Annotated in this window: 101 protein-coding genes and 1 riboswitch (1 of these 102 only partly in view); of the genes, 36 read left to right on the forward strand and 65 right to left on the reverse strand. The window is 66.6% G+C overall.

Annotated features, from left to right (window positions below):
* Together treY and ACH49N_RS18760 are read left to right on the forward strand one after the other, a co-directional pair.
* A protein-coding gene (treY, locus tag ACH49N_RS18755; protein WP_358273857.1) for a malto-oligosyltrehalose synthase crosses the window boundary here: on the forward strand, positions 1–664 show its end. The gene continues 1,724 nt to the left of window position 1, outside the view; only the last 664 of its 2,388 coding nucleotides appear in the window; the start codon falls outside the window, past its left edge; the stop codon is at positions 662–664.
* Positions 661–1,602: an NADP-dependent oxidoreductase gene (locus ACH49N_RS18760; protein WP_358273855.1), complete on the forward strand. Its 942-nt coding sequence runs from the start codon at positions 661–663 to the stop codon at positions 1,600–1,602. The genes treY and ACH49N_RS18760 overlap by 4 nt, the downstream gene beginning before the upstream one ends.
* 13 nt (positions 1,603–1,615) lie before the next feature.
* Here ACH49N_RS18760 and ACH49N_RS18765 read toward each other — a convergent pair whose 3' ends face one another.
* The 3 genes from ACH49N_RS18765 to ACH49N_RS18775 form a co-directional block, all read right to left on the reverse strand.
* Entirely contained in the window at positions 1,616–2,062 is a 447-nt protein-coding gene (locus ACH49N_RS18765) for a PLD nuclease N-terminal domain-containing protein (protein WP_358273853.1), read from the reverse strand.
* A 55-nt stretch (positions 2,063–2,117) separates the two neighbouring features.
* Positions 2,118–2,753 (reverse strand): helix-turn-helix domain-containing protein, encoded by a 636-nt coding sequence (locus ACH49N_RS18770; RefSeq protein WP_358273851.1) that lies wholly within the window; start codon positions 2,751–2,753, stop codon positions 2,118–2,120.
* An 81-nt stretch (positions 2,754–2,834) separates the two neighbouring features.
* Entirely contained in the window at positions 2,835–3,023 is a 189-nt protein-coding gene (locus ACH49N_RS18775) for a DUF1918 domain-containing protein (protein ID WP_109329317.1), read from the reverse strand.
* A gap of 110 nt (positions 3,024–3,133) precedes the next feature.
* Here ACH49N_RS18775 and ACH49N_RS18780 point away from each other — a divergent pair, with 110 nt between their 5' ends.
* The 5 genes from ACH49N_RS18780 to treZ all read left to right on the forward strand — a co-directional run bounded on the left by ACH49N_RS18780 (position 3,134) and on the right by treZ (position 7,368).
* Positions 3,134–3,277: a hypothetical protein gene (locus tag ACH49N_RS18780; protein WP_201453563.1), complete on the forward strand. Its 144-nt coding sequence runs from the start codon at positions 3,134–3,136 to the stop codon at positions 3,275–3,277.
* Positions 3,278–3,311: 34 nt separating this feature from the next.
* On the forward strand, positions 3,312–3,734 hold the full coding sequence (locus ACH49N_RS18785) for a hypothetical protein (protein WP_250774253.1): 423 nt from the start codon (positions 3,312–3,314) through the stop codon (positions 3,732–3,734).
* Positions 3,735–3,820: 86 nt separating this feature from the next.
* Entirely contained in the window at positions 3,821–4,183 is a 363-nt protein-coding gene (locus tag ACH49N_RS18790) for a PadR family transcriptional regulator (RefSeq protein ID WP_159921761.1), read from the forward strand.
* Positions 4,183–5,529 (forward strand): permease prefix domain 1-containing protein, encoded by a 1,347-nt coding sequence (locus tag ACH49N_RS18795; RefSeq protein ID WP_358273850.1) that lies wholly within the window; start codon positions 4,183–4,185, stop codon positions 5,527–5,529. Before ACH49N_RS18790 ends, ACH49N_RS18795 begins: the two co-directional genes overlap by 1 nt.
* 90 nt (positions 5,530–5,619) lie before the next feature.
* Entirely contained in the window at positions 5,620–7,368 is a 1,749-nt protein-coding gene (treZ, locus tag ACH49N_RS18800) for a malto-oligosyltrehalose trehalohydrolase (RefSeq protein WP_358273848.1), read from the forward strand.
* Here the strand turns inward: treZ and ACH49N_RS18805 are convergent.
* Entirely contained in the window at positions 7,320–8,900 is a 1,581-nt protein-coding gene (locus tag ACH49N_RS18805) for an MFS transporter (protein WP_159921755.1), read from the reverse strand. The two genes, treZ and ACH49N_RS18805, sit on opposite strands and share 49 nt — an antisense overlap.
* Positions 8,901–9,022: 122 nt before the next feature.
* On the opposite strand from ACH49N_RS18805, the gene ACH49N_RS18810 reads away from it, so the two are divergent.
* Positions 9,023–9,547 carry a TetR/AcrR family transcriptional regulator gene (locus tag ACH49N_RS18810; RefSeq protein ID WP_213572403.1) on the forward strand — a complete coding sequence of 175 codons (525 nt, stop codon included), beginning with the start codon at positions 9,023–9,025 and terminating at the stop codon, positions 9,545–9,547.
* Between the two features lies 1 nt (position 9,548).
* Here the strand turns inward: ACH49N_RS18810 and ilvA are convergent, their stop codons facing one another.
* Together ilvA and ACH49N_RS18820 are read right to left on the reverse strand one after the other, a co-directional pair.
* On the reverse strand, positions 9,549–10,898 hold the full coding sequence (gene ilvA, locus ACH49N_RS18815; RefSeq protein WP_358273845.1) for a threonine ammonia-lyase IlvA: 1,350 nt from the start codon (positions 10,896–10,898) through the stop codon (positions 9,549–9,551).
* Positions 10,899–10,947: 49 nt separating this feature from the next.
* Positions 10,948–11,382: a nitroreductase family deazaflavin-dependent oxidoreductase gene (locus ACH49N_RS18820; RefSeq protein WP_358273844.1), complete on the reverse strand. Its 435-nt coding sequence runs from the start codon at positions 11,380–11,382 to the stop codon at positions 10,948–10,950.
* A gap of 144 nt (positions 11,383–11,526) precedes the next feature.
* Here ACH49N_RS18820 and ACH49N_RS18825 point away from each other — a divergent pair, with 144 nt between their 5' ends.
* Positions 11,527–11,766 (forward strand): hypothetical protein, encoded by a 240-nt coding sequence (locus ACH49N_RS18825; RefSeq protein ID WP_358273842.1) that lies wholly within the window; start codon positions 11,527–11,529, stop codon positions 11,764–11,766.
* A 1-nt stretch (position 11,767) separates the two neighbouring features.
* Here ACH49N_RS18825 and dnaE read toward each other — a convergent pair whose 3' ends face one another.
* From dnaE to lspA, 5 genes are all read right to left on the reverse strand, one after another.
* Positions 11,768–15,304, reverse strand: a complete 3,537-nt coding sequence (gene dnaE, locus ACH49N_RS18830; protein WP_358273840.1) for a DNA polymerase III subunit alpha — start codon at positions 15,302–15,304, stop codon at positions 11,768–11,770.
* A gap of 98 nt (positions 15,305–15,402) precedes the next feature.
* Positions 15,403–16,320, reverse strand: a complete 918-nt coding sequence (gene rarD, locus ACH49N_RS18835; protein ID WP_159921745.1) for an EamA family transporter RarD — start codon at positions 16,318–16,320, stop codon at positions 15,403–15,405.
* On the reverse strand, positions 16,317–17,024 hold the full coding sequence (locus tag ACH49N_RS18840; RefSeq protein ID WP_358273838.1) for a hypothetical protein: 708 nt from the start codon (positions 17,022–17,024) through the stop codon (positions 16,317–16,319). Before ACH49N_RS18840 ends, rarD begins: the two co-directional genes overlap by 4 nt.
* A complete protein-coding gene (locus ACH49N_RS18845) occupies positions 16,996–17,904 on the reverse strand; it encodes an RluA family pseudouridine synthase (RefSeq protein WP_201453613.1) in 909 nt (302 codons plus the stop codon). The genes ACH49N_RS18840 and ACH49N_RS18845 overlap by 29 nt, the downstream gene beginning before the upstream one ends.
* Before the next feature lie 14 nt (positions 17,905–17,918).
* On the reverse strand, positions 17,919–18,515 hold the full coding sequence (lspA, locus tag ACH49N_RS18850) for a signal peptidase II (protein WP_358273836.1): 597 nt from the start codon (positions 18,513–18,515) through the stop codon (positions 17,919–17,921).
* 51 nt (positions 18,516–18,566) lie between these two features.
* Between lspA and ACH49N_RS18855 the strand changes: the two genes are divergently transcribed.
* Both ACH49N_RS18855 and ACH49N_RS18860 read left to right on the forward strand, forming a co-directional pair.
* Positions 18,567–19,520 (forward strand): hypothetical protein, encoded by a 954-nt coding sequence (locus tag ACH49N_RS18855; protein ID WP_358273834.1) that lies wholly within the window; start codon positions 18,567–18,569, stop codon positions 19,518–19,520.
* Positions 19,520–20,263: a sensor domain-containing protein gene (locus tag ACH49N_RS18860; RefSeq protein WP_358273832.1), complete on the forward strand. Its 744-nt coding sequence runs from the start codon at positions 19,520–19,522 to the stop codon at positions 20,261–20,263. Before ACH49N_RS18855 ends, ACH49N_RS18860 begins: the two co-directional genes overlap by 1 nt.
* Before the next feature lie 97 nt (positions 20,264–20,360).
* Here ACH49N_RS18860 and ACH49N_RS18865 read toward each other — a convergent pair whose 3' ends face one another.
* The 25 genes from ACH49N_RS18865 to ACH49N_RS18985 form a co-directional block, all read right to left on the reverse strand.
* Entirely contained in the window at positions 20,361–20,861 is a 501-nt protein-coding gene (locus ACH49N_RS18865; protein ID WP_159921735.1) for a hypothetical protein, read from the reverse strand.
* 155 nt (positions 20,862–21,016) lie between these two features.
* Positions 21,017–22,351: a DNA polymerase IV gene (locus ACH49N_RS18870; RefSeq protein ID WP_159927138.1), complete on the reverse strand. Its 1,335-nt coding sequence runs from the start codon at positions 22,349–22,351 to the stop codon at positions 21,017–21,019.
* A gap of 46 nt (positions 22,352–22,397) precedes the next feature.
* Positions 22,398–25,553, reverse strand: coding sequence for an isoleucine--tRNA ligase (gene ileS / locus ACH49N_RS18875; RefSeq protein ID WP_358273831.1), 3,156 nt, complete (start codon positions 25,551–25,553; stop codon positions 22,398–22,400).
* Between the two features lie 270 nt (positions 25,554–25,823).
* Entirely contained in the window at positions 25,824–26,039 is a 216-nt protein-coding gene (locus tag ACH49N_RS18880; protein WP_213572412.1) for a hypothetical protein, read from the reverse strand.
* A gap of 49 nt (positions 26,040–26,088) precedes the next feature.
* Positions 26,089–26,934 carry a DivIVA domain-containing protein gene (locus ACH49N_RS18885; protein ID WP_159921729.1) on the reverse strand — a complete coding sequence of 282 codons (846 nt, stop codon included), beginning with the start codon at positions 26,932–26,934 and terminating at the stop codon, positions 26,089–26,091.
* A gap of 102 nt (positions 26,935–27,036) precedes the next feature.
* Positions 27,037–27,339 carry a YggT family protein gene (locus ACH49N_RS18890; RefSeq protein ID WP_005247609.1) on the reverse strand — a complete coding sequence of 101 codons (303 nt, stop codon included), beginning with the start codon at positions 27,337–27,339 and terminating at the stop codon, positions 27,037–27,039.
* A 185-nt stretch (positions 27,340–27,524) separates the two neighbouring features.
* Positions 27,525–28,202, reverse strand: a complete 678-nt coding sequence (locus ACH49N_RS18895) for a cell division protein SepF (protein WP_159921727.1) — start codon at positions 28,200–28,202, stop codon at positions 27,525–27,527.
* 110 nt (positions 28,203–28,312) lie between these two features.
* Positions 28,313–29,098 carry a YggS family pyridoxal phosphate-dependent enzyme gene (locus tag ACH49N_RS18900; protein WP_358273827.1) on the reverse strand — a complete coding sequence of 262 codons (786 nt, stop codon included), beginning with the start codon at positions 29,096–29,098 and terminating at the stop codon, positions 28,313–28,315.
* A 30-nt stretch (positions 29,099–29,128) separates the two neighbouring features.
* The gene (gene pgeF, locus ACH49N_RS18905) at positions 29,129–29,872 is read right to left on the reverse strand and encodes a peptidoglycan editing factor PgeF (RefSeq protein ID WP_358273825.1); all 744 of its coding nucleotides are present in this window, start codon (positions 29,870–29,872) and stop codon (positions 29,129–29,131) included.
* Positions 29,869–31,065: a cell division protein FtsZ gene (ftsZ, locus tag ACH49N_RS18910; RefSeq protein ID WP_109329280.1), complete on the reverse strand. Its 1,197-nt coding sequence runs from the start codon at positions 31,063–31,065 to the stop codon at positions 29,869–29,871. Before ftsZ ends, pgeF begins: the two co-directional genes overlap by 4 nt.
* 210 nt (positions 31,066–31,275) lie before the next feature.
* Complete coding sequence (locus tag ACH49N_RS18915) at positions 31,276–31,917, reverse strand: cell division protein FtsQ/DivIB (RefSeq protein WP_159927136.1); 642 nt, start codon at positions 31,915–31,917, stop codon at positions 31,276–31,278.
* A 233-nt stretch (positions 31,918–32,150) separates the two neighbouring features.
* Positions 32,151–33,659 (reverse strand): UDP-N-acetylmuramate--L-alanine ligase, encoded by a 1,509-nt coding sequence (murC, locus tag ACH49N_RS18920; protein ID WP_358273823.1) that lies wholly within the window; start codon positions 33,657–33,659, stop codon positions 32,151–32,153.
* A complete protein-coding gene (gene murG / locus ACH49N_RS18925) occupies positions 33,656–34,804 on the reverse strand; it encodes an undecaprenyldiphospho-muramoylpentapeptide beta-N-acetylglucosaminyltransferase (RefSeq protein WP_358273821.1) in 1,149 nt (382 codons plus the stop codon). The genes murC and murG overlap by 4 nt, the downstream gene beginning before the upstream one ends.
* Entirely contained in the window at positions 34,801–36,192 is a 1,392-nt protein-coding gene (gene ftsW, locus ACH49N_RS18930) for a putative lipid II flippase FtsW (RefSeq protein WP_358273957.1), read from the reverse strand. The genes murG and ftsW overlap by 4 nt, the downstream gene beginning before the upstream one ends.
* The gene (locus ACH49N_RS18935) at positions 36,144–36,356 is read right to left on the reverse strand and encodes a hypothetical protein (protein ID WP_358273964.1); all 213 of its coding nucleotides are present in this window, start codon (positions 36,354–36,356) and stop codon (positions 36,144–36,146) included. The genes ftsW and ACH49N_RS18935 overlap by 49 nt, the downstream gene beginning before the upstream one ends.
* Positions 36,357–36,464: 108 nt before the next feature.
* Positions 36,465–37,961, reverse strand: coding sequence for a UDP-N-acetylmuramoyl-L-alanine--D-glutamate ligase (gene murD / locus ACH49N_RS18940; RefSeq protein ID WP_358273819.1), 1,497 nt, complete (start codon positions 37,959–37,961; stop codon positions 36,465–36,467).
* Between the two features lie 4 nt (positions 37,962–37,965).
* Positions 37,966–39,045, reverse strand: a complete 1,080-nt coding sequence (gene mraY, locus ACH49N_RS18945) for a phospho-N-acetylmuramoyl-pentapeptide-transferase (protein ID WP_159921716.1) — start codon at positions 39,043–39,045, stop codon at positions 37,966–37,968.
* A complete protein-coding gene (murF, locus tag ACH49N_RS18950; RefSeq protein WP_358273817.1) occupies positions 39,042–40,556 on the reverse strand; it encodes a UDP-N-acetylmuramoyl-tripeptide--D-alanyl-D-alanine ligase in 1,515 nt (504 codons plus the stop codon). The genes mraY and murF overlap by 4 nt, the downstream gene beginning before the upstream one ends.
* On the reverse strand, positions 40,553–42,127 hold the full coding sequence (locus ACH49N_RS18955) for a UDP-N-acetylmuramoyl-L-alanyl-D-glutamate--2,6-diaminopimelate ligase (protein WP_358273955.1): 1,575 nt from the start codon (positions 42,125–42,127) through the stop codon (positions 40,553–40,555). The genes murF and ACH49N_RS18955 overlap by 4 nt, the downstream gene beginning before the upstream one ends.
* A gap of 267 nt (positions 42,128–42,394) precedes the next feature.
* A complete protein-coding gene (locus tag ACH49N_RS18960) occupies positions 42,395–44,245 on the reverse strand; it encodes a penicillin-binding protein 2 (protein WP_358273815.1) in 1,851 nt (616 codons plus the stop codon).
* Positions 44,242–44,922, reverse strand: a complete 681-nt coding sequence (locus ACH49N_RS18965; RefSeq protein ID WP_250774209.1) for a hypothetical protein — start codon at positions 44,920–44,922, stop codon at positions 44,242–44,244. Before ACH49N_RS18965 ends, ACH49N_RS18960 begins: the two co-directional genes overlap by 4 nt.
* Complete coding sequence (gene rsmH, locus ACH49N_RS18970; RefSeq protein ID WP_250774382.1) at positions 44,919–45,935, reverse strand: 16S rRNA (cytosine(1402)-N(4))-methyltransferase RsmH; 1,017 nt, start codon at positions 45,933–45,935, stop codon at positions 44,919–44,921. Before rsmH ends, ACH49N_RS18965 begins: the two co-directional genes overlap by 4 nt.
* 198 nt (positions 45,936–46,133) lie before the next feature.
* The gene (gene mraZ, locus ACH49N_RS18975) at positions 46,134–46,565 is read right to left on the reverse strand and encodes a division/cell wall cluster transcriptional repressor MraZ (RefSeq protein WP_358273813.1); all 432 of its coding nucleotides are present in this window, start codon (positions 46,563–46,565) and stop codon (positions 46,134–46,136) included.
* A gap of 475 nt (positions 46,566–47,040) precedes the next feature.
* A complete protein-coding gene (locus ACH49N_RS18980) occupies positions 47,041–47,469 on the reverse strand; it encodes a DUF3040 domain-containing protein (RefSeq protein WP_159921711.1) in 429 nt (142 codons plus the stop codon).
* A 235-nt stretch (positions 47,470–47,704) separates the two neighbouring features.
* On the reverse strand, positions 47,705–48,289 hold the full coding sequence (locus ACH49N_RS18985; protein WP_159921710.1) for an SAV_6107 family HEPN domain-containing protein: 585 nt from the start codon (positions 48,287–48,289) through the stop codon (positions 47,705–47,707).
* A gap of 53 nt (positions 48,290–48,342) precedes the next feature.
* Between ACH49N_RS18985 and ACH49N_RS18990 the strand changes: the two genes are divergently transcribed.
* Genes ACH49N_RS18990 through ACH49N_RS19010 form a run of 5 tightly spaced genes read left to right on the forward strand, consistent with a single transcriptional unit; the run spans position 48,343 to position 53,334 of the window.
* The gene (locus ACH49N_RS18990) at positions 48,343–49,002 is read left to right on the forward strand and encodes a GNAT family N-acetyltransferase (protein WP_358273810.1); all 660 of its coding nucleotides are present in this window, start codon (positions 48,343–48,345) and stop codon (positions 49,000–49,002) included.
* Positions 49,003–49,006: 4 nt separating this feature from the next.
* Positions 49,007–50,596: an NAD(P)/FAD-dependent oxidoreductase gene (locus ACH49N_RS18995; RefSeq protein WP_358273808.1), complete on the forward strand. Its 1,590-nt coding sequence runs from the start codon at positions 49,007–49,009 to the stop codon at positions 50,594–50,596.
* Complete coding sequence (locus ACH49N_RS19000) at positions 50,593–51,423, forward strand: carotenoid biosynthesis protein (RefSeq protein WP_358273806.1); 831 nt, start codon at positions 50,593–50,595, stop codon at positions 51,421–51,423. Before ACH49N_RS18995 ends, ACH49N_RS19000 begins: the two co-directional genes overlap by 4 nt.
* Before the next feature lie 31 nt (positions 51,424–51,454).
* Positions 51,455–52,177 (forward strand): LppM family (lipo)protein, encoded by a 723-nt coding sequence (locus ACH49N_RS19005; protein ID WP_159921703.1) that lies wholly within the window; start codon positions 51,455–51,457, stop codon positions 52,175–52,177.
* The gene (locus tag ACH49N_RS19010) at positions 52,174–53,334 is read left to right on the forward strand and encodes a glycosyltransferase (protein WP_358273953.1); all 1,161 of its coding nucleotides are present in this window, start codon (positions 52,174–52,176) and stop codon (positions 53,332–53,334) included. Before ACH49N_RS19005 ends, ACH49N_RS19010 begins: the two co-directional genes overlap by 4 nt.
* Here ACH49N_RS19010 and metF read toward each other — a convergent pair.
* The gene (gene metF, locus ACH49N_RS19015) at positions 53,327–54,331 is read right to left on the reverse strand and encodes a methylenetetrahydrofolate reductase [NAD(P)H] (protein WP_159921699.1); all 1,005 of its coding nucleotides are present in this window, start codon (positions 54,329–54,331) and stop codon (positions 53,327–53,329) included. The two genes, ACH49N_RS19010 and metF, sit on opposite strands and share 8 nt — an antisense overlap.
* A 169-nt stretch (positions 54,332–54,500) precedes the next feature.
* Here metF and ACH49N_RS19020 point away from each other — a divergent pair, with 169 nt between their 5' ends.
* The 4 genes from ACH49N_RS19020 to ACH49N_RS19035 all read left to right on the forward strand — a co-directional run bounded on the left by ACH49N_RS19020 (position 54,501) and on the right by ACH49N_RS19035 (position 59,854).
* On the forward strand, positions 54,501–55,601 hold the full coding sequence (locus tag ACH49N_RS19020; RefSeq protein ID WP_201453610.1) for a polyprenyl synthetase family protein: 1,101 nt from the start codon (positions 54,501–54,503) through the stop codon (positions 55,599–55,601).
* A gap of 10 nt (positions 55,602–55,611) precedes the next feature.
* Positions 55,612–57,219 carry a phytoene desaturase family protein gene (gene crtI / locus ACH49N_RS19025; RefSeq protein ID WP_358273804.1) on the forward strand — a complete coding sequence of 536 codons (1,608 nt, stop codon included), beginning with the start codon at positions 55,612–55,614 and terminating at the stop codon, positions 57,217–57,219.
* An 81-nt stretch (positions 57,220–57,300) separates the two neighbouring features.
* Positions 57,301–58,905, forward strand: a complete 1,605-nt coding sequence (locus ACH49N_RS19030; protein ID WP_358273803.1) for an alpha-(1->6)-mannopyranosyltransferase A — start codon at positions 57,301–57,303, stop codon at positions 58,903–58,905.
* 7 nt (positions 58,906–58,912) lie between these two features.
* A complete protein-coding gene (locus ACH49N_RS19035; protein ID WP_358273801.1) occupies positions 58,913–59,854 on the forward strand; it encodes a phytoene/squalene synthase family protein in 942 nt (313 codons plus the stop codon).
* Between the two features lie 8 nt (positions 59,855–59,862).
* On the opposite strand, the gene ACH49N_RS19040 is transcribed toward ACH49N_RS19035, so the two are convergent.
* Positions 59,863–60,231 carry an Rv2175c family DNA-binding protein gene (locus tag ACH49N_RS19040; protein ID WP_159921693.1) on the reverse strand — a complete coding sequence of 123 codons (369 nt, stop codon included), beginning with the start codon at positions 60,229–60,231 and terminating at the stop codon, positions 59,863–59,865.
* A 110-nt stretch (positions 60,232–60,341) separates the two neighbouring features.
* Between ACH49N_RS19040 and pknB the strand changes: the two genes are divergently transcribed.
* A complete protein-coding gene (gene pknB, locus ACH49N_RS19045) occupies positions 60,342–62,354 on the forward strand; it encodes a Stk1 family PASTA domain-containing Ser/Thr kinase (protein ID WP_358273800.1) in 2,013 nt (670 codons plus the stop codon).
* Between the two features lie 10 nt (positions 62,355–62,364).
* On the opposite strand, the gene ACH49N_RS19050 is transcribed toward pknB, so the two are convergent.
* Together ACH49N_RS19050 and ACH49N_RS19055 are read right to left on the reverse strand one after the other, a co-directional pair.
* On the reverse strand, positions 62,365–63,750 hold the full coding sequence (locus tag ACH49N_RS19050) for a class II 3-deoxy-7-phosphoheptulonate synthase (protein ID WP_109329236.1): 1,386 nt from the start codon (positions 63,748–63,750) through the stop codon (positions 62,365–62,367).
* Between the two features lie 42 nt (positions 63,751–63,792).
* A complete protein-coding gene (locus tag ACH49N_RS19055) occupies positions 63,793–64,284 on the reverse strand; it encodes a polyadenylate-specific 3'-exoribonuclease AS (RefSeq protein WP_159921691.1) in 492 nt (163 codons plus the stop codon).
* A gap of 67 nt (positions 64,285–64,351) precedes the next feature.
* On the opposite strand from ACH49N_RS19055, the gene ACH49N_RS19060 reads away from it, so the two are divergent.
* The gene (locus tag ACH49N_RS19060; protein ID WP_358273797.1) at positions 64,352–65,674 is read left to right on the forward strand and encodes a glycosyltransferase 87 family protein; all 1,323 of its coding nucleotides are present in this window, start codon (positions 64,352–64,354) and stop codon (positions 65,672–65,674) included.
* Positions 65,675–65,713: 39 nt separating this feature from the next.
* On the opposite strand, the gene ACH49N_RS19065 is transcribed toward ACH49N_RS19060, so the two are convergent.
* From ACH49N_RS19065 to ACH49N_RS19090, 6 genes are all read right to left on the reverse strand, one after another.
* Positions 65,714–66,469, reverse strand: coding sequence for a 1-acyl-sn-glycerol-3-phosphate acyltransferase (locus ACH49N_RS19065; RefSeq protein ID WP_159921687.1), 756 nt, complete (start codon positions 66,467–66,469; stop codon positions 65,714–65,716).
* A gap of 127 nt (positions 66,470–66,596) precedes the next feature.
* Positions 66,597–67,592, reverse strand: a complete 996-nt coding sequence (locus ACH49N_RS19070) for an ROK family protein (protein WP_109335033.1) — start codon at positions 67,590–67,592, stop codon at positions 66,597–66,599.
* 64 nt (positions 67,593–67,656) lie between these two features.
* Positions 67,657–68,040, reverse strand: coding sequence for a hypothetical protein (locus ACH49N_RS19075; RefSeq protein WP_358273796.1), 384 nt, complete (start codon positions 68,038–68,040; stop codon positions 67,657–67,659).
* Entirely contained in the window at positions 68,037–69,278 is a 1,242-nt protein-coding gene (locus tag ACH49N_RS19080) for an ArsA family ATPase (protein WP_397504744.1), read from the reverse strand. The genes ACH49N_RS19075 and ACH49N_RS19080 overlap by 4 nt, the downstream gene beginning before the upstream one ends.
* Positions 69,275–69,712 (reverse strand): SRPBCC family protein, encoded by a 438-nt coding sequence (locus ACH49N_RS19085; RefSeq protein WP_159921683.1) that lies wholly within the window; start codon positions 69,710–69,712, stop codon positions 69,275–69,277. Before ACH49N_RS19085 ends, ACH49N_RS19080 begins: the two co-directional genes overlap by 4 nt.
* 153 nt (positions 69,713–69,865) lie before the next feature.
* Positions 69,866–70,246, reverse strand: a complete 381-nt coding sequence (locus ACH49N_RS19090) for a polyketide cyclase / dehydrase and lipid transport (RefSeq protein WP_159921681.1) — start codon at positions 70,244–70,246, stop codon at positions 69,866–69,868.
* A gap of 172 nt (positions 70,247–70,418) precedes the next feature.
* On the opposite strand from ACH49N_RS19090, the gene ACH49N_RS19095 reads away from it, so the two are divergent.
* Complete coding sequence (locus ACH49N_RS19095) at positions 70,419–72,230, forward strand: long-chain fatty acid--CoA ligase (protein ID WP_358273794.1); 1,812 nt, start codon at positions 70,419–70,421, stop codon at positions 72,228–72,230.
* A 59-nt stretch (positions 72,231–72,289) separates the two neighbouring features.
* On the opposite strand, the gene ACH49N_RS19100 is transcribed toward ACH49N_RS19095, so the two are convergent.
* The 4 genes from ACH49N_RS19100 to ACH49N_RS19115 all read right to left on the reverse strand — a co-directional run bounded on the left by ACH49N_RS19100 (position 72,290) and on the right by ACH49N_RS19115 (position 76,845).
* On the reverse strand, positions 72,290–73,417 hold the full coding sequence (locus ACH49N_RS19100) for a glycosyltransferase family 4 protein (RefSeq protein ID WP_159921677.1): 1,128 nt from the start codon (positions 73,415–73,417) through the stop codon (positions 72,290–72,292).
* 43 nt (positions 73,418–73,460) lie between these two features.
* Positions 73,461–74,828: a hypothetical protein gene (locus ACH49N_RS19105; RefSeq protein ID WP_358273792.1), complete on the reverse strand. Its 1,368-nt coding sequence runs from the start codon at positions 74,826–74,828 to the stop codon at positions 73,461–73,463.
* A gap of 49 nt (positions 74,829–74,877) precedes the next feature.
* The gene (locus tag ACH49N_RS19110; RefSeq protein ID WP_358273949.1) at positions 74,878–75,930 is read right to left on the reverse strand and encodes a C40 family peptidase; all 1,053 of its coding nucleotides are present in this window, start codon (positions 75,928–75,930) and stop codon (positions 74,878–74,880) included.
* Between the two features lie 375 nt (positions 75,931–76,305).
* The gene (locus ACH49N_RS19115) at positions 76,306–76,845 is read right to left on the reverse strand and encodes an NlpC/P60 family protein (protein WP_250777104.1); all 540 of its coding nucleotides are present in this window, start codon (positions 76,843–76,845) and stop codon (positions 76,306–76,308) included.
* A gap of 14 nt (positions 76,846–76,859) precedes the next feature.
* Positions 76,860–77,022, reverse strand: a riboswitch (cyclic di-AMP (ydaO/yuaA leader).
* A 464-nt stretch (positions 77,023–77,486) separates the two neighbouring features.
* Between ACH49N_RS19115 and ACH49N_RS19120 the strand changes: the two genes are divergently transcribed.
* Both ACH49N_RS19120 and ACH49N_RS19125 read left to right on the forward strand, forming a co-directional pair.
* Complete coding sequence (locus tag ACH49N_RS19120; protein WP_397504741.1) at positions 77,487–79,283, forward strand: DEDD exonuclease domain-containing protein; 1,797 nt, start codon at positions 77,487–77,489, stop codon at positions 79,281–79,283.
* Entirely contained in the window at positions 79,280–79,555 is a 276-nt protein-coding gene (locus ACH49N_RS19125; protein WP_109335029.1) for an Lrp/AsnC family transcriptional regulator, read from the forward strand. Before ACH49N_RS19120 ends, ACH49N_RS19125 begins: the two co-directional genes overlap by 4 nt.
* Before the next feature lie 19 nt (positions 79,556–79,574).
* Here the strand turns inward: ACH49N_RS19125 and trpD are convergent, their stop codons facing one another.
* Positions 79,575–80,678 carry an anthranilate phosphoribosyltransferase gene (gene trpD, locus ACH49N_RS19130; protein ID WP_397504742.1) on the reverse strand — a complete coding sequence of 368 codons (1,104 nt, stop codon included), beginning with the start codon at positions 80,676–80,678 and terminating at the stop codon, positions 79,575–79,577.
* A 58-nt stretch (positions 80,679–80,736) separates the two neighbouring features.
* Positions 80,737–81,216, reverse strand: coding sequence for a hypothetical protein (locus ACH49N_RS19135; protein WP_358273789.1), 480 nt, complete (start codon positions 81,214–81,216; stop codon positions 80,737–80,739).
* 126 nt (positions 81,217–81,342) lie between these two features.
* Here ACH49N_RS19135 and ACH49N_RS19140 point away from each other — a divergent pair, with 126 nt between their 5' ends.
* The 4 genes from ACH49N_RS19140 to ACH49N_RS19155 all read left to right on the forward strand — a co-directional run bounded on the left by ACH49N_RS19140 (position 81,343) and on the right by ACH49N_RS19155 (position 85,681).
* Positions 81,343–81,954, forward strand: coding sequence for a heme-copper oxidase subunit III (locus ACH49N_RS19140; protein WP_159921669.1), 612 nt, complete (start codon positions 81,343–81,345; stop codon positions 81,952–81,954).
* A 63-nt stretch (positions 81,955–82,017) separates the two neighbouring features.
* Positions 82,018–82,869 carry a cytochrome c gene (locus ACH49N_RS19145; RefSeq protein WP_201453561.1) on the forward strand — a complete coding sequence of 284 codons (852 nt, stop codon included), beginning with the start codon at positions 82,018–82,020 and terminating at the stop codon, positions 82,867–82,869.
* Positions 82,866–84,008, forward strand: coding sequence for a ubiquinol-cytochrome c reductase iron-sulfur subunit (locus ACH49N_RS19150; RefSeq protein WP_159921667.1), 1,143 nt, complete (start codon positions 82,866–82,868; stop codon positions 84,006–84,008). Before ACH49N_RS19145 ends, ACH49N_RS19150 begins: the two co-directional genes overlap by 4 nt.
* Before the next feature lie 29 nt (positions 84,009–84,037).
* A complete protein-coding gene (locus tag ACH49N_RS19155) occupies positions 84,038–85,681 on the forward strand; it encodes a cytochrome bc complex cytochrome b subunit (protein WP_159927118.1) in 1,644 nt (547 codons plus the stop codon).
* 17 nt (positions 85,682–85,698) lie between these two features.
* Here ACH49N_RS19155 and ACH49N_RS19160 read toward each other — a convergent pair whose 3' ends face one another.
* A complete protein-coding gene (locus ACH49N_RS19160) occupies positions 85,699–86,634 on the reverse strand; it encodes a DMT family transporter (protein ID WP_397504743.1) in 936 nt (311 codons plus the stop codon).
* A gap of 68 nt (positions 86,635–86,702) precedes the next feature.
* Here ACH49N_RS19160 and ACH49N_RS19165 point away from each other — a divergent pair, with 68 nt between their 5' ends.
* The gene (locus tag ACH49N_RS19165; protein ID WP_358273787.1) at positions 86,703–87,305 is read left to right on the forward strand and encodes a helix-turn-helix domain-containing protein; all 603 of its coding nucleotides are present in this window, start codon (positions 86,703–86,705) and stop codon (positions 87,303–87,305) included.
* A 68-nt stretch (positions 87,306–87,373) separates the two neighbouring features.
* On the opposite strand, the gene ACH49N_RS19170 is transcribed toward ACH49N_RS19165, so the two are convergent.
* Complete coding sequence (locus ACH49N_RS19170; protein WP_109329202.1) at positions 87,374–87,790, reverse strand: cytochrome c oxidase subunit 4; 417 nt, start codon at positions 87,788–87,790, stop codon at positions 87,374–87,376.
* A gap of 41 nt (positions 87,791–87,831) precedes the next feature.
* A complete protein-coding gene (locus ACH49N_RS19175; RefSeq protein WP_159921663.1) occupies positions 87,832–88,905 on the reverse strand; it encodes a cytochrome c oxidase subunit II in 1,074 nt (357 codons plus the stop codon).
* Between the two features lie 252 nt (positions 88,906–89,157).
* Between ACH49N_RS19175 and asnB the strand changes: the two genes are divergently transcribed.
* A complete protein-coding gene (gene asnB / locus ACH49N_RS19180; RefSeq protein WP_358273786.1) occupies positions 89,158–91,083 on the forward strand; it encodes an asparagine synthase (glutamine-hydrolyzing) in 1,926 nt (641 codons plus the stop codon).
* Between the two features lie 72 nt (positions 91,084–91,155).
* Here the strand turns inward: asnB and ACH49N_RS19185 are convergent, their stop codons facing one another.
* From ACH49N_RS19185 to ACH49N_RS19215, 7 genes are all read right to left on the reverse strand, one after another.
* Positions 91,156–92,130 carry a carbohydrate kinase family protein gene (locus ACH49N_RS19185; RefSeq protein WP_358278690.1) on the reverse strand — a complete coding sequence of 325 codons (975 nt, stop codon included), beginning with the start codon at positions 92,128–92,130 and terminating at the stop codon, positions 91,156–91,158.
* Positions 92,131–92,304: 174 nt separating this feature from the next.
* Complete coding sequence (locus ACH49N_RS19190) at positions 92,305–92,655, reverse strand: iron-sulfur cluster assembly accessory protein (protein WP_109329195.1); 351 nt, start codon at positions 92,653–92,655, stop codon at positions 92,305–92,307.
* Positions 92,656–92,845: 190 nt separating this feature from the next.
* Complete coding sequence (locus ACH49N_RS19195; RefSeq protein ID WP_358278688.1) at positions 92,846–93,106, reverse strand: hypothetical protein; 261 nt, start codon at positions 93,104–93,106, stop codon at positions 92,846–92,848.
* A gap of 193 nt (positions 93,107–93,299) precedes the next feature.
* Positions 93,300–93,782: a copper resistance CopC family protein gene (locus ACH49N_RS19200; protein WP_358278686.1), complete on the reverse strand. Its 483-nt coding sequence runs from the start codon at positions 93,780–93,782 to the stop codon at positions 93,300–93,302.
* 145 nt (positions 93,783–93,927) lie between these two features.
* Positions 93,928–94,584, reverse strand: coding sequence for a class I SAM-dependent methyltransferase (locus ACH49N_RS19205; protein WP_358278684.1), 657 nt, complete (start codon positions 94,582–94,584; stop codon positions 93,928–93,930).
* Between the two features lie 40 nt (positions 94,585–94,624).
* Positions 94,625–95,647, reverse strand: coding sequence for a cation diffusion facilitator family transporter (locus ACH49N_RS19210; RefSeq protein ID WP_358278682.1), 1,023 nt, complete (start codon positions 95,645–95,647; stop codon positions 94,625–94,627).
* A complete protein-coding gene (locus ACH49N_RS19215; protein WP_358278680.1) occupies positions 95,644–96,096 on the reverse strand; it encodes a metalloregulator ArsR/SmtB family transcription factor in 453 nt (150 codons plus the stop codon). The genes ACH49N_RS19210 and ACH49N_RS19215 overlap by 4 nt, the downstream gene beginning before the upstream one ends.
* Before the next feature lie 139 nt (positions 96,097–96,235).
* Here ACH49N_RS19215 and ACH49N_RS19220 point away from each other — a divergent pair, with 139 nt between their 5' ends.
* A complete protein-coding gene (locus tag ACH49N_RS19220) occupies positions 96,236–96,892 on the forward strand; it encodes a DUF3043 domain-containing protein (RefSeq protein WP_159921647.1) in 657 nt (218 codons plus the stop codon).
* A 17-nt stretch (positions 96,893–96,909) separates the two neighbouring features.
* Here the strand turns inward: ACH49N_RS19220 and ACH49N_RS19225 are convergent, their stop codons facing one another.
* Entirely contained in the window at positions 96,910–97,125 is a 216-nt protein-coding gene (locus ACH49N_RS19225; RefSeq protein ID WP_358278678.1) for a hypothetical protein, read from the reverse strand.
* A gap of 100 nt (positions 97,126–97,225) precedes the next feature.
* Between ACH49N_RS19225 and cobU the strand changes: the two genes are divergently transcribed.
* Genes cobU through ACH49N_RS19240 form a run of 3 tightly spaced genes read left to right on the forward strand, consistent with a single transcriptional unit; the run spans position 97,226 to position 99,710 of the window.
* The gene (cobU, locus tag ACH49N_RS19230; RefSeq protein WP_358278676.1) at positions 97,226–97,873 is read left to right on the forward strand and encodes a bifunctional adenosylcobinamide kinase/adenosylcobinamide-phosphate guanylyltransferase; all 648 of its coding nucleotides are present in this window, start codon (positions 97,226–97,228) and stop codon (positions 97,871–97,873) included.
* Positions 97,870–98,967: a nicotinate-nucleotide--dimethylbenzimidazole phosphoribosyltransferase gene (gene cobT / locus ACH49N_RS19235; protein WP_358278674.1), complete on the forward strand. Its 1,098-nt coding sequence runs from the start codon at positions 97,870–97,872 to the stop codon at positions 98,965–98,967. The genes cobU and cobT overlap by 4 nt, the downstream gene beginning before the upstream one ends.
* Before the next feature lie 2 nt (positions 98,968–98,969).
* The gene (locus tag ACH49N_RS19240; protein WP_358278672.1) at positions 98,970–99,710 is read left to right on the forward strand and encodes an adenosylcobinamide-GDP ribazoletransferase; all 741 of its coding nucleotides are present in this window, start codon (positions 98,970–98,972) and stop codon (positions 99,708–99,710) included.
* Positions 99,711–99,732: 22 nt separating this feature from the next.
* On the opposite strand, the gene ACH49N_RS19245 is transcribed toward ACH49N_RS19240, so the two are convergent.
* Both ACH49N_RS19245 and gcvT read right to left on the reverse strand, forming a co-directional pair.
* Positions 99,733–100,836 carry a branched-chain amino acid aminotransferase gene (locus ACH49N_RS19245; RefSeq protein ID WP_159921637.1) on the reverse strand — a complete coding sequence of 368 codons (1,104 nt, stop codon included), beginning with the start codon at positions 100,834–100,836 and terminating at the stop codon, positions 99,733–99,735.
* Positions 100,837–100,897: 61 nt separating this feature from the next.
* A complete protein-coding gene (gcvT, locus tag ACH49N_RS19250) occupies positions 100,898–101,998 on the reverse strand; it encodes a glycine cleavage system aminomethyltransferase GcvT (RefSeq protein ID WP_159921635.1) in 1,101 nt (366 codons plus the stop codon).
* 122 nt (positions 101,999–102,120) lie between these two features.
* On the opposite strand from gcvT, the gene ACH49N_RS19255 reads away from it, so the two are divergent.
* On the forward strand, positions 102,121–103,638 hold the full coding sequence (locus ACH49N_RS19255) for a leucyl aminopeptidase (RefSeq protein WP_358278670.1): 1,518 nt from the start codon (positions 102,121–102,123) through the stop codon (positions 103,636–103,638).
* Positions 103,639–103,726 lie beyond the last annotated feature (88 nt).

Raw genomic sequence — 103,726 nt, forward strand, 5'->3', positions numbered from 1 at the left:
CACATCCTGGAACGATGTCGACGAAGAATTCGAACGCGATCTCCATCGCTGGCTGGACACGGTGATCGACGGTGCCGTCGGCAACGCCCTCGGTTCGATCTGCACCCAGCTGGCACCCCACGGTTGGTCGGACGCTCTGGGCCAGAAGCTGCTCCAGCTCTGTGGACCCGGGATACCGGATGTCTATCAGGGAACGGAGTTGTGGGAAGACTCGCTCGTCGACCCCGACAACCGGCGCCTGGTGGACTACGACGTTCGCCGACGCGCGCTCGACGGACTCGACCTCCCTCCTGTCGACGCCACCGGCGCGGCCAAGCTCCACGTTGTTCGTACCGCACTCAGGCTGCGCCGAACACGTCCCGAAAGTTTCGACACGTACACACCGGTGTTCGCCTCGGGAAGTGCGGCCGCCCACCTGATCGGCTTCGCACGAGGCCGATCCGGTGCGGCCCAGGATGTCATCGCTCTCGCGACCCGGCACAGCGTCCGGCTCAGCGAACGCGGTTGGGGCGACACCGGATTCACGTTGCCGGAGGGTTCGTGGACGAACCTGCTGACCGCCGAGAACGTAGAGTCCGGCCACGTTCGGCTGTCCAGCCTGTTCGATCGCTACCCGGTGGCCCTGCTAAGCCGAACTTCGGTAGCCGAGTTGCCAGGGTCATGACGCGACGCGTCGTTGCCCGAGGTTACGGAGGTCCCGAGGTCCTCACTGTCGTGGAGGTCGACCCGGTGCCGCCGGCGCGCGGTGAGGTCGCGATCGAAGTCCGGGCGATCGGCGTCAATCCCATCGACTACAAGCGGTACAGCGGCGCGTTCGGCACCAATCCCGATTCCCTGCCGATGGGCCTCGGTGCCGAGGCGGCCGGCGTGATCGTCGAGGTCGGCGAGGATGCGACGGGTCCGGACGGGCCCCTTTCACCCGGCGACGAAGTGATCGCCTACCCGGTCGACGGGGCGTACGCGGATCGACTCGTCGTCGGCGCGGATTCCGTTGTCCGCAAACCGCCCTCGCTCCCGTGGAACGAGGCCGCCGGGCTCCTGGTGGCCGGTACGACCGCAGTCGAGACACTCGACGTCATCCAGGTCGGTTCGGGAGATCTGGTTCTCGTCCACGGAGCGGCCGGCGCTGTCGGGTCGTGCGTCGTCCAAGTGGCCTGCGGCCGGGGCGCGACGGTGATCGGCACGGCCCGGCCGGGACATCACGACTACGTCCGGTCGCTCGGCGCCACCCCGGTGTCCTATGGAGACGGTCTTGCAGATCGCGTCCGCGTCCTCGCGCCGGACGGCGTGGACGCCGTCATCGACACGGTCGGCGGCGAGGAGGCTGTCGACGTGTCCGTCGCGTCGGTACGCGACCCGTCCCGGATGGTCACGACCCTGGCAGTACCGCGTGCGGTCGACGCCGGCTTCCTCGGCGTGGGTGGCAAGAATCCCACCAGTCGAGAAGTGCGAAGACGCCTCCGTTCGGTGGTCGTCGATCTCGCGGATCGCGGCGACCTCAAGGTGCGGGTCGCCCGGACGTACTGGCTGGCCGAGGCCGGACGCGCCCACACCGAACTTGCCGGTCCCCATCCTGCGGGGAAGTTCGTCCTGCTTCCGTAACCGCTGCGCAGCCTCAGGGCTCGCCGGACTCTTCCCTCCGGCGTCGCGCGATACGGCGTTGCTCTTCGGCGCGTTCGCGGCACTGGCGGAGAAACGCTTCGTCGTCGTCCGGGTTCTGTGCCACGTGACGGCCGGGACGCTCGTACTCGCCGAACCCGCCTGTCGTGCCCGGTCTGCGGACTACCGCACCGCGGCCGACGAACAACCAGACCAACGACCCGACGGTCGGCAGGAGCAGCACGATCAGCAGCCACACCATCTTGGGCAAGTGCCGAATATCCGAATCGTTCCGCGTGATTACGTCGACGAGGCAATAGACCCACAACAGCAGAGTGACGAGACCGAAGACAAAGTACGGCACCGAGATTCCCCCTCCGAAGCGCGCCGGGAATGCCGAGCGCGGTGTCCCACGGAATGACGTGTCGTGAAACAACGGTGTCCATGGAATTACTGTGTCCATGGAATTACTGTGTCCATGGAATTACTGCGCCCATGAAACCACAGAGCGTTCCGGGTCAATGGAGCAGGCTTGCCCTGATCATCTCCTTGACCCAGTTGCGGTACTCGTCGATGTCCCACCCGCAGTCGTGCCGAAGCATGGAATGAACCTGGGGTGAGACGACGGTGAAGAGCACGTCCGCCGCTCGCTGCACGGAGATCTCCGGTCGCAGCAGGTCGTGCGCGGCAAGCCCTTCGGCAAGGGTCATCGCGTTCGCGGCGGACGCTCGGGCGCCCTCCTCGGCGAATCGCCTCATGTCCTCGTCGGCGCCCGAACTCTTGATCGACGTCAACATGAGAGTCCCAGCCCGTTCGAGGACGTCAGCGCCGTACCCCACCACTTCGTCGAGGATGCGTTCGACCGGATCGCCGTCGCGAGAGGCAGACGCATACGCGGTCGGCATGCTGTCGTCGCCGCCCTCGATGGCGGCGGCGAGCGCCTCGTGGAACAGCTCGGCCTTCCCACCCGGGAACGCCGTGAACACCGTCCGCGTTGCGACTCCCGCTGCTTCGGCAACCGTGCGCACCGTGGTGCTCACATAACCCCGGTCCACGAACAGTCGGGCCGCAGCATCCCGGACGAGGACGCGGGTGCGGCGCGCCGACTCCGCGCGCAGCGGCGAACTGTAGGTCCTTCTGACCGGTTCCAGCACAAACTCATGCTAACCGCATTGGAAGCAGCGCCCCTGCAACCAATGCGGTGAGTCACCGTGGTCCACCCACGCGTCGATGCCCTACGACTGCGGATGTTCCACCCAGGCGTCGGGCCCTGGAAACACCAGCGCTTCGTGACCGTCGTCGTACCGGACCAGGTAGGGCGGTTCGCCGTTCTCCCCATGTACCTCCACGACCTCGGCGGTGTGCGCGTGCGCTCCCACAACCCTGCCCTGGACGTGCAACCGGTCTCCCACTGCTACGTGCATGACTGCTCCTCGCGATACTGGACTCGTCACCTCAAGCTTGCTACTTCGCGACCGCCGGCGAAAGGGCTGACTCACCGGCATGTGCAGACTCGATGTGCCATCGTGGGGACATGGCAACCTACCGATACCTCGACAAGGACCACAACGTCTTGGAAGAGCACGACTTCGGCACCGTGCAGGATGCCGAGGAACACCGACTGTCGGTCCTCGGCGCCGAAATCATCGAGAAGGTCGAAGACTCCGGCAAGGACTGAGCGCCCCCGTGCCGACGCGTGGGAACCGTCGCTCATGACCGATGCCAGATCCGTTCTCATCGTGGTGGATGCCGCGAACGTCGTCGGTTCCAGGCCCGATGGTTGGTGGCGTGATCGCGGCGGTGCCGCCCGGCGATTGCTCGTGAATCTGGCCCGGTGGCAGGAACGCCTCGATGAACCACCCGAGGTGATTGCCGTGCTCGAAGGCGCTGCGCGAGTCGCGGTCGCCGACGAGGCGAAGGTGAATTCGCAACAGCTGCGGGTGGTGCGGGCAGACGAATCCGGTGATGACGCAATCGTCGGGATCGTGGCTGAAGCGGTCGAAACGAACAGCGACCGGCCGGTCAGGGTGGTGACGGCGGATCGCGGACTCCGCGCTCGGGTCGAGGCGCTCGGGGCCGGCACAGTCGGACCCCGGTGGCTGCTCGATCGAATCGAATCACCCGGAGAACAGTGAATCATCCGGAGATCAGGGAGCTCCCTTCATACCTAGATCTGCTAGGGTCAATTTCGAACCCTAGAGGAACTAGGTATGGAGGTCGGATGTTCATCGACAAAGACTTGGTGGCAGCCTCGGCCACCCCGCTCGTGCTCGGCATTCTCGCCGACGGCGAGTCCTACGGCTACGCCATCATCAAGCGCGTCAACGAGTTGTCGGGCGGGCGGATGCAGTGGACGGACGGGATGCTGTACCCGCTCCTGCATCGCCTAGAGCGATCAGGGTACGTCACGGCAACCTGGCGCACGGCCGAGAACGGCAGGCGGCGTAAGCACTACGCCATTACCGATCCCGGCAGGGACATGCTCGCCGACCGGCGCATGCAGTGGAACGTCGTTGCGGAAGCCCTGCATCGAGTGTGGCAGTCGGCTCAGCTTCCGCCGGCCGCCGCCGAGGGGTGGTCGTGATGGATACCGACGCAGAGCTGGAATCGCAGATCGGCCAGTGGCGTGGTTACGTTCGGGGCCACCGCGTGATCTCGAGTGCCGATGTCGACGAAATGGAAGGTCACCTCCGCGATCAGGTCTCCGACCTCTCCGCGGTCGGGCTGACGGCGGCCGAGGCCTTCCTCGTCGCCGTCGGACGTATGGGCAACCTCGACGCGATCTCCCGCGAGTTCGCGCTCGAGCATTCCGACCGGCTGTGGAAGCAACTGGTGCTTATGCCGGCCACCGCGGAACCCGAAACCACTTCCTCCAAGCGCGAACTGAGCGTCGTCCTGGCCCTCGCCGTCGGAGCGGGACTGGCCGTCAAGGCCGGCATGGAGTGGCTGCCCGAACTTGCCCTGGCCCGAAACATCAGCCTCCTCGTACTTCCGTTCCTGACGGCATACTTCGCGTGGAAACGGAAGATGACAGTGCGTGGCGCCGCATTCCTCGCCGTGCCCTTCGCGGTCGCGGCACTCGTCCTGAATCTTTTTCCGTTCGTCGACAACGGGTCGACGGAAGTGATCGCGGCGATCCACGCGCCCATTGCGCTGTGGTTCGTCGCCGGGCTGGCCTATGTCGGTGGCGACTGGCGATCCCAAGGACGCCGCATGGACTTCGTCCGGTTCACCGGAGAGTGGGTGGTCTACATGGCCCTGCTTGCGCTCGGTGGCGGAGTGCTGATCGGCCTGACTGTCGGCGCATTCGCCTCCCTGGACCTCGATGTCGAGTGGGTCATCGAGCAGTGGATCCTTCCCTTCGGCATTGCCGGCGCGATTCTCGTGGCAGCCTGGCTCGTGGAGGCGAAGCAGGACGTCATCGAGAACATCGCCCCCGTGCTCACTCGCGTGTTCACACCCCTCACCATTCTCATGTTGCTGGCACTGCTGACAGCGTTCGCGGCTGCCCGCAGCGTCGTCGGCGTCGACCGAGATCTGCTCATCCTCATGGATCTCATTCTCGTGCTCGTGCTCGGCCTGCTGTTGTACGCGATCTCCGCACGTGATCCACTGGCACCTCCCGACCTGTTCGACAAGCTGCAAGTCGTCCTCGTCGTCAGCGCACTCGCCGTCGACGTGCTGATGCTGACCGCCATGCTCAGTCGCATCGCGGAATTCGGCTTCACACCGAACAAAGTGACCGCGCTGGGACTGAACGTGGTGTTGTTGGTCAACCTGGTGTGGTCCGCTCGACTCGGTTTCGGCTTCGTCCGCGGTCGGTGCGGGTTCGGCGCTGTCGAGCGCTGGCAAACCCGATATCTGCCCGTGTACGGCGGGTGGGCCGCCGTCGCCATGATTGCGGTGCCCCCCGCCTTCGATTTCATGTAACCATGACCCAGTCGCGTCGGCGGCAGAGCTGTCTGACCAGCCGGGGCCGACAACCCTGCACGCCGCGCGAGGGCAAGGCATGCTTATCGGGTGCACACTTTCGAGGTATGGGCCCCGATTCCGAGCGCCGTTCGCGTGGACGTCGACGGCCGAAGTCACGACATGACACCCTCTCCTGACGGCTGGTGGCGAGCGGAGGTCGACGCGTCTGACGACTCGCGGTACGCCTTCCTTCTCGACGATGACGACACCGCCCTCCCCGACCCCCGTTCGCCACGCCAACCCGACGGCGTGCACGCACCGTCACAGCTGCACACCGTCGACCGGGACGCGTGGACGGACTCGCAGTGGCACGGCCGCCAGCTCGCCGGGGCCTCCATCTACGAACTTCACATCGGAACCTTTACGCCCGAAGGAACCTTCGCCGCGGCCGTCGACAAGCTCGACCACCTCGTGGAACTCGGGATCGACTTCGTGGAAGTGATGCCCGTCAACGGTTTCAACGGAACCCACAACTGGGGATACGACGGCGTCCTCTGGTACACCGTGCACGAGGCCTACGGAGGTCCCGACGGCCTGCAGGCCCTGGTCGACGCCTGCCACGCGCGCGGCCTCGGAGTGGTACTCGATGTGGTCTACAACCACCTGGGACCATCGGGAAACTACCTCGACCGCTACGGCCCCTACCTGGCGCAGGGCGCGAACACGTGGGGTCGCAGCATCAACCTCGACGGCCCCGGCAGCGACCATGTGCGGCGCTACATCATCGACAACGCGCTCCGCTGGTTCGAGGAGTTTCATGTCGACGCGCTGCGTCTCGACGCGGTCCACGCCCTCGTCGACCACACCGCGACCCACCTCCTCGAACAACTGGCTGTCGAAACGCGCCGCCTCTCTGCCCATCTGGGTCGGCCGCTGACCCTCATTGCCGAAAGCGATCTCAACGATCCGAAGTTGATCACTCCGCGTTCTGCCGGTGGGTACGGCCTCGACGCGCAGTGGGACGACGACATGCATCACGCCGTCCACGCCGCGGTGTCGGGTGAACGGCAGGGCTATTACGGTGACTTCGGGTCACTCGCGTGCCTGGCGGAAACGATGCGGCAGGGCTGGTTTCACGCCGGCACGTACTCGACGTTCCGCGGACGCATCCACGGGCGTCGTTTGGACACCCGGCAGATTCCGGCCAGTTCGCTGGTCACCTACACCTGCACGCATGACCAAGTGGGTAATCGGGCGATCGGTGACCGCCCGGGCGCCTATCTCGACTCGGGGCAGCTGGCCGTGAAGGCGGCACTCGTGTTGTGCTCGCCGTTCACGCCGATGCTGTTCATGGGCGAGGAGTGGGGCGCGAGCACACCCTTCCAGTTCTTCACCTCGCATCCGGAGCCCGAGCTGGCACGGGCAACCGCGGAAGGCCGCAAAGCCGAGTTCGCCGAGCACGGCTGGAGTACCGAAGACGTCCCGGACCCGCAGGACCCGCTCACTTTCCAGCGCTCGAAGCTGAATTGGGACGAACGAGGGCGCGAACCCCATGCCCGGTTACTCGAGTGCTACCGCGCGTTGCTTCGCCTGCGACGTGAACGCGTCGAGCTGACCGATCCGTGGCTGAGCGACCTCACCGTCGACTACGACGAGGACGAACGCTGGGTCGTGGTGCATCGCGGTGCGCTGCGACTCGCGTGCAATCTCGGAGCGGACCCGGTGACCGTGCCGGTCGGCGGCTCCCCCGTGTTGTGGTGGGAGCCGCCGAAGCAGGACGAGACCGCGTCGGCGACGATCGTGCCGGGTCACTCGTTCGTGGTGCTCGATGCCTCGCGCACTGTCGCCTCGGGCTGACGGCCGCGCAGCATCCGGAGCACGAGCACCGCGGTGGCGAACAGAATCAGCGCGGTGGCGCCTGCGGCCACGTGCATGCCCTCGACGAACGCCGACTGCGCCGACTCCAGAAAGACCGATCGCGACGTATCGGGTAGATGCTCGGCTTCCGCGACCGCCGCACCGAGCGTGCCCCGGGCCGCGTCCACCCGTTCCGGTGCCAGCATCGATGTGTCGAGGCCGCCGCGGAAGAAGGCCATCACCACGCTGCCCAGGACCGCGACACCCAGTGCGACACCGAGTTCGTACGCCGTCTCGGACACGGCCGAGGCGGCGCCCGCCCGCTCGGGCTCGACCGCACTGACGACGAGGTCGGATGTCAGGGTCAAGGCAATTCCGACACCGGCCCCGGCGAGGGCGAAGCCGGCGACGAACATCGTCGGGGCACCGTCGACACTCAGTGTCAGCATCATCGCGGCACCGAGTCCGGCGACCGCGAGGCCCCCACCGAGGACGTGGGACGTCGACCACCGGCGCACCATCCAGGCGGCGGCGAGCGCGGTGACAGCGCTGAGCAGCATCCCGGGGAGCATCAGCACACCCGATTCCAATGCCGTGTTACCCAGCACCAGCTGCAGATACTGGGATCCGAAGAACAGCACGCCTGCCAGGGCGAAGATGGACAGTAGGTTCGTGAGGACGGCCGTCGAGAAGGCCGGCTTGGCGAACAGCGCGACGTCGATCATCGGATCTTTCATCGCGCGCTGCCTGCGCACGAATGCCACGCCCGACGCCGCGCCGACCAGGCCGATCGCAAGGAGTTCCAGCGCGAACCCGTGGACCACCGTTTCCTTCACCGCATACACGAGCGGCAGCATCGTCGACATCGACAGCGCAGCGCTGAGCAGGTCGAAGCGACCCGGTGTCGGATCCTTCGACTCGGGGATCACGAGCGGTCCGGCGACGATGAGGACCAGCATCACCGGGATGTTGATCAGGAACACCGAACCCCACCAGAAGTGTTCGAGTAGCCAGCCACCGATCAGAGGGCCGGCCGCGGTTCCGCCGCCGGCCATCGCGCCCCACACACCGATCGCCAGTGTGCGCTCGCGAGGGTTGGCGAAGATCGTCCGAATCAGCCCGAGAGTCGCCGGCATGAGGGTTGCACCGGAGATTCCCTGCAGAACCCGCGCGACGATGAGCATCTCCGGGGTGGGCGCCCACGCCGCGATCAACGAGGCGATACCGAAACCGGCAGCGCCCACGAGCAGTAGGCGCCGTCGGCCGATGCGGTCACCGAGGGTGCCCATCGTGATGAGCAGTCCGGCGAGCACGAAGGAGTAGACATCGATGATCCACAGCAGCTGGGTGCTGCTCGGCTCGAGATCGGCACTGATGAAGGGGAGAGCGAGATCGAGCACCGTGCCGTCGACGGCGATGAGGAGTACGGCAAACGCCAGAACGACGAGCCCGAGCCAGTCTCGGCGTGACGCGGATGCCTGATCCGGCGCGCCGAAGGCGTCGTTGATCCCGCGATCCGTGGAGACAGACATTTCTTTCCTACGACTTTCCTCGGAGGGCCGACACGGTAGGTAAACCGTCCAGCCGGTACAGCTGGCTACTGTAGCTTGAACCGTCCGGACGGTAAAGTTATTTCCAGGTACAGTCCCTCTTCATGGCTGCCGGTACGCGCGATCGAATACTCGACGCCCTCGAGAAGTTGTTACTCGACGTGGGAATCGCCCAGGTGACACTCGAAGCAGTCGCCGCCGAAGCAGAGGTCTCCAAGGGGGGTCTCCTGTACCACTTCCCCAGCAAAGAGGCACTTCTCGCGGCGATGGTGCGTCGCCTGGGCGAGCGCGCCGACGCCCAGCTCGCCGACGCCGTCTCCGGCGGCACCTCGCTGTCCGAGTGGTATCTGCAGGTTCCGGATGCCAGCACGACGGAAGAGCTGGCCCTCTATCGATCCACCATCGCCGCACTGCGCAGCGTCGACGGACAACACGACGAGATCCAGCGAGCGGTGATCGAGGTCATGCGCGGCTGGGACGAAGGCCTGCACAGCGAAATCGACGACCCGGTGCAGGCCGAGATCGTCCGGCTGGTCGGCGACGGAATTTACCTCGCCGCCCTACTCGGCCTCCCCCTGCCCGAACCCGAGCTGTACAGCAAGGTCGTGGAGCGACTCCTGCAGAAGTAACTCAGGTGAGGTAGCGGTACGCCGGACTACCCGGTTCCAACCGCTCTACCTGCATCTGCGAGTGCTCCATCCGCTCGAGGAGGTCGCCGAGACCGTCCGCATTCCCCAACTCGATACCTACCAGGGCGGCGCCGGTCTCACGGTTGTTCCGTTTGACGTACTCGAACAGCGTGATGTCGTCCTCGGGACCGAGCACCTCGTCCAGGAATCGTCGCAGCGCGCCCGGCTCCTGCGGAAAATCGACGAGGAAGTAGTGCTTGAGACCGAGATGCACCAGCGACCGTTCCAGAATTTCGCCATAGCGCGAGACGTCGTTGTTACCGCCCGACACGAGGCACACCACCGTCGAACCGGGTTCGAACGTGATGCTGCCGAGGGCGGCGACGGACAGTGCGCCGGCGGGCTCGGCGATGATGCCCTCGTTCTGGTACAGCTCGAGCATCGTGGTGCACAGGGCACCTTCGTCGAGGTTCGTCATGACGAAACTCTTCGGATCGAGTCGGATCGTCGACCCGTCAGCCTGCAGCAGCGCCGTATGCGAAACGACCTCGGCGCCGAGCGCGGACACGACGGCGAACGGCAGGTCGCCGACCCGCTTCACCGAGGCACCGTCGACGAACGGGTCGATCTCCGACAGCGTGACCGGCGCCCCGGCCACCAGTGCGGCGGTCATCGACGCCGCGCCGGTCGGCTCCACGCCGACGAGGGCAGTCCGCGGCGCGTGAGCGTGAAGATAGGTCGCCATCCCGGCGATGCACCCGCCTCCCCCGACCGGGACGACCACCGCGTCGGGAACCGTGTCGAGCTGCGCAAGGATCTCGGCGGCGATCGTCCCCTGGCCCGCCGCAGTGCGTGCGTCGTCGAACGGTGGGACCATCGTCGCCCCGGTGCGCAGCACATCGGCGGCGGCAGCAGCGGCCGCGGCATCGTAGGTCTCCCCCGTCAGAATGAGTTCGACGAACTCGCCGCCGTGCGCGCGAATGCGGTCGCGCTTCTGCTTCGGCGTACTGGACGGAACATAGATTCGTCCGACGATTCCCATTGCGCGACAGGCGAAGGCCACTCCCTGCGCATGATTGCCCGCGCTGGCCGTCACCACACCCGCCGCACGTTCGTCCGGGGCGAGCTGAGCCATGAGGTTGTAGGCGCCGCGCAGCTTGTAGGAGCGGACCACCTGTAGGTCCTCACGCTTGAGGTAGACATTCGCGCCGGTGAGCGCCGACAGTCGCTCGCTCCATTGCAGCGGCGTGGCGTCGATCACGTGGGAAATTCGCTCGATCGCCGCGTCGATGTCGCCCACGGTCAGGGGCGAAGTGGTGTTGCGGGCTGCGGTATCGGGCGATGTGGACACCCGCATATGTTCCCACCACCACAGCCCGCCGTACCAGCCGGGGCAATTGTCAGGCGGGCTCGAGAACGAAGACGGGAATTTCCCGGTCGGTGTTCTTCTGATAATCGGCGTAGTTGGGGAACGCGGCGACTGCGCGCTCCCACCAGGCTGCCTTCTCCTCGCCGGTCACCTCCCGGGCCACCATGTCCCGTGTCATTTGACCGTCCCGGAGCTCGACGTGCGGATCGGCCTTCAGGTTGTAGTACCACACGGGGTTCTTCGGAGCGCCGCCGAGGGACGCCACGATCGCATACTTTCCGTCGTGCTCGACGCGCATCAGCGGGGTCTTGCGAAGCTTCCCGGATTTCGCGCCGCGGGTGGTCAACAGGACGACGGGCATTCCATTGAGCGTCGTACCTTCGGTGCCGTTGCTCGATTCGATCAACTCCGCTTGATCTGCGGCCCACTTGGACGGACTGGGTTCGTATTCACCTGTGAGTGGCATGCGTCCAGTGAACCCCGACCATCCGGTCTGCGCCACCGAACGCTTCGAATCGACAGCGAGCGCAAGTGTTCGTTGGACCGAACTCCCAGTTGCGCGTACCCTGATCGACACACACGGATCTACGAACAGCGAGGTGAACCCGCGATGACGACTTCCGACACGCCGATCCCTCACATCACAGGCAGCCGGGGTCCCCGCACCGTCGATCTCGCCGGTACCGCGTGGCCCCTCTACAAACTCGAAGCTCTCGCCGTCGGATTGCTGGTTTTCGTGGCCGTTCTGATCATCACCGAGGCCGTGCCGGTGGCCGTCCTCACCGCAGCCGCTGTCGCAGTGGTGGTCTGGTGGGTGCGCCGGCTCTTTCCCGACGCCCCACCCGAATAGGTCACACCGACAGACAGCTGGGCCCGAGCAGCGCCTTGAGGTCGCCCATCAACGCCGACGACGGCTCGACACGCAGCACGTCGTCGACCTTCCACAACGTGATCTCGGTTCCACCGATCAACCGCACATGCACGTCCGAGGTTCCCGGGTGCCGAGTGAGTACCTGCCGGAGCGCGCCCAGCTTGTCTTTGGTGCACTGACGCAACGGGAGGCTCACCGCCAGCGGCTTGGCGACACCGACTGCCGAAAGGTCCGGCACTGCAAGGTCGTTCGCGATAAGTGAGATGCGGTCGTCACGGACAGACACCCGCCCCTTGACGAGGACGACGGAATCCTCGGTGACGTCCATCCCGTAGACCGAGTATGCCTGCGGGAAGAACAGCACCTCGATACCGCCCGACAGATCCTCGAGCTGTGCCGACGCCCACGTCAGACCGTTCTTGTTGATCCGCCGGTTGACCGAGGCGAGGATACCGCCGACGGTGACCTGGGCGCCGTCCTTCACATCGCCTTCGAGGATGGCCGGAATCGCCGTATCGGACTGGGCGGACAGGACGTGCTCGACGCCGTTGAGCGGATGCCCCGAAACGTAGAGCCCCAACATCTCGCGTTCCAACGCCAGTCGGTGCTTGCTGTCCCATTCCTCGTCGGGAATCTTGACGTTGAACACCGAGGAGATCGATTCGTCGGCGTCGTCGCCCCCGAACAGGTCGAACTGGCCGATGGCCTCCGCCTTCTTGGTACCCATCACCGCGTCGATCGCGTCGGCATGGACGAGCATGAGTCCCTTGCGGGGATGGCCGAGCGAGTCGAACCCACCCGCCTTGATCAACGATTCGGTGACCTTCTTGGAGCAGGCTGCGGCGTCGATCTTGTTGAGGTAGTCCGAGAAGTCCACGAACTTGGACTTCTCCTTCCTCGCCTTGATGATCGACGCGACCACATTGGCCCCGACGTTGCGCACCGCTCCCATGCCGAAGCGGATGTCTTCGCCGACCGAGGCGAAATTGACCTCCGACTCGTTCACGTCGGGCGGCAACACCGTGATACCCATCTTGCGGCAGTCGGCGAGATAGATGGCGGCCTTGTCCTTGTCGTCGCCTACCGAGGTGAGCAGGCCCGCCATGTACTCGGCGGGGTAGTTGGCCTTGAGATATCCCGTCCAGAACGACACCAGTCCATAGCCGGCGGCGTGAGACTTGTTGAAGGCGTAGCCGGCGAACGGGAGGATGGTGTCCCACAACGCCTTGATCGCCGGCTCGGAGAAGTTGTTGGCGAGCATGCCCTCGCGGAACCCGGCGTACGCCTCCTCCAGCACGGAGAGTTTCTTCTTACCCATGGCCCGACGGAGAATGTCGGCCTGCCCCAGCGAGTACCCGGCCACCTTCTGAGCGATCTGCATGATCTGCTCCTGGTAGACGATCAGCCCGTAGGTGTCGGCGAGAATCTCCTTCAGGGGCTCCTCGAGCTCCGGGTGGATGGGCTTGACCTCTTGGCGACCGTTCTTGCGGTCGGCATAGTCGTTGTGCGCGTTCATGCCCATCGGGCCCGGCCGATACAACGCGAGCACCGCGACGATGTCCTCGAAGCCGGTGGGCTGCATGCGGCGCAGCAGGTCCCGCATGGCGCTGCCGTCGAGCTGGAAGACACCGAGAGTGTCACCCCGCGAGAGCAATTCGTAGGTTGCCGGATCGTCGAGCGGTAGCGTGTCGAGGTCGAGGTCAATGCCTCGGTTGGCCTTGATGTTGTCGATGGCATCACCGATGACGGTGAGGTTTCGAAGGCCGAGGAAGTCCATCTTGAGGAGGCCGATGGCCTCACACGAGGGGTAGTCCCAACCGGTGATGATGGCGCCGTCCTGGGCGCGCTTCCACACCGGAATGGCGTCCATCAACGGCTCGGACGACATGATCACCGCGCAGGCGTGGACGCCCGCGTTGCGGATCAGGCCTTCGAGACCCTTGGCAGTCTGGTAGATCTTCGCGACGTCCGGGTTGGAGTCGATGAGGGCACGAACCTCCACCGCTTCCTTGTACCGCTCGTGATTCGGATCGGTGATGCCCGACACCGAGATGTCCTTGGCCATGATGGGCGGCGGCAGCGCCTTGGTGATCTGATCGGCGATCGCGAATCCCGGCTGACCGAACTGGACCCTGGCGGAGTCCTTGATGGCCGCCTTCGTCTTGATGGTGCCGAACGTGATGACCTGAGCCACCCGGTCGCTTCCCCACTTGTCGGTGGCGTAGCGCACCATTTCACCGCGCCGACGGTCGTCGAAGTCGATATCGATATCGGGCATCGACACGCGCTCGGGGTTGAGGAACCGCTCGAACAGCAGACCGTGTGGGATCGGATCGATATTGGTGATACCCATCGCGTACGCCACGAGCGACCCTGCGGCGGAACCTCGGCCGGGACCCACGCGGATACCCACCTCACGCGCGTGGTTGATCAGGTCACCGACGACGAGGAAGTATGCCGGGAAACCCATTTCGAGGATGACGCCGATCTCGTAATCGGCGCGGGCGAGGTACTCCTCGGGCGGCCCGTCGGGGAACCGGCGGTCCAGTCCGCGCATGACCTCCTTGCACAGCCAGGTGCCCTGCGTCTCGCCCTCGGGGACCGGGAAGATCGGCATCCGGTCGTGGTGCGCCCACACGTCGTCGTACGACTGGACACGCTCGGCGATCAGCAGCGTGTTGTCGCACGCGCCGGGCACCTGGTCGTCCCACAGTGCCCGCATCTCCGCGGCGGACTTCAGGTAGTAGCCGTCGCCGTCGAACTTGAACCGGGTGGGATCGGACAGCGTCTTACCGGTCTGGATACAGAGGAGGGCCTCGTGGTTCTCCGCGGCGTCCTTGGTGACGTAGTGGCAGTCGTTGGTGGCGAGCGGCGGAATGTCGAGCTTCTTGCTGATCTCGAGCAGTCCCTCCCGGACCCGCCGTTCGATCGACAGACCGTGGTCCATCAGTTCGAGGAAGAAGTTGTCCTTGCCCCAGATCTCCTGCCACTTCGCGGCGGCTTCGAGGGCCTCCCGGTCGTGACCGAGCCGTAGGCGTGTCTGGATTTCACCGGACGGGCATCCGGTGGTGGCGATGATGCCCTCGTGGTAGGTGGCGATCAGCTCCTCGTCCATGCGCGCCCACTTGCCGAGCTGCCCCTCGATCGACGCGAGGGAGGACAGCTTGAACAGGTTTCGCAGACCGGTGGCGTTCTCGGCAACCATCGTCATGTGGGTGTACGCACCGCTACCGGAGACGTCGTCGGACTTCTGGCTGCGGTCACCCCACAGAACCCTTTTGGTGTTGAAACGGGATTCGGGAGCAACGTAGGCCTCGATCCCGATGATCGGCTTGATGCCCTGCTTCTTCGCCACGTTGTAGAACTCGCTGGCACCGTACATGTTGCCGTGGTCGGTCATTCCCACCGCGGTCATTCCCAACCGCTCGGCCTCTTCGAACAGGGGGCCGACCTTGGCCGCACCGTCGAGCATCGAATACTCGGTGTGATTGTGCAGATGTACGAACGAGTCAGCCACGTGCGCCTCTCTGAAGGTCTGGGAGCCTCACGAGTGTAGGCCCTCGAACCGACACCACCCGCCGCTGCGGCGGGGTGTCGGCGAACTCGTGACGAGAGTTACTGGACGGGCTCCTGTGACGATCGCGCCGACTGTCTTCCGCGCCGAACACGCACCAGCGCATCGGTAGTGAAGATCGCAAGTGCCACCCAGATCAACGCGAATCCGATCCACCGGGAGGCCGGCATGTCCTCGTGCAGGACCGCGACGCCCCACATCATCTGCAGGGCAGGTGTCAAGTATTGCAACATTCCGAGCGTGCGCAGCGGCACTCGCTGCGCGGCAGCACCGAACAGCAGCAGCGGAAGCGCGGTCACCGGGCCGGCGGCGATGAGGAGCAGGCTGTGACCTGGCCCGTGCCCGAGGAACGTGCCGGTGCCGACGACCGACAGGTAGACGAGATAGCCGAGCGCGATCGGTCCCGCAACGATGCCTTCGGCGGTGAGACTGGTCCTCGGGTCCAGCGGCATCACCTTCTTACAGAGCCCGTACAGCGCGAAGGACAGCGCCAGGGTGAGCGCGATGTACGGCGGATGTCCGTAGTCGACGGTGATCACGACGACCGCCGCGGCGGCGAGCGCGAGGGCCACGATCTGCGCCGGCACCAGACGCTCCCGGAAGATCACTACCCCCAGCAGAACACTCACCAGCGGGTTGATGAAGTAGCCGAGGGCAGTCTCGACCACCCGATCCGACGTCACGCCGTAGATGTACGTGCCCCAGTTGATCGCGATCAATGCCGACGCCGCGGCGACGAGGAGCCATGTCCGCACCCCGAGTCCGCGCAGCGAGCGGATGCGCCCGGACGCCCACAGCACCACGAGCATCAGGGCCAGCGTCCACACCACCCGATGGGCGAGAATCTCGACCGACCCCGCCGGGCCGAGAATTCCGAAGAACGCGGGAAAAGCACCCCAGAGCGCGTAGGCACCGACTCCGCAGGCAACGCCGACGGTTTCCGCCTTCCGCGCTGTCACGGGCCACCTCCGGATACCACCGCACCGTCGTCAGGGCCGGGCGAGACCGTCTCGGCCTGCTCGGGCAGAAGAGGCCGAATCGCGAAACGCCCGAACACCGCGTCGGCGTGCAGCGCCTCGACAGCGCGGACCGCCGAGGTCGAGCGCAGTGCGCCCAACCGGTCGAGGTCCCCCCGCACCACGATGCCGATCACACAGGCGCAGTCGCGCGCGAACTCCTGGGAGGACACCGCAGCAATGTTCCCCTGCCGGACCGTCTCGCCGGTCATGCGCTGGACCCGGGCGGACGCCAGGACGTGTGCGCGTTCGATCGCTGCGGCACCCGAGGCGACCGACACCGGCACCAGCGGCGTCTGGACCCGGTCGAGGGGAAGCCGAAACAGCAACTGTGACACCCGCACCGTGGCCGCGACCTCGAGCACGGTGTCGGAGGACACCGGCCGGGCGAACGACACCAGGGCCCAGTGCTCGTTCCCGGGCGGCTGTTCCAGCGTTCCGGCCGCACGAGCCACATAATCGGACACCACTTCGCCGTTGTCCGGACCGAGAGCATCTGACGTGACGAGCGGGGCTCGAACCGGATTGGCGATTCCCAGCACGATCACCAGGAGCAACACCACCGCGATGGTGACACCGACCGGGACGGCGACTCCGGTCGGGCGGCCGCGGATCACCTCAGCTGGACCGGAGAACCTCGAGAGCATCCTCGAGGTCTTTCGGATACTTGGACGTGATTTCCACCCACCGCCCGTCCGCCGGATGCGCGAAGCCGAGCGATCGAGCGTGCAACCACTGGCGCTCGAGACCGAGCCGTTCCGCCAGCCGGGGGTCCGCGCCATAGGTGAGGTCACCGCAGCACGGATGCCGTAGAGCCGCGAAGTGCACGCGGATCTGGTGGGTCCGTCCCGTCTCGAGGTGAATGTCCAGCAGGCTCGCCGCCTGAAACGCCTCCACGGTGTCGTAGTGCGTGATGCTGGGCTTGCCGTCCGCGGTGACCGTGAACTTCCAGTCGTTGCTGCGATGCCGTCCGATCGGTGCGTCGATGGTTCCGCTACTCGGATCGGGGTGACCCTGCACGAGGGCGTGATACCGCTTGTCGATGGTCCGCTGTTTGAATGCGCGCTTGAGAAGCGTGTAGGCGCGCTCGGAGGTGGCCACCACCATCACGCCCGACGTGCCGACGTCGAGCCGATGGACGATGCCCTGCCGTTCGTGCGCACCCGACGTCGAAATCCGGAAACCTGCGGCGGCCAGGCCGCCGATCACCGTGGGACCGGTCCAGCCCACACTGGCATGGGCGGCCACACCGACCGGCTTGTCGACTGCGACGACGTCGTCGTCGGCGTACAGAATTTCCATACCCTCGACGGGTTCCGCCTCGATCGTCAGCGGGCGCGGCGGCTCCGGGAGTTCCACCTCCAGCCACGTCCCGGCCGAGAGTCGATCGGATTTTCCGACGGGCGCTCCGTCGACGAGAACCGACCCGTCCTCGGTGAGCTGCGCGACTGCGGTCCTCGAGAGCCCGAGCAGTCGCGCGAGGCCGGCGTCGACCCGCATCGAGTCGAGCCCGTCCGGGACCGGCATCGACCGAGTTTCCCTCACTTCTTCTCCACCTTCCGAGTTCCGTCCGGTTCGAGGCCTATCAGGGTGAGCACGACGAGTAAGACCGCACCGCACACGATGCCGGAGTCGGCCACATTGAACACCGGCCACCAGCCGACGGAGACGAAGTCGACGACGTGCCCCTGCATCACTCCCGGTGCCCGGAAGAAACGGTCGACCAGGTTGCCCAGGGCGCCACCGAGGACGAGTCCCAGACCGAGCGCCCACCACGGTGACCGCAGAGTCCGTCCGATGCGCACGACCCCGATGACCACACCGACGGCCACCAGCGTGAGCAACCACGTCATGCCCGTGGCCATCGAGAATGCGGCACCCGGGTTGCGCACGAGACGCAGGGTGACCACGTCGCCGATCACCCGAACCGACTCCCCCGGCTCGATCTTGGCAACGGCGAGCACCTTGGTCACGAGGTCGGTGATCAGCACGACACCGGCGATCACGAACAGCAACCGCATGCGCTGATACCGTGCAGCCGCGGGCGCGGAGGTGGTGGTCGTGTCGGTGTCGTTCCGGTCTTCGGCGGCGGTGTCGTTCTCGGCCGCGGGGTCTTGACTCACCCGTCCATCATCCACTACGCGGGCAAGCCGCCGTTCACGCGCTCCCGTGCCCACTAACCTGGGGGCGTGCCACTGTTCTCGAAAGCTTCGCGACCCGGTTCCTCTCTCCTCGCCGCAACACTCTCCCTGGTCGCTCTGGCCGCGGGCTGTGGAAGTGACGACGACTCCTCGCAGGCAGGTCCCGCGGGAACCACGTCGACCACCGCCGAGGTGACGGTCCCCATCTCCGCGACGACCGTCCGGCTGACTCGGCCCGGTGACGAGCCGCGAGAGGTGCTTCAGCGCCGGCCGGCGGTAGACGGCGCCCAGCAGGTGCAGCTGACCACGGGCGCCGAGGTATTCCAGCGGATCGACGATCAGCCGGTCCAGGACTTTTCCTCCCCCGAGATCACGGTGCCCCTCACCGCGGTGGTCACACGCCCGACCGACGACGCCGACGGGGCCATCGCCCTCGACCTCACGCTCGGCGCCGTGACGAGTCCGGACTCCCGCCTGGCGAGCGCCCTGGAAGCGAGCAAGGGATCCGGGGCCGGCTTCACGTTCGATTCGACCGGCGCGATCACCGCCCTTCGCCTCCGTCCTGCGGCCGAATCGCAGGACATAGCGCGTTCGGCAATCGAGCAGGCGTTCTATCAGGCGGTGTACCGCACTATCGCCTTCCCCGCCGAACCCGTCGGCATAGGAGCGCAGTGGACCATCCATCAGAAAGTCATGAGCGGCATCGCCCTGGATCAAACCACTGTCGCCACCCTCACCGCCCGCGACGGGAACCGGGTGACCATCGACTACACCGTCGACCAGACACCGCAGTCACCGATCTGGCAGCTCCCCGGTGAGGCGGGGACCCTGAACGTCGACCAGTACGTCATGCGGGGGGCGGGCACGACGACCGTCGATCTCGGCCTTCCCCTGCCTGTCGCCGGGACGGTGACCGTGTCCGGTGAGCAGCAATACAGTGACCCGGAGGGCGCCACCCTTCTGCGGCAGACCACCTCGAACCGGGTGCAGTGGGGATCCTGATGCGCGCCAGTGCCATCGCTGCCGTTCTGACAGCCCTCGCAGTGTCGGCGTGCTCGTCCGCCGCAGACAGCGAACCGGGATCCGAGGAGTTCCTCGCACCGCTCGGCCCGATGGTCACGGCGCCCCCCGACGCCTCCGGTGCTCCGTTCACCGATTCGGCCGTGCTACGGGCTGCACTGCTCGACGTCGGTGACCTTCCCGTCGGCTTCTCCCCCGTCGCCGACCCCGAGGAGGACCTCGGACTCCCGCCGGCCTCCGAGGCCGCGCAGTCCGACAAGTCGAGCACCGACCCGGCCCTGTGCAGCGCCGTCCTGTCCCCTGTTGCGGATCAGCATCCCGGCGCCGCTGCGTCCGCGTCGGCCTGGTTTCAGGGCCCGAACTTCACGACCGTCGATCAAGATGCGGCGAGCTACCCCACGGCCGCCGACGCGGCACAGGCGTTCACCGACATCCAGACCACCCTCGCCCAGTGCACCGACTACTCCGGCACGGACGCAGACGGGGTGGACGTGCAGTACCGGGTCGGCGGCCGGGACGGACGACCCGCGGGCGATGCGTCGACCGGGTTCCGGCTCGTCACCACCAGTGACGGCTTCAGCCTCGTCTCGGATGTGGTCGTCGCGATGACCGGAAGCACCGTGACCCAGTTGGTGGCCACCGGGCAGGAGCCGATCGACGAGGGCGTCTTCGAGGACATGACGCACGCCGCCGTGAGCAAGCTCGCGTCCGCGCCTGCCAGCTGAGCGGCCGACTCGAAACGACCGATGCCGGCGTCCCGTGACGGGACGCCGGCATCGGCACCTACTTTTTATCGGTCCGTCGGGACCGGATCGTCTTCGATCAGGCGGGGCACGCCGGCGAGGTCAGCTGCGCGAGCGACACGATCTGGCACGCGGTGACCTTCGACAGCTTCCATTCGCCGTTCTCGCCCGGGATGAAGATCGCGGGCAGACCACCCTGCTGAACCTGGCCGTTGACGGTCAGCTGCAGCTGGCCACTGGCGGTGCCGTCACCGTTGTCGATGACCGGGTCGAGCACGGTGACCTCGGCGTTGTTTGCCTTGGCTGCGGCGGCGACCTGGTTGATCAGCTGAGGGTCCTGCTCGGAGCCCTCGACCATGACCGACTTCTCCTCGAGGGGCGTGTTGGGATCGAGACCCTTGACGAGCAGAGCGTTGAGTTCGGCGGCGGTGGGCACCTCGATGGCTTCCGAGGTTTCGGCTGCGGAAGTCGTGGTGGTCGTGGTCTTGGTCGCCGTGTCGCTGTCGTCCGAACCACAGGCGGACATCGTGAGGGCTGCGGCGATCGCTACTGCGGCAACCGTGATCTTACGAAGCTTCAACTGAATAACCTCTTCATTCTCGGGTGTTCGTTCTCGGGCGAACTCAGCATCGAAGTGCTGCATCCTGGGGCAACATTACCCAAGGGTAAGCACCAGCCCCCGAGGCTACCTTCTCGCCGAGCCACCCTCCACTCCGTCCCAGCCAGGCCGGAACCTCAGGCGAGGGAGCCCTCCACTCCTGCGTGCTCGAGTTGCTCGTCGTCCTCCTTGAAGGTGCGGGCTATGCCGGGACCTGTTGTGCGCGTTTCGAATCGGACGGTCACGACACCATGCCCCGCCCCCTGGACCCACCCGTGCCCGAAGTCGGGGTGCCTCACGTCCAGACCCGGATGCCATCGTCGATCGGGTTCGCGTGCCGGGATCGGCTGCACGGGCGACACCGCGTCGCCGCCTTCGTTTCGCGTCGCCGCCGAGTCCGGATAGCCGGGCACGTCCAGATCCAGTTCGGGGAACAGCGACCCTTGCCGCACCGTCGACAGACCGGCGAAGCCGACCCCGACAAGGCGTACGGGACCGAGCTCGAGAGGGTCGATCACCTGCCGCTGAGCCGCGGCGACCAGGGTGGGACGATCCAGGGTGGCGTAGGGCAAGGTGACCGATCGGGTGACGATGCTCATGTCCGCCTTCTTCAACTTGAGCACCACCGTCCGTGCCGCGCGGCCGTCCTTCTGCAGGCGCGCGAAGGCGGAACCCGCACTCGACTCGACCGCTCCCCGAAGCTCCGCGAGGGTGACGATGTCGGTGGCATAGGTGGTCTCGGCACTGACCTGTTTCGACTCGGCCCGCTCGGCAACTGGCCGATTGTCGATCCCCCGCGCCAGCCGGTGCAGGCCGGGGCCGATCGTGGTGCCGAGAATGGAAGCCACCTCGGATTCGGGAGTGCGCGCGAAACTTCCGATCGTCTCGATGCCGAGGCGTTTGAGCTTGTCCTCGGCGACGGGACCTATGCCCCACAACTTTCGCACGGGCAACCCGTCGAGCAACTCCTGCTGTTCCTCCGGCGCGATGACGGTGATTCCATTCGGCTTGGCCAGACCGGACGCGATCTTTGCCACCTGCTTGCCGGATCCCGCACCGATCGACGCGACCAGTCCGGTTTCTTCGAAGACCAGGGCGCGCAGGGCTTCGCAGTACCGGCGGACAGTGGCCGGGTCCACCCCGGCCAGCTCCGCCGGTTCACCGAACGCCTCGTCCATCGACAGCTGCTCGAGCACGGGCATGGGGCCACGCAGCGCATCGAACACGGACTTGCTCAACATCCCGTACAGCCGGCCGCGCGGCGGCAACACGACGGCACCGGGCCCGACGAGTCGCCGGGCCTGGTGCATCGGCATCGCGGAACGGGCGCCGAACACCCGCGCCTCGTAACTGGCCCCGGCGACCACCCCACGACCGCCGAGCCCACCGACGAGCACCGGGCGGCCACGCAACGTCGGCCGGGTGAGCTGCTCCACGGAGGCGAAGAAGGCATCCATGTCGAGGTGCAGCACCCATCGACGACTCACCTGGTGCAACCTACCCGCGTGGTCCGACAGATCACACCTTCGAGATGGCCGCCCGCACACCCTCACCGAGCTCGACCGCGTCGGCGGGCGCCTCTGCCAGTTCGAGCTCGACAGCGAGGATCTCGCCCGCGATCAGCTCGCGGTGAGCACGTGCCCAGTCCCGCCGTTCGGCCGGGACCTCGAGCACCACGGTGATCCGGTCCGACACGTCGAGGCCCGCCGCCCGGCGCGCATCCTGCAACTCACGGATGCGGTCCTTCGCCCAGCCCTCGGCTTCGAGTTCCTCGGTGACGGCGGAGTCGAGAACCACCAGGCCGGCCCCATCAGGCAGGGCTGCCGTCGACTCCGGTTCGGCGGCGACCAGCCGCTGCGTGTACTCCTCCGGCAGCAACTCGATCCCCGCCGCGGTGACGACGCCGTCCGAGTTCTCCGACCAGTCACCGGCCTTCACGGCCTTGATGACGGTCTGCACGTCCTTGCCCAGGCGCGGCCCCGCGGCACGCGCGTTGACGACGAGCTCGAAACGGCCGTGCACGTCCACATCCGTCGTGAGGTCGACCTTCTTCACATTCACCTCGTCGGCAATCAGTCCCAGGTAGGGGCGCAGACGCTCGGCGTCGTCCGCGGCCACCGTCACCTCCGGCAGCGGCAACCGCACCCGCAGGTTCTGGGCCTTCCGCAGACCCAGCACCGTCGAACACACCGACCGAACCTCGTCCATCGCCGACACCAACTCCGCATCCGCCGGCAAATCACCTGCGGCCGGCCAGTCGGCGAGGTGCACGGACCGTCCGCCGGTGAGCCCACGCCAGATGACCTCACTGATCAGCGGCAGCAACGGAGCGGCGAGCCGGGTGACCACCTCGAGCACCGTGTGGAGGGTGTCGACGGCGTCCTTGTCCTCGTCCCAGAAACGCGAACGCGACCGCCGCACATACCAGTTCGTCAACGCATCACAGAACGTGCGCAGTTCGTCGCACGCCCCGGCGATGTCGTTCGTCTCGAGCGCATCGGTGATCACGTCCCTGGTGCCGGCCAGCTTGGCGAGGATGTACCGGTCGAGGACGTTGGTCGAGTCGGTCCGCCACTGACCCGGCTTCGGCGCGTACAGCTGCAGGAAACTCCAAGCGTTCCACAACGGCAGCAGCGCCTGCCGGACACCCTCACGGATGCCCTGTTCGGTGACCACGAGATTTCCGCCCCGCAGGATCGGCGAAGACATGAGGAACCACCGCATGGCGTCCGAACCGTCGCGCTCGAACACCTCCTTGACATCCGGGTAGTTGCCCTTCGACTTGCTCATCTTCAGTCCATCGTCACCGAGGACGATGCCGTGGGCCGCAACCGTCTTGAACGCGGGACGGTCGAACAATGCCGTCGCCAGCACGTGCAGCGTGTAGAACCAGCCGCGGGTCTGGCCGTTGTACTCCACGATGAAATCGCCCGGGAAGTGCGCGGTGTCATCCCCCGTCGCCCCAATGAACCACTCACGGTTCTCGAACGGGTAATGCACCTGGGCGTACGGCATCGACCCGGATTCGAACCAGCAGTCGAGCACCTCGGGCACGCGACGCATCATCGACTTCCCCGTCGGATCGTCCGGGTTCGGGCGCACGAGGTCGTCGATCATCGGCCGGTGCAGATCGGTCGGGCGCACGCCGAAGTCGCGCTCGAGCTCGTCGAGCGAGCCGTACACGTCGGTCCGCGGATAGGCCGGGTCGTCGGAGACCCACACCGGGATGGGGCTGCCCCAGTACCTGTTCCGGCTGATGTTCCAGTCTCGGGCACCCTCGAGCCACTTGCCGAACTGTCCGTCGCGGATGTGCTCCGGCACCCAGGTGATCTCCTGGTTCAGTTCCACCATCCGATCGCGGAACTTGGTGACCGCGACGAACCACGACGGGACCGCCATGTAGATGAGCGGCTGCCCGCTGCGCCAGCTGTGCGGATACGAGTGCTCAATCGTCTCGTGCCGCAGCAACTTTCCAGCAGCCTTGAGGTCCTTGATGATCGCCGGGTTCGCGTCGAACACCAAGAGCCCCTCGTAGGGCGGCACCATCGACGTGAACTTGCCACCCGCGTCGAGCGGCTGGACCAATTCGATGCCGTTGCGGAGGCAGTAGTCGTAGTCCTCCTCACCGAAAGCCGGGGCCATGTGCACGATTCCGGTACCGGACTCGGTGGTGACGTAGTCGGCCGAGATGACGCGGTGCGCGTTCTCGTGACCGGCGAAGAAGTCGAACGGCGGGTCGTAGTGCAGACCGATGAGGTCGGCCCCCGTGTGCTCGGACAGCACGTCCGGCGAGTCCCCGAGTTCCCGCGCGTAGTGGCCCAGACGATCGCGGGCGAGCACATAGCGTTTCCCGTCGAGACCCGACACCTGCACGTAGTCGATGTCGGGGTGCACCGCGATCGCGAGGTTGGACGGCAGCGTCCACGGCGTCGTGGTCCAGATGATCGCGTTCGCGCCGTCCAGCGGGCCCTCACCGCGCAGCGGCATGTCGACGGTGACGGCCGGGTCCTGACGCATCTTGTAGGCGTCGTCGAGTCGGGTCTCCTGATTCGACAGCGGCGTCTGCTCGTACCAGCTGTACGGCAGTACGCGGAAACCCTGGTAGATCAGCCCCTTGTCGAACAACTCCTTGAAGGCCCACATGACCGACTCCATGAAGTCGAGGTCCAGGGTCTTGTAATCGTTGTCGAAGTCGACCCACCTGGCCTGACGGGTGACATAGTTGCGCCACTCGTCGGTGTATCGCAGAACCGAGGACTTGCAGTATTCGTTGAACTTCTCGAGACCCATGACGTCGATCTCGGACTTGTCCTTGATGCCGAGCTGCTTCTCCGCCTCGAGTTCGGCCGGAAGGCCGTGGCAGTCCCAGCCGAACCGGCGCTCGACCTTCTTGCCGCGCATGGTCTGGAAACGTGGGATGAGGTCTTTGACATACCCGGTCAACAGGTGACCGTAATGCGGAAGACCGTTGGCGAACGGCGGGCCGTCGTAGAAGACGAATTCCTCGGCACCTTCACGCTGTGTCACGGACGCCCGGAAAGTGTCGTCCTCGTCCCACCCCGCGAGCACACGCTGCTCCACCTGAGGGAACTTGACGCCCGCATCCTGCGGAACGCCGTAATCGACCTTCGGGTAGGACTCGTTGGTGCTGGTGACGTTACTGGTGGTGCTCACCGCGATCTCCTCGTGCCTGACGTACTCGGCACGGGGACGACGGGGACGCCTCCTGCGTCACCACCGCGGTACCACCCCGCTTGCACTCCGAGGAGTGCCTCTCACTAGCGGGCTGTGACGGGCCCACCCGTTCGGTTCTACTGAGCCTGCGTACGGCCGTTCTTCCGAAGGCTCCCCGGTGATGGCCGGATCGACGCCGTGGTTGTCTCGCTATCTGAAATTGCTCGCTCTACGTAGTGTAGTCGTCCTCGCCGTGGGAAACCGGCGCGGTCAGTCACTCGACGGGTCGGTGGGCGGAACTGAATCGGTACCGCGGCCGGACACCGCTGCCGTCCGCCTGCCCGCGAGGGCACTGATCAACAGCAGCACCGCACCCGCGACGCACACCACGATGCATCCCCAGGCCCAGATGACCGAACCGGTCATCAGAGCGACCACCAGGAGGGCGAACCCCACCGCTGCAAGAACGAGTGTCACGACCAGCACGGCTCAACCTCTATCCGGGCCGCTGGCTGGGCAACTACCGCACGCTCAGTCAGCTATTGCCCTTGGCGTAGGACTGGCTGTAATTCGACTGCGATCCGCCCTGCGCGAACGAATCCTGACCACCGTCCACCGGAACGGCGGAACCCCGCTGCTCCAGCTCCTCGAGCTGCGACTCCAGGTACGACTTCAGCCGCACGCGGTATTCACGCTCGAAGGTCTTGAGCTGCTCGATACGACCCTCCAGCACCGACCGCTGCTGGTTGATCGTCGCCATGATCTCGGTGTGCTTCTTCTCCGCGTCCGCCTGCAGTGCGTCGGCCTTCTCCTTGGCCTGCCGCAGCTGGGTCTCGGAACGAGTCTGCGCGTCCGTGATCAGCGCCTCGGACTTCTGCCGAGCATCCGCAATCATCGATTCCGAACGCTGCCGCGCGTCGCTGACCAGCTGCTCCGAATTGGTGCGGGCATTACCGAGAAGCTGCTCGGATTCGGTCTTCGCATCGCTGGTGAGGCGATCAGCCATCTCCTGGGCGAGCCCGAGCACCTTGGCGGCCTGCATATGAGCGTCCGCTCCCTGCGGTGCCGCCTGCGGAGCCGCGGCGGCCGGGGCCGGTGCGGGCGCCGGCGCCTTGGGCTGCTCGACGACACGAGCGGGCTCGGCCTTGGGCGCAGGCGTTGAGGCTGCGCCGGACGGGCGCGGGGCCTTCTTCGCATCGGCGAGTTCCTTGTCGAGCTCACCCACTCGCTGCCGAAGGTCGGCGTTCTCCTCGATCAGGCGCGACAACTCTTGCTCGACAAGGTCGAGAAACGCATCGACCTCGTCTTCGTTGTAGCCCCGCTTACCGATCGGCGGCTTGCTGAACGCGACATTGTGCACATCAGCTGGAGTCAGCGGCATGGAAGGATCCCTTCACGCGTCATTTGGCGGTCTAGCAAGCATTCAGTTACAGCGCAGTCTACGTAACGGTGAACCAACACTGGATCAATGGGGTCCATTCTGTCACACCAGACCCGTAGCACGCGCTTGCCCCTGAACGATCGACATCAGGATGAAGACGATGAACAGCAAGACCATGATGGATAGATCCAACCGCACCCCGCCGAGATTTATCGGGGGGATCAACCGCCGCAGCAGCTTGACCGGCGGATCTGTGACCGTAAATATCGCCTCGAGAATGACGACCACGACGCCGGTCGGCCGCCAGTCCCGAGCGAAGGTCCGTACGAACTCGACGATGATTCTGCCGATGAGAAGCAGCCAGAAAACGAACAGTATCAAATAGATCACCGAGAACAAGGCCACACCTTCACTCTGCCTGAAACAGTTCGGTCTATCAAAACTGGCCGCGTGACCAGGGCACTCTGCACCTCAGCCACCGCAGCCCGCGTGATGTCCGAACGTCCCGATCCCGATGATCACCCTTCGGTTTCCCTGACCGCTTCGCCTATGCCTGCTGCACGCAGTGCCTATTTCCGCTGCACGCCGTGCTACTTCTGACTGTAGAAGCCCGTCTCGGCGATCCGGCGGCGCTCCTCGGCCGAGACGTCGATGTCGGCGGGTGAGAGCAAGAACACCTTCGTTGCCACCTTGTCGAAGGAGCCGCGCAAGGCGAACGCGAGGCCCGCCGCGAAGTCGACGAGACGTTTCGCGTCGGCGTTGCTCATCTCCACGAGGTCCATGATGACCGGGGTGCCGTCGCGGAAGCGCTCACCGATGGTGCGCGCCTCGCTGTAGTCGCGGGGTCGCAGCGTCGTGATCTTCGAGAGCGGACCGCCCTCGTCGAAGAGAGGTCCGCGGCGGCTTTCCACCCGCTCGGATCGAGTATCGACCGCGAGCGCACCGCGGGTGCTCCCCCGGACCGACCCACTCACGCCGGGGCGCGCCGAACGCACAGCCACAGGCTCGACCCGCGACGCGTGCCGCGGGCCTTCATAACGGTCGAACTCGTCGTCGAGGTCGTCGCGCCGACCCGGGGCATACGCAGCCTTGCTGAACGAAGGCTCGGCGAAGTCCCGGTCGTCGCGGTCGAGATACGGATCACGTCCACCGTCCCGTACCGGGCGTGCAGGCCTGCGCGCAGGCTCCGGCTCGTCCAGGTACTCGTCCTCGTAGTCGTCGAGGGGAACCATGCCGAAGTAAGCCTTGAACTTGTGCAGACTGCTCATTGATCGACCTTCCTTGGCGCGGCGGACAGGATCCCGCTACGACCGGTCGCAGCGGTGTGGACGGGTTGGCGATCACCCAGCCGACTTTCCTTCGAGGCTCGCCTCGGCGATCATTTCGAGGTTATAGGCCTCGCGCCCAACAGAGCGGTTCCGACACGCACGCACGTCGACCCGTGTCGGACAGCGTGCTCGAGATCATTCGTCATCCCCGCTGAGAGCTCCGTCGCATCGGGATGCTCCAGGCACAACCGGGCGTGAATGTTGTGCAGCTCCTCGAATGCCGCATCCGGGTCGGCCTCGATCGGCGGGACGGCCATCAGACCGCGGAATTCGAGGTGTGGAGCCGACCGAACCTGCGCCGCAAGGCTTTCGAGGTCGCCCACCACAGCGCCGCCGCGCTGCGGATCACCGTCGAGGCTGACCTGGAGCAACACCCGGAGCGGCTCCGTGCGTTCTCCCGCCTCGACGGCAGCGGTCGCTGCCTTACCGAGCGCGCCGACCAGTCGCTCGCTGTCCACCGAGTGAATTGCGTACGCCCACTGGGCGATCGCCCGGGCCTTGTTGCGTTGCAGGTGGCCGATCATGTGCCACCGCACCGCCGGGTCCGGATTTCGGGCGCGGAACTCGCCGATCTTCGCGGTCGCTTCCTGCTCACGCGACTCACCGAACTCGCGGCAACCGAGTTCATAGAGGATGCGGGCATCGGACTCCGGGAAAAACTTGGTGACCGGGAGGAGCGTCACCTCCGAGGGTTCGCGTCCCGCCGCACGGCACGCCGCATCGAGCCGCTCGCGGACAGCCCCGAGCGCACCCGAGATCTGCGCGACACGGTCACCCGCTCCGCTCGCCTCCGGAACACGGTTGCCCGCTCCGCTCGCCTCCGGAACACGATCCATCGCCGTCAACTCCCACACCCTCTCGCGCGCCTACCTGCCGCCCTGCCCAGTATCCATCCAGATCACCGCTGCGAGCCGGCCGGTCGGTGCCTCCCGCCGATGACTGAAGAGGGTCCGGTCCTCGATGGTGCAACGCGGATCCTCGGCGACACCTGACACTCCCGCGTCGAGCAGTTGCCTGCGGATGCCGGCCCGCAGGTCGAGACCGGGGGTCCCCTTCACCGTGCGGGTGGCACTGCCGGGAAGGTACTTTTCGACATCCGCCTGCATCGCGGCGGGAACCTCGTACTGGCGTCCACTCGCGGCCGGGCCGAGGAAGGCACCGATCCGTCCGATCCGGGCGCCCTGCTGCACCATCACCTCGAGAACCCGGGGGACGATACCGATGCGTGCACCGATCCGTCCGGCGTGCACGGCCGCGATGACGCCCGCCTCCTCGTCGGAGAGCAGGACGGGCACACAGTCGGCGCTGAGTGTGGCCAGCGCCAAACCCGGGACCGTGGTCACCAACGCGTCTGTTGCCGGCACAGCCGTATCGGTCGGTCTGTCGACCACCGTCACCGTGCGACTGTGAATCTGTTCCATCCAGATCAGGTGGTCGAACGGAACACCGATCTTGTCGGCCAGCCGACGACGGTTGGCCTCTACCGCGCCGGGGTCGTCCCCCACGTGGTCACCCAGATTGAAGGACTCGTACGGTCCGACGGAGTGCCCACCTGCACGTGCGGTGACGACGCGGCGAACCCGGAATGCGGGACCCGACGGCGACGTCAACGACGCATGAAGGAGGGCACGTCGACGTCGTCTTCGCCCTCCTCGTCGGACACCGGCACGGGCCGGGAAGAGCCGTTTCCGGACAACGGAGGCAGACTGCTCGCGCTGTGCGAGCTGATCGTCTCGCGTGTCACGGACATCGGCTCACCGCCCTGCGGCTCCGCGCCCTGGTTCACTTCACCCGCGCGTCCGGCCCCGATGGCGCTGCGGCCGGCGGCGGTGGACTCGACCGGACGACGGGCCGGCGTGCCGCCGTCGAATCCGGCGGCGATGACGGTGACTCGCACCTCGTCACCCAGCGAGTCGTCGATCACGGTGCCGAAGATGATGTTGGCATCGATGTGCGCCGCTTCCTGGACGAGCGAGGCGGCCTCGTTGATCTCGAACAGTCCGAGGTCGCTGCCACCCGCGATCGACAGCAGGACGCCGCGCGCACCCTCCATCGATGCTTCGAGCAGAGGTGAGTTGATCGCGGACTCGGCAGCCTTGATGGCACGCCCCTCACCGCGCGAGGACCCGATGCCCATCAGCGCGCTACCGGCCCCGGACATGACGCCCTTGACGTCGGCGAAGTCGACGTTGATCAGACCCGGGGTGGTGATGAGGTCGGTGATGCCCTGAACACCGTTGAGGAGGACCTCGTCGGCGCTACGGAACGCATCCATGAGGCTCACCGCGGCGTCACCGAGCTGAAGAAGGCGGTCGTTCGGGATGACGATGAGGGTGTCGCACGATTCGCGCAGCGACTGGATGCCGGTATCGGCCTGCCCGCCGCGACGCTTCCCCTCGAACGAGAAGGGCCGGGTCACCACACCGACGGTCAGGGCCCCGAGCTTGCGCGCGATACTCGCGACGACGGGGGCGCCGCCGGTACCCGTACCGCCGCCCTCACCGGCCGTGACGAACACCATGTCGGCGCCCTTGAGCACTTCCTCGATCTCGTCCTTGTGGTCTTCTGCGGCCTTGCGGCCGACTTCGGGATCCGCGCCGGCTCCGAGGCCGCGGGTGAGTTCACGGCCGACGTCGAGCTTGACGTCGGCATCACTCATCAGCAGCGCTTGCGCGTCCGTGTTGACGGCAATGAACTCAACTCCCTTGAGTCCCTGCTCGATCATCCGGTTGACTGCGTTCACGCCGCCGCCGCCGATGCCGACGACCTTTATTACGGCGAGGTAGTTGTGCGGGGGCGTCATCGGCTCTCGCCTTCCATGAGTGTGTATCACGCTTTCGTACAAATCAGTCGGGTAAACTCTCAACCTGAACCATAGGGTTACGGTTATGTCAAGTGGTCGACTAGAGCGAAACGCTATGCACCGTCATCGGGATACGCCATTAGGCGCGCCGAGACTCGCCGAGTTATTTGACGAACTCGCTCGCGGGAGCCAACTACGAATTTCATTCCCCTACCGCACCGTCGGGAGATCAGGACTCGACACGTCGTACGTCTGCCCGGGCTGAGTCAGCAGGGGCAAGGTGACCGCCGCCTTGCGTTCGGACTTCTCCGTGCCGCCCCACACCACGACGCGGCCGTCGAGCAACGTCACCGAGATGTCCGAAATGGATTTGGCCGCAACCTCACCCACCTGCCCGCGCAATTGCGGCGGCATCGACTCGAGCACCTCGAGCGCAGCCGCGGTACTGGGATCACCCCACCCGGGAGTGTCGGTCACCAGGCGAGGAACGCCGGGAGGCGGTGGCGCAATCTCGTAGTCGACAGCGTCGGCGTCCAGAAGATGCGTGCCGTCGGGAGTATCGACGAACACGACCGGCACGCGTTCGGTCACCGTCACCCGGATGGTGGACGGATACATTCTCTGCACGCGGGCGGTAGCCACCTTGGGGATCGCGGCGACCCGTTGCGCGGCCGCCACGGTGTCGACGCGCAGCAGTGGCTGCCCCTGCGGCACGGCGAGTACCTGTCGAATCTGTTCCTCGGGAATGCTCGTGGCACCCGCGACATCGGTGGACCGGACCGACAACAGCGGCGTGAACCAGGCCACCAGACCGAGCGCCACGACCACCACGACACCGATCAAACCGGTCACCGCCGGCCTGCGATACCACGGCCGTCCCGGCCCCTGCTCCACGTCCGGAGATGCTGCGGCCGGGACCGATCCGCGCGGTCTGCGAGTGGACGGGTCACCGCCCGGCGGCGTCCGGCGCGACCCAGTCCTGGTGCCGGAACTCCGCGCGGAGGCGCCACCGGGCCGCGGACTGCGCTGGGTGTCGCGGCGAACCGGGCGATCCGGCCGTTCCGGGCGGCCTCGGCGCTCCCGGCTCATCGCGAGGCGTTGTGTGGGGCCGCGCGCAGCGCGTCGAGAATCTGGTTTCCGAGCATCGTGACGTCACCGGCACCCATCGTGATCACGACGTCGCCGGGTTCGGCCAACCCCGCCACCTGACGCGGCGCCTGCGACAGATCGGGCTGATAATGCACCGGCTTGGTCACCGACAATGCGACCAGGGCGCCACTGACACCGGGCATGGGTTCCTCCCGCGCCCCGTACACGTCGAGCACCACGACCTCGTCGGCGAGATCGAGAGCATGCCCGAACTCTTCCGCGAAAGTTGCTGTCCGCGAATAGAGATGTGGCTGGAACACGACGATCACTTTGCCCCGGCGGACCGATTCCTCGGATTCTCGCCGATCCGCCTCGTGCGGCTGGCGCACCAGATCCGCGGCGGCGCCGAGCACCGCACGTACTTCGGTGGGATGGTGCGCATAGTCGTCGAACACCCGAACGCCACGCTCACGACCGGTGAACTGGAACCGGCGGTGTACACCGCCGAAACCGGCGATTCCTTCGAGGATCTCGTCGACGTCGGCACCGGCCTCGCGGGCAGCGAGAAGTGCGGCCAGCGCGTTGAGTGCCATGTGCCGTCCCGGGACACCCATCCGGATGGTCCGCGGACTCCGCTCACCGGCCAGCTGGAACTGCAGCACTCCCCCCACATCTCTGGCCTCGAAACTCAGCAGCCGGGCACCGACCTCGATTCCGTCGACGGAGTCGAACGGAGCGGCGGACGACTCTGCGCTGCCGTAGCCGACCACTCGCACACCCGGGAGGTTCCGCGCGCTCACCCGTGACGCGAGCGCTGCCGAACCGGGATCGTCGAGACAGGTGACGAGGAGCCCGCCGGGCGAGAGCCGATCGGCGAAATCGTCGAAAACCTGGGTATATGCCTCCGGGCTTCCGAAATAGTCGAGATGGTCGGCCTCGACGTTGGTGACGACGACGACATCGGGGTCGTACTGGAGAAGCGAACCGTCACTCTCGTCGGCCTCGGCGACGAACACGTCACCGCTGCCGTGATGTGCGTTGGTCCCGGCTTCGTTCAGCTCGCCGCCCACCGCGAAGGAGGGGTCGTAACCGCAATGCTGGAGCGCCACCACCAGCATCGACGTCGTCGACGTCTTACCGTGGGTGCCCGACACGAGCAGGGTCCGGTGACCGTGCATCAACGATGCGAGTACCGCCGGGCGCAGGATCACGGGGATGCCGCGCCGCGCGGCCTCGACCAGTTCCGGGTTGTCCTTCGGGATGGCGGCGTGCGTGGTGACGACCACGGTGGGTCCGCCGGGCAAGAGATCGAGTGCGCTGGCGTCGTGGCCGATGCGCACGTTCGCGCCGCGAGCGCGGAGGGCCAGCACGCCGCGGCTCTCCTTGGCGTCGGATCCGGACACCTGGCCCCCTCGGGCCAGCAGTATCCGGGCGATCCCGGACATTCCGGCGCCACCGATCCCCACCATGTGGACACGTTCGAGGTGCGCGGGCAGGTCGGTCATCGGGTTTCCTTCGTCAGCGCGGCCACGTCGAGAACAATCTGCGCAACCTCGGCGGCTGCGCTACGGTGACCCGCTCCCGCCGCGCGCCGCCCCATGTCCGCGAGCCGCGCGGGGTCGCGCAGCAGCGGGATCACGGTGTCCGCGACGAAGGCGGCGGTCAGGTCGCCGTCACGGACAATCATTCCACCTCCCGCTTCGACGACTGGCCGCGCATTGAGTTCTTGCTCACCGTTGCCGTGCGGCAACGGCACGTACAGCGCGGGGAGACCCACAGCCGACACCTCCGCGACCGTCATCGCACCCGATCGGCAGATCACCGCGTCGGCAGCCGAATATGCCAGATCCATCCGCGACAGGTACGGGACGGCCACGTAGGGCGGACCGCCTGCGGAGTCGGGGACGTCCAGGGTGTTCTTCGGACCGTGTGCGTGCAGGACGGCGATCCCCGCCGCCGCGAGCGACTCCGCCGCCCCCGACACCGTCTCGTTGAGCGACCGCGCACCCTGCGACCCACCGAACACGAGCAGCACTGGTCCCTCGGCGGGAAGCCCGAAGTGGGCCCGGGCCTCACTGCGTAATCCCGCCCGGTCGAGACCGGTGATGGATGCCCGCACGGGTATACCGACGATCTCGGCCTCCGCCCGGCCGCGCGCCTTCACACCGGAACCCGCCACCGCCGCGAGGACCCGTGCAGCACGGCGAGCGCCGATCTTGTTGGCGATGCCCGCGCTCGCGTTCGCCTCGTGCACCACGATCGGGATTCTGCGTCGCCGCCGCAGTAGACCGGGACCCGCGGCCAGGTACGCCGGAAGAGCGACGTAACCGCCGAAACCGACGATCACGTCGGCCCCGGTCTCGTCCATCACCGCACGGGTACGACGAACCGAATGCAGCACCCGGCGCGGGAGCCGCAGCAGGTCGAGGGTGGGTTTACGGGGAAGTGGCACCGGCGGAATGAGTTCCAGCGGATAACCGCGCTCCGGAACCAGGGTGGTTTCGAGACCGCGCGCCGTCCCCAGCGCCGTCACCACCACATCCCCGTCGATCACCTTGATCGCATCGGCCACCGCCAGAGCCGGTTCGATGTGTCCGGCGGTTCCACCACCGGCCACGATCACCGACAGAGTGGGCTTCTCGCCGCTCACCTACGAAATCCTCGCTCTCCTGCTCGGCCACCCGAGCTTCGCTGCTGGCGCACACCGCGGTCAGGTGTGCGGGCATTGCCGCGTTCCGCGCGGCCCTTGTCGTATGTGATGCTCCGGGTGCGGGCTGCCATCTCGCGTCCGGCCTGCCGCCGTGCCTCGGCCCGTCGCACCGCCTCCGCCCGGGCAGCGTCTGCCCGCACCGGTGAAAATGCCTCGGGCTTCGGAAGACGCAGCATTCGCCCGAAACGGCCGTCCTGACCCGAATGCAGCGCCGCTACCGCCTCCGGCTCGTGCCGGGCCGCATTCGCCACCACGCCGAACATGAACAGCGTCGTCGCCGTCGACGTTCCCCCGGCGGACACGAGCGGCAACTGCAGTCCGGTGACGGGGAGCAGCCCGATGACGTACCCCACATTGATGAACGCCTGACCGGTGATCCACACCGTGGCCGTACCCGTGAGCAAGCGCAGGAAGGGATCGGCCGATCGTGCGGCGATGCGCAGCCCCGTGTACACGAACAACCCGAAGAGTCCCAGCACGGCGGCACCACCCAGGAAGCCCAGTTCCTCACCGATGATGGCGAAGATGAAGTCGTTGTGCGCGTTGGGGAGATAACTCCACTTCGCGCGGCTCTGCCCCAGTCCACGCCCGAGAATTCCGCCGTCGGCCAGCGAGTACATCGCCTGGCGTGACTGATAACCGATACCCTGCGGATCCTCGTCCGGATTGAAGAAGGCCCGGACCCTCGCCGAACGGTAACCGGCTGTGAGAGCGAGAACGACCACCCCGGCGAGGCCGGTTCCCACGATGCCCAGGAACAACTTGAGCGGCAGACCTGCGAACCACAGCAAGGCCATCAGGATGATGGCCAACGAAACCGTCGTTCCGAGGTCGGGCTGCAAGATGATGAGCACGAACGCCAACAGCGCCGCGGGAACGAGTGGGACCAGCATGTCGCGGATCCCGACCAGGTCGCTCCGGCGTGACGCCAGGATGTGCGCACCCCAGATGGCGAGCGCGATCTTCGTCAACTCGGCCGGCTGCAGCGACACACCGCCGACGACGAACCATCCCCGGGTGCCCTGGGACACCGTTCCGATACCGGGTATGAGCACCAGTATCAGAAGAACGATCGTTGCCGCGAAGGCGGGAAAGGACAGCGCGCGCATCACCCGTACCGGGATGCGCAACGCGACGAAGAACAGGATCATGCCGACGCCGGCGAAGATTGTTTGCCGGGTGAACAGCGTGTAGGCCGAGCCGTCGTTGGCATACGCCTCGACGCTCGACGACGACAGCACCATTACCAGCCCCAGCACCGTGAGCAGAAACGCGATGGTCACGACGAGGTGGAACGACGCCAGTGGTCTGGCCAGCCACGCACCGATCCGGGTGCGGGGAGGGCGCGGCGGCGAAGTGCGGGTTCGCGGACCCTGCGGCGGGCGGCGGGGCGTAGCCGAGCGCGGAGAACCGTCCTGCGAACGCGGGCCTGCGGGAGAGCGAGGCCGTCCTGCATCACCGGCACGGCCCCGAGGTGGGTCACTGCGACCACGTTCGCCACCGCGGCCCCGCTGCGCGTCGGACACCCGGCTCCGCTGCGCGTCGGCCCCACGGCTGCGCTGCGCGTCGGGAACCCGGCGTGGGCGCGGATCGGCCGACGTCATTGCGGCTGCCCGGTAATGTCCGATGCATGCAGTCGGCCGACCGCGTCGGCAAAGCTCCTACCTCGATGACCGTAGCTGTCGAACATGTCGAGCGAAGCCGCGGCAGGAGCCAGTACGACGGCGTCACCCGCCGTCGCCAGGGCAGCCGCCTCACGCACGACGGCTGCCATGACCGCGTCGCTGTCGGTATCGGGCGGCAGAACCACCCGTCGGGTCGCGGCTCGAGCAACAGCACTCACTCCAGCATCGTCTCCCGTTTCGACACTGACCACGGGAACCTCGGGGGCGTGTCGCGCAAGCGACTCGGCGATGTGGGTGGCGTCACGCCCGAGTAGCACGACTCCGGTCAGGCGGTTGGCCACCTCGACGATCAGGTCGTCGACCTGGGCGCCTTTGAGGAGGCCGCCGGCGATCCACACCACGCGTTCGTGCGCGAGAATCGACGGCCCGGCCGCGTGCGGGTTGGTGGCCTTCGAGTCGTCGACGAAGGTGACCCCGCCGATCTCGGCAACGCGTGCACCGCGGTGCGGGCCGACGACGTAACTCGTCAGACCGCGGGCCACGGCCTCGGGCCCCACCCCCGCGGCGCGCGCGAGCGCTGCCGCAGCGAGCGCATCCATCAACCCCGCAGGACCGGACGGGGTAATCCCCTCCGCCGGGGCCAGCCGCAGTCCGTCGGCGAACGCCCGATCCACCAGGTGGCCGTTTTCGATCCCCAACTCCCCCGGCCCCGGGATCCCCACCCGGAAGCCCACCGTGCGTTCGGCGGGTGAGGAGGTTGCGAGGGACGCGGCCACGTCGTCGTCGAGACCCAGTACTGCGACATCGCCGGTCAACGCTCGCGCCTTCGCTTCGATGTACGACTGCATACCGCCGTGCCAGTCGAGGTGGTCCTCGGCGATGTTCAGGACGGCTCCGGCCGCCGGCCGAACTGACGGTGCCCAGTGCAGTTGGAACGACGAGAGTTCCACCGCCAGCACTTCGGGCCGAGGAGACGTCTGGCGTAGGGCCTCGAGGACCGGGAGTCCGATGTTCCCGCAGGCTGCGCTGGGCACCTTTGCCGCCGACAGGATCGACTGCAGCATCGAGGTCGTGGTCGTCTTTCCGTTGGTCCCGGTAACCACCAACCATCGGCGGGGCGAGCCGTAGAGTCCCGATCGGTCCACGTGCCAGGAGAGTTCGATATCTCCCCAGATGGGGATGCCGTCTCCGGCGGCAGCCGAGAGCAGCGGTGTGTCGGGACGGAATCCGGGGCTGGTCACCACCAGTGCGAAGTCACGGACACGTTCGCGGTCGGCGAGGAGGTCGTCGATGGGCACGGTGGCTGCGCCGAGCCTCGCGCATTCGGCAAGGGCGTCGGCATTCGAATCGGTGACGGTGACGAGGGCTCCGAGTTCACGGAGCGGTTCGATCGTCGCCCGGCCCGAGATTCCCGCCCCCGCGACGAGTACGGCACGGCCCCGCAACCGATCGAGTTCCAGATCCTCGGCCACTGGGTCAGCCGCCGATCGCTGCCAGGTACTCGCTGTAGAACAGCGCGAGGCCGATCGCCGAGGCGATGGCCGCCAGCAACCAGAAGCGGATGATCACCGTGGTTTCCGCCCACCCGGCGAGTTCGAAGTGATGGTGGAAAGGCGCCATGCGGAACACGCGTCTCCGGCTCGACCTGAACACCGCAACCTGGATCACCACGGACGCCGCTTCGGCGACGAAGAGAGCGCCGATCACCACCATGAGCAGTTCCGTCCGCGTCGTGATGGACAGCCCGGCGAGCATGCCGCCCAGCGCAAGGGAGCCGGTGTCGCCCATGAAGATTTTGGCGGGCGCGGCGTTCCACCAGAGGAAGCCGATGCAGGCGCCCGCCCCGGCGGCGCAGATCAGGGCCAGGTCGAGCGGATCCCGGACGTCGTAGCAACCCTTTCCCGGGCTGGTCTCACATGCGTTGCGGTACTGCCAGAACGTGATGATGACGTAGGCACCCAGCACGAGGCTCATGGAACCGGCCGCCAGGCCGTCGAGTCCGTCGGTGAGGTTGACGGCGTTCGACCACGCGCTGACCAGCAGATAACAAAACGCGACGAACACTACGGATCCCAGGGTCACCGTCGCGATGTCTCGGACATACGACAGGTGGGCACTGCCGGGGGTCAGGTCGTTGGCACCGCGGAACTGCAGCGCGAGGATGCCGAACGCCACCGCCGCGATCAGCTGGCCGACCAGCTTTGCGGTCTTGTTCAGTCCCAGGTTGCGCTGCTTGCGGATCTTGATGAAGTCGTCGAGGAACCCGACACCACCGAGCGCAGTGGTCAGGCCCAGCACCAGCAGACCCGACGCCGACGGGCCGTCTGCGTTGTAGCCGATACCGATCAGGTGCGATCCCCAGTACCCCGCCCACAGGCCGGCGAGGATGGCGACTCCACCCATCGTCGGGGTCCCGCGCTTCGACTGGTGACTGGCCGGACCTTCGACACGGATCTCCTGGCCGAAACCCTGACGGGAAAAGGCCTTTATGAGGACCGGCGTCAGCAGAATCGAGACGGCAAGCGCGATGCCCGCCGCGAAGAGGATCTGTCTCACCGCATGGCCTCCGAACCCTTCTGTCCCGTGTGTCCCGCCAGCACCGCGTCCGCGACCTCCCACAGTCCGATGGATTGCGAGGCTTTGACCAATACCAGGTCACCCGCCGCCAATTCCTCCTCGAGCAACGCGATCGCCGAGGCGGCGTCGGGAACGAGTATCGCCTCGTCGCCCCACGAGCCCTCCATGACCGCGCCCTGATGCATGGCCCGTGCCGGTCTGCCGGTTCCGACGATGATCAACTTGCTCACGTCCAGCCGGACCGCGAACCTGCCGATCGCATCGTGTTCGACCACTGATTCTGGTCCCAGCTCCGCCATTTCTCCGAGTACCGCCCAACTGCGGCGCGCCGCGCCGCGGCCGGTCTTCGCCATCGACACCAGCGCCTTGATGGCTGCGCGCATCGAATCAGGATTGGCGTTGTACGAATCGTTGACAACCGTCACACCGTCCGGCCGGTCTCGCACATCCATACGGCGAGCCGACACCGCAGCGGCCCCGGACAGTGCCTGGGCAACCTGACCGAGATCTGCGCCGCACTCGAAAGCCACTGCAGCAGCGGCGAGTGCGTTCCCGACTTGATGTTCGCCGTGCACCGCCAGCTCGACCGGAACACTGCCCGAAGACGTGGTGATCGTGAATCGCGCACGCGCCTTCTCGTCGAGCACGATGTCGGTGGCCCGGATATCCGCCGCCTCCGACTGACCGACGAGCACCACGCGCGCAGAGGTCCGTGAGGCCATGGCGGCGACCAGAGGGTCGTCTGCATTGAGCACGGCGACGCCGCCGTCCGCGGCAGTCGGCAGCGCTTCGGCGAGCTCCCCCTTCGCCAGGGCGATCGCGTCCCGGGACCCGAACTCACCGAGATGCGCCGTGCCCACGTTGAGAATGACCCCGATCCGGGGAGGCGCGATGGTCGCGAGGGACGCGATGTGCCCCAGCCCGCGCGCAGACATCTCCAGAACCAGGAACCGGGTGTCGGCATCAGCGCGCAGGGCAGTCCACGGGTGCCCGAGCTCGTTGTTGAACGATCCAGGCGGCGCCACCACCGGGCCCAGGGGGCGCAGAACAGCCGCGAGGAGGTCTTTGGTCGAGGTCTTGCCCGCTGACCCGGTCACTCCGACCACGGTCAAGCCCTTGTCGGTCAGTTCGTCGACAGAGGCACGGGCAAGCTTCGCCAGAGCGGCGAGCACCGCGGCGCCGGACCCGTCCGAATCGTGTTCGAGTGCCATCGCCCGGCTCGGGACGTCCACCGGAATCGGCGGCACCACGACGGCCGGAACCCCGACCGGCCGCGCAGCCACGACGGCGGCCGCACCTGCCGCAACGGCGGCCGCAGCATGGTCGTGACCGTCGACGCGGGCACCGGGCAGAGCGAGGAAGAGGCCGCCTGGGCCTACCTTCCGCGAATCGAATTCCACGCTGCCGGTCACCTCGGTCGAGGGATCGACGACATCGTGGAGCTCGCCTCCCACGATTTCGGCGATGCGAGCGAGTGTCATCGGGATCATTTGCTTCCTCCGATTACCTGCTCGATCGCTTCGCCCAGAACCTCGCGATCGTCAAATGGGTGCTTCACCCCGGAAATCTCCTGACCGGACTCGTGTCCCTTACCTGCGACCAGAACTACGTCGCCTGCCTGCGCCCAGCGGACGGCCTCGGTGATCGCCCTCGCGCGGTCCCCCACTTCCCGAACTTCTCCCCGCTCGGATTCGGGCACCGCGAGGGCGCCTTCCCGGACCGCGGCTCTGATCGTCGCCGGGTCCTCGGTACGCGGGTTGTCGTCCGTGATGATCAGCAGATCCGCCCCTCGCGCCGCCGCCGACCCCATCAGGGGCCGCTTCCCGGCGTCGCGGTCACCTCCCGCACCCACGACCACCGCGACGCGGCCGGACACCTGGCTCCGAAGGGTCGCGATCACAGCTTCGAGGGCGGCGGGTTTGTGCGCGTAGTCGACGACGGCGAGAAAATCCTGGCCGCGATCGATCCGCTGCACCCGCCCGGGCACGTCGACCTCCGCGATGCCCTTCACTGCGACGAGCGGATCGACCCCCAGTGAGGCGCTCAACGCAACGGCAACCGAGGCATTGGCAACGTTGTACCGGCCCGGAAGCTGTAGCAACACCTCGAGCGACGTGCCGTCCGGAGTGGTGAGAGAGAAGGTCTGCGAACCGGAAGGCGATACCGTCGGCGCACCTGCAGTCCACTCCGCCTCCACACGGCCGGGCCCCGTGGCCACCGTGGATACGACGGAGCCGGCGTCGGCGGCAACCTCGGCCATCCGCTGCCCCCACTCGTCGTCGACGCAGATGACGGCCCGCGGCGCGTGGACCGAAGATTCGGCGCGGAAAAGCCTGGCCTTGGCGGCGAAGTAGTCCTCGAAGTCGCGGTGGAAATCGAGGTGGTCCTGCGAGAGATTGGTGAAGGCACCCACATCGAACCGCACACCGTCGACCCGGCCGAGCGCGAGCGCGTGACTGGAGACCTCCATCACCACCGTGTCGACCCCCTGCTCGAGCATCACGGCGAACAGGGCGTGCAGTTGCGGGGCCTCGGGCGTCGTCAGTGCGCTCGGCACCCGTCGCCCCTTCATCCGCGTTTCGATGGTTCCGACCAGACCGGTGGTGCGCCCCGCCGCGGTGAGGGCGCCCTCCACAAGGTACGAGGTGGTGGTCTTACCGGAAGTGCCGGTGATACCGATCACTTGCATGCGCTCCGACGGACGGCCGTAGATGGTGGCCGACATCTCGCCGAGAACTCCGCGGGGATCGTGGTGGACCAGGACCGGCACGTCCGCTTCCAGCCCCGACACGATGTCGAACCCGGCCTCGTCGGTGAGGATCGCCACGGCCCCGCGTGCCACAGCGTCTGCCGCGAACTCCGCCCCGTGCGCCCGAGCGCCGGGCAAGGCAGCAAAGAGATCGCCCTGGGCGATGGCCTGAGCCCGAAGATCCACTCCCGTGACGACGACGTCGGCAGCACCACCTGCGGAAGCTTCGATTCTGGCTCCGGCAGCTGCGGCGAGAACGCTCACCGGGGTACGAACCGGCAGACTGGGGCGCAGATCGTCGCCAGACTTCAGATCTTCTCCGGACTGCAGAGTTTTTCCGGACTGCAGATCTTCTCCAGACTTCAGTGGCGCGGACGTCGACTGCGGGCGGGACGGAACAGGCACCGGGCTCCTCTCGGGTGTCGACTCTCTACTGACTACGGGCGTCGTGCACGGCTCTACAGTGCGCGACCTGGGCATTTTCACGCGACTGTGTTCACTGAACGACTGTGCCCACTGAACGGCCGACGTGTCAGATTACCGCGACCGTTCCGAAAGCCGGATTCGGCCGACCATCGCTCAATCGGCTTGGAGCACCAGCCTGCGTCCGGGATCCGGGGACATCGGGACGCTGTCACGTTGGAGCAACCACGACGCGATGTTGTGGAACAGCGGCGCGGCGGACTGCCCACCGGTGCCGTCCGCGCTCCGCGTAGGTGCGTTCAGCATGATGCCGATCACGTACCGCGGATTGTCCGCGGGCGCGATCCCGGCGAACGTGATCCAGTAGTTCGAATTCGAGTAGCACTTGCAGGCGGGGTCGACCTGCTGCGCTGTTCCCGTCTTACCGCTGATTTGGTAACCGTCGACAGCAGCCTGAACCCCTGTGCCGCGCTGGTTGCCGGTGTCGTTCTGCGTGACGGACCGGAACATGTCACGCACGGTGGCCGCTGTCTGCGGGCTGACCACGGTGATTTCTTCCGGTCGCTCCGTCTCGGTTCTGTCGCCGTCCGCGTCGATGGTGGCCCGGACGATTCGCGGCGGAATGCGAATACCGTCGTTGGCGATGGCCTGATACATACCGGTCATCTGCAACAACGTCATCGACAGACCTTGGCCGATCGGCAGGTTCGCAAAGGTGCCGCCCGACCACTGGTCGCGGCTCGGCACACTGCCCGCGCTCTCGCCGGGTAACCCCACATCGGTGCGCTGACCGAGTCCGAACTTCGACAGCATGTCGGCGTAACGGTCCTCGCCGACGCGCTGAGCGAGCATCAGCGTGCCGACGTTCGACGACTTACCGAACACCCCGGTGGAAGTGTAGGCAGCAACACCGTGATCCCAGGCATCCTTCACCGACACGCCTGCCATCTGAATGGTGCCGGGAACCTCGAGGACCTCGTCGGGGGTGGTCAGTCCGTACTCGATGGCCGCTGCGGCGGTCACGATCTTGTTCACCGATCCCGGCTCGAACGGGGTACTGACCGACAGATTGCCCATCTCCACAGATCTCGGATTATTGCCCACCCCGATCGCCGGGTTGAACGTGCTGTCGTTCGACATCGCCAGGACTTCACCGGTGTGAGAGTCGAGCACCACCGCCGACGCATCCTTGGCGCCGGACTTGTCCTTCGCCATCTGCACTTGCTGCTGCACGTAGTACTGAAGGTCCGAGTCGATGGTGAGTTCGACACTCGACCCGTCCACCGCAGGCTGCTTGTCACGCCAACTGCCGGGAATGACGGCGCCGTCGGACCCGCGGTCGTAGGTTTCGGAGCCGTCCGTGCCGGCGAGAGTGGAGTCCAGTGAGTCCTCGAGGCCGAGGAGCCCGTGCCCGTCCCAGCCGGTCGCGCCGACGAGGTTTGCGGCGAGGGATCCGCCGGGATATTCGCGGATGTCCTGACGCTCGAGACCCACCTCGGGATACTTCTCACTGATTTCGGCGGCAATCGCGGGGTCGACACTGCGGGCGAGATAGACGAACGTCTCGTCGCTGCGCAGTTTCTCCTTCAGTTCTTTCTCCGGCGCCGCGTCACCGAGGCGGTCGTGAATTTCCTTGGCTATGGCATCGAGCCTCGAATCGACCTCGGGGGCGGTCTCGCTCTTGGCGCGCGCCTCCTCGAGCTCCTTACGGACCCGCGCAGGCTGAAAAGTCAGTGCCTTCGCTTCCATGGTGAAAGCAATGGGGTTGGCATTGCGGTCGGTGATCGACCCGCGCAGCGCCGGATCCACCTGGGTGGTCGTGCGTTGATTCGCCGCCTCGGCCGACAGTTGCGGCGCGTCGATGACCTGAATCCACAAGAGTTGCACCGCGGCGAGGCCGAGCGCTCCGAACATCATCCCGCGTCCGATCCGTTGCCTGAACGGAAAGGATCCTGTGCCGGCGCCCTTGGGGCGCCGGGGACGACTTCTCGGTGCGTTTCGGTTCACCGGCGACCACCCGATGGTGGTGCTGTCGTCGGTGCAGTGGTCGAAGGCATCACGGGAACCAATTGTTCACCTCGGGCCTGGATCTCCGGGCTATTGCCGGGTCGTGGCGTGGCGCGCGGCGCCTGCGTAGTGGTCGTGCCCCGATTCGGAGCTGTCGCGACCGTGTTCCCCGCCTGGGTGGACGGGGCCGCGGCATCGAGCGGGGGCACAGGTGACCCGGATGCCGGAGCCGGCTTCCCGACCACCTCGACGCTTCCGTCCAGGTGCACCACGAGACGAGCGGGATCGTTCGCCGGAACCATCCCCAACTTGGCCGCTTCCTCCGCGAGTTTCGGCGCAGAGTTGGCCGTCTCCACATCCCGCTGCAGCGCCGCCTTCTCCTCCGCGAGCGACTGATTGTGTTCCCGCGCAGCACTGAGCTGATAGGAATCCTCCGCCGAGCGGGTGGTGAGCAGGAGAGTGACGGCGAGGCCCAAGCTGAGAAGTCCGAGAATCGTTGCCACAAAAGGAATCCGGGCAGCAAGGGAACCGGCGCGGTTCATTCCGGCCACGGCGGTCGGCGATCCGCTGTGCACTGCCGCACGCTGGGTACGCCGCTCGTACGCTCGCTGGGCAGCGCCCGAACGGTTACCCCCACGTGCAGGCCGTACCTCGGGGGAATTCACCTGAACCGTCATGCCGCCGACCTCCTGGCAATTTTTTCTGCAGCACGCAAGCGCACCGGGGCTGATCGTGGGTTCTCTTCTATTTCCTGCTCGGACGCTCGCTCCGCCCCTCGGGTGAGGATGCGGAACTCCGGCCCCATACCCGGCAACTCGACAGGGAGCCCCTCCGGACTCCTCGACTTCGATCGGGGAGTGATCTCCTGCTTGACCACCCGGTCTTCGAGCGACTGATACGACATGAACACGACGCGTCCCCCGACAGTCAACGCGTCGAGTGCCGCCGGTATCGCCGCTCGCAGTGAATCGAGTTCGCCGTTGACCTCGACGCGAAGAGCTTGGAAGGTCCGCTTGGCGGGGTGTCCCCCGGTCCGGCGGGTCGCCGCCGGAATGGCGCGATACAGCAGTTCGACCAGTTCGGCACTCGTCGTGAAGGGCTGCTTCGCCCGCTGCCGGACGATTTCCGACGCAATCTTTCCCGCGAACCGTTCTTCACCGTAGGTGCTGAGGATCCGGGCCAGATCACCGTGGCTGTATGTATTGAGTACCTCTGCCGCCGTGATGCCCGTAGTCGGATCCATCCGCATGTCGAGCGGCGCATCGATGGAGTAGGCGAAACCGCGATCGGACTCGTCGAGTTGCATCGACGACACCCCCAGGTCGAACAGGATGCCGTGAACTGAATCTCGAGGAGGAAGTCCCGCTTCGAGGAGTGCATTCTCGATGCCGTCATACCGAGTGTGGACGAAGGTCACGCGGTCCCCGAACGGGGCCAACCGAGCCCCGGCGATCTCGAGGGCGTGCGGATCCCGGTCGAGGGCCACGAGCTTCAGCCGAGGGTACGTCCGGAGAAAATGCTCGGAATGCCCACCGAGGCCGAGGGTGGCGTCGATCATGACGGCTCCCCCACCCTCCGGGTCGTGCAGAGTGAGCGCGGGGCCGAGGAGTTCGACTGCTCGGTGCAGCAGGACGGGGATATGGCCGAAGCCATCGGCGGGCGAGGATTCTTCCCCCTCGTGATCCACCATGATCCCTCCGGCTCCTGCTTCTGTGGTGCGGGTGGACATGTCCGAAGCCGGAGTCCACATGTCGAACTTCTCTTCTCGGCCGGTTGCCGGTGCGAATGCTTCGAGGTCCCTGCCCGAAATGAAAACCTGGCGCTGGGGAAGTGCGTCAGGGTTCCGTCGGACAGAGGCCTCGCTGCATTCGCGTGCGTGCGGTCATGCTCAGACGATCTCGCCGAGCGCGACTCCCGTTGCCTGCGAGTAGTTCTCCTCGTTCTCCTCGACGTAGCTCTGCCATGCCTGCGCATCCCAGATCTCGAGGAAATCGACCGAACCGATCACTACGCAATCCTTGGAGAGACCTGCGTAGCGACGGTGATCTGCCGAGAGGGTGATGCGCCCCTGGGCATCTGCATGCTGCTCATCGGTGCCGGCAGCGAGACCGCGCACGAAAGCTCGCGCTTCCGGATCGCTTCTCGACGCTGCCGCGGCCTTGCGCGCGAGCGCGGTGAACTCTTCCCGAGGATACACCGCGAGGCTGTGATCCTGACCCTTGGTGACCATCAACCCTCCCGCCAGTGCATCCCGGAACTTTGCGGGCAACGTCAGCCGCCCTTTGTCGTCGAGCTTCGGCGTGTAGGTACCGAGAAACACTCGACACCTCCCACTACGTCCATATCGAACGCCGCATGCCCGGGCGGTTCACCTTCGGCTCCCCGCTGCGCACCACAGTACCCCACTTTCCCCCACTGACAAGGCGGAAGCAGCGGTGTTTCCCTCCTGTTTGCTCGATACTTGCTGGTCAATGCCAATTCGTGAAGGTGGGGGAAAATTCCCACAGTGACCACGAACACGGCCCACTCATGGGACGAACCAGCCAGCGCACGCGGTGAACGCCGTAAAAGGCCAGGTGAGGTGACGACGGCGATGTCCCGGGCAGTCGCGCATCGATCAGTCCGCACGCAATGGGGGAAAGTGGGGCGAGTAGGGGTCCGGGGATCACACAGAGACATTCACTGAGAGCACCAGCCAGTCGCGGCGGGAGGCGTGGGCGCGTTCACAGCCACAAAAAAGCGTTGGCGGCGTGGCATCGAAATGCCACCGCCGCCAACGCCCGAAGTGAGTTCTGCTACTCCTGCTCGAATCTCTTCTTGAAGCGATCTTCCATTCGCGACGAGAACCCGCCACTCTTTCGTCCGCCCCGGGGCTTACCCCGGTCGGACCTCTTGGTCTCGTCGGGCGTGGTCGAGCCGCCACGCGACGACTGTCGGGACTTGTTCTTTCCCCCACCCCACAGGAGGAGGACTCCCGCACCGAACATAACGATGAAGCCGATCAAGCTGATCACCGGGAATCCACCCGGCTTGATCGGCAGGGCGACGCCGGCGATGAGCAGGACCAGCCCCAGGACGAACAGGGCTATGGCCTGAAAACGACGACGACTCGATGCCGCACGCATGCGACCGCCTCGCACAGTGGAGGCGAACTTGGGATCTTCGGCATAGAGAGCGCTCTCGATCTGGTCGAGCATGCGCTGCTCGTGCTCGGAGAGTGGCACGGTACCTCCCCCGGCACTGGAGTGTTGGCCACCGCCTCACGGTGCGAGGCGGTGGGTAACCGACTTTGGCGGCTACCTAGATTTAATAATACGAGCAGTTCGACCCCGGTACCACCTACTCGGTGCACGAGTTCGACACCAACCTTACGGACTCCCGCACCGAACCCTGCTCCGGGCTTTCACTACGTCGCCGACACTGCGGGCGGCCGACCCGGATTCCGGGCGAGACGGGCAGCTACGACGCCCGAAGATCGACGTCTGCACCGCGACCGATGTGGTCTTCCACCGCTTGCAAAAACCGCCCCACCTCGACAAAGAACTCATCCGCCTCGAGATCGGTGAGCGTACGAGACATCCCGGCCTCGATCGCGGCACGAGTGGCGGAGTGCCCAGCGAAATAGTCGGCCCATGCGCCGAAGTCGCTCGCGGCGTCTGCCATGAGAACCCAAGCGTTACGCGTTCGTGTCCGTCGACCTCCCGGCGAGGACCCCTCGACAGCGGCGAGCACAGCACCGGCGCCGCGCAGTGCGGCGAGATACGCGCTGTGAAAACGATCCGCAGGCGAGTCGGCGCCGACCGACTGCGACAGAAGAGCGTCAGCCCGGTCGAGCAGGGAGGCGGCGCGCCGAGATGCCGGAGCACGCACCTCCCCCGGTCGCCGCGAGGGCCCAGAGGTCGGTCCTGAAACCGAGTTGTTCCTCACTTCGAACACCTCCACAACCCCGGTGTGTCCACCCCGCCGGGCGTAGTCCTGTCGTGAGCCGGGGTCCCGGCGATGCTCGCTTCCCTCGAGCATCGCCGGATCCCCGCTATCGAACATCCGTTCGACCTATTCAATATAGCTGGACCCACCGACACGTCGTCAAGAGAAAGGTGAGACCGGTCGACACGAACGCTGACCAGATACCGCTCGTGGTCGAACTCTCGGCTGCCGAGTTCCGCGACCGCCTCCAGGAGGCCCTCGCGATCTATGTCGCCGCCATGGGCTATCCCCGCGGCACGGAATACCACCGCGCGCCGATGTGGACCGAACATGTGCAGCGATCGGGGTGGAGCGGTGTCGGCGCCGTGGTCCCGGCCGATCCGTCCGCCGAATCCGATGCGACTCACCGCCTCGTGGCCGTGGCCTACGGCTACCGCGGAGCCCCCGAACAGTGGTGGCACCAGCAGGTCCGCACCGGTTTGCGGCACACCGGCTGGACCCGGGACCGGATCGACACAATCCTCGACGACTATTTCGAACTGACCGAACTCCACGTCCATCCCGACGCCCAGGGACACGGTCTCGGCGCAACACTCCTTCTCCGATTGCTCGACCGCCGACCCGAACGCGGCGTGTTGTTGTCCACCCCCGAGGTCGCGGACGAGAACAATCGAGCGTGGCGGCTCTACCGTCGGCTCGGATTCCGGGATGTACTGCGCCACTTCCGGTTCGCAGGCGACAACCGTCCCTTCGCGGTCCTCGGCCGTAGCCTTCCACTGGAAAGCCTTTCCACCGAGAAGCCTTCCTCCGGAGAAGAACCGTTAACCTGACCCGATGATCGATGCGGTGGTAGTCGGGTCGGGACACAACGCCCTGGTGTCGGCGTGCTACCTGGCTCGAACGGGATGGTCGGTCGAGGTGATCGAACGCGACACCGTACCGGGCGGAGCGGTCTCGACAGTGGAACGGTTTCCAGGTCACCGTGTCGACCGCGGATCCTCCGCGCACATCATGATCCGTCACACCGGCATCGTCGAAGAACTGGGCCTGCAGGCGCACGGTCTGCGCTACCTGGATTGCGATCCGTGGGCGTTCGCCCCGGCACCTGCGGGTACCGGCCGGCCCGGCATCGTGTTCCGGCGCAGCCTCGACGCGACCTGCCTGTCCATCCAGGAGTCCTGCGGACCGGCCGAGGCCGACGCGTATCGGCGGTTCGTCGACGTGTGGGGGCCGCGCAGCGCCCGCGTGATGCGGGCCTTCACCAGGCCGCCGACCGCCCCCGCGCTGTTGTCGTCGTTCTGGGGTCTCGATACGGGGAGCGGCGGCAGCGACCTGTCGCGGCAGTTCCTCGCGTCGGGGGACGCCCTGCTGGACGAATTCTTCGACGACGAACGGCTCAAGGCCGCACTCGCATGGTTCGGCGCCCAGTCCGGGCCGCCGATGTCCGAGCCGGGCACCGCCCCGATGGTGGGATTCGCGGCACTGATGCACACCATTCCGCCCGGCCGTGCCGTCGGTGGCAGCGGCGCCTTGACGGCGGCCCTGGCGTCGCGGTTGCAGGCCGACTCCGGCGTGCTTTCCCTGGGTGAGAAGGTCGTCGCGCTGCGCCGGGACGGGACCTCCTGGATCACCCGGACATCGGCGGGGCGGGAAGTACGATCGCGGACCGTCATTGCCGGGTGCCACGTGCTCACTACGCTCGATCTCCTCGAAGCAGGCGGCTACGACAAGCAAATCCTCGATAGCTGGCGCCGGCGGATCCGCGTCGGACCGGGCATCGGGATGGTGGTACGGCTGGCGACCGACGCCCTGCCGTCCTATCCGAGCGCCCCTGACACCTCGGTGACCAGCGGATTGCAGCTCCTCGTGTCCGATCGCGCGCACCTGCGCCTCGCCCACGGTGCCGCGATGGCAGGTGAACTCCCGCCGCGGCCGGCGGTGCTGGGGATGAGCTTCAGTGGCCTCGATCCCACGATCGCGCCTGCGGGTCGGCATCAGATCACCCTGTGGTCGCAGTGGCAGCCCTACCGGCTCAGCGGGGACCGTCGGTGGAGCGACCTGGCAAAGGCCGAGGCCGAGCGCATCGTCGACGAGATCGACGCACTCGCCCCCGGTGTCCGGGCGTCGATCCTGGACCGTCATGTGCAGTCACCGCAGGACCTCGAGGACGAGATGGGGCTGATCGGGGGCAACGTGATGCACGTCGAGATGTCGCTCGACCAGATGATGATGTGGCGGCCCCTTCCCGAACTGTCCGGGCACCGGGTCCCCGGAGCCGAACGCCTGTACCTCACCGGCGCCTCGACGCATCCGGGCGGTGGGGTGTCCGGTGCCAGCGGGCGAAGCGCCGCACACGTCGCGCTCCACGACGCACGCCGCGCCTCCAGAACCGCGCGACTGCGCCGCCTGTGGCCGGGGACGTGACCGCGCGCATCCCCGCCCTGACGGCCGCAGCAGCGATCGCGGCGCAGATTGTCTACCCTCTGGTGCGCGGTGACCTCCGTGACGCGGTGACGGTCTGCGTCGTGCTCCTGCTCGCCGCGGCGAGCATCACGCATGCCGCCCTCACGCGCGGTCCGCGCTGGGCCGCGGCTCTGGTTCTGGTGACAGCGGGTGTCGGCCTGCTCTCGGAGGTCGTCGGGACGTCAACCGGCGTGCCCTACGGCTGCTACGACTACAGCGTCGACCGACTCGGTCCCGCACTCGCCGGTGTCCCCCTCGTGGTGCCGTTCGCCTGGACAGCGGGTTTCTATCCGGTGTGGTGCGTCGCCTCCCTCCTGGCGGGGCGCAGATATCGGCACCTGATTCGGATGGTCCTCACCACGGTCGGCGTCGTGGGATGGGATCTGTATCTCGACCCCCAGATGGTCGCGGACGGTCAGTGGACTTGGTGCGTCACCGATGCGGGTCTTCCCGGTGTCGAGCACATTCCGGTGACCAACTACGTCGGATGGTGTGTGGTGGCTGCCACCATGGCTGCGGCGATGGAATGGTTCGATCACCGCATTTCTGATACCGCCGCACCGCACGGAACGCCGCCACACAGGGACAGTGTCCCGATCGCGTTGTTCCTGTGGACCTGGCTGGGTTCGGCGCTGGCCCACGCGGTGTTTCTCGACGGACCCGGACTCCGATTCTCCGCGATCTACGGGTGGATCACGATGGGAGTACTCGGGATTCCCCTCCTGATCGTCCTCGTGCGGTCGCGGGTCCGGCGACCCGAGATCCCCGACACGCCCCCTCGCGCCTGACACCGGTTCACTCCCCTGGCACGATACGACTGTGCAGCCGCCCTCACTCCCTGCCCCGAACATCACCCGCGCGCGGAGCCGGGCCCTCTCCCTGACGGCCCTGGTACTTCTGATCGTCCCGTTACTCGCCGGCTGCCTGCGCGTCCAGGTGTCGATGGGAGTGTCCGCCGACGACCGGGTCTCCGGTCAGATCGTGGCTGCGGCCGTACCCGCAGACGATCAGGACAAGGGTCCGCAGCTCACCCCGCCCGATGCGCTGTCGGGCAAGATTCGCGTACAGGAGTACAAGAAGGACGGGTACGTCGGCACCCAGGCATTCTTCAGCGATCTCACGTTCGGTGACGTACAGCAACTCGGCTCGATGTCCGAACAGGCCGCCGGCAGCTTCCAGATTTCGCTGCGCCGGACCGGCGACCTCGTGACCCTGGAAGGCAAGGCCGACCTCAGCTCGGTTCCCGCCCAGGGCACCGATGTGCAGTTCACTATCGCCTTCCCGGCCCGCGTGGCCACGACCAACGGCACGCGGGAGGGCGACTCCATCGTGTCGTGGAAGCTGCCCGCGGGTGACACGTCGACGATCCGCGCCGAGGTGCGCTACTCGGACCCGAGCACCCGGAGCTTCGCGGGCTGGGCGGGGATCATGGCCGGGGTGACGCTCGGCGTGGCCGTGATCGTGGGGGCCTTGGCATGGCTGGCCCGCAACAGGGAGCCGGCCGTAGGCAGTGGACGCCGGAAGGACTCGTCGACGGTGTGACGCCTGCGCCGATCGTTCAGCTGGTCCGCACCGGTTCGGTGCTGTCGGTGGCCGGTATGGCCGTCGCCGCCGTCAATCTGTGCAGGGCCCCGCGTCTGCGGGTGCCGCGCCGCACCGTCACCGAACCGGTCACGGTCTGCATCCCTGCCCGCAACGAGGTCCGGCGACTGCCCGCCCTCATCGAAGATCTGGCCGGTCAGCGCGGCATCCACGATCTCCGGGTCCTCGTGTTCGACGACGCCTCGACCGATGACACGGCCGAGGCAGCCGAGGCTGCGTGCGCCGACGACCCGCGGTTCACCGTCGTCAGAAGCACCGAGGAGCCGCTTCCCGGGTGGGTGGGGAAGCCCGCCGCCTGCCACCGCGCCTACGATCGCGCCCAAGCCCTCCATCCCCGCCGCGACGGACTGCTGGTGTTCCTCGACGCCGACGTGCGGTTGCAGCCGGGCGCGCTGGCCGCGGCGTGTTCCGCGCTTCGCCAGAGCGGGGCCGGGTTGATCTGCCCCTGGCCGTTCCAGGAGTCCGGGTCGATCGCCGAAACCGCCGTCCAGCCGCTTCTGGCCTGGTCGTGGGCGGCCTCACTACCCGTGCGACTCGGCAATCGTTCGCTGCGCCCGTCCATGGCCGTCGCCTGTGGACAGTTCATGGTCTTCGACTCCGCGGCGTACCGCCGGGCGGGTGGGCACGGCGCGGTGGTGAACAGTCTCACCGAGGATCTCGACATTGCCCGACTGCTGCGACACCGCGGAGTTTCCACCCACGTTGTCGTCGCAGGCGGCGCCGCGACCTGCCGGATGTACGAGAACGCCACTGCGCTGCGCAGTGGATACGACCGCTGGCTGTGGACGGCCTTCGGCTCGAGGCCGGGGGCGGTGGCAGCCGTCGGCGCGGTCGGTCTGGCCTATCTTGTGCCGCCGGTGGCGCTCGCGCTGGGCAGTGGACGGGTGCGCCGATGGGGTGCAGTGGGGTATTTCGCTGCCGTGACGTCGAGACTGTGCGCACGAACGCTCGAGCGTGGCGCGTCGCCGACCGCCACGGACGTGGCCGGGGCGGTGACCCACCCGCTCTCGGTCGCGGCGACCGCAGCACTGATCATCTCGTCACACCTCGCCCACCACCGTGGACGAACCAGCTGGAAGGGGCGTGCCCTCAGCTGACGCGGGCCGGAGTGACCGGCCGAGGGTCGGTTCGCGATCCGACCTTGTCCCCCAGCCTCGCCAGCACCTCACTGGTCGCCCGGGCGAAGTTCAACGTGATGAAGTGCAGGCCGGGCGCACCCTCCGCGATGAGCCGCTCAGCCATCTCGGTGGCCACATCGATGCCGATCTCACGGACAGCGGCCCGATTCTCCTCGGGGCCGTCACCAGCCGCCCGGCTCAACCGGCGTTCCAGGGCGACCGGAAGCCGGGACCCCGACAGCTCCATCACGCGCTGCACCGACCGCAGGGACGTGATGGGCATGATCTCGGGAATGATCGGCTTCTCACCCTGCTCGGCGTCGAAGGCCGCGACCCGGTCCCGAAGGCGCAGGTAGTCGTCGATGTCGAAGAACATCTGCGTGATGGAGTACTCCGCGCCGGCCCGGAGTTTCGCGACCAGGTACCGGGTGTCGTGGTCGAGGTCCGGCGCCCGGTAGTGACCTTCCGGGAACGACGCGACGCCGACATGGAAGTCACCGAGCTCACGCACGAGCCGGACCAGTTCCTCGGCGTACTCGACACCCTCCGGATGCTTCTTCCACTCGCCCAGCGGATCGCCCGGTGGGTCACCACGAAGGACGAGAATGTTGCTGATTCCGCGGTCTGCGTAGGCGCCGACCATCGACCGGAGTTCGTCGACGCTGTGCGACACCGCGGTGAGATGCGCCACGGGCAGGAGCGTCGTCTCCTCGGCGAGCTGACCGGTGACACGTACGGTGCGGTCACGGGTGGAGCCACCGGCGCCATAGGTCATGGACACGAAGGCCGGTCCCAGACGTTCGAACTCCCGCACCGCGCGCCACAGGCGGGCCTCGGCGGCCTCGTCCCGCGGGGGCGAGAATTCGACGGAGAAGGGCACCCGACCGTCACGGCACGACCGGATGCGGTCGACGATGGAGGGAGTGCGGGTCACCCAGCCTTCGCTGGCCCGCCCCCTGACGGAATCGAATGTCACCCGACAAGCATAGGTACAGCCGCGCCGGGTGTGCCCACCGCGTCGCCGATCCTCTTCGATCGCGGGAACTCGGCATTCGTGGGAAACAGGGCATCCGGCCCTACCGGGCGACGCCCACTATGGTGGTGACGAGGCCTGCTGCCGTCACCGGTGCGCACGCGGAACGTCGATCTGGGAGGCAACACTGTCCGTCGAAACGCGCCCCTCCGCTCTGGCGGCCGGGGTCGAGAATGCGCTTCGAGAGTTCTTCGCCGGCCGGACGGAGTTGGTCGACGCCGTGGGCGGCGGCTACCGCGACGCCGTGACCACGCTGGAGAACTTCGTCCTCCGCGGCGGAAAGCGAGTACGCCCGGCCTTCGCGTGGACCGGGTGGATCGGCGCGGGCGGTGACCCGCAGGGTCCCGACGCCGGGCCGGTGCTGCGCGCCTGCTCAGCACTCGAGCTGGTCCAAGCCTGCGCCCTGGTTCACGACGACATCATCGACGCCTCCACCACGCGACGCGGGTTCCCCACCGTCCACGTCCAGTTCGAGGAACGCCACCGCGCCGGTTCCTGGAGCGGCGAGTCTCCGCACTTCGGGGAGGCTGTCGCCATCCTGCTCGGCGACCTCGCGTTGGCCTGGGCGGACGACATGATCCGCGAATCCGGTATCGGCCCGGACGCCGCCGCGCGCATCTCCCCCGTCTGGTCCGCGATGCGCACCGAGGTTCTCGGTGGCCAGTTTCTGGACATCAGCAACGAGGCCCGGGCCGACGAGTCGATCGACGCGGCGATGCGGGTCAACCGGTACAAGACCGCGGCGTACACCATCGAGCGGCCACTGCATCTCGGTGCCGCACTCGCCGGTGCCGGCGAGAACCTCGTGTCGGCTTACCGAAGATTCGGTACGGACATCGGGATCGCATTCCAGCTGCGGGACGATCTCCTCGGTGTGTTCGGTGACCCGGCCGTGACCGGAAAGCCGTCGGGTGACGATCTGCGGGCGGGGAAACGCACCGTGCTGTTCGCGCTGGCCCTTCAGCGCGCCGACCGCGATGATCCCGGGGCGGCCGCAGCGCTACGCGGGAGCATCGGCACCGACCTGTCCGACGCCGACGTGGATACGCTCCGCGAGACGATCACCTCGCTCGGCGCGGTCGACGACGTCGAGAAACGAATCGAGGAACTCGTCGACTCCGCGCTGACGACCCTGACGGCAAGCACCGCGACGCCGGAGGCGAAACAACACCTCACCGACATGGCTGTCGCGGCGACGCGGCGCAACTCCTGACGGCACCCCGATGGCACGCACGCTCCGCACCGTTCCGGGCCCCACCGATCACGTCGTCGTCGTCGGCGCCGGTCTCGCGGGCCTGTCGGCGGCTCTTCACCTCAGGGGGTCGGGCCGGCGGGTCACCGTCCTCGAACGGGATCCACTGCCGGGCGGCCGGGTGGGCACCTATCGCGGGCCCGGCTACGACATCGACAACGGCGCAACCGTGCTCACCATGCCCGAACTGGTCCGTGAAGCCCTCGCTGCGGTCGGAGCGGATTTCACCTCGACCCGGCCCGCCCTGATTCTCGAGAAACTGACCCCGGCCTATCACGCGCGCTTCATCGACGGTTCCTCGCTCGACGTCCACTCGGACCCGGCGGCGATGGTCGCCGAGATCACTCGCGTGTGCGGACCCGCGGAATCCGATCGCTACCTGAAGCTACGACGCTGGCTCGGTCGCATCTTCGACGCCGAGTACTCCCGTTTCATGGACGCGAACTTCGACTCGCCTCTCGACCTCGTGTCGAGCAGGGCAGCCGCGGCGGATCTCGTCCGGCTCACAGCCCTGGGCGGGTTCGGCCGGCTCGGTTCCCGGGTCGATCGCACGATCACCGATCCGCGGCTACGCCGGATCTTCACCTTCCAGGCCCTGTACGCCGGGGTGGCGCCCGCCGATGCGCTCGCGGTGTACGGCGCCATCGCCCATATGGACACCTCATTGGGCGTCTACTTCCCGCAGGGCGGCATGCGCTCCATTGCTCTCGCACTCGCCGACGCATTCACCACGGCGGGCGGCGACCTCCGGCTCGACACAACGGTCACGAGGGTCGAAACGTCCGATGGCCGGGTGCGCGCCCTCCACACCGCGACCGGTGAACGCGTCGGGTGCGACGCCGTTGTCTTCACCCCGGACACCGCGATCGTCGACGAACTGCTCGGGCCGGTCGCCCGGAGGATCCCCCGCCGCGTACGGGTGTCACCGTCCGCGGTGGTCCTCCACGGCACGATCCCCACCGCGGTGACCTCCCGGTGGCCGGCGCAGCGTCACCACACCATCGACTTCGGCGCCGCGTGGGAGCGAACCTTCGCGGAGATCACCGCGAAAGCCGGCCTCGGTCGCCTCATGACGGACCCCTCCCTGCTGATCACCCGGCCCGCGCTGTCCGACCCGAGCCTCCTCGTGAACCGCTCGGGTGTTCCGTCCGAGCCGCTGTCGGTGCTGGCGCCCTGCCCCAATCTGCACAGCGCCCCGCTCGAGTGGTCGTCGCTGACCGGCCCCTACACGCGCGAACTTCTGCGGGTGCTCGAGGACCGCGGATACACGGGCATCGCCGCGCAGTTCGAGATCGACCACGTGGATACGCCGCTGACCTGGCTGAACAAGGGCATGAGCGCGGGCAGCCCGTTCGCGGCAGCACACGTCTTCCGCCAGACAGGCCCCTTCCGGCGCCCGAATCTGGTGCCGGGCGTCGACAACGCCGTCCTCGCCGGTTCCGGCACGGTCCCCGGTGTCGGTGTTCCGACCGTTCTGCTGTCGGGGAAGCTCGCCGCGCGCCGCATCATCGGTGCGCAGGAGCCCGAAAGGCAGATATATGAGCGAGGCGTGGCAATAAGTGGTGTCGGGAGCAATTAAACTAGGCGCGACCATGTGGTGCGCGCGATGATCGGTGCACCGATCGCAACCGAACTCACCTCGGGGGAGGAATCTGCACCCATGACGTCCTCTGCCCCGCAGGCGACCGTCGCCCCTGCGACGACACCGCCGCACCGTTCGTGGCCTCAGACCACGGCCGACTTCCTCCGCAGCCAGGCGGGACATGCGGCGATACTGGGTTTCGCCGGCGCGATCATGATCACGTTCGGTGGTTTCGGTGCGGGTAGCGTCCGCCGCGAGGATCCCCTGCTCGAGGCGATGCATCTGTCGTGGCTGCGGTTCGGGCACGGCCAGATACTGTCCACCGCCATCGTCTGGATCGGCGTCATCTCGATGATCGCCGCCTGGGTCCGGTTGGGGCGCGGCACACTGGCCGGGGATGTGGCTCTGCGGCAGTTGCGCCTGATCGTGCCGATCTGGACGGCGCCCCTGCTGCTCGCGGTGCCGATGTTCAGCCGCGATGCCTACTCGTATCTCGCCCAGGGCGCCCTCCTGCGCGACGGCTTCGATCCCTATGCCGTGGGCCCGGTGGTCAATCCTGGGATTCTGCTCGACAACGTCAGCAACGTGTGGACCACGACTACGGCGCCCTACGGTCCGGTCTTCCTGCTTCTCGGTCAGGGAATCACCGCCCTGACCGGTGACAACGTCATCGCCGGCACCATGCTGCTGCGTCTGACGATGCTGCCGGGGCTCGCTCTCATGATGTGGGCGGTCCCCCACCTCGCACGTCACCTCGGCGGAAACCCGGCCATCGCGCTGTGGTTGGCAGTGCTCAACCCCCTCGTTCTGGTCCATCTCATCGGTGGAGTCCACAACGAGATGCTGATGGTCGGCCTGATGACGGCGGGCATTGCGCTCGTCCTCGAGCGACGCCATCTCGCGGGCATCGGGCTCGTCGCGATCGCGGTGGCGATCAAGGCGACCGCCGGTGCCGCACTCCCCTTCATGGTGTGGATCTGGATGCTGCACGAGAAGGAGAGAGCAGAGGCCGAAGGGCGTACTCCGGCATCGCCGTTGACACTGTTCGCGAAAACCGCCGGCGCGGGGGTCGCCGTGTTCGTCGTCATCTTCGCCGCGGCGTCAGCGGTGGCCGGGGTCGGACTGGGCTGGATGACGGCCCTGTCGGGTTCGAACAAGATCATCAACTGGTTGTCGTTGCCGACGATCCTTGCCCATGTCGTGACCGTCGGAACGTCGTGGTTCGCGGATCTGCGGCTCGGCGAAATCCTCGCGATCACCCGGCCGATCTGCGCAGCCGCACTCGTCGCCATCGTCCTGACCGTCTGGTGGAAATTCAAGAACACCGAACGGGACGCAATACTCGGAGTCCTGATCGTCCTCGTCGCCATCGTCATTCTCTCGCCGGCCGCGCTGCCCTGGTACTACTCCTGGCCCGTCGCCATCGCAGCGGGCTTCGCCCTGTCCACACGCACGCTGATGGTGCTCGTCGGGCTGTCCACCTGGCTGATGCTGGTATTCCAGCCCGACGGCTCGATCGGCCTCTACACCTTCCCCCACGTTGCTCTCGCCACGTTCGCGGCTGTGGTCGCGGCGGTGTCGCTGCGCACGGTCGACCCTCTGCGCTTGCGCGCATCCCGGCCGTCCCCGGAGGTCCCCTCCTCCGGACTCCGACGCGTAGCCGCGTCACCCGGCGTGGAATAGCCGGGCCATGACGGAGCTGGTGGAGAGCTATCGCTACTGCGGTGCTCTGACAGCGGAGCATGGACGCACGTACCACCTCGCCACCCGGTTACTTCCCAGGCACCGCCGCAACGCGGTTCACGCGCTCTACGCATTCGCTCGCACCGTCGACGACATCGTCGATGTCGAGATGGGCGGCGTGCGGTCGACCGAAGACTGTGCAGCAGAACTCGATCGAATCGAATCGATGCTTCGACCGGGATTCGACGACCCGACTGCAATCGACCCCGGAACGGTTCCCGAGCTGGCGCCCGTCCTTCCCGCTTTCCTGGACTCGGTCGCGACCTTCCACATCGCGCCCGAATACTTCTTTGCGTTCCTCGAGTCGATGCGGATGGATATTCCGGATACCCCGTCGCACCGTGCCCGGTACACCACGATGCCGGCACTGCGGGAGTACATGTACGGGTCCGCCGCCGTGATCGGGCTGCAGATGCTGCCCGTGCTCGGCACGATCTGTCCCGCGGACGAGGCGGAGCCCCACGCCGCTGCGCTCGGCGAAGCGTTCCAGCTGACCAACTTCCTCCGGGACGTCGGAGAAGACCTCGACCGGGGACGCGTATACCTCCCCGCTGACGAGCTGGCAGCTTTCGGTGTCGACACCGACCTGCTGATGTCCAGCCGACGCACCGGAACAACGGATCAGCGCATCGTTCGTGCGCTCGCCCACCTCATCGCGGTCACCCGGGCGGTGTACCGGGATGCGGAGCCGGGCATCGGCATGCTGGACCGCCGGGTACAGCCCGGGATCAGAACGGCCTTCGTGCTGTACTCGAGGATTCTCGACGAAATAGAGCGCAGCGGCTACGCCGTCTTACACCAGCGCGCGACGGTGCCGCGCAGGAACCGGTGGTCCACCGCCATTCCCCAATTCGCCCGGCTCGCGGTTCCCATACGCGGCACGCAGTGAAACGACGCTCAGAAACCCATCGCCTGTGCCCGGCGAACGACCTCTCGAGCCAGATCCCCGTGCAGCGCCTGCACGGGCGTCCCCGGAAGGCTGTCGTCCTCCCGGAAAAGCCACAGCAGAATCTCCTCGTCGCGGAAGCCGCCGTCGTGTAGTACCGCGATGAGGCCGGGCAGCCACTTCAGCGTCTGCCCGTCCTCACCGAAGAACAGTTCCGGAACGCCGAGCACACCGTTGCGGCGAACAGCGATCAGCTGCTCATCCCGTAGAAGCTGCTGCACACGTGTGACGGGTACACCCAGCGACTTCGCCACGTCCACCAGCTGTAGTAGCGAGACGGAAGGGTCCAGGACATCGTCACAGTAAGGGATGGCACTCACTCCCCTAACGTTATCTGGTCGGTTCCGCCGTGGCGCTACCGGTCGGTCCGGCTGGCTACGATTGGAGGGCGCGTGGCCGGACTGCGCGGACATTACGGGGGACGGACACAGTGCACGATGGAGGTCAACGTTTGATCGGCGAACTGCTCGACCGGCGCTATCGGGTGGATGCCCTGATCGCGCGTGGGGGTATGTCCACCGTGTATCGGGGGCTCGACATGCGCCTCGACCGTCCGGTGGCCATCAAAGTGATGGACCCGCAGTTCGCTGCCGACCCTGCCTTCGTCTCCCGCTTCGAGTTCGAAGCCCGTTCGGTGGCCCGGCTGGGGCATCCCTCACTCGTCGCCGTCTACGACCAGGGACACGACCGCGAACACGCCTTTCTCGTGATGGAACTCGTCGATGGGGGAACGCTAAGGGAACTGTTGCGCGAGCGCGGGCCGATGCCTCCGCATGCCGTGGCCGCGGTGGCTGGACCGGTTCTCGATGCGCTGGCCGTCGCTCACCGTGCCGGACTCGTTCACAGGGACGTCAAACCGGAGAACATCCTGATTTCCGACGGCGGCGAGGTGAAGATCGCCGACTTCGGTCTGGTGCGCGCCGCAGCAGCGTCGAACACCACGTCCAACAGCGTCATTCTCGGTACCGCCGCGTACCTGTCTCCCGAGCAGGTCACGTCCGGGGTCGCGGATACCCGCAGCGACGTCTATTCCACCGGGATCCTGCTGTTCGAGCTTCTCACCGGGCGCACACCGTTTACCGGGGACACCTCCCTTTCCGTTGCATATCAGCGCATCAACCAGGACGTTCCCCGACCGGGGTCGTACATCGCCGGGGTTCCGCACGAGTTCGACGAACTCGTCGCCGAGGCCACCCACCGGGAACCCTCACACCGTTTCGCCAACGCCGAACAGATGGGAACGGCACTCCGTAGCATCGCGGCGGCGCTCGAGCTGCCCACCTACCGGGTGCCCGCACCCCGCCGCTCGGCCCAGCATCTTGCGGCCGCTGCGAGCGCACCTCCACTCACCTCGCCGCCGAGCCCGCTCGCCCCACCCACCGCGCACCTTCCCGCTGCTCCTCTCCACGCACCGCTCCCGCACCACAGCGGACAGCCCGGTATCCAGCACACCCGCATCGTGACGGCGGGTACCCCGCGTCCCCCGATGGACGGGCACGGATCGGACGGCGACGACGAACCCGACGAGGGGTACCGGTATCCGGATTTCGCCGCCGAACGTCAGCGGTCGCGGCGGACGACGATCCTGTGGCTGCTGGTGGTACTGATGCTCGCCCTCGCCGTGGGGTTCGGCGGCTGGTGGATGGGTTCCGGCCGGTACACCGCGGTCCCGGCCATCGACGGGCTGGATCGAGGTGCCGCGGTGTCGGCGATCGAGGCGGCAGGGCTCTCCTCGGAGATTCGCGGCGAGTATTCGGATACAGCCGCCCTCGACACCGTGCTAGGGACGGATCCGCCGGGCGGCTCGCGAATCTCCCGGGACGGCACGGTCGCGCTCGTCGTGTCACTCGGACAGCCGACCGTCCCTCCCCTGCCCGCCGGCGGCGATCGTTCCGAGATCGAGCGGGAGCTTCGGCACCGGACCTTCATGCCCGTCGACGGGGGTCAGGCATTCAGCGCGAAGGTTCCGATCGGTGCGGTGGCCGCGCTCGATCCGGCGCCCGGCACCTCACTCCCCACGGGCTCGCAGGTAAAACTCATCGTCAGCAAGGGCGCTCCCCCCGTCGACATCCCCGACGTGCGGGGAATGTCGGAGGCTGAGGCACGTGCGTCCCTCGAAGCGGTCGGCATCGTGGTGCAGGACACTGCCACCGACTTCGACCGGAAGGTCGAGGAAGGCGATGTCATCGCCACCGACCCGAAAGCCGGTACCCAGGTCAGCGCAGGCAGCAGTGTCACCTTGACGGTGTCCAACGCTGTGCGGGTGCCGTCGATGCTCGGACGCACCGTCGGATCCGCTCGCGACGAACTGACGCGACTGGGACTCGAGGTGAAGGTGCGTCAAGTCACCGACACCGACCGGTCGGTGGTGATCAGCCAGAACCCGGGCAGCGGCGACCTGGTGAAACCCGGGAGCACAATCACCCTGGTGTCGCTGCCCTGACTCTGTCGGATCAGCCGCGCAGCATCTCCGCGACGAGGAAAGCCAGTTCGAGTGACTGCTGCGTGTTGAGCCTCGGGTCGCAGGCGGTCTCGTACCGGCCCGAAAGATCGAGGTCGGAGATGTCCTGGGCGCCGCCGAGGCACTCGGTGACGTTCTCGCCGGTCAACTCGACATGGATGCCGCCCGGGTAGGTGCCGAGGCCGTTGTGGACCTCGAAGAAACCCTGGACCTCGTCGACGATGCGGTCGAAGTGACGGGTCTTGTAGCCGGTGGACGCCTCGTGCGTGTTGCCGTGCATCGGGTCGCACTGCCAGATGATCTGGTGACCGGTGGCCTGCACCTTCTCGATGATGGGCGGCAGCAGGTCGCGCACCTTGTTGTTACCCATGCGGGAGATCAGTGTCAGCCGGCCCGGTTTGTTGGTGGGGTCGAGACGCTCGACGTATTCGACGGCCATCTCGGGGGTGGTGCTGGGACCGATCTTCAGTCCGATCGGGTTGGATACCAGTTCCGCGAAGGCGATGTGCGCTCCGTCGAGCTGACGGGTGCGGTCACCGATCCACAGGAAGTGGGCCGACAGGTCGTACAGCTTGGGGTGATCGTCGTCATTGTCCAGACGGAGCATCGCTCGCTCGTAATCGAGGACCAGTGCCTCATGGCTGGCGAAGATCTGCGCCTGATGCAGGCTCGGATCGGTGACGCCGCACGCGTTCATGAACTGCAGGCCACGGTCGATTTCCGCGGCAAGTGCCTCGTAGCGGGCACCCGCGGGTGAGGACGCCACGAACTCACGGTTCCAGTCGTGGACCTTGTGTAGATCGGCCATGCCCGCGCCGGTGAGCGCGCGGACGAGGTTCATCGCTGCACTCGCGTTCGCGTAGGCGCGCACCAGCCGCGAGGGGTCGTGGGCCCGCACCGCCTCGTCCGCGACGAGGGAGTTGATCATGTCGCCGCGGTACGACTGCAGTCCCAGTGCGTCCACGTTCGACGACCTCGGCTTCGCGTACTGACCGGCGATGCGCGCAACCTTGACCACGGGCAGGCTCGCGCCGTAGGTGAGGACGACGGCCATCTGCAGCAGCGTGCGAATGTTGCCCTTGATGTGCGGCTCGGTGTTGTCGGCGAAGGTCTCCGCGCAGTCACCGCCCTGGAGGAGGAATGCCTCCCCACGGGCCACCTGCGCCAGCTTCTCCTGCAGCGCGACGACCTCGCTGGCGACCGTGATCGGCGGAACGCTCTCGAGGACGGTCCGCATCGCCGCGGCCTGCCCCTCCGGCCACTGCGGCTGCTGGGCAGCCGGCTTGGCCAGGGCAGCGTCGAGCTGCTCACGCATCACGGAAGGAAGCGGCGGAAGTTCGGGCAAGCGGTCGATCGGCACGTCGACAGTCCAGTTCACCCATACAGGATATTCGCTCGGCAGGACGGATGGCGAGTCAGGTCACCGCAGCGACCGCGCCACCCGCACGGCTTCGAACTTTGCCATGTTGTGCCGGGCGTCGGCCAGTGCGTCGTGTGCGTCTCCCGGTGCAGGTGGAAGGGCTGGACTGCCGTTGTCCTCCCAGTACTGACGGAGCTCTCGGGTGTAGCGGGGCAGCGACTGCGGCAACGCCGTCATGTCTCCCCACAGCTGACACAGGGCGACGTGGTCGTAGGCGGCCACCCACGCCCACAGTTCGGGCACCACGCCGGGTCGGGGAATCAGGAACGTGTACAGGTCGTCGCGGATCCGCGCGCGGCTCTTCCACAAGGGGGACGACGGTTGAGGCAGTTTCGGCAGAACGTTCCGCCGCACCCACTTTCCGGCGCGCGCGGGATCGAACTCGGTGGACACGGCGTAGAATTCACGTCCGTCCTCTGCGACCACCCCGATCGACACCAGGTCGATCGTGCGACCATCCTCGATGAACTCGCAGTCGTAGAAGTAACGCACGCCCGCAGACTATGCCTCATTCGTCGGCGTCGACCGGATCCACCCCTCACTCCTGAAGGAGACCTTGGTGAGCGCTACCCCCGACGGTCGTCGGTCCGCGGGCACTGCCGCGGACCGCTCGGAGGCGCCGCGGACGCCGCCGGGACAACGCGTGGCAGGTGTGTTGATCCGGGTCCTGATCGTCACCGGACTCGTCACCGGCTTCGCGTACAACCTCGTCGGTCTGCCGGGTCTGCGCGACTTCGGTTTCTACTACCGGCTCGACCTGGACGTCTACCGTCTCGGCGGGTCGGTGTTCCTCCACGGGCCCACTCTCTACGGATCGATGCCACCCACGCAGATGGGTAACTTTCTTCCGTTCACCTATCCGCCGCTCGCGGCGGTGGTCTTCAGTCCACTGTCGCTGGTGTCGCTGGAGGCCGCAGGAGTGGTGGTGACCGTGCTGTCCCTTGTCGCCCTGTTCGGCGCACTCCTCGTCACTCTCGACTCCCTCGGAATCGAGCCGCGGACCACCCTGGTGTGGACGGCACTCGGCGGGCTGGCCGTGGCCATGGCACTCGAACCGGTGTCGTCCACTCTCGACTACGGGCAAATCAACATCCTGCTGATGGCGTTGGTGGCGTTCGACTGCCTCGCGAAGCGCACCCCCCTGCCCCGCGGTGTGTTGATCGGACTGGCCGCCGCCGTGAAGCTGACCCCCGCCGTGTTCGTGCTGTACTTCCTGCTGCGCAGAGACTTTCGCGCGTTAGTGACGACGGCGGCCGCCTTCGTTGCATTCAGCGCGGTGGGCGCGATCGCAACGTGGAGCGACTCGGTCACCTACTGGACCCGCACTCTTTTCGACTCGGGCCGGATCGGCACTCCCGCGTATCCGGCAAATCAGAGCATCACCGGGGTGCTGGCACGTTTCGACGTGAGCGAGTCGTTGCGCACCCCGATCTGGCTGCTGCTCAGCCTCGGGGTTCTCGCCCTCGTGATCGTCGCGATGCTCGGAACACTCCGCGCCGGAGAGGCCGCGCTCGCGCTCGGGGTGAACGCGGTGCTGGGACTTCTGGTGTCCCCGGTGTCCTGGTCACACCACTGGGTGTGGTCGGTGCCGATCATCCTCACGCTCGGGGTCCTCGCCTACCGGCGGCGCAGCATCGCGCTCGGGCTCGTCGCAGTCGCGGGACTGGCCGTCATCAAGGTGGCCGCCCATTGGAAACTGGGAGTCGGCCGTTGGAGCGGCGTCCACTGGAGTGTGTGGGACCAGTTCCTGGCGTCGTCCTACGTGTGGTGGGGCCTCGCTGTGGTAGCCGTGGCGTTCGTCACCTTCGGCACGGCCGCATCCCGGCCGGACGGGGACGAACGCCGGACACCGTCCGGCGACGTGTCCGTCCCCATGTCCTGAGGCGACGTGTCCGTCCCCATGTCCTGAGGCCGTGGCAAGTCAGCTCGCGCGTGTGTCCGGCATCCGAGTGACATCGGTGGCCGGGGCGAGTCCTGCCTCCGGCACCGCAGTCGGGCCGGTCGACGTCGACTTCTTGAGGGTCGCCGCGTAGATGTCGACGTACTCCTGACCGGACAGCTTCATCAGCTTGTACATCACCTCGTCGGTGACGGCCCGCTCGACGAACCGATTGCCGCCCATTCCCTCGAACCGGGAGAAGTCGATCGGCTCCCCGATCCGGACGGTCACCTTCGCGGGACGCCAGAGCCGCGAACCGATCGGGTTGACCTTCGCCGTTCCGATCATGGCCACCGGGATGACCTTCACACCGGACTCGAGCGCCAACCGCGCCAGTCCGGTCTTCCCCTTGTAGAGCCGGCCGTCCGGAGAACGGGTGCCCTCCGGATAGATGCCCAGCAACTTCCCCTGCGACAACACGCGCAGACCGGCATTCAGTGCGTCCTGCGCGGCGTCGGCCCCGGTGCGGTCGATCGGCACCTGCCCGGCGACGGAGAAGAACCAGCGCTGGAAGGCGCCCTTCAGTCCCGTCCCGGTGAAGTACTCACTCTTCGCGAGGAAGGTGATCCTGCGCGAGACACGCAACGGAAGGAAGAACGAATCCAGCACTGCCTGATGGTTACTCGCCAAGATGGCACCACCCTCGGCCGGAATGTTCTCCGTTCCCTCCACCGTGGGCCTACCCAACACCCAGAGAACCGGCCCCAAAAACACGTACTTGAAGAGCCAGTACCACATGGCGTCCCTCCCGTTTCAACCCAAGCTTCGTTCGGGTCGACTCTACTTCGGGTAGGTGAGGGCCGCTACATACGCCCTGGTACCCCGCACAGCATCACACTGCAGGTTTACAGGTGTCGAAGAGGAGTCAACCTACCCGGTCGGGCAGGACGGCCCGGGCGAGCTCCGCGGCACCGATCATGCCCGCTGCCTCACCCAGTTGAGTGGACCGGATTCGTGCCAACGGCCGATGGCCCGCGCCGGTGGTCAATGCAGCGTAGTGCTCGCGTGCCGCGTCGAGAAACAACGGGGACGAGCTTGCCACGCCGCCTGCGATCACGATGAGATCGGGGTCGTACACGTCGCCGATCAGTGCCAGCCCCACCCCGAGCCAGCGCGCGAATTCCCGCATCGTCTGTTGGGCAAGGGGGTCCCCGTCCTGGGCGGCGCCTGCGATCCGGCGTCCCGTCAGCGCACCCGGATCGACGGCGACTTCACGGGCGAGGATGGTCGAGGTCGTCGGGTCGGCGGCCAGCAGCTCGATCGCCGTGTCGACGAGGGCCGTGCCGCTGCAGTACCGCTCCCAGCACCCGCGCTTCCCACACGCGCACGGACGGCCGCCCGGAACGACTTGAATGTGCCCGAGCTCCGGAGCGACACCATGGCTGCCGCGGTAGAGCTGCCCGTCCGCGAGGAGCGCGGCCCCGATGCCCGTCCCGACGGCGAGCATCACCACGTTCCGACCTCCGGCCGCAGCGCCGAAACGGTGCTCGGCCCATGCGGCGGCATTGGCGTCGTGCTCGAGGATCACCGGGAGGCCCAGCCGCTCGCCCAGGTCCCGCCCTACCGGTGCACCCACCCAGGGCAGGTGGGGCGCGAACCGCACCGTGGTGCGGTCCGGGGTGATGAATCCGGCGACCGCCAGCCCGACAGCGGCGATACTGTGTCGCCCCGACAGCTCCCGTACGGCCCGGTCGAGGCCGTTCTCGAGAGCCTTCGCGGACGCCGGTGTCGGCGACTGGAGCGAGTCCAGAACCTCGCCACTCGCATCGACCACCGAGGCACGGATGCTGGTCCCGCCGACGTCGATGCCGATGGTCAGTGGCGAGCTGCCACCCGTGTCGCTGCCCGCGCCGTTGTTCATGGACATGATTGTGCCCACGCCGGGCCGCCCGCGCGCACGAGATCTGCGGACAGGGCGCCGGCGGTCACTGCTTGATGGTGACCGAAATGGGGACGAACGCCGAGCCGGCGGGATCGCGTGCTGCGTCCTCGGCGCCACCCGACGGGGGGTCCGGGGTGTCGTGCACACGATGCTCGTCGAGTATCTGCCGGAGAACCGCGATGAGCACGGTCCCCTGATTCGCCAGAAGTGTCACGAGGTCGTGCTGTTCACCGCGAATCAACGCCGCGAGCGCACAGACCGGGCACCACGTGCACCCCGACCACTCGCCGGTGCCCGCCGCCGGATCGTTCGGCCCGTCCTGCGCGTGGGGTGCCGCGGCGCGCTGCAGGATGGGTTCGAGTCGCTCCAGGGCATTTTCGGCCAGCGCCCGCAGTTCCGCGACGAGTTGGGCGTGATCGTCGTTCATACCGGCCACACCTGAGGGTCGGGGGTGAAGCGCACCACGAGGTCGGTGCCGTCCAGTTCCGCGCCTGCAACGACGCATCGGCGTAGGACGGAGGCGAGGCGTATTCGCCGGCGCACCCCTTCGGCACCCACCACCAAATCGTCCTCCACTCGACCCAAGGTGAGAGTCGACGGATTCACGAGCGGCAGATACATCCGCATCGTGTACACAGAATCCACACCGGCCCCCGATTCCAGCCCCACCCGCACTGCAGGGGGGTTCTTCCCCAGCACCGCAACCGCGTCCACGCCGTCGGTATACAACTCCCTGGCGATATCGCCGAGATCGGCCAACCCTACCGGCTCCGTCACCGAACGGGTCACCGTGCGGATCACGGTCGCTCCGACCGACGCGGTGAGCTCGGCGAGCACCCTCTGCTGGAGCGCCCGTCGCCGCGTCAGCCAGGCGACTCCGGGACCATCTCCCTGATCAGTCGAATCGAACTGCGGCAGAAGGTTGTTCACGAGGATGGCATCGACCCGCAGGTCCGAGAGCGCCGCCGCGGCCAAGGTGCGGCGAGTTTCTGTGAGCACCACCCGCTCGGGCGCGGTCACCAGGCGCACAGTGGTTTTCGAGCGGTTCGTCAGCAACGCCCGGACCTCGCCGACGGCGGAGACCACCTGCTCGAGCAACGAGACCAGCATGACCAGCCGCGGATCCGTGCCCACCAGGGCGATCATCCGCCGATGCTGCGGCCACACCCGCTCGATGTAGTCGAGGGTCATCGCAGGAGCGTCGAGCATCCGCAGGGCATCCGCGGTGGGTGGGCAGTCCACGACGACGGTGTCGTACCGCCCGCTGGTGGCGAAGCCGACGACCTCCCGCAAACCCAGCACGTCCTGCACACCCGGCAGCCCCGTCAACTCCTCGGGCTCCAGTGCCGACAGTTGCGCGCCGTGGTCGTGGTTGCCTGCGGCGGCGATCAGTGCCGACACGCTCCTGAAGCGCCTTTCCAGCACGGCGAGAGTGTCCAGTTCGAGCACGTCGAGACTTTCGGCCACCGACACGAGGTCCCGTGCCGACCCGACACCGAGGACGTCGGCGAGTGAATGCGCTTGATCGAGGGAAACGAGAAGTGTCCGACTACCACTGTCCGCAGCCGCCCGCGCCGTCGCGGCAGCGAGTGTGGTCTTACCCACACCGCCCTTGCCAACGAAGAACTGGACCCGTGCGGGACCGCTACCGCCCTCGCTGATCAGCCTTCCACCCGCTTCTTCAGTTCCTTGAGCGCTGTATCGGTGATGGCCTTTTCGGCCTTGCGCTTGAACAGGCCGATCATCGGGATGGTGAGGTCCACGGTCAGTTCGTAGGTGACGGTGGTACTGCCGCCCGATTCTTCCTCGAGCACATACGAACCGAATTGCGCCTTCTGTATCTCGCCCGACTCGAGCTCCCAGCTCACGGCCTTGCCGTCCGGCGCCCATTGGTAGCGGAGCACATAGGTGTCCTTGACCATTCCCGCATCGAGGACGAAGCGCACCCGATCGGCCCTGCCGTTCGGCCCCGGGTCCAGTACCTCCACGGATTTCGCTGCCGTCACCCACGCCGGATACGCGTCGAAGTCGGCGATCACATCCATCACCCGAGCGGCCGGCGCCTCGATACTGATCGACCTCTTGGTCCTCTCGGGCATGGACTGAACGCTTCCTTTCGCGTGTGCGAACCCGCGCGCCGATGGCCGGGCCACACTGTTACCTGGTTCCGTGACTGTGTCGTGCCCGACTATCACACACGATTCCTGTGCTCGGACACAATGCTGACGGCGCCCCCGGGAAAGGGCGCCAGGTCAGGATGGTGGTTCCCCGGGTGCGCGACCCGCTTCCAGTTCCTTCTTGACCTCGAAGGACATCACTTTCCCCTCGACACGGCGGCGACGGTTCAGTGCGGCCAGGTCGGGTGAACCGTCGCCCTCGCTCCGGGCCGGTTCGGCATGCAGGAAGTAGTGGACGATCACCCCGTCGAGCACCGGTTCGAGCCACACCTCCATCGTTCCGGTGAGGGACCCGGCCACGACCCACCGGATCCCCTTGTCGGCACGGTCCTCGCGGACGGACAGAGTGAGGTCGGGCCACCACCGTCGCCAGCGGGTGGGCGGGGCAATCGCCGCCGCTACCTGCGCGGGTGGCGCCGCAACGAACGTCTGGTCTGCGACCTGAATACTGCTCACAGCGACTAGCTTCACACACTGCCGCGCCACGATCGCCGCGTGGTCGCTCCGGTGGCCGAGAGCAGGCTCTGAGCAGGGGTCCGTCGGGCTGGGACAGCGAGGTGCAGGCGAAGGTCTAAAGTTGGGCCAGACAATCCTACTCGTCAGTATCTTTCAGCGTCGGAGGTTTTTCGTGCCCGAGTTCAGCGCGCCACAGTCGTTCACGATCGCGGAGGACGCGTCCGCGGTCGACTCGGTGTTCGCCCACGCAGCGGCCCGTCCGGCGCTGGTCGTGTACAAGCGGAAGGTCGCGGGAAGCTGGACCGATGTCACGGCCGCAGATTTCGCGGCACAGGTCACCGCGGTCGCGAAGGGCCTTGTCGCCCTGGGCGTCCAGCAGGGTGATCGGGTCGCGTTGATGTCCGCCACCCGGTACGAGTGGCCGCTCCTCGACTTCGCCATCTGGTCCGCCGGCGGCGTTACCGTCCCGATCTACGAAACATCCTCGACGGATCAGGTTCGCTGGATCCTCGGCGATTCCGAAGCCACCCAGTTGATTGTCGAGAACGCCACGCATGCGGCAACCGTGAAGGAGGTCGCCGCCGAGGCGTCGGCGCTGCGTGGGGTCTACCAGATCGAGGCGGCCGGCGGTGAGCGCGGCGTCGTCGACGAACTGACCACGCTCGGCATCGACGTCCCGGACGCGGAGATCGAGGCCCGGGTCGCGGCTCTGAAGTCGAGCGACCCCGCGACTCTCATATACACCTCCGGTACCACCGGTCGCCCCAAAGGCTGCCAGCTGACGCACTCGAATCTGATCGCCGAGTCGAAGGGCATCCTCGACTCGAGCCTCGGCACCCTGCTGAAGTCCCCCGGTGTGAGCACGCTGATGTTCCTCCCGATGGCGCACGTACTCGCGCGGGCCGTGAGCATCGCATCGTTCGACGCCGGTGCTGCGCTCGGACACACGAGCGACATCCCGAACCTGGTCCCCACTTTCGGCGAGTTCCGCCCCGACTTCATCCTGTCGGTGCCCCGTGTCTTCGAGAAGGTGTACAACAGTGCCCGCGCCAAGGCCCACGGCGAGGGCAAGGGCAAGATTTTCGACGCGGCCGCCGAGACGGCCATCGCCTGGAGCGAAGCTCAGGACAAGGGCGGGCCGGGACTGGTCCTCAAGGCCAAGCATGCACTGTTCGACAAGCTGGTGTTCTCGAAACTACGCGCGGCGCTGGGCGGAAAGTGTCAGCTGGCGATCTCGGGCGGCGCCCCGCTCGGCGCCCGGCTCGGTCACTTCTTCCGCGGCATCGGCATCACGATCTACGAAGGCTACGGTCTCACCGAGACCTCAGCGGCATTCGCAGTCAACACGATCGGCGAACAGAAGGTCGGTTCGGTCGGCAAACCCCTCGCAGGAAACTCGGTCCGCATCGCGGACGACGGCGAGATCCTGCTGTCGGGACCGGTGGTGTTCCACGGATACTGGCGCAACGAGGCCGCCACGTCCGAGGCACTCGACAACGGCTGGTTCCACACCGGCGACCTCGGGTCGGTCGATTCGGACGGTTTTATCACGATCACCGGCCGCAAGAAAGAGATCATCGTCACGGCCGGTGGAAAGAACGTGTCCCCCGCGCAGCTCGAGGATCACCTTCGCGCGCACCCGCTCATCAGCCAGGCCATCGTCGTCGGCGACCAGAAGCCGTTCATCGGCGCTCTGATCACGATCGACGCCGACGCCCTCCCCGCGTGGAACGAGCGCAACGGCAAGCCCGCCGAGACCAAGGTCGGCGATCTGCTCGCCGACGCCGATCTCACGGCCGAGATCGACGAGGCGGTCGCCGAAGCCAACAAACTCGTCTCGCACGCGGAAGCGATCAAGAAGTTCCGTGTCCTGCCCGTCGACTTCACCGAGGAGACAGGGGAACTCACGCCCACGATGAAGCTCAAGCGGAACGTCGTGCACGAAAGCTTCTCCGAGGAGATCGCCGCCATTTACGCCAAGTAGTGCCCTCCGGCTCGTGAGTACTTCTCAACCGCCCGCGGTTGAGAAGTACTCACGAGCGGTCACGCCAGCAGTGCCCGCAGCTGGGCGGCGAGTACGTCCCATCGCCACTCCGCCTTGACCCATTCGCGTCCGGCCGCACCCATGGCGGCCGCGCGATCTCGGTCGGCGAGAACCGCAATCACCGAACGGGCCACCTCGTTCACCGACGTGCCGTCGACGACGAGCCCGGTCTCGTTCTGGCGCACCGTTTCCGGTGCACCACCCGACTGTCCCGCGACCACGGGAACTCCACTGGCGGATGCTTCGAGAAAGACGATCCCCAGGCCTTCCACGTCCAGTCCCGCGCCCCGTGTGCGGCACGGCATGGCGAACACGTCGGCGATCGTATGGTGTGCCGCCAGTTCGGCCGACGGAACCGTTCCGGTGAACACCACGTGGTCCTCCATACCCACCGCCCGGGCAATGGACCGGAGGCGGTCCTCGTAGGGCCCACCACCGACGATCACGAGTACCGCACCGTCGATGTGCTCACGGATGGCCGGAAGGGCCCGGATGAGAACGTCCTGCCCCTTGCGCGGCACCAGACGCGACAGGCACAGGACAGTCGGCCGCTCCCCCAGCCCGTACCGGGCCCGCAATTCCGTGCGAGCGCCGCTGTCGGGCGCAAACCGCTCCGTGTCGACCCCCGGCGGCACGTGCTCGAGCGCGGCGCCCGCACCGAATGCGGACGCGAAGCGGCCACGGGTGTAGCGGCTCACGTAGGTGACAACGTCCGTCTGCTCACCGATCTGCCGCAACGCCTGCCGCGCGGCGGGCAGCATCGACCAGCCCACTTCGTGCCCGTGCGTGCTGGCGATGACGCGCTGCGCGCCCGCACGGCGAAGCGTCGGAGCGAGCAAGGCGAGTGGCGCGGCGGCCCCGAACCACACATTCGCGCACCCGTACTCCTCGATCAGCCGCGCGGCGCGCCGGGCCACGAACGGTGTCGGCACCATCAGCGTGGTGGGATGGCGTACCACCGGAAAAGGCTGTCGTGCATCGAAGGTGACATGCGAGTCGCCCCGCCACCGCGGGGCATACACCACCAAGTCGTCCGCCGGAAAGTGCTTGGCGAAGGTGTGCAGGTACGACTGGATACCACCCGGGCGGGGCGGAAAATCGTTCGTCACCAACAGGGTTCGACGCATGTGACCACCGTAGGCGGTTGACCAGGCGCTGGGCGACGCAGGGTCACCCCAGTCGGGCGCCCACCCAGTCGGCCCACTCGTCCCGGAATTGATCGGCATCGACGTCGAGGACCTCGGCCAGTGTGTCGTCGACCTGCACGGGGTCACTCTCCCCGACAGCCAACGCACGATACAGCTGCGTCACGTTCGATTCACCGAATTCCTCTGCCACGAACGCGTTGAGGGACCACGCCGTCTCGTAGGCGATGGACCCGCGCTCACCTGCCGCAGAGAAGTCCTCGTCACGGGGGAACTCCTGCGGTGCGCCTTCCTCGTCCACCAGCGCCGTGAGCGCGGGTGCGATCCGGCGTTTCTCCTCGTCGGAACCGCGGTATGCCGCGTACTCCGCGTACCCTTCGAGCACCCACATCGGCGAGTGATCGACCGTGTCGGCCCGCGCCGCCACATGGGTCAGTTCGTGCCGCAGGATCGCCCGGCGCGTCACCTCGGTGAGGCGCTCCGCCGACGCCGGGCTGAACACGATTCGCTGGCCGCTCACCCCTGCTGCCTCCGGGTCGACGGCATCCGAGATCGCGACGGCGGCAATGTCACGTCCGTCGTGATCCGGGCCGACCAGCGCCGTGAACTCGTCTTGCGACGCCGCCACCCACACGAGCGTCCTGCCCGCCCAGTCCGGCCCCCACAATTGCGTGACGTTGACCACCGCAGACGGGAGTTCTTCGGCCAGCCGGTCCACCATTGCGGCGTTGTCGGGGTGCCCCAGCACCACCGACGTCAGTCCGTCGCCTGTGTCCACGCGGCGCGACACCACGGGGCCGAAATCCCACGGCCCACGCCAAGTCCGATGATCCCCGTCCACTGTGGCGTTGTCGCTCACCAGGGTCCAACGATCACCGCGCCGGGCGACGACCAGTGACACTGGTTTACGGGTGGAAAGCACGTCGACGTCCGCGATCGCATAGCGGAGTCGAACCGCGGGTGACCACACTTCGTCGGCGCCGAGCGCGTCGACCAGACTCTCCGGCACCTCGGTCGCGGTACCGTCGGCGAGCTCGTATCCCCAGTCCGAGAATTCGACAGCCGCGAGATTCGCGGCTCGCCGCGTCTCTGCAGCGAGAAATCCGGGTGATGCCGACGCATCCATCAGCTGTGACAAGGCTGCCGGATCGTTCGAGCGAACTGCCTCCGCCCATCGATCCAGGAGGGCCTGCACCGCGATGCGACGGCTCTGCTCCGCGGTGTCGGCGTTGCCGACGGCGCCGTCCGTGCGTTCGCCGGTTCGCGAGAATGCAGTCAAAGCCAGTACGACGAGGACGGCGAGAACGAGTCCCACCAGGGCGGCGAGTTCCCAGGGACGCGTCCGGCGGCGTGATGTCGGCTCCCCGGCGGTCGCCGGCTCTGATTCAGGCACGCCGGTGAGTGTATGAGCATGACCTCGAACGGTGGCGGGACGGTCACCGTCAGTAGCGGCGTGCTCCGTAGAACGGGAACCTGGCCATCGACTCGATTTTTACCGGGACACCGAATGTGGACGCGTGCAGGATGTTGCCGTTGCCCGCATACAGGCCGACGTGAGAGGCGTCGTCGTAGAAGAGGACCACATCGCCGGGCTGGAGCTGATCGCGCGACACCGGGGTGCCCCCGCCTGCCTGCGCCTGACTCGACCGCGGCAACGTCTTCCCGACCTGCTTGTAAGCCCACACCACGAGACCAGAACAGTCGAACTCGTTCGGACCGGTGGCACCCCAGACATACGGGTCGCCGATGCGGGTCATCCCGGCCTGGAGTGCGCTCGACCCGGAGCCCGGGGTGAGGTGGGCGAGGATCGTGTTCGGATCGAATCCCGGGGGGAACGGGGTACCGGCCAACTGGTCGCGCTCGGCGCCCGTGAGGTCACCGAACGCCTTCATCACCTCACCGATCTGCGCCTGCAGGTCACTCTGCTTGCGCTGCAAATCGTCGCTGAGCGCCTTGGCTTCTTCGGTTGCGGACCGGGCGGCGTCCGCGGACTGCTTCGATGCTTCCGCGGCCTTCGCCGCATCCGACGTCGCTGCCTGGAACTGCGCGACCTGGTTGCGGGTCTCGTTGGAGATGACGTCGAGAGCCGACATCTGGTCCAGAAGTTGCTGCGGCGAATCACTGACCATCACCGCGAAGAGCCGATTGGTGCGGGCTCCCTGGTAATTGGCTGTCGCCAATTTGTTCACCACCGGCTCGAACACCGCAATGCGCGCTTTGGCGGCGTCGAGAGCCCCCTGATCACCGGCGAGCTTCGCCTCGGCGTCACGTTGTGCCGCCAACTTGGCGTCGAGGTCGATCTGCGCGTTGTGGAGTGCCTCGGACGTCTGCTCGGACTGCCGGGAGAGATCACCGAGTTTGGCCAGTGCCTCCGTTGGGTTGGTGACCACCGGGTCCGCGCCCGCCGACACGGTGGGCAGAGAGGTGAGTGTCAAGGACAGGACGCCCACGGTCAGCATGCTGCGCAGCGAGCGCTTCATCTTGTTCGAGCCCACGGAATGCGGTTCTCCGTTCATCGATCTCCACCACCCGAGACGCGATGCGATGCGCGACACGAGGGTCCGCGGTCGCGCACGGCCACGGAATGCTGAAGAGGTGGCGACCCGCGTTGTCGTCCGGTTCGGGTGACATGAGTTCGCAAGGTCTCGGATAGGTTACGGAATGGCATACGTTCGTGTCCACCTCCGACGCAGCCTCGTGGCACAGTCGACAACGGGGCGCATTTCCGACGGTGACAGGGCGCCGAGATGTCACAAAGGGTGGGTTCGAATGGCGATTCGAACCCACCCTCGGTGGTCGTGCGCGATCCTGCGAAGCTACCCCGTACATGCCCGGACGAGTCCCGGAGATGCGTGTGCCACGCGGCTGGATCAGTAGCGGCGTGCGCCGTCGAAAGGCATCGACGCGATGGGCGCCAACTTGACCGGCTGGCTCTCGGTCGAGGCGTGGATCACGTTGCCGTTGCCGGCGTAGATACCGGAGTGCGACCCACCGTAGAAGGACACGACGTCGCCGGGACGAAGATCGGCCTGCGCGACGGGAGTCCCGGCCGCGGCCTGGTCGTAGCTGGTGCGCGGCAGGTTGAGTCCGGCCTGCTTGAACGCCCACTGCACGAGACCGGAGCAGTCGAACGCATTGGGACCGGCGGCGCCGTAGACGTATGGGGCACCGATTTTGCTCTGAGCTGCCTGAACAGCTTTGTCACCGGTGGAGGACGCGGGCGGCGCGGGCAGCGCGGGCGCTCCGGGGACCTGCGGGATGACGACGCCCGGGATCTCGAAGGTTCCGATTCCGGGGATGGTGATGGGGTCCGCAGCGGCCGGGGCTGCGGTAGCGGTGAGCGCACCTACTGCAAGAGCGCTGGCGACGATTGCCCGCCGCACATTCCGCTTGGAAACTTGTGACGCCACGAAAGGGGTACTCCGTTTCTTCCATTCGTCCGCCGACCGAGTTAGCTGACGGGTTCGGGCTGGGAAGATCAGCCCTACCCACCGGTCCGACGAACGTCCCGGCAGGATTCACCCCAGTGGAAACTTGGGTTCCCGGTACGGCCCTCTCACGAGAAGCCGATTAGGCGGTGACTAGCGATGCTGTCCCGGTGTGGGGCGGCAAGACTCCGCTAGGTCTCAGGTAGGTTACGAAATGGAGTACCCGGATGTCGACCGGGACACGCGAAGATTGCCCATCGGACGCAGGGAAACCCGCCGCGGGCGCCTGTACCGGGTTCCGATAACAGCGAGATAACAGCCGGTTGGTTTCCGATCTCTTTTCGATAGCGGCTGTGGCGATTTCGCCCGACCCTTTCGCGACGAGCCTTCGCCGACCCCGCATCCCTGCACTTCACATACCCTTCCGCGATACGAGACCCACGACGCGTCGCCGAGGCCGAACACCTGTCGTCGTCCGCCCGAGGCACACCCACTGCGCGACAATCGCTGCCCGCTACTGCACTCTGGGACGAGCCGGGAAAAGGCAGTGTGATCCTCGTCTCCCCGCCCCCGAAGTGTTCGCCGGAAGTGGCTTGTCGGTACCCGCCCATACGCTCCGGGCTGTGAGAGTTTCCGGCGTACCCGAGTTACCGAAATTCGTGCAACCGAAGTTCGAGCAACTGAGGTTCGACGAGCTCGACACCCCGCTGCGAGATACCACCTTCGTGATCGTCGATCTCGAAACGACCGGTGGACGGCCCGGGGAGGACGCGATTACCGAGATCGGCGCCGTGAAGGTGCGCGGGGGCGAAGTACTCGGCGAGATGGCCACCCTCGTGGATCCGGGTCGCTCCATCCCGCCGCACATCGTGGAGATCACCGGAATCACCACGGCGATGGTCGTGGACGCCCCGCGTATCGAGCGCGTACTGCCTGCCTTTCTGGAATTCGCACGAGGCTCGGTGCTGGTTGCGCACAACGCTCCCTTCGACACCGGTTTCCTCAAGGCCGCCGCGGCGGCCACCGACACCCCCTGGCCCAAGTTCACGGTGCTGTGCACGGTCAAGCTGGCGCGCCGCGTCCTCACCCGCGACGAAGCGCCGTCGGTGAAGCTGTCCTCCCTTGCCCGGCTCTTCGACGTCAGCACACAGCCCACTCACCGCGCACTCGACGACGCCCGCGCCACCGTCGACGTCCTGCACGCTCTGATCGATCGGGTCGGCAACCAGGGAGTGCACAGCCTCACCGAACTCGTCGATTACCTTCCCGACGTCTCCTCCCACCAGCGAGCCAAGCGCACCCTCGCCAGTCACCTACCGCATGCCCCGGGGGTGTACCTGTTCCGTGGCCCCTCGGACGAGGTGCTCTACGTCGGAACGGCGACAGACCTGCGGCGCCGGGTACGCAATTACTTCACCGGGTCCGAGACGCGCGGACGGATGAAGGAGATGGTGGCGCTCACCACCCGGATCGATCATGTGGAGTGCTCGCACGCGCTCGAGGCCGGTGTCCGCGAACTGCGCCTACTCGCCGCACACACGCCGCCGTACAACCGGCGGTCGAAGTATCCGAAGCGCGGATGGTGGATCACACTCACAGTCGAGGCCTTTCCCCGACTGTCCGTCGTACGCACTCCCACTCCGGATTCACTCGGCCCGTTCCGGTCCCGCTCCACCGCGGTCGAGGTCGCGGAGACGCTCGCCGAGTACTGCGTCTTGCGAACCTGTACCACCCGGATACCGAAAGGACGGGAGCATGGACCGCAATGTCCGCCGCGCGAACTCGCCCGGTGCCCGGCGGCCGTGCAGGGTCTGAAGACCGAGGACGACTACAGCCCCGGCCCCCGACTCTTCCGTCACCTGCTGCGAGGCGTCGACGACACGCCACTGCGGCGGATGCGCACACGGCTGGACGGGCTCGCGGCGAGCGAGTTGTTCGAGAACGCCGCCCGGCTGCGCGACCGCACTGCCGACGTGGCCCTCGCATTGCGCAGGATGCAACGGCTGGCTGCCCTCACCGCGCTCGAGGAGATCGTGGCGGCCCGCCCGGCCGCCACCGGAGGCTGGGAGTTCGCGGTGATCCGGCACGGCCGGCTCGCATCCTCCGGGCGTGCGCGGCGCGGAATACACCCGATGCCGGTGGTCGAGGCTCTGGTGCTCGCTGCCGAGACCGTCGTTCCGGATGATGCGCCGCTCCGCGGGGCCTCGCCCGAGGAAGCCGGCCTGCTGGCCCGTTGGCTCGATAGCGAGGGCACCCGCATAGTCAGTGCCTCCGCGGGATACTGCGAACCCGCGCGAGGGGCCGGATCGTGGGCGGAGTGGTGCGAGCGGGCCCGCGCCGGCAGTGAACCGACACCCGAACCGGAGTCCCGAGCGCCTGTGCCCGACGCTGTTCACCACCACATAGGGTGGCACTCATGATCAACGCCATCGTCCTGATCCACGCCGAAGCCCGCCGCATCCCGGAAACAGCGCAAGCCGTCGCCGATATCGACGGCGTCGACAAGGTCTACTCCTGCGCCGGCGACATCGACTTGATCGCAATCGTGCGGGTCCGGGACCACGCGAAGATCGCCGAAGTGGTCACCGAGGGGATCAACAAGGTCGACGGAGTGTCCAGGACGGCAACGCACATCGCGTTCCAGTCCTATTCGAGCGCCGATGTCGAGGCCGGATTCTCCATCGGCGAATGACCGGCGCCGGGCGGGCGCGCTACTTGGTCGCCGTCATCGCCGAGGTGACTGCGGCCCACTTCGCCAGAAGTGCCGCCGCCGCCCCGCTGTCGATTGCCTGAGCTGCAGTCGTAATACCCTCGGCCAAGATTTCTTCGAGCGGGCGGTCGCCGAGACCACGGAAGGCCGCGATGGCGCCGGCAGCGTTGAGCAGCACCGCGTCACGCACCGGGCCGGCCTCGCCGTCGAGGAGGCGCCGTGCCACCAGCGCGTTCGCTTCGGCGTCCCCACCCCGCAGCTCGTCCAGCGACACCCGGGCTATACCGAGATCGCGAGGATCGAGCTGACGCACCGTCACCGATCCCTCGGACACGAGATGCACGGTCGACGTGCTCGATGTGGTCAGCTCGTCGAGGCCGTCATCCCCGCGCACCACGAGTGCGGAGTTACCGCGCTGCGCCAGCACCCCGGCGACGACCGGGATCAGATCGAGGAACGCGCAGCCGATGAGTCCCGCGCGCGGCCGCGCCGGATTGGTGAGAGGCCCCAGCACATTGAACACCGTCGGAATGCCGATTTCCTTACGCGGCGCCGCCGCGAACCGGAGGGCGGGATGGAAGACCGGCGCGAAGCAGAAACCGATACCGACCTCGCGCAAGGAGCGTGCCACCTCGTCGGGCCCCAAGTTGATCCGGACTCCGAGTGCTTCGAGTACGTCGGCGCCGCCACTTTTCGAGGAGGCAGCCCGGTTTCCATGCTTCACCACCCGAATGCCGCTGGCGGCCACCACGATCGACGCCATCGTGGAGATGTTGACGGTGTTGGACCGGTCGCCACCGGTACCCACGATGTCCACGACATTGGCATCGACCGGCACCTTGCGCGCATGGCCCAGCATCGAGTCGGCCAGTCCGCGCAGTTCTTCCGGAACGACACCCTTCATCTTGAGGCCGACACCGAACGCGGCGATTTGGGCGGACGTGGCATTGTCGGACATGATTTCGTCCATTGCCCACGTCGCGTCTTCCACCGACAGGTCGCGTCCTTCGGTGAGCGCCCCGAGAACCGACGGCCACGTGCGGACCGGCGGGGTCGTGTCGTTCGTCCCCTGGGCGTCCGGGCCCTGCACGGTCGGGCTCTGCATCGTCGTGTCCCCTCGAAACTCGTAGCGATGTGTACTCGTGTGATCCGCTCTCCGCAGCCTAGTTGCCTTGCGTATCCATCTCGCGCACCGGTTGCATTGCGTCCCACCCCGCGACGTCCCCACCGAGACGCTGTGCCAGCCCGGCCATTCTCGACCGTTCCTGGGAACAGTGCAGCGCGTCCAGCACCTGGACCCGTTGTAACACCAACTCCACGGTCCCCTCGGCCGCGCCGGGGGTGTCGGCAACCGCGACGCCGGTGCGCCGTGGCCGGTATCCGTCCTGCGCGGCAATGGACTCCGCCTCGCCGACCGTGGTCGCCGGCAGCCGCAAATGGTGACGCAGCACGGCCTCCTCGCCGGCCTGCCACACCGGGGTCTCCGAGGCCGCGCGTTCGAGCGTGGTCGAGCACGCCTCCACGTCGTCGAAGCAGGAGGCGACCACGACGAGATCTTCCCGGTCCGGGTCCAGCGGAGGCGCCGACCTGCCGCCGCCGAACAGTCTCCGCAACCACCCCGTACTGTTGTCACGAGTTCGCATTCCTCCACCCTTTCATGCCCCGCCACCAGCGTGTCAGCAGGCAGAATCGGACAAGCGGGACGCGTCGGCGCGCCGAGGGTGGACCCGGGTAGTCGTCTCTTACGACGAAGCGTCATACTTCTGTCTGTGACGAGCGCAGTAGGGACTTCAGGATCAGCAATCACCCAACGCGTGCACTCGCTGAACCGACCAAACATGGTCAGCGTTGGCACCATCGTGTGGTTGTCAAGTGAGCTCATGTTCTTCGCAGGGCTCTTCGCCATGTATTTCGTGGCCAGAGCCCAGGCGAATGGAAACTGGCCGCCGGAGCCGACCGAGCTGAACCTCTTCCTCGCCGTGCCGGTGACGCTCGTGCTGATCGCGTCGTCGTTCACGTGCCAGATGGGCGTGTTCGCGGCCGAGCGCGGTGATGTCTTCGGTCTGCGCCGCTGGTACCTCCTCACCCTCGCCATGGGCACGTTCTTCGTGCTCGGCCAGGGATACGAGTACGTGCACCTCGTCGAGCACGGCACGTCCATCTCGAGCAGCGTGTACGGCTCGGTGTTCTACATGACCACGGGATTCCACGGTCTCCACGTCATCGGCGGTCTCATCGCGTTCGTCTTCCTGATCGCCCGCACCAAGGTCAGCAAGTTCACGCCCGCCCAGGCCACCGCCGCGATCGTCGTCTCGTACTACTGGCACTTTGTCGACATCGTGTGGATCGCCCTGTTTGCCACGATCTATTTCATCCGTTGATCAGCTGAACGCCCAGGCAGCCCCCTGACGTCCAGTCCGTCCCGACATACCAAAGGGATACAGATGAGTTCATCCCCCCCGCCCGCATCCGATACTACGGCGTCTGCCGCGAAGACGCGTCGCCAGCGCAAGCTACGCCGTCGCGTCACGGGCGCCCTGGTCCTGATGATGGGACTGGTCAGCGCCGGTTTCCTCGCGTCCGCGTTGACGCCTACCCCGCAGGTGGCCACCGCGACCGACGATCAGGCAGCACTGATCCGCGAAGGCAAGCAGTTGTACGACACGTCGTGCATCACCTGCCACGGTGCAAACCTTCAGGGTGTGCAGGACCGCGGGCCCAGCCTGATCGGTGTCGGTGAGGCCGCCGTCTACTTCCAGGTGTCGTCGGGACGCATGCCCGCGTCGCGTAACGAGGCGCAGGTCGAGCGCAAGCCGCTCAAGTTCGACGCCGAGCAGACGGACGCCATCGGCGCCTACATCCAGGCCAACGGCGGCGGCCCCACGGTCGTGCGCGACGAGAACGGCGAAATCGCCCAGTCCTCGCTGCGCGGCGGCGACATCGGACGAGGCAGCGAACTCTTCCGCCTCAACTGCGCGTCCTGCCACAACTTCACCGGTCGCGGCGGAGCACTGTCCTCCGGCAAGTATGCGCCCGTCCTGGACCCGGCCAACGAGCAGCAGATCTACACCGCGATGGTCACCGGACCGCAGAACATGCCCAAGTTCTCGGACCGTCAGCTGACCCTCGAGGAGAAGAAGGACATCATCGCCTACATCAAGTCGTCGGGCGAGACGAAGCAGCCCGGTGGATACGGACTCGGCGGCATCGGTCCGGCATCCGAGGGCTTGGCCATGTGGGTCGTCGGAATCATCGCTGTCGTCGGTGCAGCACTGTGGATCGGAGCAAGGTCATGAGCGACGCTGGCCAACCGGGCGGCGCTACGCCAAAGAAGTACACGGACGCGGAACTCGAGAACCTGAGCCGCGACGAGCTGGTCGAACTCGGTACCAACCTCGACGGGGTCGATGTCGCGTTCCGCCGCAACCGCTGGGCGGTCGAAGGAACCAAGGCCGAGAAGCGCGCCGAACGCTCCGTGGCGTTCTGGTTCGCCCTCGCCGGCGTCTCGGCCGTGGCGTTCATCGCGATCTACCTGTTCTGGCCGTGGGAGTACGCCGGCGCCGGTGAAGAGAACTACTCCGCGTACAGCCTGTACACCCCGCTGATCGGTCTCACCATGGGCCTGGCCATCCTCGGTCTGGGTGTCGGCGCCGTCCAGTTCACCAAGAAGTTCATTCCGGAAGAGCTGTCCGTCCAGGACCGTCACGACGGCGGATCGTCCGAGACGGACCGCCGGACCATCGTCGCGGAACTCGGAGACTCCTTCGACACCTCGACGCTCGGGCGCCGCAAGCTCATCAAGCGCAGTCTCCTTTTCGGTGGTGGCGCACTCGGAATCATGTCCTTGATGCCGCTCGGTGGACTGGTCAAGAACCCGTGGGCACAGCGTGACGATTCGCCGCTCTGGGTGTCCGGCTGGACGCCCCGCTACGCCGGCGAGACCATCTACCTGCGCCGAGACACCGGTCGTCCCGAGGACGTCGTCCTCGTCCGTCCGGAAGACCTCGACGCCGGTGCCATGGAAACCGTTTTTCCTTTCCGCGAGTCCGACCGCGGCGACCACGACGCCCTGCTCGAGGGCCTGCGCGGTATCCGCAACGCGACGATGCTCATCCGTCTGCGCACGGAAGACACCGAACGGGTCACCAAGCGCAAGGGCCAGGAGAGCTTCAACTACGGCGACTACTTCGCCTTCTCGAAGATCTGCACCCACCTCGGCTGCCCCACGTCGCTGTACGAACAGCAGACCAACCGAATTCTCTGCCCGTGCCACCAGTCGCAGTTCGACGCGCTGACCTACGGAAAGCCGATTTTCGGTCCCGCTGCTCGTGCACTTCCGCAGTTGCCTATTACAGTGAACGAAGAGGGTTTCCTGGTCGCCACCGGTGACTACATCGAAGCTCTCGGCCCGGCATTTTGGGAGCGTCGACCGTGACCAACAACAAACCGTCCAGACTGAACGCCATGGCCGCCGGCCAGGCGGAGGCAATGGACTCCCGTTACCACCTCGCAGCAGGAATGCGGCGGCAGATCAACAAGGTCTTCCCCACCCACTGGTCGTTCCTGCTCGGTGAGATCGCGCTGTACAGCTTCGTCATTCTGCTGATCTCGGGTGTCTACCTCACCTTGTTCTTCGACCCGTCGATGGCCCACGTGGTCTACAACGGCGCGTACGAGCCTCTGCGCGGCGTCACCATGTCGCGCGCATACGAGACCACGCTGAACATCTCCTTCGAGGTGCGCGGCGGATTGTTCGTCCGGCAGATCCACCACTGGGCGGCATTGATGTTCGCGGCGTCCATCGTGGTGCACCTGATGCGCATCTTCTTCACCGGCGCCTTCCGGCGTCCGCGTGAAGCGAACTGGGTCATCGGTTGCCTTCTCTTGATCCTGGCCATGTTCGAGGGCTTCTTCGGTTACACCATTCCCGACGACCTCCTGTCGGGTACGGGCCTACGTGCCGCGTTCTCCGGTATCACCTTGAGCATCCCGATCGCCGGCACCTGGATGCACTGGCTGATCTTCGGCGGCGACTTCCCCGGCGACCTGATCATCCCCCGGCTCTACGTGGCGCACGTCCTGCTGTTCCCCGGCATCATCCTCGCGCTGATCGCCGGTCACCTCGCGCTCGTCTGGTACCAGAAGCACACGCAGTTCCCCGGCCCCGGCCGCACGGAACAGAACGTCGTCGGCGTCCGGATCCTCCCCGTCTTCGCCGTCAAGTCGGGCGCGTTCTTCGCCATCACCTTCGGTGTTCTCGCCGTCATGGGCGGCGTGCTGCAGATCAACCCGGTGTGGACCATCGGCCCGTACAACCCGGCACAGGTGTCCGCCGGGTCGCAGCCCGACATCTACATGATGTGGACGGACGGCCTGGCCCGTCTGTGGCCCGCGTGGGAGATCTACCTGTTCGACCGGTACACCATCCCGGCCGTGTTCGCGGTGGCGCTGATCATGGGACTCGTCTTCACCGTCCTCATCGCCTACCCGTGGATCGAGAAGCGTCTGACCAAGGACGACGCTCACCACAACCTGCTGCAGCGTCCGCGGGACGTTCCGGTCCGCACGGCGATCGGCGCAATGGCACTGACGTTCTATGCCGTTCTGACGATCTCCTGCATCAACGACATCATCGCGTACCACCTGAGCATTTCGTTGAACGCGATGACCTGGATCGGCCGTATCGGCATGGTGTTGCTGCCGCCCCTCGCGTTCTTCGTGGCGTACCGGTTCTGCCTGGGTCTGCAGCGCAGCGACCGTGAGGTTCTCGAGCACGGCATCGAGACCGGCATCATCAAGCGGATGCCCAATGGTCAGTACATCGAGATCCATCAGCCGCTCGGCCCGGTCGACGGCCATGGCCACCCGATTCCGCTCGAGTACCAGGGTGCGGCCATCCCGAAGAAGATGAACAAGCTCGGCTCCGCAGGCAAGCCCGGCTCCGGCAGCCTTGTCACCGCAGACCCGATCGAAGAGAGCGAAGCTCTCGAGGCCGCTCTGCATCATGGTGAGCGCGAACAGCTCACCATGCTGACCGAGCTGCAGAATCGGGTGCACGGAAACGGAAGCTCAGGCAACGGCAGCTCCGGCAACGGCGAGGCCCACTGAGGCTGACCCCGCGCTGATCAGGGCCCCGAACCACTTGTGGTTCGGGGCCCTGCCTCTATGGGACGAGCTGCATCTCCTCCCTCCTCTCGCGACTGCGCACGGAACACCACTGTCACTGCACCGAGACACAACAGCAGGCCTGTCGCGGTGAGGGCTCCGAAGGGCTCACCGAAAGCCACGGCCCCCCACACCGCGGTCACGGGTGCAATCAGAAACATCAGCGTATTGACCCGGGTGACACCATTGCGTCGCAGCACCAGCCAGTACAGGCCGTAGCCGCCGAAGGTGGACAGAACCACCAACCAGGTCACGGCAAGCCAGAATGTGGCGTCAGCCGGTGGAGTCACATCTCCGCCCGCTGCCGCCATCGCGGTGAACAACACCGCGCTGGTGACACAGTGGATCGTCAGCGACACCGTGGGATCGGTGTCCCGAGGTGAGCGGCGCTCCAAGAACGTCGCGGCCACCAGTGAGAGCATCCCCGCGAACGGCACCAGATACGCCCACCACACCACTCCCCCGGACGAGGTGGCATCGCCGGCGGTGACCGTCACGACTCCGGCCACACCGAGCGCCAGACCCCACCATTGCCGCGGCCCGACATGCTCCCTCAGCAGCGGTCCGGCAAGTACGGCGACGACGAGAGGCTGAGTACCGTCGATCAGCGCCGTGGTCCCACTGGAGACCCCCAAGCCGATTGCCTGGTAGACGGTGAGGAGGTAGCCCGTCTGCGACAGCGCGCCGATGACAATCTCGCGCCGCACCGTGTGCAGTCGGAGGCTTCTCCAGCGGTGGAGTCCGAAGAGCATTGTGCAGAGGACAAGCACCACCGCGAGGGGCAGGAACCGCCACATGAGCAGGGTGATGGGATCGGCGGTGCCGGCCCCGAGTTTCGCTCCGATGAAGCCCGAACTCCAGCACACGACGAAGGCCGCAGCGAGAAGTACATTCACGAAGAACCTCCCGGGTATACAGATCTGTGTAGCAAAACCAACGATATACCGATCTGTATACTTCTGTCATGGGCACAGTGCCGGAACCTAGACGAGTCACGCTGACCCCGGGGGCCCGACGCGCCCTGGCCGCAGCCGACCGCTTGTTCTACGAGCGCGGAATCTCCGCTGTGGGGGTCGATCTCATCGCCGCGGAGGCGGGCGTCACGAAGAAGACGCTGTACGACCGGTTCGGGTCCAAGGAACAGCTCGTGGTCGAGTACCTCGCCGACCGCGACGAGCGCTGGCGACTGTTCCTTGCCGGCTATCTCGACGCAGCGGCCAGCTCACCGGACGGACGCCTGAAGGCTATCTTCGACGCATCCCGCGACTGGGCCGGTCAGCACAGCACAAAGGGCTGCAGCATGGTGAACGCACACGCCGAGATCAGCGACCCAGCCCATCCGGCGTACCGCGTCATCATCGAGCAGAAGAGGTGGATGCTCGCACTGTTCACGCAGGTATGCGCAGACGCGGAAGTGGCAGACGCACACGAACTAGCCTGCACCTTCATGCTGCTCCACGAAGGGGCTCTGGTGGCACATGGTCTTCACGTGTTCGAGGACGCGCTCACCCTCGCGTCGGCTCGGTCACAGGCACTGCTGCGCGCGGCCACCGCGGCCTCCGGTTAGAGATGCGACAACAACGGCGGGGCGCCGAAATCCCTAGGATTCCGACGCCCCGCCGTGGGGTTTGATGCTCAGTGCTTTTCGGGTCCGACGTGGTACTCGAAGACCAGGCCTGCCGCTGCTGCCAACACAGCAACAACTGCAACGACGATCATCCAGGGCTGGAAGAACGCCAGCGCGAGGCCGGCGAGGGCCGCTGCACCGGCCAGCAGGATGGGCCAGTAACTTCCGGGGCTGAAGAACCCGAGGTCGCCGGCGCCGTCGGCGATTTCTGCGTCCTCGTAGTCCTCGGGCCGGGTGTCGAGACGGCGGGCGACGAACCGGAAGTAGGTACCGATGATCAATGTCAGGCCCGCCGACAGGCAGATGCCAGTCAGACCCGCCCACTCGATACCGGTCCGGGAGACGGCGGTGAACACGCCGTAGACGATCGCGACGAGAATGAAGAATACCGTCAGGATCTCGAAGAGCTTGGCTTCGATCTTCATATCAGCACTTGTCCTTGGTCAATGAGGTATCAGCAGCGGGGTCAGTTACCTTCGACACCGCTCGCCTGCTGGTAGCCGCGATCGGTGGTGAACGGTGAGGTGGAGGTCGCCACAGGCGACTCGCCGATAGCCTCGAGAGCCTCCGCCGTGGTCAGCGCCCGGCCACCCTCGTCAGCAGGCTTACGCAGATCGATGTACTGCGCGAACTTCTCCGGGCTCACGGCGCGAACCTCGAAGTTCATCATCGCGTGGAACGTTCCGCACATCTCGGCGCAGCGTCCCACGAAGGCGCCTTCCTTCTCGATCTCACTGATCTGGAAGACGTTGTCGGACTGGTTCTCCTTGGGGTTCGGGTTCACGTCCCGCTTGAAGAGGAACTCCGGCACCCAGAAGGAGTGGATGACGTCAGAGGAAGCGAGCTCGAACTCGATCCGCTTACCGGTCGGCAAGACGAGGATCGGGATCTCCTGGCTGGAGCCGATGGTCTCGATCTTGTCGTAGTGCAGGTAGGACAGGTCCTGCGGGGACTTGCCGTGGATTGCACCGGGCTGCGCGTGACCGCCCTCGCCCCCGTGCTCGGTTCCGGACGCCGCGCCTGCCTCGACGGCCGCCTGGGCCTCCTGGTCGATGCCGTCGTACTTGGCCTGGCCGTCACCGAGATCGATCGAGCGGTAACCGAACTTCCAGTTCCACTGGTAGGCAGTGACGTCGACCACGACGTTGGGGTTGTCCTCCTTGTCGAGGACGTGGTTCTGCACGACCACCGTGAAGTAGAACAGAACGGCGATGATGACGAACGGGACGGCGGTGTACGCCAACTCGAGCGGCACGTTGTACGCAGTCTGGCGAGGGAACTCGGGAGAGTCCTTCTTCTTACGATGGAAGATCACCGCCCAGAAGGTGAGGCCCCACACCAGAATGCCCATGACGAGGGCGGCGATGACCGACCAGGTCCAGAGCTCACGCATGCGTTCTGCCTGCGGGGTTACGCCCGAAGGCCACCCGAAACGAAGCACTTCGTTGTCGATTGAACAACCCGACAGCAGCAAGGCAGCAACGCCCAAAGATGCTGCCAACCCTGCCCGCCGAAGGATCCGACCTTGCGCCACGTTCACGCCTTCCTGATCGCCGCAAATTCCACTAGGGCACACCCGATGGGAAGGCCCAATTACTACGCAGCGTAGACCAAAGCGGATGGCCGTCCCTCCTCGGGTCGGGCGGTCGTGTCGCCACCGCTGCCGGGGCGGTGTCCTCGACGGCCGGAACCGGCCGCCACGGGAATCTGCGGCATACTTTCCGGCAGAGTTCCCTGACCTCTCCACACCCGTGTGGAGCATCCCAGATTCTGAATTGAGGTACCGGACGCTGTGTGCGGACTGCTCGGGCTACTGACCTCTGGAGAAACCAGCGACTACGCCGTCTCACAGGTCGACGAGGCGATGCACTGCCTGCGGCATCGCGGGCCGGACGAGCACGGGACGTGGCACGACGATCACCTCGTGTTCGGCTTCAATCGGCTGTCGATCATCGACATCGAACACTCCCACCAGCCGTTGCGGTGGGGTCCTGCCGAGAACCCGCAGCGGTACGCCCTCACCTTCAACGGTGAGATCTACAACTACCTCGAGGTTCGCGCGGAACTCGCCGAGCAGTTCGGGGCGCGGTTCGCGACCGAGGGCGACAGTGAGGCCATCGTCGCGGCGTTCCATTACTGGGGCGAGGACGCTGTGCGGCGCCTGCGCGGCATGTTCGCGTTCGCGATCTGGGACACCGAGACGCGGGAGCTGTTCATTGCCCGCGACCCGTTCGGCATCAAGCCTCTGTTTCTGGCGACGGGGACGGGCGGCACCGCGTTCGGCAGCGAGAAGAAGAGCCTGCTCGAGCTGGCCGACCTCATCGGTATCGGTACGGACCTCGATCCGCGCGCCGTGGAGCACTACACGGTGTTGCAGTACGTGCCGGAACCGGAGACGTTGCACAAGGACATCCGCCGACTCGAATCGGGCTGCTTCGCGCGGGTGCGTCCGGGTGAGGCACCGGTCATCACCCGGTATTTCGCCCCTACCTTCCCGGTGCAGCCCTTCACCGCGGGAACGGAGAAGGCCCGGTATGCGGAGATCGCGGCGGCTCTGGAGGATTCTGTCGCCAAGCACATGCGGGCCGATGTCACGGTCGGGTCCTTCCTGTCGGGCGGCATCGATTCGACGGCCATTGCGGCGCTCGCGATGCGCCACAATCCCAACCTGATCACCTTCACCACCGGCTTCGAGCGCGAGGGCTATTCCGAGGTCGACGTCGCGGCCGAGTCGGCAGAGGCAATCGGGGCACGGCACGTCGTCAAGGTGGTCAGCCCCGCGGAATTCGCGGCGGCCATCCCGGAAATCGTGTGGTACCTGGATGATCCCGTCGCCGATCCGGCCCTCGTTCCGCTGTGGTTCGTGGCGAAGGAAGCCCGCAAGCACGTCAAGGTGGTGCTGTCTGGCGAGGGCGCCGACGAGTTGTTCGGCGGCTACACCATCTACCGCGAGCCGCTGTCACTGAAGCCGTTCGAATATCTGCCGAAGGGTCTGCGGCGGGCCGCCGGACGCTTGTCGGAACGGATTCCCGACGGGACACGCGGAAAGAGCCTGCTCAATCGCGGTTCCCTCACCCTCGAGGAGCGGTACTACGGCAACGCCCGCAGCTTCAACGACGCCCAGCTGCGTACGGTGCTGCGCGATTTCCGTCCCGAATGGACGCATCGGGACGTCACGGATCCGATCTACGCCCAGTCGCAGGGGTGGGACCCCGTGGCCCGCATGCAGCACCTCGACCTGTTCACCTGGCTGCGCGGTGACATCCTGGTCAAGGCAGACAAGATGACCATGGCCAACTCCCTCGAACTGCGGGTGCCGTTCCTCGATCCGGAGGTGTTCGAGGTGGCCTCCCGGGTGCCGTTGGACCAGAAAATCACCAAGAACACCACGAAGTACGCGCTACGGCAGGCTCTCGAAGGCATCGTGCCCGGCCACGTGCTGCACCGGGCCAAGCTCGGGTTTCCCGTGCCGCTTCGGCACTGGTTACGCGGCACGGAACTCTTCGACTGGGCGCACGAGCAGATCGCCGCGTCCGGCACCGACCAGCTGCTCGACAAGGCCGCTGTCGCGAAGATGCTCAACGATCACCGGGACGGCGTCTCAGATCACAGCCGTCGCCTGTGGACCGTCCTGACCTTCATGGTCTGGCACGGCATCTTCGTCGAGAACCGGATCACGCCGAAGATCGCGGAGCCTGCGTACCCGGTGTCCCTCTAGGCGCTCCGCCGCTCGTGAGTGGTTGACGAGTCCAGGGACTCGTCAACCACTCACGAGCGGCGGAGCCGCCTCTTACGGGAGAAACGCCGCAATCTCGTCGGCCGCGGTGGAGCCGTACGCATCGGCCAGTCGTTTGACTGCCTCGTCCCGGTCGAAGGTCCACTCTTGGGTTCCCATTGTCTCCAGGACGAGCACGGCGACGAGCGATCCCAGCTGGGCGGAGCGCTCGAAACTCAGGCCGGCGCTGTGCGCGAGGAGGAATCCTGCCCGGAATCCGTCGCCGACACCGGTGGGGTCGACCTTGCCCTTCTCCGGTACGACGGTGACCCGGGTATGGGTGCCGTCCGACTCGACGATGTCGACGCCCTTCGAACCCAGGGTGGTGACCCGGACGCCGACCTGCGCACGAATCTGCTCCTCGGACAGCCCGGTCTTCTGCTGGAGCAATCCCCATTCGTACTCGTTGGTGAACAGGTACTTGGCGCCTCGGATCAGCGCCGTTGCCTCGTCACCGTTGAGCCGGGCCAGCTGCTGCGAGGGGTCGGCCGCAAATGGAATGTTCTTCTGCCTGCATTCGTCCGTGTGGCGGATCATCGCGGCGGGGTCGTTGGCGCCGATCAGCACCAAGTCGACACTTCCACCGGTTGCGGTGACCTCTTCGAGCTCGATCTCGCGAGCCTCGCTCATTGCGCCGGGGTAGAACGACGCGATCTGCGCCATGTCCTCGTCCGTGGTGCAGACGAACCGCGCGGTGTGCGCCGTCGTGGAGATCCGAACGGCGGTGCAGTCGACGCCGTTGCTCTCGAGCCACTCACGGTAATCGGCGAAATCGGCCCCCACGGCGCCGACGAGGAGCGGCGAGCCGCCCAGGACACCCATGGCGTACGCGATGTTGCCGCCCACTCCCCCACGCCGGACCACGAGGTCATCGACCAGGAAACTCAACGAGATATGGCTGAGCTGATCGGCGAGCAGTTGCTCGGCGAACCGGCCAGGGAACCGCATCAGGTGGTCGGTGGCGATGGAACCGGTTACCGCAATTGTCACGGGCGGATGCCTTTCGGTGAGTTCGGGCGGGATTTCTCACCGTACCCGCAGTACCACCCATGATCGGGTGGGAGCACGGCGAGGTGGACAGTGGTGTCCGGACACCAAAAAGTCTGACACGGAACCTGAGCTCCGCATCAGACTTTTCGATTCAGTTGTCGGCCGGCCCGGGACTCAGTTGAAGGAGTCGCCGCAGGCGCAGGACCCGGTGGCGTTGGGGTTGTCGATGGTGAACCCCTGCTTCTCGATGGTGTCGACGAAATCGATCGACGCACCTTCGACGTACGGCGCGCTCATCCGGTCGACGGCGAGGGCTACGCCGCCGAAGTCGACGATGAGGTCGCCGTCGAGGTTGCGATCGTCGAAGAAAAGCTGGTAACGCAGTCCTGCGCAGCCGCCGGGTTGCACGGCGATACGCAGTGCGAGGTCGTCACGACCCTCCTGATCGAGCAGCGCCTTTGCCTTAGCGGACGCAGCCTCGGTCATCTTGACGCCGTGGGTGGCGGTCTCGTTCTGCACAGTCATGGGCTCTCCCTGTAGTTCGTAACAAACCCGTGAACGCTTCAACGGTACTCCGCGCCCGACTTATTCCCGGGTTTCATTGCCTCTGCGGCGCGACCGCACAGCAATCACCGTCCATGGTATCCGACGTCGCGATTTCCGGTTACTACCGAAGGGGTTCCCATTAACTGACGCCGTGCCCCCACAGCCGTCGTCAGAGAGAATTGATCCCCTGTAGGACGAGTGCTGCCGCGGCCGGAATCAGCATTCCGAGACCGATAGATGCGAATGTGGTACCGCTCGCGCGGTGGGTGCGGGTGCTGAACATGCTCATCCCGGCGAAGCCAATCACGGCCGCGAGGAAGAAGAGGTAAATCGGGGGCAGAACCAGCAGGCCCAGGAGGCCGGCGGCAACGGCGATCACCACCCAGGACCACCGCAGATCCTCGACCTCGAGCTTCGCTACCGTCCACATCGTCAGCACCTCGCTTGTACCCGAAGTTTACCGAGATCGGGCCGTCCAGCGGAGGCCGAAAACACGACCGGCCGTCCACCCCGCCGGATGTCGACGGGGTGGACGGCCGAGTACGAACCGTGAGGTTATTTTCGGGTGTTCGGCTTTCTGGCGAGCATGAACGTGACCGCGCCGCCGAGGACCACCACACCGATCACCAGATCCAGACGGGGAATCCACCGGACTCCACGGCTCGCTGTGCTTGGGAGGTGTTCGCAGCCGTGGTCGCCGAAAGCGCTGTACCGGCGGCAGGAGTAGCCGAAGCCTGGGTGAGGTCGAAGGTGTAGGTGCCGGCGATCGGATGACCGTCGGAGGAGACGACCCGGAACGCGACGGTGTACTGCCCGGCAGCGCCGAGACCGTCGAGGTCGACGCTCAGGAGCCGACCGTCGACGACCGGCTCGGAGCGCCCCCACCGGGCGCCGTCGGAACCCACCACGGTCAGGGCGGCGAAATTCGGTTGAATGTCCTGGTTGAACACCAGGGTGACGTTGTCCGGGGCGGCATCGATCTGGGCGCCGTCGGCCGGGTTGCTGCTTTCGAGCGCGGCATGAGCCATTCCCGGGCCGGCGGTCAGAGCGGCGCAGGCGAAGACCGCGGCCGCGACGAGGACGGCGCGGGTGAACCAGGAAGTCATGTGTTTCTTCATTTCTTTTGGTGTCGAGCACAGTCACCGATCGGCGAAGGCAGCGCGCTGGCAAGAAGGTCTTCCAGGGGAGCAGCGAGCTTTCGGACCGGGATAGGTAGGTTGTCTCGAGCCGGGAGCGCCTGAAAATCGTGGATCAGGGTCGTGTTGCCTGAATGTAATGCAGGCGGGGCCAGCGGTCACCGCTCCCGGTAACCACGAACCCGGCGCCGCGAACCGAACCGGCCAATTCGTGGATCGGATTGTGCTGCATCGCATGCCCGCTCACAGCTCCGACGAAGTGGTTGGCGATGCGGTTACGCGGTGGCCGGAAGTCGGCGATCAACAGCCTCCCGCCGGGCCTGAGTACCCGGAACGCCTCTGCGAGCGCCTTCGCGCGCAGTTCGGTCGGAATGTGATGAATGGCCAGGCTGGAGATCACGAGGTCGAAAGACGCGTCCGGCTGGGGAAGGTCTTCGGCACCGGCGATCACGAAGGTGCAGTTCGCCAGGGCTCGCCGGGCCGCGTACTCGATCATCGGCGGTGACGGATCGATGCCCACCACCCGCCCACCCGGACGCACCACGCGGGCTGCACGGCGGGAGAAGATGCCGGTTCCGCAACCGATGTCGAGCACCTCATCCCCCGGCTTCGCACCGGACAGCGCGACCAGGCCGTCGAAGACCCGGCGACGGAAACCACCGAACCCCACTGCGGAGAACCACTCGTATAACCGGGCGCGCCGAATCAGTCCTCCGCTCGAGTGGTCGGCGTGTCCGTAAGATCCGCCGAGCAGTCGTTGACCGAGTCCCATGACGACTTTCCCTTCGCTGAGCTACCCCGGCCGACGCGCATCAGGGCGCGCCGACGTGTTGGTGGGCGGGGTAGGCATGGACGAGTGCGGTGGACAATTTCGGCACCGCATGGGTCAAGGTGTGCTCGGCCTCGTGCGCTAACCGGTGCGCCTCGGCCAGGCTGATTTCGGGGTCGATGTCGAGCTCGACGTCGGCATGCAGACGGTGCCCGATCCACCGCATCCGCACGCTACGCACCTCACGCACCCCGGGTTCTACGGACAACGATCCCTCGGCGGCGTCGACGAGTTCCGGATCGACCCCGTCCATCAAACGGCGGAACACGTCCCGCACCGCGGTGCGCAGGACCGCGAGGATCGCCACGGTGATGACCAGTCCGACGATCGGGTCCGCCAATGGGAAGCCCAGGGCCACACCCCCCGCGCCGAACAACACGGCCAGGGAGGTGAAACCGTCGGTGCGTGCGTGCAATCCGTCGGCGACCAGGGCGGCGGAGCCGATCTGGCTGCCCACCCGAATGCGGTAGAGGGCGACGAGTTCATTACCGACGAATCCGACGAGGCCTGCCACGGCAACCCACCCGACGTGCTCGATCGAAACCGGGTTGATCAGTCGCCGCACAGCTTCGACTCCGGCGATCACCGCGGACAGCGTGATCATCGCGACCACGAACAGCCCCGCCAAGTCCTCGGCCCGCCCGAACCCGTAGGTGTAGCGGCGAGTGGCCGCCCGACGCCCGAGCGCGAACGCAATCCACAACGGAATCGCGGTCAGTGCGTCGGAGAAGTTGTGCACCGTGTCCGCCAGCAATGCGACCGAACCCGACACGGCGACGATCACCAACTGAGCGATCGCGGTGACACCCAGCGCGACCAGGCTGATCTTCACCGCCCGAATGCCGATCTCGCTCGATTCGAGGGCGTCGTCGACACTGTCCGCTGCGTCGTGACTGTGCGGGGCGAACACCTCCCGCACCGCCGCCCGGAACCGGCCCCCACCCTCATGCCCGTGACCGTGACCGTGGCCGTGGGTGTGAGTCGGTGGCTTCGGTGCGTGACTCATGCCTGGCCACCTTCCGCACGTGCGGGATCCGGAATATCGGCACCTGCCGAAGACGGAGCCCGACCCGACTTTCGCTCGGGATGCAGAATCCGCAACTCGTCACCGGTGCGGTGATGCCCCGGAACACCCGGCCCGGCATGCTCCGCATTGAACACCGCGTCGGTCACCAACTGGCGGATGTGATCATTCTCCAGCCGGTAGATCACCTGGGTGCCTTCCTTCCGCGTACGCACCAAACGCGCCATCCGCAGCTTCGCCAGATGCTGCGACACCGACGGGGCGGGCTTTCCCACATGCTCGGCCAGGTCGTTGACCGACAACTCTCGATCCACCAACGCCCACAGCACCTGGACGCGTGTGGAATCGGCCAGCATGCGGAAGACCTCGACCACCAGATCAACCTGATCGTCCGGCAAGCGCCGACGGCATGAACCGTTATCTGCATTCATACGCAGATAGTAACGCACACATCTACCGAAAGCCGGGCAAGTCCTCGCACCCACGAAGCCCTTCGCCCGCCGAGGCCACCCGGCATTTCGGTGCGAGGGCAGTTTTCCTCGTGGCCGCGTCTTCCCATAGGCTGGAAGAGTGAAATTGCTACGCCGCGGTGATTCGGACAATTCAGACAAGCGGGATGCCGAGACGGCCGCGCCGTCCACGGCACCGGAACCCGAGTCCGCCGAACAGGTCGGCAAGGGCCGTCCGACTCCTAAACGCCGCGACGCGGAAGCGAGGCGGCGAGGACCTGTGGCACCGGCCCCTCTGACAGCGAAAGAGGCGCGGGCACGCCGCAAAGCCACGCGGGGCAGCAAGGAAGAACGCAAGATCGCTGCCGCGGAACGGCGGGCTACGGCGTCCGAGCGGCGCGCCCGCATGCTCGCCGGGGAGGACAAGTACCTCCTGCCGCGCGACAAGGGGCCGGTCCGCGCGTATGTCCGCGACATCGTCGACGCCCGGCGCAACCTCGTCGGACTTTTCATGCCACTTGCGCTGGTACTGATCATGGCGATGTTCGTCAGCCCCGCCCTGCAGGCGATCGTGACGCTGGCGATGCTCGTGATGATGCTGTTCATGGCCGCAGAAGGCGTGTGGCTGGGTCGCAAGATCAACTCCCGGGTGCGCGAGCGCTTCCCGGATACGATCGACGGCGGCTTCAAACTCGGCTGGTATGCGTTCGTTCGGGCGTCGCAGATTCGTAAGCTTCGCGCTCCGAAGCCCCGGGTTCGTCCGGGCGACGCGATCTAGGACTCACCCTCTTCGCGTCAGTGATGCGGCGCGCGGTGCGACTCGGCGAGTAGTCGGCCGAGTTCGGCGTCGTGGCCATCCGACTGATCCGCAGGCGGGTCGACCGGCCGGAAAAAGTTGTCGCGGAAACTGCGGCGAAGCCACGGGCGTGGCGTGCCCAGGCGCTTCCCGGCGAACATCACGGCCGCGTTCAGCGCTACCAAGAGCGCTACGAGGGCGAGGAACTCAGTCATGGCTGAAAGTCTCCGCTCGACTACTTCCGGCCAACAGTGGCGCAAATGACGATGTACGTCAGAATACTGCCAAATTGTCGGGTTGGTAGCGTTGGGGTCCGTGCCCCCTGCCGAGCCCCCGAACCGACCGGATCTCCCCCACAGGTCCTCGCGAACCCTGGTTCTCGGCGGCGCACGATCCGGGAAGTCGGCATACGCCGAACGGCTGGCGCACACTCTCGCGGGTACCGGATCGGTCCGCTACCTCGCCACCAGTCGCCGCGATCCCAGCGATGTCGATTGGGAGGACCGCGTCGAGCAGCACCGAGTCCGCCGTCCCGCCACCTGGACCACGATCGAGACGGCCCCGGGCCGCGACCTCGCCGAACAATTGCGGTCGTCCACCGATGCCCCTGTCACCCTGGTGGACGATCTGGGCACCTGGCTGACCGTGGAGTTCGACGCCGCCGGCGCCTGGGATCTGCCGCGAGGCACCCTCGCCGACGAGGTGGAGGAACTGGTCGCGAGCGTCCGGGACTACGCCGGTGACCTCGTCCTCGTGACACCGGAGGTCGGCCTCGGGGTCATCCCGGAGACCCGCTCCGGACGCCTCTTCCGCGACGAAATCGGCGCCCTCAACGCCCGGCTGGCCGAGGTATGCGATCGGGCAGTCCTCGTGGTGGCCGGGCTGACCATGACCCTGAAAGACCTACCCGCCGCGAATGCATCCGGGACAACAGTTCCCAGTCGAACGAGAGGCCAAGTGTGACGAGCGAGTCCGTGAGCAACGACCCCGGTCGGTTCGATCCAGTTCCCCCGCCGGACGACACGATCCGCCGCACGGCCGAAGCCCGTCAGCTGCAGCTCACCAAACCGGCCGGCTCACTGGGACGGCTCGAGGTACTCGCATGCTGGGCATCGGCATGCCAGGGAATATGTCCGCCCGCACCTTTCGAACGGGCCCGCGTCGTCGTCTTCGCCGGGGATCACGGAGTCGCGCGCACCGGGGTGTCGGCGTATCCCCCCGAAGTGACGGCGCAAATGGTCGCCAATTTTCTCGGCGGCGGGGCCGCGGTCAACACTCTCGCCGACCGAGCGGGTGCCAGTGTGCGCGTGGTCGACATGTCGGTCGACGGCGACACCGATCCGACGGTGTCGGCGTACAAGGTGCGGCGCTCGTCGGGGGTGATCGACCGCGAGGACGCACTCACTACCGAAGAGACCCTACGGGCGATCGAAGCCGGTCGCTCCATCGCGGATTACGAAATAGACTCCGGCGCTGATCTTCTCATCGCCGGAGACATGGGAATCGGCAACACCACCCCTGCCACGGTGCTCATCGCGGCGCTGACGGACACCGAGCCCGTCGCAGCGGTGGGTCGGGGAACCGGTATCGACGACGCCGGGTGGATACGAAAGACGGCGGTGATCCGCGACGCCCTCCGCCGCGCTCGGCCCGTCGTCCGTGACACGGTGGCCTTGTTACGCACCGTGTCGGGCGCGGACATCGCAGCGATGGCAGGTTTTCTCGCGCAGGCGTCCGCGCGCCGGACGCCGGTGATCCTCGACGGCGTCGTCGTCACGGCCGCTGCCATGGTTGCCGAGGAACTGGCCCATGGCGCCCGCGCGTGGTGGCTCGCGGGACACCGGTCGACCGAACCGGCACACACGATCGCCCTGAAACACCTGCAGCTGGACCCTCTCCTCGAACTCGACATGCGCTTGGGTGAGGGGTCGGGCGCGGTGGCCGCACTACCGATCCTGCAAGGCGCCGTCGCCACACTCGCATTCATGGCGACGTTCGACGAGGCGGGAGTCAGCACCGGCGACGTCACCGAGGCCGACGTCGCCGACGTGGACTGATCGTGTCTGGCTTGTTGCTGGCGTTTTCCTGGTTGACCGTGCTCCCGCTCCGCGGCCCCGACAGCGTGGACCGTGCGGCAGGCGGGCGCGCGATCCGATATGCACCCGTGACCGGTGCGGCTCTGGGCGTGTTCGCTGCCGGCCTGCTGTGGCTCCTGGTGTCGGCAGGACTGAACCCGGCCCTGGGAGGACTGTTGACGGTCGGGGCTCTCGCGCTCGCCACTCGTGGCATGCACATCGACGGGTTGTCCGACACGGTCGACGGTCTCGGGTGTTACGGGCCGCCGGAACGCGCAAAGGCTGTGATGCACAGCGGCGGCGCAGGCCCGTTCGGCGTGTGTGCCCTGCTGATTTGCCTCGGGACACAGGCTCTTGCTTTCGGTTCACTCGCCGTTGCAGGACAGTTCGGGGCCGTAGCAGTCGCCGTGGCGACCGGGCGGGTCGCCGTCGTATTCGCTTGCCGCCGTGGAGTTCCGGCTTCCGCCACCGAAGGTTTCGGCGCACACGTTGCCGAAACGCAGTCGTGGTGGACGGCGTTCGCCTGGACGGTCCCGCTGCTAGCAGCAGCGGCGTGGTGCGGCCCCGACTGGTGGCACGGGATCATCGTCGTCGCGGTGACTCTCGCCCTGTCGGCTCTGTTGGTGGCGCACTGTGTCCGCCGGTTCGCAGGCGTGAACGGTGACGTGCTGGGTGCCGCGATCGAGATCACGGTTGCGGCCTCAGCGGTCGGTTTCCTCCTCTGAGCGACCGCCGAGAAGCCCCGATTCAGCGCAGCTTGTGCATCCAGCCGTGGGTGTCGGCGAACGTGCCACGCTGAATCCCGGTAAGGGTGTCCCGAAGGGCCATGGTGACCTCTCCCGGCTCCCCGTCGGCGACGACGAACTCGCCCTCTGCCGACTTGACCCGCCCCACCGGGGTGATGACTGCCGCGGTGCCGCAGGCGAATACCTCGGTGATCTCTCCCGACAGGGTCTTGGTTCGCCATTCCTCGGTGCTGATACGACGTTCCTCGACTGCGAAACCGGCGTCGGTTGCCAGGGTCAGCAGCGAATTCCGGGTGATGCCCGGAAGCAGCGAGCCGGACAGCGAGGGTGTGACGAGGCGGGCATCGGAACCGGACCCGTAGACGAAGAAGAGATTCATTCCGCCCATTTCCTCGACGTATGCACGTTCGAGGGCGTCGAGCCACACCACCTGATCGCAGCCTTCGTCGGCCGCCTGCGCCTGGGCGAGAAGCGAAGCCGCGTAGTTGCCGGCGAACTTGGCCGCGCCGGTTCCTCCGGGAGCCGCGCGCACGTACTCCGTCGAAAGCCACACGCTGACCGGTTTCACCCCGCGCGGGAAGTATGCGCCCGCAGGCGAGGCGATCAGGAGGTAGCGGTACTCGTCGGCCGGCCGGACCCCCAGGCCGGCCTCGGTGGAGAACATGAAAGGACGCAGATACAGCGCATCCTCACCGCCGGCGGCAGGCACCCACTCGTGATCGACGTCGAGGAGTTCGGTGATCGACTTGACGAACAACTCGGCGGGAAGTTCGGGCATCGCGAGCCGACGAGCCGAGGTGACGAGTCGTTCGGCGTTTGCCTCGATGCGGAACGTCGCGATGCCACCGTCCGGCTGCCGGTACGCCTTGAGTCCCTCGAAGATGGCCTGCCCGTAGTGCAGCACCATGGCCGCCGGATCGAGTTGGAGCGGACCGTAGGGTTCCACCCGGGCGTCGTGCCAACCGTGGACGGCGGAGTAGGTGATCGACACCATGTGGTCCGTGAAGTACCGACCGAATCCGGGCGCCGCCAATATCTCTCGCCGCGCCTCATCCGAGGCGGGGGAAGGATGCGGGACGCGAAGGAACTCGGTGACACCTGTCATGCCGGTGATCCTATCGAACGCCTCCTGCTCCCCAGCGCCCGAGAGGGTCGACCCGCAGCGGCTACTTGGTGCTGGTCTTCACGAAGGGCGGAGACACGACCTCCGCCCGCAACGCGCGTCCTCGCACATCCACGTCGACAGCGTCACCGGCCGCGACACCGGCATCCGAATCGAGCAGAGCGAGGGCGATACCGACCTTGAGTGTGGGCGAAAAGGTGCCCGACGTGGTCTCGCCGATCGGCTCACCGTCGCGGAGGACGTTCTGCCCTGCTCGCAGCACCCCGCGGTCGAGCGCCTTGATGCCCCACAGCTTGCGGGCGGGTCCGGCAGCCTTCTCGTCGGCCAGGGTTTCCTTGCCCCAGAACTTCGGCTTGTTCCACCCGATCGCCCATCCGCACCGTGCCTCCAGCGGAGAAATTTCCAAGGACAACTCGTGACCGTGCAGCGGATATCCCATTTCGGTCCGCAAGGTGTCGCGGGCGCCGAGACCCGCGACCTGACCACCGCGGGTCCGAACCTGCTCGACCGCGGCCCGGAACAATTTCTCGCTGTCCTCCCAGCGGGGCAGGACTTCGAATCCGATTTCGCCGGTGTACCCGCTACGGCACACCCGCACGGGCACGCCTTCCCACGTGGCGTCCGCGAAGCCCATGTACTCGATGTCGGTCGGCAGGCCCAGCGCGGCGAGCACTTCCGGCGACTTCGGCCCCTGAACTGCGATGACACCGAAATCGCGGTGGCAGTTGTCGACGGTGACACCTTCGGGCGCCTTGGCCGCCAGCGCCGCGACCACGTCAGCGGTGTTGGCGGCGTTGGGGACGAGAAACACCTCTTCGGCGCTCACGTAGTAGGCGATCAAGTCGTCGATCACTCCGCCGGAGGGGGTACAGCAGAGCGTGTACTGCGCCTTACCGGGGCCGATCTTGTCCAGATCGTTGGTGAACGCGGAGTTGACGAAAGCTGCGGCTCCCTTGCCGCGCACGAGAGCCTTGCCCAGATGACTGACGTCGAACACGCCCACCGATTCCCGCACGGCAGTGTGCTCGGCGACGACCCCCGCATACGACACGGGCATCTCCCATCCACCGAAGGGCGCGAACGTGGCCCCGAGTTCGACGTGAACGGCGTGAATCGGCCCTTGCGAGAGTTGCTCCTCGGTCATGGCCACAAACCTATCGGACCCCGCAGCACCCCGCGTCGGTGACGGCACACGCGCACTACCATCGGGACGAGCGCCGGACCGGCCCGGCACGACCCGAACCCCGAACTGCTTCAGGAGACACCGTGAGCACTCGCACAGCTCGACCCCTCGGACCACAACTCGCCCTTGCAGGCACTGTCGGCAAGCGGGTGGACGTGCTGGTGATCGGGCTGACGTCCACGTCGAACGGCCCCGAGATCGCGCTGGGCGACGGCATCGTCGACGAATCGGTCCTCGCCGGACTCCTCGACCGTTTCGTCGCGGTCGGAGCCAAGGGCAAGGCGGAGGAGACCACGCGTATCCCCGCTCCCGACACGCTCCCGGTCGACAGCGTCCTCGCGGTCGGGCTCGGCGGCGCCGACAAGCTCGACGCGGAGCAGATCCGCCGGTCCGCGGGAGCGGCGGCCCGCTCACTCGGCGGTGTCGATACCGTCGCCACCACCCTGTCGTCGTTGGATCTCGGCGCCGCGGCCGAGGGTTTCGCGCTCGGCGCGTACCGATTCACGGAGTTCAAGTCGGCGAAATCCGCGCCCGGACCGGAGGCACAGCCGGTCTCGCGGGTCGAGCTTCTCGTGTCGTCCCCCCGCGCGAAGGAAGCCAAGGAGACGCTGGCCAGGTCGGCCGCGATCGCCGAGGCCGTCGCCACCGCACGCGAATTCGTCAACACTCCCCCGAGCCACCTGTTTCCGGCCGAATTCGCCGAGCGCGCAAAGACTCTCGGCACAGAGGCCGGGCTGAAGGTCGAGATCCTCGACGAGAAGGCCTTGGAGAAGAACGGGTTCGGCGGGATCCTCGGCGTGGGCAAGGGGTCGTCGCGCCTTCCTCGACTGGTCCGGCTGAGCTACTCGGCGAAGAAGCGGAACGCCCCCAAGGTCGCGCTCGTCGGCAAGGGCATCACGTTCGACACGGGCGGCATCTCGATCAAGCCTGCTGCGGGCATGGAGAACATGACCTCCGACATGGGCGGCGCGGCAGCGGTCGTCGCCACGGTTGTCCTCGCGGCGAAACTCGGACTGCCCGTCGACGTCATCGCCACCGTGCCGATGGCTGAAAACATGCCCTCGTCCACCGCCCAGCGCCCCGGTGACGTGCTGACCCAGTACGGCGGGACCACGGTGGAGGTCATCAACACCGATGCCGAAGGGCGCCTGATTCTCGCCGACGCCATCGTCCGCGCCTGCGAGGACGACCCCGACTACCTCATCGACACCGCAACTCTCACCGGCGCGCAGGTGGTCGCGCTCGGCACTCGTACACCCGGCGTAATGGGCACCGACGAATTCCGGGACCGGGTCGCGTCGATCTCGCAGGCGATCGGCGAGAACGCCTGGGCGATGCCGCTCCCCACGGAGCTGCGTGCGGACCTGGATTCGAAGGTCGCCGACCTCGCCAACGTCACCAACCACCGCTGGGGCGGCATGCTGGCCGCGGGGCTGTACCTCAAAGAGTTCGTCGCCGACGGCGTCCAGTGGGCACACATCGACGTCGCCGGACCGGCCTACAACTCGTCGGGCCCGTGGGGGTACACCGGGCGCGGCGGCACCGGAGTCCCGGTGCGCACCATGATTTCGGTGATCGAGGACATCGCAGCCAACGGCTAGACATCCCAGGGCCGTAAGTTGTCAAGCCGCTTGGGCGATGCGGCGGTGGTCCCAGGCGATGTGTTCGTCGTAGTGGGTGTGGTGGCGG

This window comes from Rhodococcus sp. NPDC019647 (genome assembly GCF_044389235.1).
In the GTDB taxonomy this organism is placed as follows: Bacteria; Actinomycetota; Actinomycetes; order Mycobacteriales; family Mycobacteriaceae; genus Rhodococcus_F; species Rhodococcus_F oxybenzonivorans.

What these genes read in the sequence shown, in the direction of transcription:
- ACH49N_RS19165 (WP_358273787.1), top strand. Translation starts at nt 86,703, where the DNA reads ATGGGCACAGTGCCGGAACCTAGACGAGTCACGCTGACCCCGGGGGCC.
- ACH49N_RS19200 (WP_358278686.1), bottom strand. Translation starts at nt 93,782, where the DNA reads ATGACTTCCTGGTTCACCCGCGCCGTCCTCGTCGCGGCCGCGGTCTTC.
- ACH49N_RS18810 (WP_213572403.1), top strand. Translation starts at nt 9,023, where the DNA reads ATGGCTGCCGGTACGCGCGATCGAATACTCGACGCCCTCGAGAAGTTG.
- ACH49N_RS19145 (WP_201453561.1), top strand. Translation starts at nt 82,018, where the DNA reads ATGAGTTCATCCCCCCCGCCCGCATCCGATACTACGGCGTCTGCCGCG.
- ACH49N_RS19245 (WP_159921637.1), bottom strand. Translation starts at nt 100,836, where the DNA reads ATGACAGGTGTCACCGAGTTCCTTCGCGTCCCGCATCCTTCCCCCGCC.
- ACH49N_RS18995 (WP_358273808.1), top strand. Translation starts at nt 49,007, where the DNA reads ATGATCGATGCGGTGGTAGTCGGGTCGGGACACAACGCCCTGGTGTCG.
- ACH49N_RS19225 (WP_358278678.1), bottom strand. Translation starts at nt 97,125, where the DNA reads ATGACTGAGTTCCTCGCCCTCGTAGCGCTCTTGGTAGCGCTGAACGCG.
- ACH49N_RS19215 (WP_358278680.1), bottom strand. Translation starts at nt 96,096, where the DNA reads ATGAATGCAGATAACGGTTCATGCCGTCGGCGCTTGCCGGACGATCAG.
- ACH49N_RS19170 (WP_109329202.1), bottom strand. Translation starts at nt 87,790, where the DNA reads ATGAAGATCGAAGCCAAGCTCTTCGAGATCCTGACGGTATTCTTCATT.
- ACH49N_RS18765 (WP_358273853.1), bottom strand. Translation starts at nt 2,062, where the DNA reads ATGGACACAGTAATTCCATGGACACCGTTGTTTCACGACACGTCATTC.
- ACH49N_RS18795 (WP_358273850.1), top strand. Translation starts at nt 4,183, where the DNA reads ATGGATACCGACGCAGAGCTGGAATCGCAGATCGGCCAGTGGCGTGGT.
- ACH49N_RS18900 (WP_358273827.1), bottom strand. Translation starts at nt 29,098, where the DNA reads ATGGATCGTGTTCCGGAGGCGAGCGGAGCGGGCAACCGTGTTCCGGAG.
- ACH49N_RS19085 (WP_159921683.1), bottom strand. Translation starts at nt 69,712, where the DNA reads ATGCCCGAGAGGACCAAGAGGTCGATCAGTATCGAGGCGCCGGCCGCT.
- ACH49N_RS18790 (WP_159921761.1), top strand. Translation starts at nt 3,821, where the DNA reads ATGTTCATCGACAAAGACTTGGTGGCAGCCTCGGCCACCCCGCTCGTG.
- ACH49N_RS19035 (WP_358273801.1), top strand. Translation starts at nt 58,913, where the DNA reads ATGACGGAGCTGGTGGAGAGCTATCGCTACTGCGGTGCTCTGACAGCG.
- murC (WP_358273823.1), bottom strand. Translation starts at nt 33,659, where the DNA reads ATGACCGACCTGCCCGCGCACCTCGAACGTGTCCACATGGTGGGGATC.
- ACH49N_RS19100 (WP_159921677.1), bottom strand. Translation starts at nt 73,417, where the DNA reads ATGCGTCGAACCCTGTTGGTGACGAACGATTTTCCGCCCCGCCCGGGT.
- ACH49N_RS18845 (WP_201453613.1), bottom strand. Translation starts at nt 17,904, where the DNA reads ATGCCGGTCCCGGACGGGCTCGACTCGATGCGGGTCGACGCCGGCCTC.
- ACH49N_RS18985 (WP_159921710.1), bottom strand. Translation starts at nt 48,289, where the DNA reads ATGTTCGATAGCGGGGATCCGGCGATGCTCGAGGGAAGCGAGCATCGC.
- ACH49N_RS18775 (WP_109329317.1), bottom strand. Translation starts at nt 3,023, where the DNA reads ATGCACGTAGCAGTGGGAGACCGGTTGCACGTCCAGGGCAGGGTTGTG.
- ACH49N_RS19190 (WP_109329195.1), bottom strand. Translation starts at nt 92,655, where the DNA reads ATGACTGTGCAGAACGAGACCGCCACCCACGGCGTCAAGATGACCGAG.
- ACH49N_RS18885 (WP_159921729.1), bottom strand. Translation starts at nt 26,934, where the DNA reads ATGCCGCTGACTCCAGCTGATGTGCACAATGTCGCGTTCAGCAAGCCG.
- ftsZ (WP_109329280.1), bottom strand. Translation starts at nt 31,065, where the DNA reads ATGACGCCCCCGCACAACTACCTCGCCGTAATAAAGGTCGTCGGCATC.
- ACH49N_RS19155 (WP_159927118.1), top strand. Translation starts at nt 84,038, where the DNA reads ATGGCCGCCGGCCAGGCGGAGGCAATGGACTCCCGTTACCACCTCGCA.
- ACH49N_RS18805 (WP_159921755.1), bottom strand. Translation starts at nt 8,900, where the DNA reads ATGTCTGTCTCCACGGATCGCGGGATCAACGACGCCTTCGGCGCGCCG.
- ACH49N_RS19065 (WP_159921687.1), bottom strand. Translation starts at nt 66,469, where the DNA reads ATGTGGTACTGGCTCTTCAAGTACGTGTTTTTGGGGCCGGTTCTCTGG.
- ACH49N_RS18780 (WP_201453563.1), top strand. Translation starts at nt 3,134, where the DNA reads ATGGCAACCTACCGATACCTCGACAAGGACCACAACGTCTTGGAAGAG.
- ACH49N_RS19205 (WP_358278684.1), bottom strand. Translation starts at nt 94,584, where the DNA reads ATGGGACTCGGTCAACGACTGCTCGGCGGATCTTACGGACACGCCGAC.
- ACH49N_RS18820 (WP_358273844.1), bottom strand. Translation starts at nt 11,382, where the DNA reads ATGCCACTCACAGGTGAATACGAACCCAGTCCGTCCAAGTGGGCCGCA.
- ACH49N_RS19070 (WP_109335033.1), bottom strand. Translation starts at nt 67,592, where the DNA reads ATGAACAACGGCGCGGGCAGCGACACGGGTGGCAGCTCGCCACTGACC.
- rsmH (WP_250774382.1), bottom strand. Translation starts at nt 45,935, where the DNA reads ATGGTGGATCACGAGGGGGAAGAATCCTCGCCCGCCGATGGCTTCGGC.
- gcvT (WP_159921635.1), bottom strand. Translation starts at nt 101,998, where the DNA reads ATGACCGAGGAGCAACTCTCGCAAGGGCCGATTCACGCCGTTCACGTC.
- ACH49N_RS18785 (WP_250774253.1), top strand. Translation starts at nt 3,312, where the DNA reads ATGACCGATGCCAGATCCGTTCTCATCGTGGTGGATGCCGCGAACGTC.
- ACH49N_RS19125 (WP_109335029.1), top strand. Translation starts at nt 79,280, where the DNA reads ATGATCAACGCCATCGTCCTGATCCACGCCGAAGCCCGCCGCATCCCG.
- ACH49N_RS19075 (WP_358273796.1), bottom strand. Translation starts at nt 68,040, where the DNA reads ATGAACGACGATCACGCCCAACTCGTCGCGGAACTGCGGGCGCTGGCC.
- crtI (WP_358273804.1), top strand. Translation starts at nt 55,612, where the DNA reads ATGGCACGCACGCTCCGCACCGTTCCGGGCCCCACCGATCACGTCGTC.
- ACH49N_RS19210 (WP_358278682.1), bottom strand. Translation starts at nt 95,647, where the DNA reads ATGAGTCACGCACCGAAGCCACCGACTCACACCCACGGCCACGGTCAC.
- ACH49N_RS18965 (WP_250774209.1), bottom strand. Translation starts at nt 44,922, where the DNA reads ATGACGGTTCAGGTGAATTCCCCCGAGGTACGGCCTGCACGTGGGGGT.
- ACH49N_RS18860 (WP_358273832.1), top strand. Translation starts at nt 19,520, where the DNA reads ATGCGCGCCAGTGCCATCGCTGCCGTTCTGACAGCCCTCGCAGTGTCG.
- ACH49N_RS19135 (WP_358273789.1), bottom strand. Translation starts at nt 81,216, where the DNA reads ATGCGAACTCGTGACAACAGTACGGGGTGGTTGCGGAGACTGTTCGGC.
- ACH49N_RS18760 (WP_358273855.1), top strand. Translation starts at nt 661, where the DNA reads ATGACGCGACGCGTCGTTGCCCGAGGTTACGGAGGTCCCGAGGTCCTC.
- ACH49N_RS19195 (WP_358278688.1), bottom strand. Translation starts at nt 93,106, where the DNA reads ATGTGGACGGTAGCGAAGCTCGAGGTCGAGGATCTGCGGTGGTCCTGG.
- ACH49N_RS19030 (WP_358273803.1), top strand. Translation starts at nt 57,301, where the DNA reads ATGACGTCCTCTGCCCCGCAGGCGACCGTCGCCCCTGCGACGACACCG.
- ACH49N_RS19150 (WP_159921667.1), top strand. Translation starts at nt 82,866, where the DNA reads ATGAGCGACGCTGGCCAACCGGGCGGCGCTACGCCAAAGAAGTACACG.
- trpD (WP_397504742.1), bottom strand. Translation starts at nt 80,678, where the DNA reads ATGCAGAGCCCGACCGTGCAGGGCCCGGACGCCCAGGGGACGAACGAC.
- murF (WP_358273817.1), bottom strand. Translation starts at nt 40,556, where the DNA reads ATGATCCCGATGACACTCGCTCGCATCGCCGAAATCGTGGGAGGCGAG.
- ACH49N_RS18825 (WP_358273842.1), top strand. Translation starts at nt 11,527, where the DNA reads ATGACGACTTCCGACACGCCGATCCCTCACATCACAGGCAGCCGGGGT.
- ACH49N_RS18840 (WP_358273838.1), bottom strand. Translation starts at nt 17,024, where the DNA reads ATGCTCTCGAGGTTCTCCGGTCCAGCTGAGGTGATCCGCGGCCGCCCG.
- ACH49N_RS18895 (WP_159921727.1), bottom strand. Translation starts at nt 28,202, where the DNA reads ATGAGCAGTCTGCACAAGTTCAAGGCTTACTTCGGCATGGTTCCCCTC.